Here is a 115,343-nt window from a genome sequence, read left to right as displayed (position 1 = left end):
GAGAGGATAATTTAAACGCTAATAGTGAAGAACGTGCTTATTTTGATGGTTTTACGGTTGATGTACATGGTAATATAAGAATTCCTACTTTAGGATATTTAAATGTTTTGGGTTTTACTACAGAAGAGATTGAAAACATAATAGAGAAGAAGTTACTCGATGAGCAGTTTAAGGCAACAGCAAATATTTTTGTGACTGTTAAGCTAGCTGGTCTAAGATATACGGCAAATGGAGAAGTTGGTAGTCCAGGGAGTGTTGTTTTGTTTAAAGAACGTGTCAATATTTTTGAAGCTATCGCTAATGTTGGCGAGATTCCTGTTACCGGAAATAAGAAAGCAGTAAAAATTATTAGACAATATCCACAAGGGCAAAAAATACATACCTTAGATTTAACAGATATTAGAGTGATGCAATCTCCTTATTATTTTATTCAACCTAACGATATAATATATGTAGAGCCATTAAGGCAAAAATCTATTGGAACAGGTGAGACAGCTGTATCAAGTATATCTACTATTGCTACCATAGTGTCTTTATTAACTACTTCTGTATTACTTTTTTCAAGATTATAATTAATGAAAACAAGAGATTACGACGAGATCGAAGAAATGGAGAATCAAGGCGTTAGTTTTGATTTTAAAGGGTTTTTGTTTAAGGTTTTAAACCTATGGAAACTTGTATTATTATGTATTGGTGTTTCTTTATTGGTAGCTTATTTTATTAATGTAAGAAAAGAAAGTATTTATAGGTTGGATTCTTTGATTACTATAGATAATGATCAAAATCCTTTTTTTACGGCGAATACAAGTATTTCGTTTAATTGGGGAGGCGTTTCTGGTAAAGTGGGAAGTATTTTAACAGAGATTAAAACTAGAACCCATAATGAGCTAGTAGTTGATTCTTTAGAGTTTTATAAGCAATATCTTTTTCAAGGAAAATATCATCTTGTTGATATTTATAAAGCTGCTCCTTTTTACGTTGAAACAGATAAGTCTAAGCCACAAGCTTTAGGTAAAGCTATTGGGATTAAAGTCATAGATAGTAATACTTACGAGTTGTTTTATGAATTTACTAGTCGTCAGGTATTATGTCAAGTATTTGAGTCAAAAGAGAAACAGACAGTTCAAGTTACTCCTGGTTTATTTTCAAAAGTTTATAAATTTGGAGAAGTTGTTAATACTTCTTTTTTTAATGGGATTGTAAATATTAAATCAAATTTTGCCGCAACAGAAGGAGATACTTATTTTGTAAAGTATCTAAATTTTGATGGTGTAGTAAATCAGTATAAAAATAGTATTAAAATTGAGCCATTCTCTAGAGAGTCTTCTTCTGTTTTAAAATTGTCTTTAATTGGGAAGAATAAATCAAAAATTGTTGATTTCTTAAATGCAACTTCAGCAATACTTAGTAGAACAGAATTAGAAAGAAAAAACCTCTATGCAACTAATACCATAAAGTTTATTGATAGTAGTCTTGGAGCTGTAGGTACTAGCCTAAAGGCTGTTACTGATGAAATGAATGACTTTAGGAAAGTTAATAAGGTATTTAATGTTGAGGAAGAAATAAGTCAGATTTCTGAACAACTAAAAATTTATGAACAAGAAAAATTATTAGAAGAGTCTAAGCTCAACTATTTGAATACATTACAAAATTATTTAATTACAAAAACAGATTACACAAAGTTAGCGGCTCCAACTTCGGTTGGTATAGAAGAAAGTAATATATTAAGTGGTGTAGGTAGAATAATAGGACTTTCAGTACAACGTAGAAATTTAGAATATTCTACCAAAGAAGGTTCAATTCTTTTTGAAGATTTAGATCGCCAAATTGATACCGAAAAAAACGTTTTATTAGAAACTATTAGTGCTACAAAGCAGACTATTGGCGTACAATTAAATACTATAGGAAGAAAAATCGCTAATTTAGATTCTAAACTTACAGAACTTCCAGAGGGACAACAAAAATTCTTAAAGATACAAAGAGAACTAGATTTAAGTAGAGAGGCCTTTGATATATACCAAGCAAAACGAGGGGAAGCGGCAATCGTAAAAGCTGCCAATATTTCTGATATTACAGTGATAGATGAAGCTAAAGATATAGGTAATGCTCCAATAGGACCAAATAAAATCCTCAATTATATGATGGGTTTAATGGTAGGTTTCTTCTCTCCTTTATTTTTGATTTTTGTAATTTACCTGTTGGATAATACAATCCATGGGTCTGATGAAATCGCCAGAATGTCGAATATTCCTATTTTAGGTTTAATAGGTAAGTATCGATATAAGAACAATTTAGTGGCTTATGAAAAGCCAAAATCCGCTGTAGCAGAATCGTTTAGGGCAATTAGGTCTAGTTTACAATTTATCTTTAAAAATAAGAATACAGAAACTAGAGCCAATACATTGATGATTACGTCTTCGGTAAGTGGTGAAGGGAAAACATTTACTTCTATTAATATTGCTACAGTATATGCCCTTTCTGGAAAGAAGACAATTCTCTTAGGGTTAGATTTACGTAAACCAAAAATATTTGATGATTTTGAAATAAATAACGAAAAAGGGATTGTTAATTACCTTATTGGTGACAGTGAGTTAGACGATATAATTACAAATACTCACATTGAAAATTTAGACCTTATTACTTCTGGTCCAATTCCACCTAACCCTTCAGAATTGCTAATGGGAGATAAGTTAAAAGAGGTTATAGAAAGTTTTAAAAAACAATATGATATAATTATATTAGATACGCCTCCACTAGGTTTGGTGACTGATGCATTGGAGTTAGTTCAATACGCAGATGCAACGATTTTTATGGTGAGGTTAGATTATACAAAAAAAGGAATGCTTCAATTAGTTAATGCTAAACATAGATCTGGCGAATTGAAGAATGTGAGTTTCGTTCTTAATTTCTATAAGCATAAAAACAACTTTAATTACGGTTATGGTTATGGCTACGGTTATGGCTACGGCTACGGTGTTTATGGAAGTGCATATCATGAAAAGGATAAATATTCATTTTTAACTAGAATTAAGAATTTGATTAAAAGAATTTAACTTGTATTAACTCCTATATCATTGATTACCAAAACTCAACTTCGGATTAAACGTGTTTTTGATTTTTCCCTAGTTATCGTATTTTTCCCTTTTTTATTAATACCTATTATCATACTAATAGTAATTGGTACTATCGATACAAAAAGCTACGGTATTTATACTCAGTATCGAATTGGTCAACACGGAAAACCTTTCAAAATTTATAAAATAAGAACTTTAAAGGATGGAAAACATCAGTTAGGTCATATGAATAAATATGCATCTAAAGTTGGTGTGTTTTTAAGGAAGTCCAAATTAAATGAACTTCCTCAATTGTTTAATGTACTAATTGGAGATATGAGTTTTGTAGGGCCAAGACCTGATTTAAAGGGGTTTGCTGACGAATTAAAAGGTGAGGATAGAATTGTATTATTGGTCAAACCAGGTATTACTGGTCCCGCAACTCTTAAATATAAGGATGAAGAACGCGTATTAGAACGTCAAAAAAATCCTGAACACTACAATAGAACGATTATTTGGGTAGATAAAGTGAAAATCAATAAAAAGTACGTTGAGAATTACAGTTTTTACTTAGATTTGACACTCATTTTAAAATCTATTTTAAACAAATGATAAATTCAGAAGATAAAATTGCAATCATAGGATTAGGTTACGTCGGTTTGCCGCTTGCCGTAGAGTTTTCTAAAAAATTCTTTGTAGTTGGATTTGATATTAATAAACAACGTATCAGTGAATTAAATAACGGAATCGATAAAACTTTAGAGGTTGAAAACGATAATTTGAAATCTGTTTTAACTACAGATTTGAATGCTGAGAAAGGGTTATATATAACTGATAATATAGAAGCTTTAGCAAAAACTAATTATTATATTATTACTGTACCAACGCCAACAGATGCATTAAATAAGCCAGTGTTTACTCCCTTAATTAAAGCGAGCGAAACAGTTGGTAAAATGTTAAGCAAAGGAGATATTGTAGTTTATGAATCAACAGTTTATCCAGGAGCAACCGAGGATATTTGTATTCCGGTTGTAGCTAAAACTTCCGGATTAGTTTATAATGAAGACTTTTTTGCAGGATATTCTCCGGAAAGAATCAATCCAGGAGATAAACATCATACCGTAACTAAGATTCTTAAAGTAACTTCTGGTTCTACACCTGAAGTAGCAATTAAGATAGATAATCTTTACAATCAAGTGATTACTGCAGGTACGCATTTAGCACCTTCTATTAAAGTTGCTGAAGCAGCTAAAGTTATTGAAAATTCTCAAAGAGATATTAATATCGCCTTTGTAAACGAATTATCTAAAATCTTTAGGTTATTAGATATTGATACAAAAGCTGTATTAGAGGCTGCAGGGACAAAATGGAATTTTTTAAAGTTCTCACCAGGTTTAGTAGGTGGGCATTGTATAGGAGTAGATCCTTATTATTTAGCTCAAAAGGCAATTGAATCAGGTTATAATCCAGAAATTATATTAGCTGGTCGTAAAATGAATGACAGTATGGGTGGCTACGTTGCTACTGAAACTGTAAAAATGATGATTAAAAAAGGGGCAACTATAAAAGGGTCGAAAGTACTTGTACTAGGTATTACTTTTAAAGAGAATTGTCCAGATATAAGAAATTCTAGAGTTATTGATATCATTGAAGAGTTAGAAACATATCATGTTAACGTTGATGTTTATGATCCATGGGCTTCAGCAGAAGAAGTAAAACACGAATATAATTTAGATTTAATTAACGATTTCAGTCAATTAGGTTCAGATTATGATGCTGTAATATTAGCTGTTTCTCATAACGAATTCTTAAAATTAGATATAACCAAATTAAAGTCACAAACGGGTGTTGTTTTTGATGTGAAATCATTACTTCCAATAGAATCCATAGACGCAAGATTATAATAAGATGTACTCAAATCCACACCATACAACAGACCTTTCAGAATTAAGTTTTTTAATTACTGGAGGAGGAGGCTTTATAGGTTCTAACCTTACAGAATACCTGCTAAAGTATAATGCTAAGAAAGTTAGAGTTTTAGATAATTTTTCTAATGGTCATCGCGATAATTTGACTGAATTTATGGATAACCCAGCTTTCGAATTAATCGAAGGTGATATCCGTGATATTGAAACCTGTAAAACCGCGATGGATGGTATTGATTATGTCTCTCATCAAGCGGCTTTAGGTTCTGTACCACGTTCTATTAATGATCCGGCAACTACTAATGAAGTTAATATCTCTGGGTTTTTAAATATGATGATAGCTTTAAAAGATAGTCCTAGCGTTAAACGTATGGTCTATGCTGCATCTAGTTCTACTTATGGAGACAGTAAAGCTTTGCCAAAGGTGGAAGATACTATTGGTAAACCATTATCACCTTATGCTGTAACAAAATATGTTAATGAATTGTACGCAGATGTATTTGGTACAACTTACGATACCGATGTTATTGGTCTTCGTTATTTTAATGTTTTTGGTCCTAAACAAAGTCCAAGTGGTGCTTATGCAGCAGTAATTCCATTATTTATGCAAGCTCTTAAAGATAATGAGCCTTCAAAAATTAATGGTGATGGTGAGCAAACTAGGGATTTTACTTTTATAGATAATGTGGTGCAAGCAAATGTAAAAGGTTTTTTTGCTTCAAAAGAAGCTAAGAATGAAGTGTTTAACGTAGCATGTGGAGAGCGTATTACTATTAACTATCTATGGGATTCTTTAAGAATAGCGGCAGAATCTGAATTAAAAGCTATTTACGGCCCGAATAGACAAGGAGATGTAAGAGATTCTCTAGCGGATATATCAAAGGCGCAGAATCTTTTAGGTTATAAGCCTAAATATACAGTAAGAGAGGGGTTAAAGATTACTTGGGATTCATTTAATTAATAATAATTGTATTCTTCAATTTGTTTTTTTCGTTTTAATTAATAACTTTCGTTTAGATAATTTTTAGTTCAATTATATTTCCCGAAATATATAAACTTTAGCATAAACGCTATGTTTTAATGACAAACATTTTAGTTACGGGAGGTGCAGGTCAGTTGGGAAGTTCATTGGCTTCAAAGTTAGCCAAGAATAAAAAAACTACAGTTGTAATAATTGATAACCTATCAACAGGAGAAAGGTCAAAAATACCAATTAAATCGAATATTAAATTTATTAAAGCCGATGTCAACAATTATAATGATTTGATGTCAATATTTGCCGCTTTCAAATTTAATTATGTATTCCATTTTGCTGCAGTTGTTGGTGTGGAAAGAACTTTAGAAAATCCAATAAACGTATTAGACGATATTGAAGGAATAAAAAAATATCTTGTAGTTGTCTAAAAACTCAGTAGTAGAGCGTGTATTTTATTCTAGTTGGTCTGAAGTCTATGGAGAACCATTTGAGATTCCTCAAAATGAAATGACAACACCATTAAATTCTAGACTTCCATATGATATAATGAAAAATGTTGGAGAAGCTTTCTTTAAAGCCTATCAACGCGAATATGGATTAGATTATACAATTTTTCGTTTTTTATACATATGGACCATTTCAGAGTAATGACTTTGTGATGCATAGGTTTATAAAATTAGCCATGAATAATCAACCAATTCCTATTTATGGAAAAGGTGACCAAACAATATCATTTTGTTACATTGATGATAATGTTGATATATGTATTAAAACATTACATGAAAATAGTTACGTTAATGATGTGCTTAATATTGGTAATGAAGTTGAAATTAGTGTTTTAGATTTGGCTAAAAAGATTATTAGTATAACAAATTCGAAATCTGAAATAATTAATCTTCCATCATTAAAAGAAGGAGATATGACAAGAAGGTGTCCAGACATTACAAAAATGAAAACATTATTAGGTATAAGTCTAGTGTCATTAGAAGATGGTATAAAAAAGATGATGTATTATTACGATACTTATACTATTCAAAAAGCTTAGTGATTGAATTATTTTCCGATGTTCATTTCTTATATTCGCATAAATAATATTAAAGCGTTTATAATTGAAAACCACGGAAGAGCATTGGCTCTATGTTATTTCTTCTAATAAGAAGCTTATAGATTTTAATTTTAAAGAAATTTGGAGATATAAGGATTTGCTCTTTTTATTCGTAAAAAGAGATATAATTACTCTTTATAAGCAAACAGTTCTAGGACCACTATGGTACTTAATTCAACCTTTATTTACCTCATTAATATTTACTTTAATTTTTAATAATTTAGCAGATATTCCAACAGGAGATGGTGTGCCTAATTTTTTATTCAATCTTGCAGGGATAACTTCTTGGAATTATTTTAAGGAATGCCTAGTAGGGACTAGTGATACATTCAAGAAAAATGAGAATATTTTTGGAAAAGTTTATTTTCCAAGAGTGATTATGCCGATGTCTGTAGTTGTTTCAAATTTATTAAAGTACGGAATTCAGCTGGTCGTTTTTGTAGGCTTTTATATTTATTACGTAAGTTTTACTGATAAAGCTTTTAATGTTTTCCCTACGTTTAGTATTATTACTCTACCTGTTTTGATTTTTTTAATGGCGTTATTAGGGTTAGGTCTTGGGATGATTATTTCATCTATGACAACTAAATATAGAGATCTTACGTTTCTGATACAGTTTGGTGTACAATTATTAATGTATGGTTCTGCTGTAATGTATCCGATGTCTTATTTTAAAGGTAAATTACCTAATTATTATTGGTTAATTGAATGGAATCCAATAGCTATTATTATTGAATCTTTTAGAACTATGGCATTAGGTATTGGTGATTTGGATATGTATAAACTATTATATACATCAATTGTAAGTCTTATTATTTTTCTAATAGGACTAGTGATATTTAATAAAACAGAGAAAAGCTTTATTGATACAATATAATGAGCTCAGATATAATTTTAAAAGTAGAAAATGTAGGTAAACAGTATCGATTGGGACTTGTTGGTACTGGTACAATTAGTCATGACTTAAATCGATGGTGGAAAAAAACTCTAGGAAAAGAAGATCCTTATTTAAAAGTTGGTGAATCAAATAATAGAAGTGAAAAGGGTATTTCTGATTATGTTTGGGCCATAAAGAATATAAATTTTGAAGTGAAGCGAGGTGAGGTACTTGGAATTATCGGTAAAAATGGTGCAGGGAAATCAACATTGCTTAAAATTTTATCTAGAGTAACAGGACCTTCTGTAGGAGAGATAAAAACAAAAGGTAGAATTGCTTCACTATTAGAGGTAGGGACTGGTTTTCACCCAGAAATGACAGGAAGGGAGAATATTTATTTGAATGGCGCCATATTAGGAATGACCAAAGCAGAGATTAACAGTAAAATTGATGAAATTATCGAATTTTCAGGGTGCTTAAGGTACGTAGACACTCCAGTAAAACGCTACAGTTCTGGTATGAAAGTACGCTTGGCATTTGCTGTAGCAGCACATTTAGAACCAGATATTCTTGTTGTAGATGAAGTGTTAGCTGTAGGTGATGCTGAATTTCAGAAAAAGGCTATTGGTAAAATGCAAGATATTTCTAACAGTGATGGTAGAACAGTTTTGTTTGTCAGTCATAATATGGCAGCGGTAAAAAGTTTATGCACAAGATGTGTTGTGCTAGAAAATGGTAAAAGTGTTTTTGAAGGTGAAACAGATGCGGCTGTGGATTTTTATTTGAATAATTCTGGTTCTAACAGCTCAACTTATACAGGAAGTATTCAATTTAATAAAGATGAAATTGGAAACCAACAAGTAGCTTTGGTAGAAGTAAAATCTTTTGATAATAATGAGAGGGTAAGAAGTACTTTTTTTAATAACGAAGACATTAGTATAAGTATAAAAGTAAATGTGAAGGAGTCTATAAAGAATTCACGATTTGCATTAATTATGGAAACATTGAATGGAGAGAAGGTATTTGTAAGCGCTTCTAATGAAATTACAAAAGGAGATATTACGAAAGGACTTTATACTTTTTCTGTTGTAATCCCTAAGAATTTATTAAATAATATTGAATATAATGTTTTTGTGAGTGGTGCTATACCAGGGAAGAATTATTTTTTTAAACCTTATAAATGTTTTTCAGTAAAAATAGAAGATTCTAAAAGTAAAGGGTATAATTTTAATGAAAAATGGCACGGAACTGTTCATCCACAACTTAAATGGTCTTTAAAAACATGAGTTCTAATAATAATCTTATAGCGATAAAGACAAAGGTTGGGAGTGCTTTTCGCTACGGAAAGCAGTTTTATAATTTAAAATACGAAAGTACTTTAGACTTTAATGCTAAGCCTAAAGTGCTCAACTTGAATATTATAGATAGCTGTAATTCTAAATGCACCATGTGCAATATTTGGAAGCAAGAAGAGGCATTAGAAATTAGTCCTGATGAATTAAAAACAATTCTTACAAATCCACTTTTTTCAGAATTAACACATATTGGTGTGACAGGTGGTGAACCAACTTTAAGGGAAGATCTACCAGAAATATATAGTGCTATAATTGATGTTACCCCTAACATTATCGGATTAAGTATAATAACCAATGCCATAAAGAGTGAGCAAGTTATAGGAACTATAAGTAAGATTAAAGCAATTTGTGATCAAAGGAATGTCGGTTTTTCTGCAATGATATCTATTGATGGTGTTGGTAAAGTGCACGATAGTGTAAGAGGTATAAAGGGTAATTTTGAAACAGCTATTAGCGTTTTTAAAACGTTACAGAATAAACTCAATATTCCAACGTCTTTTGGTTGTACAATATCTAAAATAAATGCTTGGGATGCAGATGATTTACTATACTATGCAAAAAATAATAATATGTATGGTAGGTTTAGAGTGGCAGAAACAATAAATAGATTATATAATCATAATCGTGGTAAAGTCATTAGAAATTTTGATGAAGATGAAACCTATAATCTTCTTTTGTTTTTTGAAAAACTTAAACTTACCTATGAGCGGAACAAAACTTATCAACGCACCTATTCAAGTATTCAAAATATTTTAAAAGGTGGTGAAAGACTAATAGGGTGTCCATATCATAATAATGGAATTGTTTTAGGCTCTAAAGGGCAAATAAGTTATTGCGCACCAAAATCTAAAGAAATTGGGAATGCTCTTAATACTTCCGCTTTAGATTTGTATAAGAACAATTTTAAAGAGAAGGAACGTATTTTAAAAGAGGATTGTAAAAATTGTATTCACGATTACCACGCTCCTATCACTTTTGAAGAATCAAAGATTGAATTGAAAGCGAAATTTAATGCTAAACTACTAAATATAGATAGTGAAAAAAGAGCATTAAAAGTCGTTAATGTTTTAAAAGTCGTTCCAAAGAAAAAAGAAGTATACCGACTATTTATTGTGGGTTGGTATGGTACAGAAACAGTCGGTGATAAAGCTATTTTAGGTGGTATTATAGATTTCTATAAAAACAAGTATGGAGAGAGTCTTGAGCTTGTTTTAGGAAGTTTATACCCATTTATAACAGAACGAACTTGTAAAGAATTGAAAATAGAAGCTAAAGTAGTTTCTACGAAAACTATAGAATTATTACGCTACGCAAAAAGTTCGGATGAAATTGTAATGGGAGGAGGACCATTGATGGATTTGAGTGACCTTTATGTACCTTATTTGGGCTTTAAAGTGTCAAAGAAATACGGGAATAAGACAACTGTCTTTGGATGTGGAATAGGTCCATTAAAATCAAAAAAATATACAAAAACTGTAAAAAGTATTTTGGAATTGGCTGATGAAGTAAAACTAAGAGATAAAACTAGCATTGCACTTTATAATACTTATGGTTACAAAACAAAGGCTAAGTTCTCAGGTGACCCAGCAAAAGGTTTTATAGAAAACATTAGTAAGCAAACTAAAGTAGAAAAGGAGGATATTTTAAGTTGCTATCTTAGAGAATGGACTTTTGAGTATTTTTCAGGAACAAGAGATGCCTTTGAACTCCAAAAAAAGATTTTAGAGCAAGGGATTGCGAATATGATTAAAGGTAAGGCAGAAGCACTTAATGTAGATAGGATAGAATTTCATCATATGCATAATTTTGTCATTGGAAATGATGATAGGGATTTTTCGAGATACTTTGTTGGTCAATATTTTAAAGACGATTCTAGAGTATTTATAAACAAGAAATTATCTACAGTAGATTCTATAGTGAAGACTATGAAACAATCTAAACTTAATATATGTATGCGATTTCACTCTGTTTTATTTGCTCATACTTTAAAAACAGATTTCATAGCGATAGATTATACATTAGGAGGTAAAATTCATGCATTTTTAGAAGATTCTAATACACTAGATAAAAAAATATCGGTAGATAGTTTAATAACGCAATATAATTCATAATTTTTTGAAGGTACTCATTGTAAATACATATGATAGTGGAGGTGCGGCCAAAGCATGTTTTAGACTGGCAGACGGTTTAAAATCTAATGGTATTGATATATCGATACTGCTTAAAAGGAATAATTCTGCAACCATAGACGCTGAAGTATTAAAACCACTGCCAATTCCAGTATTACAACATATAAAACTTAAGATATTGGGTCTGCTTGTAAAACTAAGGCTTATTGATAAAAGTAAATTATTATCTAAAGAGGATCAATTTACAAGAGAAAGACCAGAAGGTTTAGAGTTATTTACATTTCCAGATTCAGCATTTGATATAACTACTTCAGATTCATATAAAGATGCTGATATTATAAATTTTCATTGGGTTTCTGATTTTTTAGATTATTCAAGTTTTTTCAGTAAGAATACAAAACCAGTTGTTTGGACCTTACATGATATGAATCCATTTTCTGGTGGTGAGCATTATGAAGAAGAGTATATAGGAATAGACGAAAATGGTTTTCCTAAAAAAAGAGTATTAACTCAAAAAGAACGTGAAGTTTCTAAAAGTGTAAAAGCATTAAAGATGAAATCACTTCATAAAGTTCATAATCTTACTTTAGTAAGTCCTTCTCAGTGGCTAGGAGATATATGTAAAGCTAGTGACGTTTTTAAAGACTTACAAGTTAAATGTATTCCAAATAGCTTAAATACAGATATTTACAATTTAATGGATAAAAATGAAGCTAGAGAATTTTTGAATATACCATTAGATAAAAAGGTAATACTGTTCGTTGCAGAATCTTTAACCAATCATAGAAAAGGTTTTGTCTTTTTAAAGCGAGCTGTTGAATATATTGATAATAGTGACGTTGTGATAAGTGTTGTTGGAAAAAACAAAGCAAACCTAAATTTTGAGAACATTATTGAACTTGGTATGATTAAAGATGAGGTTAAAATGAGTATGGCTTATGCAGCAGCAGATGTTTTTGTTATACCCTCGTTAATGGATAATTTGCCAAATACGGTCTTAGAATCGTTATGTTGTGGTACTCCAGTGATTGGCTTCCCAATAGGTGGTATACCTGATATGATTGTTAACGGTGAAAATGGACTACTAACTTCTGAAATTAGTGTTAAAGCATTGGTTAAAACTTTAGAGGAATTCTTATCACATATTGAAGATTACGATAGAGAAACCATTCATAAAGAGGCAATAAAAAAATACAGTCTAAATGTACAAGCTAATGCTTACATTGATTTATTTAATACTATTTTGGTAAATGAAGATTAGCGTATTAACTCCCAGTTTTAATTCTGGTAATTACTTAGAAAAAAGCATTCAGAGTGTGCTCGATCAATCTTATAAAGATTGGGAACATATTGTTGTTGATGGAGGTTCTACAGATAATACGGTGGATATTTTAAAATCCTTTAAGCATTTAAAATGGGTTTCTGAAGCAGATAAAGGTCAGTCAGATGCTATGAATAAGGCCTTTAAAATGTGCACTGGAGACATAATTATGTACTTAAATGCAGATGATTATTTTTATTCAGATGCGTTTTATACTATAATTAAAAATTTTGAAAACCAACAAAATGTAGATATGTTTGTGGGCAATCTTCATATTGAAAAAAATGGTAAATTAGAACCAAGAGTAAAGGCAACAATTTTATGGAAGAATCTTTCTATTTTGAAAGGACGTTTTCCTTTAAATCCAGTTAGTTATGGATATAAGAGGCATGTGCAAGAGCGAATCGGTGATTTTCCCGTGAATGAACATTACACGATGGATTATTGGTTTTTGATAAGAGCGTTCTATCTATTTAAGATTGTAAAAATTGAAGATTTTTTAGGATGTTTTGTCTTTGTGGAAAACAATAAATCGAGTACTATTACTGGTGAATATGAAATTCAAGCACCACATGCACTTAAGTTTACTAGAAAGTTTACTCCAATGCGTTTGCCATATGTGTACACGATGCTTGCCATTCACCCTCAGAATCCCAAATCCAACAAGCTGTTGAAAGCAATGGTAAAAACTGTTGTTGGTATAAAAAAACGATTAAAATAAACTAGCATTGAAAAAAATACTTTTTATAACACATGATGCAAATCGCACTGGAGCACCACTGATACTGTTGTATTTTATGCAATGGTTAAAACATAATCATCCTCACATTGAAATCCATGGATTGAGTTTAAGAAAAGGTGTTTTGAGTGATAGCTTTAGTTCAGTTTCTAAGAATTATATGGAGTTAGAAAACTTAAACGACTCAATTTTAAAAAGAACTATTAATAAGCTTAAAAAAACATCTACAAAAGCAGAGTTTAAAAAGAGTTTATTAGCAAAACTAAAACATGAGAATTACGATATTATTTATGCAAATTCTATAATGAGTTTAGATTGGGGAATTGCCATAAAAAGTCAAATCCCAAAATCAAAATTGTTGTTGCACCTGCATGAATTGCAGGTTAGTATTAAATATTATGCGCCAAACTTAGATAATGACAAAGAAAAAGTAGATAAATATATTTGTGCTTCAAAACTGGTTCAAAATAATATAGTTCAAAATTATAATGTTCCAACAACTAAAACTAAGGTAATATATGAGTTCTCAAAATTAAAACCCATAGAAATTAATTCTGAAATTAATGAGAATAAAGAAATATTTATTGTTGGTGCTTCTGGTACCGTTAATTTACGAAAAGGGTATGATCTATTTTTATGTATTGCAAAGGCTGTAGTATCTGAAATAGCTAAAAATGTTGAATTCCATTGGGTAGGTAAGTTCTCTAATAAGAAGACTGAACTAGAGGTTTTAGCTGATATAAAAAAAGCAAATTTGCAAGAACATGTTTTTTTTAAAGGTGAATTTGAAAACCCTGAAAAAGAGTTTAGTAAATTTGATATGTTTATGATGTCGTCTAGAGAAGATCCTTTTCCATTAGTTTGTATTGAAGTTGCCAATTTAGGGAAGCCAATAATTTGTTTCGAAGGTGCAACTGGCACTGAAGAGATTTTGCAGAATGGAGGCGGTAAAATTGTTCCATATCTAGATATAAATGCAGCGGCAAAAGTGATAATAAATTATATTTCTAATCCTGAAGAAATTCTAACTGACGGTAAGAAAGCTCATGAAGAATTTAAAGATTTTAACATAGAAAATCAATCTTCAATTATATATCAAACCTTAAACGCTCTTTAGTCGTATTAAAAAAAAAAAACTCTATACGTAAGTGATTAAAACAATAAAGTCTAGAATACCAAAACCAATAAAGTTTCAATATAGAAAGTACAAAGCTTATACTTATAGTTTTTTATCACTTAAAAAGAATGATAAACTAAAAGTACTAATTTTTGCTCAGGGCAGAACAGGAAGTACATTGCTTGAAAATTTAATTTGCTCCACGGGATATTTTAGGGCTAGTGGTGAATTACTCTCTCCCGTTAAAGGTAGAATAACATTTCCTTACAGATATGTAGATGGTTTAACTCGTTTAAAATCAGATGCTAATTTTATTTTTCATTTAAAAGTATATCATTTAACTAGAGATCGAAAAAATAGTATTGACCCAAATATATTTTTAAAAAGATTGAAGAAAGATAACTGGAAGATCATTTATCTTAAACGTACCAATTTACTAAATCATGCCTTGTCTAATATTGTTGCAGAAAAGAGGCAAAACTATCGCAAATTTGATTCAATAAAGGAAAATATTACATTAAACTTAGACTTAAATGAATTGAAAAATGGTATCAATGAAAGACAAAAATTTGCTAAACAAGACAAATTAGCATTAAAAGATATAGGTAGCTTTAGTTTAGAATACGAAAAAGATTTGGAGAAATCGGAGTTTCATCAACAATCAATAGATTCGATTTTAGAATATCTTAATCTAGAAAAAAGAATAGTAAGGACAAAACATGAAAAAGTAAATGCTTTAACGCACAAAGAGCTAATTGAAAATTACGATGATTTTTATCAGTTATTAAAAGATAATAATTGGTTAAAATATTTAAATTAAATCTAGCAAAATTCATAAATTATAACAATTTGAAGAATGTCTATATTATAATCGTTACTTATAATGCCATGCGATGGATTAAACAATGTTTAGATAGTAGCAAAGGGTATAATGTAATTGTGGTAGATAATGCGTCGACGGATAATACTTTACAATATATATCTAAAAACTATTCGCATGTTACGGTACTTCCTCAAAAAGAGAATTTAGGGTTTGGGAAGGGTAATAATATTGGAATAAGTTATGCCTTAAAACATTTTTCAGCGGAATATGTTTTTTTATTAAATCAGGACGCTTATTTAGTTGATAGTGTTATTGAAGATTTAATTTATACACACAAAAATAATGCGAGTTACGGTATCTTAAGTCCACTTCACATCACAAGAGATAAAAAGTTGTTAGACAAAAAATTTGCAGAATATATCTCTAAAGATAAGGATGAAGGTTTTAATTGTAAAGATGTTTTAAATATCGAATTAAAAATTATTTATGATGTTTCTTTTGTCAATGCAGCTGGTTGGCTTATTTCTAGAGACTGCTTATTGAATGTCGGTGGTTTTGATCCTATATTTTTTTTATATGGAGAAGATGATAATTTATGCCAACGTGTTTTATATCATGACTATGAAATCGGAGTGGTTGCTAATACATTTATGATTCATGATAGAGCTCAAAGAAAACAAGAACCTGTAGACCATAATTTTGAAAGATTCTTGAAAATTCAAGCAAATATTTACAAGACGCAATATGCCAACGTAAATAATCCTGATGCTGTAACTGCATTAGAGAACAAAATAAATTATTTAAAGCGGCAGTATCTAAAGTGTCTATTAACTTTAAATTTTAAAAATTTTAAAAAGGAATATTCAAAATATCAGATACTCGTAAAAAATAGAACTGAAATAGAATCGAGCTACCTCTTAAATAAAATTAAAGCACCACATTATTTATCTTTATAATGTCGTAAGTTTGGATATTGGTAATTAAAAAATAAAAAGCAACAATTGGTCTCTATTATCATACCTGTATATAATCGTGCACACCTAATAGGAGAAACATTGGATAGTGTTTTGGCTCAATCTTATACTAATTGGGAATGCATTATTGTTGATGATGGAAGTACTGATAATAGTATAGGAGTCATTAATAGTTATCTAGATTTAGATGCAAGATTTAAATTCTACGATAGACCAAAAGAAAAGCCGAAAGGAGCTAATGCCTGTCGTAATTATGGATTGGAGAATGCCAATGGTAAATACATTAATTGGTTTGATAGCGATGATATAATGCATGCAGATTTTTTGAATCTGAAAGTTGAAACCTTAGAGCAAAATCCTGAATTAGATTTCTGCGCTTGTATCAGTAGTAAATTTAAAGAGAGCATAAAAAATGCAGAAAAGGCAGATAGGCCTTTAATCATGACTTCCGATAATTATATAGAAGATTATTTAATAAATGGATTATATTTCTATACACCTTCGCCACTGTGGAAATCTACTTTTTTAGAAAACAAAAAGCACTTTGACGAATCTTTACAGCGTTCTCAAGAGCGTGATTTTCATTTTAGAATGTTAACCTTTCAGCCACAATTCAAATATTTAGATACCGTTTTGTTTTATGTTAGAATTGAGGGTGAAAGTATAAGCACAAAGGCAAGAACATCTTTAAAGGCTCAAAAATCTGTTTTCAAATATTTTGACAATGTTTTCAACTTTCTAGAACAGACTAAAGAATTAAAAAATAGAGAAAAATTAATGGCATATATCTTTTACAGGCAAGCCACTAATTATTATAATATAAATCAACTTTGCACAGGGTTTGTTCAAAGATTTAATATCTTATTGTCGCACGGAAAATCTCTTAAAAACTATAGTAAGTCCATAAATGCTTTAAAGCAGCATTTAGGAAAAATAAACATTGGTTTTTTTGTAGTTCTATTCGCTAAAAAAGGATATAAATATTTTTATTTTCCACAATACGATTATGCTAAAAAAGAATGACTAAAACAGAAGTAATTTTAATTTCTCAGTTTCCGCTGCCCTACGCTAAGATAGGTAGTTGGACTACTATGTATAATTATCTTTTAGCTAATAGTAATCACGGGTTTGATTATATTATCTGTCCAGAAGTAAAAGATAGAGTGCCAAATGTGTCTTATAAGTTTTTAAGAAATGTCACATTAGCAGATAAGATAAAAAACAAATTATTAGACTCTAAAAGTAAATACAGCAACTATTTAGAAGCGCTTAATAAAATAATTGTAAAGGGAAATAAATATATCATTCAAATCATAGATAATAGTGGTGTTGTTTTACCTATAGATACATTTTTAAAGGAAAATTATTATCGTAAAGATTTTTATATTCAATACTATTACCATGGTTTTTCTCCTCAATTTTCAAAGAAAAGAGCGCAGCCTTTTTTATATGCTATTGATGAGTTTTGGTTTTTAACCAATTTAGCATATAAAGCCTATTTAGATTATTATGTAGATTGTGTTTTTAAGGCCAGAGTTATTCATAATGGTACAGACTCAAACCAATTTAAAAGAATTAACTCAACGCAAAAGAGCCAATTAAGAGATCAAAATAATATAAATAAGGACGCTGTTGTATTTTTATGGTGTTCACAAAATAGACCTAAAAAAGGACTCCAAATGGTTCTTGAGGCTTTTCAAAAAGTATATGTTAATAATAAAAATATACAATTATTAGTAGTTGGTATAACAAAAGAATTGAATCAAGAAGGTGTGACTTCAATTGGTAGAGTTCCAAATAAGGAATTACACATGTTTTATCAATTATCAGACGTGTTTGTGTTCCCATCCTTATGGAAAGAAGGTTTTGGTATCGTATTAGCTGAAGCTTTAAAATGTGGTTGTTATTGCATTGCATCAAATCAAGGAGGAATACCAGAAGTACTTAATTTTGGTGAATATGGTGTATTGGTAGAAAATCCAAATTTTGTTGACGAATGGGTTGAGAAGATGGAGTATGCGATTTCAATATTAAAAACACAAGGTCAAAATCCATTTCTTGAAAAAACACCAGAAAACATATACGATATTGAGAATTGGGCCAATAAAATAAAGTTGTTTTTAGAGGAAGCTAAGCTATCATTGAATATGAGTAATAATAAAGAGTAGTGGGCTTATCTAAATAATACTAGCATGGGGTGGTACTAAAAGAACCCCGAATTTTAATATTACAGATGATAATTTGATTAAAAAAATAGCAAGTGTTAAAGGAGTTAAAGTTATTATTCGAGCAGAAAATAATAAATGGAAAGTGAGAAGCTACAGTTACAGCTATTTAGCATTTATTGAACGTTGTTAAATTAGAATACATTTTTAATAGATTAAAACAACATAACTTATTTTGAGTAAAGTATTTCATATCGGTATACCAAAGTCTGGTACAACTACGATTCAAGCTATTTTAGAAAAAGATGAAAGAGTAGCGCTTTCTAGATCTACATATTTTACCACGTCATCTTGGTGGACCACAATAGAAGAACCATTACAAAAAAACAAGGTAAATATTGAAAGCAATGAAACTATAGTAACTGCTGGTTTTGGCAAGGTGAAGCTAAATGAGGTTTTTAATCGTATTACTACTCTACATCCCGATGCCAAGATAATTATTACCATAAGACAGCAAGATGACGCAATCTTGTCAATGTTTAAATACCATATAAAGCATAATTTTAAAGGTGTTAAGACCCTTGAGAATTGGATGTATAAAACTAATTTAGGTATGGATTATTTAAGTACATGTATGTATGGGGATTTAGCCAAACTTTTACTACTTTACTTTAAAAAGAAAAACATTCATTTTTTATTTTTTGAAGATTTAATGACTCAACCAGATTTATTTTATAAAGAATTTTACAATATCCTAGGATTAAACTATAATCCATATATAAAGAATTCACCTCAAAATATAAATACCTTAACAGAAAATCAATTGTATACCCTATCAAAATTGAATTTTTTGTCCTTAACGAAAGCAAATTCTGAGCAAAGTTTTACTTTTCAAAAAATACGTTCTTTTGAGCAAAAAGTAAAGTTTGTTATGGTTAAAATATTCAAGTTCAATTGCCCTGTTTCCTTTTTTAAAATTAATAAAGTTGGAGGGTATAATAGCCTAAAAGAAGATTTTATAAAAAGTAATAAATTATTAGTAGATTTGGGATTTGTAGAAGAAAATAAGTTAGAAGCCTATAACTATATAAAATAAAGTATTAAGCTTTATAACTATTCTTTATTGAATATAAGTTTGATATTATTGATTCTTGTTTTATATAATATTAAGTAATAATGAAATGTACCAATAAAGTTATTGCCAAGCATGTTTTAAGAGGTTTTAAAAGTAGAAGGTAATCAAAATATATAGTAGGAGACTGCGCATTAGAAATAACACTAAGAATTTTAAAAGAATTCAAAATTAAAACGGGTTATAGCTTGAGTTAATAATAAGTTCTATATCTCAAAAAAATACTCGTTTTTCAAAGATTTTTTTCTAAAAGCTATTTATAGAAAAGCGTAAGGGAATACGAGTTAAAGTAAAATAGGCAGATGGCTATTGTAAGAATTTAAAATAAAAGTATACAGTTATAAAATAGAATGCAGAATCCGTTTATAGAAATATCAGGTCGAAAAATAGGAGCAGATTTTCCTCCACTAGTAATAGCAGAAATTGGTATAAACCATGAAGGTTCAATAATCGTAGCTAAAGAAATGGTAGATGCTGCACATAGGGCAGGAGCAGAAGTTGTTAAGCACCAAACTCATATTGTCGAAGACGAAATGAGTAAAGCAGCAATGAAGGTTATACCTGGTAATGCTGATGTTTCTATTTATGAGATAATGGAGCGCTGTGCTTTGAATGAGGAGGACGAGTTAGAATTAAAAAAATACGTAGAAAGTAAAGACATGATTTTTATTTCTACACCATTTTCTAGAGCTGCAGCAGAGCGTTTAAAACGTTTTGATATACCTGCTTATAAAATTGGTTCAGGCGAATGTAACAATTATCCTTTGTTAGAGCATATTGCTAAATTTGGTAAGCCTGTAATTTTAAGTACAGGTATGAATACTATAGAAAGTGTAAAAAAGGCAGTAGCAATTTTTGAATCACACAATACGCCTTTAGCACTTTTACACACCACAAATTTATACCCAACACCGTCGCATTTGGTACGTTATGGTGCAATGATGGAACTGCATGAGGCATTTAAAAATAATGTTTTCGGTCTTAGCGATCATACTCTAAATAATAATGCATGTTTAGGAGCTGTTGCACTGGGAGCATCAATTTTAGAACGTCATTTTACTGATAATAAGCAAAGACAAGGTCCAGATATTGTTTGTAGTATGGATGAGATAGAATGTTCTAATCTCGTTGTAGGTAGTAAAGAAATATGGTCTATGAGAGGGGGAATTAAAGCGCCTACTAAAGAAGAAAAAGTAACCATAGATTTTGCTTTTGCTACGGTTTGTACCATAAAACCTATTAAAAGAGGAGACGTATTTAGTAAAGATAATATTTGGGTGAAACGCCCTGGAAATGGAGAGATTTTAGCAGAACATTACAATAGTATTCTAGGAAAAATTGCTGTAGAAGATATAGAAAGTGATATACATATAACATGGAAGAATATCAAATAGTTAACTTTGTAGAGTTCTTGCTAAAGAGGGTTTATAACTCAAAACAAATACCCAAAACTATTGTTTTGGAGGCATTTGATAATGTGATAAGAGATGTGAATTATCATTTTCCTGAAACTAGTGATTCTGAAGTGTTAAATAGAATAGTAACAAATCAAAATGAATTAGCAATGTTTCTTTTTAGACTAGGTAGTCATATTCATAAAGAAAATTTAGAAGAATTAGAGTCTCAAATTCACTTTCTAATGAAAGACTTATGTGGATGCGAAATTTATTTTAACTCAACTATTGATGAAGGGCTCTATATTGTGCATGGAGAAGGAACAATCATTGGAAGTCGCAATACAATAGGCAAAGGTTTTATGATTCATCAGAATTGCACTATTGGACATAAAGTCAATGGGTCTGGTTCTGGAAATAATATAGGAGAAAACGTTAAAATGTATTGTAATTCTTCAATATTAGGGTCTTTATATATTGGAGACAATGTTGTCATAGGGGCACATACAATGGTCAATAAAAATATAAAGGACAACACTACAGTAATTTCAAATACTCGATTAGACTATCTATAATGGCAAATAAAAAAATAGTTTTTCTAACGGGCACCAGAGCCGATTTCGGAAAAATAAAAACCCTTATACAAAGTGTTGAAAAACATATTGATTTTGAACCGTATATATTTGTTACAGGTATGCATCTTTTGCAAGAGTATGGTTATACTTTAATAGAAGTTGAGCGCTGTGGTTTTAAATATATATCTAAGTTTCATAATCATACAGATGAAGCTACTATGGATTTAACCTTAGCAAAAACTATTAATGGTTTTTCTGAATACGTAAAAAATATTCAGCCTGATTTAATTATTGTACATGGCGATAGAGTAGAAGCATTAGCAGGAGCTATTGTGGGTAGTTTAAATAATATTTTAGTAGCTCATATAGAAGGAGGTGAGCTTTCAGGTACCATAGATGAATTGATAAGGCATTCGGTGTCTAAACTGAGTCATATACATTACACGTCCAATGATGAAGCCAAAAAACGCTTAATACAAATGGGTGAACTAGATGAGTCTATTTTTGTAATAGGTTCACCTGATGTTGATATAATGTTTTCCGATAATTTACCACATCTAGATGAGGTTAAACGTTACTATCAAATTGATTTCAGTTCTTATGCAGTAGCTATGTTTCATCCTGTTACAACTGAGATAGATGAGATTCAAGATAGAGCAAATCAATATGTAGAAGCATTAATTGAGAGCGATAGAAATTATGTTGTAATTTACCCTAACAATGATTTGGGGAGCAAACATATACTAAAAGCGTACGAGAAATTTAAAGGAAATACAAGATTTAAAGTTTTTCCTTCTATTAGGTTTGAATACTTCTTAACACTTCTAAAAAAATCAAATTTTATAATAGGTAATAGTAGTGCAGGAGTTAGGGAAGCGCCTTACTATGGTATATCGACAATAAATATTGGAAATAGACAGCTTAATAGAGCGAGTTCTTCTAAAATAATTAATGTGCCATGTGAAAAAGAATTAATTTTAGAGGCATTCAATAATTTATCTAAAACAATAGAGATTTCAAATGAAACTTTTGGTAAAGGCAATAGTGCACAATTATTCTTAGATAGCTTAGAATCAACAGAAGTGTGGTCAATAAATCATCAAAAACAATTTAAGGATGCCTAAACAAAAGCATATACTATTTTTAGTTCCTGATGGTGTTGGCATAAAGAATTATCTGTATTCTGATCTTATTAAGCATATAAAGGAAGACGCTATAGTTACTATTTGGTCTACTTTGCCATTAGAAGCTTTCGATGATGTAAAAGGAATACATGACATAGATTTTAATTACAAACAAATACAGCTATCTCCCGAAAATAGTCTTACACGTCTATATAGAGAAGCTACAACCTATGCACGATTAATTCATAATAGTAAGCTAAAAGAAAATCCGACGATATTAACAAATTGGAGACGGCCAAACTATAGTTTCAAAGTAAAAGTATTATATAAATTTGCTGAGATTCTAGGAAAATTCTTATCTAAAAATTATTCTAGAATATTAAATTTCGAAAAAAAGAGTATTGAAAAAATTTCTCAGGGTGCTATAAAGAATTATAAAAAAGAATTACAAGAGTTAAAACCTACGACAATTTTTATTACACACCAACGTGTAGCAGGATTGATGCCTATTTGTCTTGCAGCAAAACAAAATAATATTAAAACAGTCACCGCAATTTTTTCATGGGATAATTTGCCAAAAGCAAGATTAGCGGTAAAAACAGATGATTACTATGTTTGGTCAAAATGGATGAAACAGGAAATGAAAGACTATTATCCCGAAATACCTGAAGATAACGTAATCCTTGTTGGAACTCCTCAATTTGAATTCTACTTAGATCAAAATAGATTTATAACTCGAGAAGATTTTGCCAAAACACATGGTTTAGATACAAAGAAGAAATGGCTTTGTTTTAGTGGAGATGATATTGCGACATCACCTTATGACCAATTGTTTCTTGAAGACGTGGCTGAATCGCTAAACTCTAAGAAAGATGATTTACAAATTATATTTAGAAGATGTCCAGTTGATTTTTCATCGAGATATGATGAAGTTCTCAATAGATTTAACGATTTAATTGTTCCGATTGACCCTATTTGGAATGTGCAATCTGAAACAGGTTGGGTTGGGTATTTTCCAAAATTCAATGATATTAGCATGCAAGTTAATTTATCTTATCATTGCAGCTTAGTAATCAATCTTGGCTCGACAATGGCATTAGATTTTGCGACATTTAATAAACCATGTTTATATCTAAATTATAATCCATCTAATGATAACAATTGGAGTACAAAAATTATTTATAATTTTCAACATTTCAGAAGTATGAATGGATTAAATGCTGTTGGTTGGATAAATGATAAAGCGTCAATTTTAGAAGTAGTTAATAATGCGCTTAATCATCCAGAGACAATTGCTCCAGAAAGAAAAAAATGGATGGAAATTTTAGTTCAGCATCCAATTGATCAAAACGCTAGACTTATAGCAAAATCTTTATTCTAAATGCATATTTGCTTTATAACAAATGAATACCCAAAACAAGATTTTTCGCATGGAGGTGTGGGCACTTTCATTCGTACATTAAGTAGAAAATTAGTAAAAAAAGGACATAAAGTTACTGTAATAGGTATTAATTTCTATTCCAAAATTCATGAAGAAGAAGATGATAATGGAGTCATAATATATAGACTAAAACCTAACGTAATTAAAGGTTTTACATGGTATTATAATAATAAATCTATAAGCAAAAGGATAAAATTAATTGATAAGGATTATCCTATTGATATTGTAGAAACTGCAGAATTAGGTTTGGCTTTTATATCAAAAATTAAGTCTATAAAATATATTATTAGACTTCATGGAGGACATCATTTCTTTGCAAAATATGAAAAACGAAAAGTAAAATTGAGGCAAGCTTTTGTAGAGAAAAAATCATTTCGTAAGGCAGACGCTCTAATTGCAGTTTCCGATTTTGTAGGAAAGGAGACATTACAACTTTTAGGGTTACAGAACCGAACTTATACTGTTGTATTTAATCCCATAGATGTTAATCAATTCTATCAATCAGATTTAAACAAGATAGAAAAACATTCCATATTTTTTGCAGGAACACTTGTCGAAAAAAAAGGGATTAGACAACTCATTGAAGCCTTAAATTACTTAATAGATGAATTTCCAAATGTGAAACTTTTAATAGCAGGAAGAGATGCTAATATACCAGGTACTAATATTCCATACAGACCTTTATTAGAAAAAAGTATTACTAATAAATTAGAGCCTCATCTTGAATTTTTAGGAGTGGTACCAAATAGTACAATTCCAAGCTATATTGAAAAAGCTCAGGTATGCTGTTATCCTAGTCATATGGAGGCTATGCCATTAGCTTGGCTCGAAGTAATGGCTATGAGTAAAATTTTTATTGGAAGTTCTATTGGTCCTGGAAGAGAGGCAGTTATAGATGGTGTTACGGGTTATTTAGTGAATCCATTGAGTCCAGTTGCTATAGCCGAGAAAATCAAATATGTTTTTAATAACTATGAAACTTGTACTGAGATTGCTAAAAAGGGAAGAAAACGTATTTGCGAAGAATTTGATATAAATAATATTGTTGAAAAGAACATAAATACATACAATGAGATTGTTGTTAATACATAGGTTTTAGATATTTACTAGTTCAATTTGATTGAAAAAAACACTTATGAAATTTGTATATTTCCATTTTCAAGTATGCCTCAAGAATATCTTGTAAAAAGAACTTAAAAAATTATTCAATAAGTTAAAAAATATAACTTTTAATTCTATGACATTAGCAATAATAACATCAGCTCCACACAAAGTTAAAGATGGTAAATATTACTCTTATGGTCCTTACGTAAGAGAAATGAACATCTGGACAAAGTATGCTGATAAAACATTGGTAATAGGACCTAGAGATGAAAATAACGAAATAGGAGAAATAGATGAACCATATAATCAGTCAATTAATTATACGGAAGTAAAAGCGTTCAATATTACTTCAGTATATAATATTTTGAGAACCTTGGTATTATTTCCTTTCACCTCTTTTAAGATTTATAAAGTAATGAAAAAAGCAGATCACATTCATTTGAGGTGCCCTTGTAATATGAGTCTGTTAGGAGCCTTTGTCCAAATTTTGTTTCCTTCAAAACGGAAAACTGTAAAGTATGCAGGTAATTGGGACTATGATAGCAAACAACCATGGGCTTACAGAATGCAACAAAATATATTAAAGAACACTTTGTTATCTAAAAATATAAAAGTTTTAGTGTATGGAGAATGGAAAGATGCTACGACGAATATGGTGTCATTTATATCAGCTACATATCGTAATGATGAAAGAGTTTCTTTTTCCAAAAAAGATTATTCTAAAAAATTAAAATTTGTATTTACAGCAAATTTAGTAGTAGGTAAAAGACCACTATTAACTATTAAAATAATTGAGTCATTAAGAAAAAAAGGAATTGATGCAGAAATCCATATGTTTGGAGATGGACCTTTAATGGATGAGGCAATGTTATTTATTAAAGATAACAATCTATCTGACTCAGTGTTTATGTTGGGAAACCAAGATAGAGAGACTATTAAAACTTGTTTGCAGGATGCACATTTTTCAATTTTACCTTCAAAAAGCGAAGGATGGCCTAAAGCTATTGCAGAAGGTATGTTTTTTGGTGCAATTCCAATTTCAACAAAAATTTCATGTTTATCTTGGATGTTAGATTACGGCAAACGAGGTATACTTATAGAAAATGATTTAGATAGTGCTGTCAATACCATTTTAAAACATATTGGAAAAGGTGATGATTTTCTTAATGAAATGAGCAAGGCTGCGATGAGTTGGTCGCAGATATATACGCTTAACAAATTAGATGAAGAAATTGGAAAAATGGTTGTAAAATGATTCGGTCATTACAAATTATTGATACTTTGCGGATTGGAGGTGCTGAACGAATGGCTATTAATATAGCTAATGGTCTTTCTAGTGCCAATGTAGAATCCCATATTTGTGCTACTAGATCTGAAGGACAATTAAAAGCTTCTATAAAAAAGGAAGTCTCATATTTGTTTTTGAATAAAAAATCAACAATAGATATTATAGCCTTATTTCGACTAAAAAAGTATATAAAAAAGAATCAAATTAACATTTTACATGCGCATGGTACTTCTTTTTTTATTGCAGCTATAGTAAGTGTTTTTAATAGAAAATTGAAAATCATATGGCACGACCATTATGGAAATAGAGTCAATGATACAAATAAATTCAAATTAGTAATCCTAAAATTATGCTTGTATAATTTTAATATAATTTATTGTGTAAATCATGAATTAAGGAATTGGGCAATTGAAAATTTAAATTGCAAAACAGTAAAGTTTATTTCTAATTTTCCTACAATTAATCATAAAAAAGAAACAATATTAAATGGTAATACTGGCAAACGAATTTTATGCGCAGCAAATTTAAGAGAGCCAAAAAATCATGAGTTGCTGTTTAAAGCATTTAAAAAGTTAAAAGGAGAATGTAGTGATTGGTCACTTCATTGCATAGGAGCCATTTATGATGATGATTATTCTCAAAATTTAGAATCTTTTATTAATAAACATAAATTAAAAAATCAAATATTTTTATATGGCGCTAAAGAAGATGTATCAAACATAATTTCTCAATCAGATATCGGAGTACTTACTTCAAAATTTGAAGGATTACCTATGGCATTATTAGAATATGGGCTTGGTAAATTAGCTGTTTTAGCAACTGATGTAGGGTATTGTAATAAATTAATATTAGATGATTCTTTAGGTGTGTTGGTTTCTAGTAATGATAAAAAATCGGTTTACAATGGTTTAAAGCTGCTTATAAATGATATAAAATATAGAAAAGAATGTGCAGAAAATTTTCATTTAAAAATTCTAAATGAATTTTCTGAAGAAGAAATATTGCGTAAGTTGATTTTGGATTATGAGTTATTATTAGTACCTGATAATATAGAAAAAGAATAATGAATATAAAATATGTTTACCGTTTATTGTTTCATATTACGCTTGGTGTAGTATTTTTTATTTTTGTAAATCTTATTCCTAGATTGTTCTTTTTTTTTATGATCTTTTATTTCATATTAACTATAATAATGGCTTCAAAAAAACAAAGAAAAATAGAAGTACTAAAAGCATGTGCTTATGTTGTAGGTATTGAGGTATTGTTGAGAATGACCAATGGAGCTTTATTTTATGAAGCATCAAAATATTTGGTGATTTTATTTATGTTAATAGGTATGTTTTATGACGGTATTTCTAATAAAGGGTCTGCTTATTTTATTTATCTTATACTTCTTGTGCCATCCATAATTGTCGCATCATCAACAATCGGATTTGATGCCAATTTCAGAACTAACGTAGCTTTTGTTTTAACGGGCCCTGTTAGTCTGGGAGTTTCTGCTTTGTATTGTTTAGATCGTAAAATTACAAGAAATCAATTGCTCGATGTATTGCAATATTTGTCACTCCCTATAGTTTCTTTAACTACTTATTTATTTTTATATGCTCCAAGTATTAAAGATACGCTTCGAGGAACACAATCTAATTTTGAAGCATCTGGAGGATTTGGTCCCAACCAGGTTTCTACAGTATTGGGTATCGGAATGTTTACGTTTTGTGTATTTATTTTTCTTAAATCGAAAAATATTATAATTACAATAATAAATATTATGCTATTTAGTGCAGTTACATTTCGAGCAATTGTTACTTTTAGCAGAGGAGGTGTGATAACTAGTATATTAATGATAATGGCATTTTTATTCTTTTTATATCTAAAATCAAAATCTAATGAAAGGTTTAGGATAGTAGCTTCATTAATTGCTATAGTGATGGTTTTAGGGTTTACGTGGGTAGTTAGCTCCAGTCTAACAGGTGGGTTAATTGAAAAGCGATATAATAATCAAGATAAGAAAGGTTTGGAAAAAGAAGATGTATCAGCTGGTAGAGTTAATCTATTTTTGGGAGAATTGGAAGGATTTATTGAGAACCCATTTTTGGGGGTTGGTGCTAATGGGATGAAAGAATTAAGAATTGAAAGAATGGGAAAAGCCATTGCTAGCCATAATGAAGTAAGTCGAATATTGTCAGAGCATGGATTAATTGGAATTATTATTTTATTAATTTTAATTATTAGACCTTTAGCATATAGAACAGAAAATCAAAGTAATATATTTTTCTTTGCTTTTTTCTGTTTTTGGTTTGCCACAATAAATCATTCAGCTATGCGTATTGCGGCTCCAGGGTTTGTTTATGGCTTAGCTTTATTAAATGTTATACATGAAAAAAAACGTCCTTTACATAGGAAATGCCTTAGCGAATAAAGGGAAAACCAGCTCTACGATAGATACTTTAAGCTCCCATTTAAAAATAATGTGTAACCTTAAAATCGCATCAGCCAAGTCTAATAAAGTGTTTCGCTTATTGGATATGATATTTTTAGTTTTTAAAAATAAAACTAATACGGATTACGTCTTAATAGATACTTACAGTACAATTAATTTTTATTATGCTTTGATTATAAGTCAACTTTGTAGGCTGTTTAATATTAAATATATTCCAATACTTCACGGTGGAAATCTAGAGAATAGATTGAAAAACAATCCTAAATTAAGTGAACTTACTTTTAAGAATGCCCATAAATTAATTGCTCCATCTAATTTTTTAAAATTAGTATTCAATAATTACGGTTATCAAAATGTTGAATATATTCCAAATAGTATTGAACTAGACCAATACAGTTTTGAAAATCGAAATATCGATGCTATCAAGCTATTATGGGTTAGGTCTTTCTCATCAATTTATAATCCTGAATTAGCTGTTTTAGTTTTAAAACAATTAAAAGAAGAAAATTACGACGTTGAGCTAACAATGATTGGTCCTGATGTTGATGGGTCTTTAATTAAAGTAAAAGAGTTAGCTGATAGTAAACATTTAGAAGTTAATTTTACAGGAAAACTATCGAAGGTTGAATGGAGAACATACTCTAAAAACACTAATGTTTTTATAAATACCACTAATTTCGATAATATGCCAGTAAGTGTTATTGAAGCAATGGCACTTGGATTACCAGTTGTTTCAACTAATGTTGGAGGACTTCCATTTTTAATTTCTGACAATTCTGAGGGGATTTTGGTAAATCCGGATGATTCCAATGCTATGGCTGAGGCTATTATTAGGTTAAAAGATGATATTGAATTCAAGAATAAATTAGTACAAAATGCACGTGCTAAAGTTGAAAATTTTAGTTGGAAAGCCGTGAAACCTAAATGGGAATCCCTTTTGTCTTAAATTTATGTTCAAAACCAATTGTACTTATTATCTTTACGTCATAGTTTTCTTGCAAAATGACTAAAAAAAAAGGAATACATTTCGAAGTTTCTGAACGTAAAATTCTATTAAGGATTTTAGATTTGGTGATGGTGTATTTGGGCGTTTATTGCCTAAGTCTTTATTTTGATTTTGAATATATTGAAGTAAGTAAAGATAATAGTGTAGCTTTAATTCTTTTAGGAGTATATATTACAATATTCGGGACAATATTTGAATTGTACGATCTTCAAAAAGCAAGTAAGCTTGAGTCTACTTTTAAGAATGTGGTAATTACGGCATCTACAGTAGTTCTTTTTTATCTCTTAACACCTGTTCTTTCGCCATATCTTCCAGTTGAACGTCTTCAAATTGTGTATCTGTATTTAACCATTATATTCTCTATCCTTTTATGGCGAGTATTTTATATGAACTTAATCGAATCTCCTCGTTTTTATAAGCGTGTGCTTTTAGTAGGAGAGGTTTCAAACATAGATGGACTTGTTAGAGCGTTAGATACTTCTGACCCAAATTATAAAATAGTAGGTTTTATTAATAGTGAAAACTCATCTGAAGATTCTGTAAAGTTTAATGGATTAAAAGAATTTGATGCTAAGGATTTTTTACAAACTATTCAAAAGGAAAAAATTTCAGAAATCTTGGTAGCTAGTTTTAATACAGAAGCCATTACGGTAGAAGTTTATCATGATTTGATGTTGCTTCTAGAGCGTGGTTTTAAAATTAGAGACTATACACAGGTCTATGAAGAATTACTTCAAAAAGTTCCGGTGCAATTTGTAGGTAAAGATTTTTATAAATATTTTCCTTTTAGTCGTAGCAATGAAAATAAGCTATACATATTTTTTCAGCGTGGATTCGATATTGTTTTCTCATTGATTGGTTTGTTTTTTGGATTATTAATTGCGCCAATTATCTTAATTGGGAATTTAATAGGAAACAGAGGTCCTTTATTTTATTCTCAAGAACGCGTAGGTCGAAATAGTAAACCTTTTCAGATTATTAAACTTAGATCGATGGTTGTAAATGCTGAGGAAGATGGCGTAAAATGGGCTCAGAAAAATGACACCAGAATTACGGCTTTTGGTATGTTTTTACGTCGTTCTCGTTTAGATGAAATTCCACAATTTATCAATGTTTTAAAAGGAGATATGAGTATTATAGGTCCTAGACCAGAACGTCCGTTTTTTGTTAATGAATTATCTCGAATTATTCCGTTTTACGAAACACGTCATATCATTAAACCTGGCCTTACAGGTTGGGCACAAGTAAGCACAAGGTATGGTGCTTCTGTTGACGATAGTTTAACGAAGCTTCAATACGATTTGTATTATATTAAACACAGAAGTGTGTTTTTAGATTTCAGTATTTCAATAAAAACACTGAGTACTATATTATATTATAGAGGACAGTAATTAGTTTTTATTAAGATATTTTGAAAGAAATATAAATCTAATAAAAATTGCTATTAACAAAGGAATTAAGCCAATAGCAAAAACCTGTATGCCACTTATCCAATGAAATGTTAACAGTGCTAACATAATAATTAGAAACTTTATATAACGTTTTACCCAATTCTTAATCGTTGGTTTTAATAATTGACTAACAATAAGAATATTTAAAGGAAAAGCCCATAATAAGTTAAAGTTATAAGCGGTTGCTGAATGGTCTGTAGCAAACCAAAGCAATAATAAAACAATACCGACAATTCCTGTGGTTCCAAAAATTATGGAATCTAACCACTTTGTTCTCTTATTATTTTTATAATCTTTATATGTAATAAATAATATGCCAAGCCCAAGTAATCCTATTATAATCAATGGACTAAATAGAGAATCGAATGAGGTAATGTCTTCTTTTTTTTCATAAAGGTTTGAAGAGTCTTTTACCAATTTCTGAGAGCTATCTAATTTTGCGTTTGCAAAAAACTCATGGATATATATTGGTAAAAACATATGCTCAGATGTTGTAGCTTCTACATCTATAACAGAACCTAAAGCAATATCAATTCCAAAACTTCCCCAAGTATTAAGGCCAACATGGTCATGGATTAGTGTTCTAAATGTTTTATGTTTAAAACCTTCGGGTAAATTATAATCTATTTTTCGTGAAGTTGCTTTTTCAGTGACATCTCTAATTCTAGTAGCACAATTGTCATAAAAGAAATCGTAGATATAACGTCTGTTTTCTGGTTTATAATTGTTTTCTAAATAGTTAAATAGATTTTGTTTTTCTTTGGCAGAGAAATTTAAAACTTGCTCGTCAATTGAACGATTATAACTAGTATAATGGTAATATATATCCGCAAAATTGTGTTTACTAATAAGGTATTCTAACTTTCCTTGTGCAAATTTTAAATAAAAATTTGGTGCATCAAAATCGTATTGACCGTAACCATATATCGCATCTATACCTAAGTCGTTGTCTTTAACTCTAAAAGCATTATGACCAAAAGCATCGTTTAGTGAAGCTCCTGGACCAATAGTTAATACAGATATTTCTGCATTTGGTGATAATTGATACTGCTGAGAAAACCCAGAAGTAATTGTAAATAGAAATACTAAAAGAGAAAACTTTAATTTCATATGATGAACTATCTAAAAACGCTAAAATCTATTTTTAATGAAAACACATTAGAGTAAAGGGCTGCACTTTGATCACCAATGTCAGTGAAAGCATAATCAATTTGAATACCTCTGTATTTAAAACCTACACCAAAATTAGGCTGAAAGGTAACTTGTTCTGAATCATCGATTTGAATTTCATTTTGAAAATTACCAACTCCAGCTCTTAAAAAAACTAAATCCGTATAACCAAATTCAAAACCTAAAGCAGGATTTATGCTGGCAAAAGAAGTAGATATAATATCGTTATTTTGAGCAAAACGCATATTTAAGTTAGCAGCTGCTAGTAATGTGTAATCGTAATGGAATATCCATTTCTTAGACATTCCTATTTCTAATTTTGGTATTGTTATTTCTGTAGTTTCTGGTAGCTCTTGGTTTTCATCATCAATTGCGCCACTAATTTGTTCAAATTTTTCTTCGTCAATAGACCAAGCATTAAAAGTAGTTGTGATATCTCTTGCCATGATACCAAATTTCCAATCGTTTTTGCCTTCAAATTGAATTCCTGCATCTAAACCAAAACCCCAAGAAGAGGCAAAATCACCAATTATGCGTCTAATGATTTTCGCATTTACCCCAAAATTTAAACCGTCTAATGGCAGTTTCCTTGCGTAAGAAAACGTAAGACCATAATCTGCAGTAGAAAATGTACTTATTCTATCGTAATTAATATTTCCCTGGTCATCGATTAATTGCGTAGTATCTAAAATATCATCGACTCCAAACCTTATTAATGATATACCTAAAGCACTTTTGTTATCTAAAGGCATTCCGTATCCAATATAATTATAATTGGCAATGTTGGCAAAATAACTAGAATGCATTAAAGCTAATTGTTTACCTTCTAAATGCACCAATCCTGCAGGATTCCAATAACCAGAATTTACATCAGACGTTTGAGATACAACAGCATTACTCATGCCCAATGCAGCAGCATCAACACCTATATTCATAAATTCATTAGAATATTTTCTTGTGGTTTGACCCGAAGCGAAAAGCGTAGCAAGTATTAAGAGAAGTGCTAAGTAATTTTTCAACAGCAAATTTTTTTTACAAAGATGCACAATATTTTATATCTATTTAACTGTAAAATAAGGTTGTTATTGTTTTCTTTTTACGCAATTTCAAAAATATTAAGTACAGACTCAAATACTTTTATATTTTTACATAAATTTAAATTATGAGTATTAAACGACATATTCCTAATATCGTAACATTGCTGAATTTGTTTTCGGGTTGCATTGCTTTAATTTTTGCAGTGTATGGCAATTTTATTGCGGCTGCTCTTTTTGTGTTTTTAGGCATATTCTTTGATTTTTTTGATGGCCTTTTAGCCCGAAAATTAAATGTGCAAAGTCCGTTGGGTATTCAGTTAGATTCTCTGGCAGATTTGGTAACAAGTGGAGTAGTGCCAGGTGTTATTATGTTTAAATTAATTTCTGATTCTATAGGAACCTCAAATTTTAACTATGCAGATAGTTGGACGTCCAGTTTAAAAGGAACTGTTTTAGAAATGCCATTTTTACCGCTAATAGGATTGTTAATTGCTCTAGCTTCTGCTTATCGGTTAGCAAAATTCAACTTAGATGAAGATCAACAAACTTATTTTAAGGGTTTACCTGTACCAGCCAACACATTAGTAATAATGTCATTACCATTGATTTTAGAATATCAAAATAGTGATTTAATGAATTCAATTATTATTAATAAATGGTTTTTAATTGGTCTTACATTATTGAGTTGCTATTTATTAAACTCTAATATAAAATTGTTTGCATTAAAATTTAAGAATTGGAGTTTTAAAGATAATGCTGTGCGTTATGTTTTTTTGATTCTTAGTGTTGTACTTTTAGTAGTGCTTCAATTTGCTGCAATACCATTTATAATTGCATTATATATCATATTATCAATTCTAGATAGAAAAAATATCCACTAAATCTTTAAATTAACATTAATACCAGAATAAATTATGGCTGAAATTCTTTTTACTCTCTTAATGCTTGTAATGCTGCAAGCCGTTTTAGGTTTTGATAATTTACTTTACATTTCTTTAGAATCTAAAAAAGCACCATTAGATAAGCAAAAACGAGTTAGAAAAGTAGGAATACTAATAGCTATAGTTTTAAGAATAGTTTTATTATTTGTTTTAGTTAGAGTAATTGGCTTTTTTCAAGAACCCTTTTCGTTTTTAACGGGTCATATTGAAAATGTTTTAGACTTTGCTTTTAATGGACATAGTCTTATTGTTTTAGCAGGTGGTGGCTTTATTATTTACACGGCAATTAAAGAAATTTGGCACATGATTTCGCTTTCAGATTTAAGCCACGATGTTGAAGATGGTGCTGTTAAACGAAAAAAAACGGCTAATGCAGTGATTGTTAGTATAGTAATTATGAATTTAGTATTTTCATTCGATTCAATTTTGGCTGCGATAGGACTTACAAGTGAAATTGAAGATTCTACTACTGCATTTATAGTAATGGCTATAGCGATTGTTGTTAGTGGATTACTGATGTTGTTTTTAGCAGATAGAATTTCAACCTTCTTAGCTAAGAATAGAATGTATGAAGTATTAGGGCTCTTTATTTTATTTATTGTTGGTATTATGTTAGTGACTGAAGGTGGGCATTTAGCACATTTAAAAATCTTTGGAAACGAAATTGTACCAATGAGTAAAACCACATTTTACTTTGTGATTGTAGTTTTAGTTATTGTAGATATTGTACAAGGCCGTTATCAAAAGAAATTGATAAAGGAAAAAGAGAGCACATTAAATAAGGGTAATAAAAACTAGTTAAGTAATGGAAAAGTATAAGCTTAAGTATTTAATTTATATTTTCTTAGCACTAATGGCAATTCAATTTGTGATTGGTTTGGTAGATATTTTATTGTCTAAAGCAGATAGTGATTTAACATCCATAACTTCTTTATTGATATCAATATGTAGTATTCCGTTGAGTTTAATTAATAGCAAACTACCGTTTTTTGTATCAGAGAACTTATTTATGGTTCTTATATACTGGGCAATCAACTTAACAATACAGTCTGTATTTGTGTATGGCGTTTTATTGGTAATTCAAAAAATGAAACAAAGTAATAAGTAGTAATTTAAAACTCTAATTTCTTTTTACGTAGTTCAAAGTTTTGACCTAGATAAACCTTACGTACCATTTCGTCACTTGCCAATTCTTCGGGTTTACCTGCTTTAAGAATATTACCTTCAAACATTAAATAGGTTCGGTCTGTTATAGCTAAGGTTTCTTGTACGTTATGGTCTGTAATTAATATACCAATATTCTTTTTGGTTAATTTGGCAATAATACGCTGAATATCTTCAACGGCAACAGGATCGACACCTGCAAAAGGTTCATCCAAAAGTATAAAATTTGGGTCAGTTGCTAGCGCACGTGCAATTTCAGTTCGTCGTCTTTCACCACCAGAAAGTAAGTCTCCTCTATTAGTTCTAATATGTCCTAATCCAAATTCTTCAATTAAAGACTCCATTTTATCATGCTGCTCTTTCTTACTTAATTTTGTAAGTTGTAAAACACTTAATATATTATCTTCAATACTTAATTTTCTAAAAACCGAAGCTTCTTGAGCTAAATATCCAATTCCGTTTTGAGCACGTTTATACATAGGATATTTTGTGATGTTAGTGTCATCTAAATAAATGTTACCACCATTTGGTTTTATAATACCAACGATCATGTAGAAAGATGTCGTTTTTCCGGCTCCATTAGGACCTAATAAACCTACAATCTCACCTTGATTAACCTCTAGTGAAACGTCTTTTACCACTTTTCGTCCGCTGTAGGACTTCATTAAATGTTCTGCTCGTAACTTCATATTGTATCTAAGAACGTTAAAATTAATAAAATCATATCTATTTGGTTGGCTTTATAAATCATTTATTAAAAGTTTAACCTTGAGTATAATGATTTCGACTTTATTCAATATTAAGCTTTCTTAGCTTTTCTTTTTTGATTTTTTACAACAACACCAGATATATAGATGCTAACTTGGTATAATAATAGAATAGGAATTGCAACAATTACTTGACTCGCAATATCTGGAGGTGTAATAATTGCGGATAATATTAATACAATAACTAGTGCGAATTTTCTGTATTTTCTAAGAAATTGAGGTGTAACAAGTCCGGCTTTAGTTAAAAAATAAATTAAAATTGGCAATTCAAATACAAAACCAGAAGCAATAGATGATGAGCGTACTATGGCGATTACAGAACTGATGTCAAACTCATTAGAAATTTCTTCACTAATTTGATAGTTCGCTAAAAAGTTTAGCGACAAAGGTGTAACAATGTAATAACCAAAAAGTACTCCAATAAAGAATAATAATGATGCTATGATAATAAATCCTCTCGAGTTTTTACGTTCACTAGCTTTTAATCCAGGACTAATAAAACTCCATAGTTGATATATAACATACGGAAATGATACTATAAAACCAGCATAAATAGAGGTCCAAATATGCGCAGAAAACTGACCTGCAACGGTTCTATTCTGAATAATAAAAGGAAATTCTTCTGCACAAAAAGTAGTATCTGTCATTCCTAAAAATTGAGATACTCTGCATAAACCTTCATATGTTGGAAAGTTCATGTGTGTAGGCCCAAAAATTATATCGAAAACAATTTTTTTAAATATAAAAGCTAAAGTTGCTGCAATGAAAACACTAGCTACAGCTCTCACTAAATGCCATCTTAATTCTTCGAGATGGTCTAAAAAAGACATCTCATCTACTTGCTGTTTTGCCATTATATAATACCTTCTTTTATTAAATCGTGTAAGTGAACAACACCTGCATAAGCATCGTCATGTTCTACTAGCAACTGAGAAATACCAAATTCTTCCATAACCTCTTTTGCATCTACTGCCATGGCATCTTCAGAAATTCGTCTTGGATTATTACTCATAATATCTTTGGCTTTTAAGCCTGTTAGATTATCACTTTTGCTCAACATACGTCTTAAATCACCATCTGTAATAATACCAACAATCTTTTTATTTTCAACCACAGCTGTTACACCTAGCATTTTTTCCGTAATTTCTACAATAACTTCTTTTAAGGAAGCTTCAAGTCCTACTTGTGGTTTCTGATTTTGAGATGATAAATCATTCACTCTTAAGTATAATCGTTTGCCAAGTGCTCCTCCAGGATGATATTTTGCAAAATCCTTACTAGAGAAACCACGCAATTCTAATAGACAAACCGCTAAAGCGTCACCCATAACTAATTGTGCTGTAGTACTTGTTGTTGGTGCTAGGTTATTAGGGCAGGCTTCTTGTTCAACATAAGCATTCAATATAAAATCTGCTTGTAAACCTAAAAATGATTCTTTGTTACCTGTAATTGCAATCATTTTGTTTTTTGCATTCTTAATAAGCGGTACCAAAACTTTTATTTCTGGTGTGTTTCCGCTTTTAGAGATACAAATGACAACATCATCTTCAAGTATTAACCCAAGATCACCATGTATGGCATCTGCAGCATGCATAAAAATAGCTGGAGTTCCAGTAGAATTTAAAGTGGCTACAATTTTATTTGCGATGATTGCACTTTTACCAATTCCGGTAATTATTACGCGTCCTTTTGACTGATAAATCAATTCTACAGCATCTGCAAAATCTTCAGTTAGTAATTCTGATAAATTATTTATAGCTTTACTTTCTAATTTTATCGTTGTTTTTGCAGTTTTTAAGATAGATTGCTTAGTGTTCAAAACTTATGTTTTATTGAGTTTTTTAGATATAAAGAATTTGTTATCTTTAAAGTTGTTGCAAATGTATATAAAATACCAATAGGGATTAATGAGTATTGCAGAAATTGACTTACACGCTTCACTAAAAAAACACTTTGGATTTTCACAATTCAAAGGTTTACAAGAGGAAGTAATAAAAAACGTCGTAGCTGGTAATAACACTTTTGTTATTATGCCAACAGGAGGCGGAAAATCGTTATGTTATCAACTACCAGCTTTAATTAAGGAAGGTACTGCCATTGTAGTGTCTCCACTTATAGCTTTGATGAAAAATCAGGTTGATGCTATTAGAGCCGTGTCTGAGCACGAAGGTGTAGCGCATGTTTTAAATTCTTCGTTAAATAAAACGGAAGTAAAACGCGTTAAGGATGATATTACAAGTGGTATCACAAAACTCCTTTATGTGGCGCCAGAATCGCTAACCAAAGAAGAATATGTTGACTTTCTGAGAACAGTTAAGATTTCTTTTATGGCTGTTGATGAAGCCCATTGTATCAGTGAATGGGGACATGATTTTAGACCAGAATACAGAAATTTAAAAACTATTATAAAACGAATAGGTGATGATATACCTATTGTAGGTCTTACTGCAACGGCAACACCTAAAGTTCAAGAAGATATTTTAAAAAGTTTAGGCATGCCAAATGCTGTAACTTTTAAAGCATCTTTTAATAGGCCAAACCTTTATTACGAAGTGCGTCCTAAAACTAAAAATGTAGATGCAGATATTATTCGTTTTGTAAAACAGAACGATGGTAAATCTGGTATTATATATTGTTTAAGTAGAAAACGTGTAGAGGAATTATCGCAAGTATTACAAGTCAATGGTGTAAAAGCGGTTCCTTATCATGCAGGTTTAGATGCTAAAACGAGAGTAAAACATCAAGATATGTTCTTAATGGAAGATACAGATGTCGTGGTTGCAACTATCGCTTTCGGAATGGGAATTGATAAGCCAGATGTGCGTTTTGTGATACATCATGATATACCTAAAAGTATAGAAAGCTATTATCAAGAAACTGGTAGAGCAGGTAGAGATGGTGGTGAAGGTCATTGTTTAGCCTACTATGCATATAAAGATATAGAAAAGCTCGAAAAATTTATGGCAGGCAAGCCTGTAGCTGAACAAGAAATTGGTCATGCACTTTTACAAGAAGTTGTCGCTTTTTCTGAGACTTCAGTCTCTAGACGTAAATTTATTCTTCATTATTTCGGAGAAGAATTTGATAATGCAACAGGTGAAGGTGGTGATATGGATGATAACGTACGTCATCCTAAAAAGCAAGTAGAAGCTAAAGATGATGTTAAGATATTATTAGAAACAGTTCAAAAAACTAATGAAAAATATAAATCTAAAGATTTAGTACAAGTACTCGTTGGTAATGCAAATGCACTTATTTCTTCTCATAAAACGGATACTCAAGATTTCTTTGGTATTGGTAAAGACAAGGATAAAAGGTATTGGATGGCTTTAATAAGACAAGTATTAGTAGCTGGTTTTTTAAAGAAAGATATTGAAACTTATGGTGTTTTAAGATTGAGTGAAAATGGTGTGAATTTTATTTCTAAACCAGAATCATTTTTAATGGCTGAAGATCATGTGTTTGATGAAGATACTAATGACGGTATAGTGACCAACGCAAAAGGAGGAGTAACGGCAGATGAGAAGCTTATGAAAATGCTTAAGGATTTACGTAAGCGTAATGCTAAAAAACTAGGTGTTCCTCCATTTGTTATTTTTCAAGATCCTTCTTTAGAAGATATGGCTTTAAAATACCCTATATCTATTGAAGAACTTTCTAATGTGCATGGTGTAGGTGAAAGTAAGGCTAAAAAATACGGAAAGGATTTTGTTGGTTTAATAGCAGATTATGTTGAGGAAAATGACATTATGCGACCAGATGACATGATTGTAAAGTCAACAGGAACTAACTCTGCAATAAAATTATACATCATTCAGAATGTAGATAGAAAATTGCCTTTAACAGACATTGCATCTTCAAAAGGGATGGAAATGCCAGCTTTTATTAAAGAAATGGAATCTATTGTGTTTTCTGGTACTAAGTTGAATATTAATTATTGGATTGATGACCTTTTAGACGAAGATCAACAAGAAGAAATCCATGATTATTTTATGGAAACTGAAAGTGATAAAATCGATGATGCTATTGAAGAGTTTGATGGTGATTACGATGACGAAGAATTACGATTATACCGAATTAAATTTATGAGTGAAGTAGCCAACTAGGCTTTAATTATATTAAAATTACTATGGTCAGTCCGACTGAATTTAGGAATCTAGTTTCTTAAATTTAATCGGACTGATTTTTTATTCCTCTTCATCAGAAATATCAATAACTAAAGATTTTTTAAATACTAAATTATGTTTCTTAACTTTAATTTGTACGCTATTAAGCGTGGCTTTCTCTAGTTTTTTAACTTCGCTTTCTTCAACCTGAAAATCAATTTTTGTAATACTTCTGCCTTTTATACTAGAGCCTTCAGACTCAAACTCTGGCATATCTGATTCTAATTGTAATTCAAAGTCATCACCAAAAAAGGTAAGTGTTGCTCCGGTTTTGCATTTTATATGAAGTTGTCCAACAATTACAGTCTGAAAAAAGAAATAACCACCCAATTCATTCAAGCCAGCAAAAAGGACATTGTTATCAGTAACACCATAAGGCTGGTTTTCAACATCTTTTATTATTGCTTCAATGCTGTCATTAGATTTAGCTTGAGAAGCTTTGTTACCAAAAAAATTAGATAATGAAAATGCCATTTTAGTTTTTTTTCAAAACTAACCTTATTAATTTAAAACTCAAATTTTGTTTTTTGTTAAAGCTTTGAGTCTTCAATTCTAATTTTGTCATATTCGCAAATCTTCAGTCTAAATTCGTAATTCATAAATCATTACTTATCTTTGCACTCTTAAACAAAAGAAAACACAATGCAAGACGGTTTATACGCAAAATTCAACACTACAAAAGGTGCGGTTTTAGTAAATTTAGAGTTCGAAAAAACTCCAGGAACAGTTGGTAATTTTGTGGCATTAGCAGAAGGGAATTTAGAAAATTCAGCTAAACCACAAGGCACTCCTTATTATGATGGATTAAAATTCCACAGAGTAATTCCAGATTTTATGATTCAAGGTGGTTGTCCACAAGGAACTGGTACAGGAAACCCTGGTTATAAATTTGATGATGAGTTTCATCCAGATTTAAAACATTCAGGTCCTGGTATCTTAGCTATGGCTAACTCGGGTCCTGGTACAAACGGAAGTCAATTTTATATTACACATGTTGCAACGGATTGGTTAGACGGAAAACATACTGTTTTTGGTAATGTAATAGAAGGTCAGGATATTGTAGATGCAATTGTGCAAGGTGATTCTATTGAAAGTATTGAGATTATAAGACAAGGCGAAGCAGCGGAAAAGTTTAATGCAATTGAAGCATTTAGAACGTTTGAAGGTTCTCGCGAAAAACGTGTCGCTGCAGAACGTGAGGCTGTAAAGGCTGAGTTAGATAAATTAGCCGTAGGTTTTGACGAAACTAAATCTGGTTTACGTTATAAAGTTATTCAAAAGGGAGACGGTAAAAAAGCAGAAAAAGGTAATACAGTATCTGTACATTATAAGGGACAATTGTCTGATGGAACTGTTTTTGATTCATCATACAAAAGAAATGCACCTTTAGATTTTCAAGTTGGTGTTGGTCAAGTAATTCCTGGTTGGGATGAAGGAATATGTTTATTAAATGTTGGTGATAAAGCACGTTTAGTAATTCCTAGCGATTTGGCTTATGGAGCTGCTGGAGCAGGAGGTGTAATTCCACCAAACGCAACATTAGTTTTTGATGTAGAATTAATGGATGTTAAAGGATAAGAATTAGCTTATTATCGTAACAAAATAGAAAAAGAATCGTCTCACTTAATATAGTGAGACTTTTTTTTGCTCATTATCTAACCAAGCCAATCACCATGAAACTAAAAAGACTCTTTTTTTCTGTAATTATTTTATTTGTCGTTTTTAATTGTTCTAGTAATATTGAATATTCTGAAGAATTTAAAAAAGAAACGGCAGGAAGTTACCTTTATAATCAAGATGATTTAATTGATGTCTATTATGAAAATAATAAACTCTTTCTCAATTGGAGAGATGGAAAAATTGAACCTGTAGCTATAGAACAAAATGAGTTCTTTGTTGCAGATATGTATAAGAAGTTTCGATTTGTGCAGCATCCTGAAACTAAAGAGTGGTATTTGTCAATTATACCTGAAAAGGAAAATGGAACCGTTACTTACGATTATCTAAAAGCACCAGATGGTTATAAAACACCTAGTTTATATTTAAAAGAAGGCAATTACGAAAAAGCCCTTGCAGGTTATCTAGACATTAAAAAACAGGACTCAACAAGTAGTTTTATTAATGAAAGGGAATTTAACAGAATGGGTTATAATCATATGGTTAAACACGACTATGATAAGGCTATAGGAATTTTAAAAATTAACGCGGCTTTACATCCAGAGAGTGCTAATGTGTATGATAGTTTGGCGGAAGCATATTTACTAAATAATGATAGTTTACAAGCTTATATTAATTATAAAAAAGCGTTAGAGTTTTTTCCTGAAAATAAGCCTGCTAAGCGATATGTTAAAGCTGCTAAAGATAAATTTGAGGATTAAAAGCACTAAAAATCAGTTGATTAGTTGTTGTTGTGAATTAAATGAAATGGTGTTAGGTATTCTTAATTTTAATTTATAATTTGTCAGAATATTCTTTTTTTTTATTTAAATGACAAGTATAAAACATACTGATTTTTACAACGATGTATTAAAAGTACTAGACTATAAGTTTGGTATTGTTTTTATTTTTGATGGTTTCGTTGTTTCTGAAATTAAAGAAGGTGTAAGTTTCTCTTGGGAAAGCCATGCGCAGCAAATAGTAAAAGATGTAACCGATTTTACTATTTGCGATGGAAGCAATTTGGTATATATCTCTCATAGAATTTATTCTTATTCTCTTGTTCCAACAGATTGGCTTAAATTTTTCACCAATAGTTTTGAGCTGAAGGGGTATGGTGTTGTTGGTTACCACAAAATAAGCTTTATAAATACGGTAATTGAAAACTTGTTTTTCAAAAAGAAAATAAGACGTTTTATTTCTCTGGAATCTGCCATTCAATGGGCTAAAAGCTTCGATATTGTTGAGGCTTAAAAGCAATTGTCTTGTGATTACTAATAATGAAACCGCTTTGCTACACCAACTTTAATTAAATAGCTCAGCCTTAACTGAAGATTAATTGGTTCTTCATCCAATTGTTCAGTAAAATAAATAAGACCTTCTCTTTTCGGATTTAATTCTGAAATATTGTTTTTGCCGTAAGTTTTGTTGGTTCTACAGTCAAAATCGTAATGCAGTAATTTCTCTTTGCTTAAGTTAATTGACGTTAAATGTCTAATGAGTTTAGCTCTATTTACGCTAGTAATTTTAATTTTATCAATGTCATCACTATATAATAATTTCTGTTTTCCTTTTTTTAGAAAAATGCCAGTAATTAAGAAATAATAATGAGTGTGTTTACTATCATCAAATAGCCAACCATCTTTAATAATAGAGTTCTTTAAATAAGACAATTCAAATGTAAAGGTGGGTAAATCAGTATTTATGTAATGTAGTTGGGCTTTTTCGTCTATTAAATATGACTTCTGGTTTACAGTCATTATTAAATCGATGCCTTGCAGTTGTTCGTTTAAATTTGTTATTCTTTTAAATTCAATCTTTTTCTTAGCGTAAACGGTATCTAAATATCTAGATAATATGTCTTCTTGCGCTAAGTCAGATTTGAATTTAGACATTAATTTGATTATAAAGTGCTGTACCAATTTTTTCAATAACACCAACAACTAATGCATTTCCCATAAAAAAGGCACGTTTTGTATCAGTGATTCCTTCTAGTTTTGTGTGATTATCCGGAAACATATTAAGACGTTCTAATTCAATAGGTGTTAATCTTCTTAAACCTTTACCTGAAACAATAACATGTTTAAATCGTGATGGTGATTTTCCGCCTTCACCAGTAATTATAGTTCTAGATGCATTATCTAAAGCATCTGGGTAAATCATTCCTCCTTCAGAATATTTGTAAACAAAACCATCTGCAGATTTGCGTTCAATAGTTTTTGCACCTTTCAAGTATTCCCACTTTTCTTTGTCTTTGTCGTCAATAAAAAACTCTGGTGTTACTTCTCCATTTTGTAAAACATCTGCTAAAACGGTTTTTTTACCATCGTAATTTGGCTCTGTTTTAGTAGTGTGAACTTTCCCTTTTATGAGTAAGCCAGTATTTAAAAAAGGTGATGATTTTCCGTTTTTATTAAAGTTATTAGTGATTTCTACTAAGTTACCTTTTAATTCAACTTCGTCAACTGAATTAGTTTTGGCCACAGGGAAAGCATTGGCAATGGTTCCTGTTTCAGTAAGCCATTCTGCTTTGCTCGATTTTTGAAGTCTTTTATAAGTTGGCGTAGATTTATGATAACCAATAAAGAAAACGCGTCGTCTTCGTTGTGGCATTCCGTATTCTGCTGCATTAATAACACGCCATTCTACAGCGTAGCCTAAATCATTTAGACTTTGAAGCATAACGGCAAAGTCTCTTCCTCTTTGTTTCGCTGGTGATTTTAAAAGCCGATCTACATTTTCTAAAAATAGATATTTTGGTTTGTTCTTTTTATTTTCTAAAATATTATGAATAGACCACCAAAGCACACCTTTCTTGCCTTTTAAGCCTTTAGAATTATGTAATGTTGTTGCCACAGAATAATCCTGACAAGGAAAACCACCAACTAATAAATCGTGATCAGGGATTTCTTCAACATCTCTTGTTACAACTTCATTTATATCTTCGTTTGAGTGGTTTTCTTTTCCAAAACGTGCTTCGTAAACTTTAGAAGCATGTTGAATTTTTGTGGAAGGTTCCCATTGGTTGCTCCAGATAATTTCATAATCACTTTTTTCAAGCCCAAGTCTAAAACCTCCAACGCCTGCAAATAATTCTGCTACTTTCAATTTATTCTTTCCCATTTACTTGTGCCTTCATTTTTAAATTGCTTTGGACAAATAGTGTCTAAAATTATAAAAGTATTCTATACTCTCAGCTTTAAATTTAAATTATTTTGATTGTTAAGTTGTTATTATTGATTGCAAAAAGATACTATTTAACAGTTATAGTATATAATATTTTATAATTTTAATGAAACTCAAAACACATAACTATATGAAACAAATTTTACTCAACCTTATTTTTGCTCTTAGCTTTGTCAGTTTAGTTTCTGCACAAGGTTACACGACTCCAGATACGGGAGTTTCTTATTCTTTAGACGACCTTGTTACGGCTAGTCCTTCTACTATTTCTGTGTCTGGTACAACTTATACGTTAATAGATGACTTAATAATTTCTGCAACAGACACGTTTCTTATTGATACAGATGTGACATTAGAAATTGGAGCAGACGTTAGAATTACCATTTTTGGAACATTTAATGTAAGTGCAACCAATACTGTTTTCACAGCTCTTGATACAAACGCACCTTATGAAGGCTTTCGTTTTGAAGAATTTTCTATAATTAATATTCAAAATTCAACAATCCAATATGGAGGAGGATTACGTGTATTAACGGAAACCTTCACAATTAATAATTGTACAATTATTAATAATGTTTCTGGTATTTCAACAGGAAGTGTAATCTCACTTTCTAGAGGTATGCCTCAAATTACAAATAATACAATAACTTTTAATGAAACACCAGCGATTAGTTCTGGTGCTACCAATGATGTGTCTCCTTATATTTTTAATAATTATATAGAAGGTAATAACCAAGCCAATTCTAATAGACCTCAAATAAATATGGGTACAACTATGACAACTGAACCTATTCAAATTATTCAAAATACTATTATTGGTAACCGCAATTTAACTCAGGTTGGTGGTATTGCGATTTCTAATTTATTAGGAGGTGTTGTTGATGCAATTATTGATGATAATATAGTAAAGGATAATCGTTATGGTATTGCTTTACTCGGTGATGATATTTCTGCATTGGTTAGAAATAATGTTATAGAAGATAACAATTCTCAAGGCAGTCCTAATCTTGGAGGAAGTGGTATTTCATTAAATGCTTCGTCCGAAGGAATGGATGTTGTAGCTACAGGTAACGAAATTAGAGGTAATTTATGGGGAATTACACTTCAAGGAGAGTCTTCTGTAAATTTAGGCGACAATGTTGATAATATTGGTGAAAATGTATTTTCTCAAAATGGTAATGGAGGAGTGACTTATGCGCTTTACAATAATACAGATAATGCCTTTATGGCAATGCATAATTGTTGGGATGAAGAAAACGTGCCAAATTCTATTGCAGATGCAGAAGCGGTTATTGTGCACCAAAATGATATTTCTTCTTTAGGTTTAGTGACGTTTGATCCTGTAAATTGTGGATTTTTAAGTGTTGATGAATCGTTGATTAATCAATTAGTTATTTATCCTAATCCTTCAGAAGGTCAATTCAATTTAGACAATAATAATTTGTTTAAGCAAATGAATGTCTATAGTATCAATGGTCAATTAATTATGAAAAAACCATTAAAAATAGGCCCTAATGAAATGAATCTCGATTTATCTTCAGGAATCTACATTCTAGAATTAGAAGGAGAGCAAGCTAAAGCCATTAAAAAACTTGTTATAAATTAGTTTATTTTTATAGTACAAAAAAAGCTTCATCTGTTTGGATGAAGCTTTTTCTTTTTTAAGACTTTTTAAAACTTAATTTTTGTTAAGCTCTTATAATTTATTTTTCATCTAATACAATAGTCTGCATAGCTCTGAGAGCAACTTCTGTTGTAAACGTTTTACCCTCTATAGTTAATGATAGTTCATAAGCTTCATCGTTATTATTATAAACAACAACAGCTATAGAGCCATCCGTATTTTTTGCAGCTGTGTAAATAAGACCTTCAATACTTTCGCCTTTTAGATTAATTCTATGTGCATCGGGACGTATAAACTTACTAAAATGGCTTAGTAAATAGTAAAGAGGTGTGTAAATCACTTCATCCGTAATTGGATTTATGAGTACTGGAGCACTATTAAAGTTATTGTAAGGATTTGGTTGCCCTTTATGGCTAAGAATACTACACCATTCTACATAACCTTGTGTTCCGTGATTTAAATCTGTAATAATATCGTAGGCATAAGTCTCAAAAGGAACAAATGTACCTGCGTAATCTGTGCTTTCTCTCCAATATTGACCTATTGGGTCGTTAGCATCAATATCTATGCTAGATTCCGAATGAATCATTCCTTTATTCGGCCAGTTTTTCTGTAACTCAGCTAATTCGTCTGCATACCAATTATTCTCTTTTAATTCGGAATTTGTATACCAATGAAAAGCAGTTCCCCAAGCATATTTAGAAGCTTCTGGGTCTTTGTAAGTCGCTGAAGCATAATCATTCATTGTAGATTTATTATGGTCGTAAATAAGAACACGTAAACCAGATTCTAAATCATCAAGTTTAAGATGACCATCCTTTACAAGTTGAGGTCCAAGATGGTCTCTTAGAAAATCTCGACCTTGTTCAGGTGTAAATCCATTACTGTCCCATTGTGCGTTATGTGCGTGGAGTGGTTCGTTTTGAGGTGTTATCGCCCAAAGTTTTATGCCTTGCCCTTCATAAGCAGTTACATATTTTGAAATATATTCAGCCCAAAGTCCATAATATTTAGGTTGCAATGTTCCATTAGTCATGGTAGACGTTTCTCCTGTTTTCATCCAAGAAGGCGGACTCCATGGCGAAGCAATTATTTTAAAATCGGCACCAGGAATACGTGATGCTTCTAAAATCATTGGGATGAGGTCATAACCTGGTTCTACAAGTTCAATATCGCGAACTTGGTCGTTCTCGTCACCAGTAAAGCCTTTCATGTCTTCATGTATACTAAAAGTTGAAAGGTCTTCGTCGCCTTCTTGAATGTAAGTATAGTGGTTGTTTGAATAGTCACTACTATTGATATGAGTTCTTGTCAGTGTAAAGCCAGCTCCTTCGGTTGGACTAAAAAGTTTGGTTAAAACATTTTTACGAGATTCTACAGGAATCGTTGCCAAATTCCATGCAGAAGATTCTGTAAATGAAGCACCAAAACCATAATATTTTTGAAATTTTTCCTCAGGGAAAAGTTCAATAGATACTTTTTTTATGTCTTCGGTATTTGATGGATTTTTATCACTTTCAATCAATTTTAGGTTATCACCAGACTGTGAAGTTTGATATACTTCAGATACATAATCGTCATATTTACTTTTAGGTGAACAGCCTATTATTACAACGCAAATAAAAAGAAATTTAAAATATTTTATTTTTGGACTAATTGCCACTTTTAAAGTGAGTTTTAAGTTGTTTTGAGATGTTGTATTGTTATTAAATATCCTCATCTTTATTTAGTTTTTTATTAATGTTAGAGTAGGATAAATATAGGTTTTATCTGTTTCTGTTTTTAAAAAAAAATCAGGAACTTTTATAGTTGTTTTTTATGGTTTAAAACTAAACTTAATTGCTTCCCGAAAATAGCCGAAATTCCAGCAGCTAATCCACCAATGATTCCTGTTACTAACATTAAAACATAAGGATTTCCACCTAAAGGTAATAGTACTGCAATACGCTTGGCTAAAGTGAAATCGTTTCCACTGCTTAGCAGGTAGCTATAAACAAACCAGAATAGTAAAATTGCTAACAACGGAATAAAAAACACAGCTGATTTTTTCAACGGAATAAATAAAGCTGTTGCAATAGAAGCAATCATTACAGACCACCAAGGCATTACTAATGAGAGTAAATAGGCTAGAATAATAGTGACAATAAAGTTGATTATATTTTTACGCATTACTTCTTTGGTGTTAAGGTTTGTGTGCCAATAATAGCTTCGGTTGCTGTATTATTTTGTAAAAAATTAAGACTATGGTATTTGCCAGCTGCCCAATCGTCTATAAAATTATCGTAGTATTTACTTCCTGGATTTCCAGATTGTCCACCAGGATAAATACCTAAAGCAGTAGGAGGAGAGGTCATTTCTACAATCATTCGCCAAGAAGGTCCCCAATTTTCTGAAGTAGCATTTACAATGTTTTTACCTCCACCAATGGGTAAGTCAAATCGAGAAAAGGCTGGTATAGCTTGCAATAAATGGCCAGCAAATGTGCCTTTGTAATTCACCCAATTTAGATCTCCATTTTTTGCTTTCCAATCATTAAGTTTTGTAACGGCTTTGCTAAAACTAAGGTTAAATAAATCTGTCGCAGTTTCTTTTTCTGGTGTGTCTATAATGTCCATAAATGCATCATCACCATTGTTTTTTAATAAATAGATAGTTTGGTACGTAAATGGAGTAGAAATTGCTGTGTCTTCTACATCAAATTCATCCCAAACCATAGTGTTTAAAATAGGCCACCAAGCGCTCCAAATGCTTGGTCCTATTTGTTCCATATCATTGTTATATTTCCAGTTTTTGGCAATGTCATATATTTCTTTTTCTTCTTTAGTTAAGTTAGATGTTTTCATGTTTTCTAACATATAAGGCATCAACTCTGCTGCTTTAAGATTGTAGTTATTGTTGTGTAAATCTTTAAAATCTTGAACACTAAATTTATCTTTCGAATTAAAGAAGTCATTAATTACGCGATTTCTATAGGTTTCAAAACCATCGTTAAACACAAAATATGGATAGTTTTCGTCAACGGGAGTTTGATTAGCAGAACTTACAAAACCACGTTTCGGATTCTTAACATGAGCATTAAATTGTTGTGGAATAAAACTTTGCCAATCGTTTCTAGATTTACTGCCATCCATTATAAATTTACCTTGACCTTCCCATTTATTAGGAAACAAACCTTGCACCCAAATGGCAACATCTCCAGAAGTAGATGCAAATACAAAATTTTGAGCAGGAGCAACCCAATTTTTTAATGCGGTTACGTAATCGTCATAATTTTTAGCCTTATTCATTTCTGTAAATGTTTTTTGACCATTACTAGGAATATGACCAGTCCATTGCATAGCATAACCAGCTAATTCTTGATCAGACTTAAAGTTTTTATCGTAAACTACAGGTCCATGATGCGTGTAAAGCACAGAATCTTTATAGGCTGTTTGTCCTTTTATTTTAATGTCTTCAACTCTAATGGAAACATCTTTCCATTGATTGTCAAATTTGTATTTTGTTCTATCGTCGTTAAATTCAATTTTATACCAATCAATGACATCTCTAGTCGCATTGGTTTCTCCCCATGCAATATGTTGATTAAAGCCAGAAATAACAGCCAGCGCACCAGGTAAAGTAGCTCCAAATGCATTATGATTTGGTGTGCTTAATTGCATTACAAACCAAATGGAAGGTAAGTTGAGTCCTAAATGCGGATCGTTAGCTAAAATTGCGTTTCCTGTTGTTGATTTCTTATCAGAAATAGCCCAATTATTACTTCCATAATTTGGGTCTGGTTTGTCAATAGTCTCAGCAATAGAATCTAAAATAGGTTTGGTATTAGGGTTTTTAGTTTGCGGAACATCAATATAGCTCCAATCGGTTTCTTTCGGAATAATTGGGTCTGTAATATCGAAAAAATCAGGAAATAATAAATCAAAACGCTCCTTTCCAAATAAACGTAAAGCATTGGTGTTTTCCATATCTTCATCACCTCCAGCCAACATTTTTGTCATATACATTAACAATAATGCTGATTTTTTTGGTGTCCAAGCTTCTGGCTTATAATCTAATAATTTGTATTCTACAGGGTAGTCATTTGGGCTAAGCTGATTAATATAACTATTAACGCCATCAGAATATGCCTTAACTATTGCCATGGTGTTAGCATCTTCAGTCATTTTTTTTAAACTCTGTTCTGCACCATATACCATACCTCTTCTTCGTTCTTGTCGGTCGTAATTCAAGGCTTTTTCACCTATTAATTCAGATAAGCGACCAGCTGCAGCATACGTTTGAAACTCCATTTGCCAAAGTCTATGCTTTGCCGTAATGTAACCTTGTGCTCTATATAAGTCGAGTTCGTTTTGTGCAAAAACATGCGGAATTAATTGAGCATCGTAATGCACAGTGACTTTCTCTTTTAACTCAGGAATTGATACTTCTCCTGAAATGGCTTCATCGGTTTCATTTTGCCAAACACCAGAATAAGGATTTAGAAATTTACCAATAGGAGGAATAGAACCAAATTTTGTATTAAGTCCGTAAAAAATACCTATCGTTAATACGAAAGAAAGAATAAGCTTGAAATATTTCATGAAGTTGAATTATAGTCGGACTTAAAAATAGCAAATTTTATATAATTCTTGGCTACCAAAAAACATCAATATTTTGGATGACTGAATTATATTAATCTAAGACGCTAAAAAATAGTGTTATTTAAATCTTGAAGAAATGTAAAATTAAATAAAGCATAGTTTTTACAACTAGCGAAGCACTAATTTTTTAACCACTTCCTTTCGTAACGACTCGTTAAGCATTTTAATGATTTTTTCAGTTCCGTAACTTAATTCTTCACGCAAAACACTAGAACTTAGTTGTACATATAAAGTATCGTGTTTTAATTCTATGGCTGTTGTGTAATTGTTAACACCATTTCCCATTAGGTTTGCCCATGCCTCGCGCACGTCTACTTTGTCTAAACCAGATTGCAAATTATTATTTTGAACAAACTGTTTTAAAATATCTTCTATTGGTTGGTTGTCGTTATTTCGTTTTGCCATGATGTTGAATTTTCAATAATTCATTTTACAAAGTTACTCTTCTAAATCTAATATTATAGAAGTGTACCTCTTGTATAAATAAATATTTTGGTCTTCGTTCATTATTTTAAGCTGTTTAGCATTTGCATTTAATACTTTTTCTTTCCAATTAGCATAAGGTGTGGTATAGTAAATGTATAATTTATCGTTCTCAACTTTTAATTGAATGTCTTCTGCATCGCCAGAGGTAAAATAAGTATCATTAATACCTGGTTTAAGTTTTTTTCTGAAACCTTTTAAACTATCATTTATACCTATATAATCTATTGTTTCATTGAATTTGTATTCTTTTTTACTGCCATCTGCCATGGTTACTTCTTGTATTTCCCAGTAACCTTCTATATGTTTAATATATGATTCTGGGTTTTTACCGCAGCTAAAGATGCTCACCATTACTACTGTTAATAAGGTGGTCTTTAATTTATAAAGACTAATACAATTGGCAGTGAAAGAGGGTCTCATAATGTTGAAAATGTTTTTCATAATTTGAAAATTTTATAAGATTGATGCGTTTGTTTTATAACATCTTCAGTACGTTCTGCATGTGTATCACTAATAAAAATTTGACCAAAATGTACATCATCTACCAAACTAATAATTTGTGAAACTCTGCTTTCATCTAACTTATCAAAAATGTCATCTAATAATAGGATAGGAGAGACACCACTTTGTTGTTTTATAAAATCGAATTGTGCCAACTTTAAAGCAATTAAAAAGGACTTTTGCTGTCCTTGACTTCCAAATTTTTTAATCGGGAAATCATCAATTAAAAACACTAAATCATCTTTGTGTGTTCCGACACTAGTATATTGCAGTGCTTTGTCTTTATTAATATTGTTGGCGAGTAAATCAATTAATTCAATTTTAAATAAATCACTTTTATAAGTTAAATCAATAGCTTCTTTATTCTGACTAATAGCTTCGTAACGCGATTTGAAAATAGGAATGAAAGTTTGTAAAAAGGCATCTCGCTTTTTAAAAATCACACTACCATAAGTATGGAGTTGTTCATTGTATATAGCTAAAGTATCTGCATTAAAGGTGTTGTTCAATGCAAAATATTTTAAGAGCGCATTACGTTGCGTTAATACTTTATTATAATTTATAAGTTCTGCTAAATAATTTTTGTCACTTTGCGAAATTACACTGTCTATAAATTTTCGTCTGGTGTCACTGCCTTCAATAATTAAATTGCGATCGGCTGGCGAGATTATAACTAGTGGAATAAAACCAATATGCTCACTAAATTTCTCGTAAGCTTTACCATTTTTTTTAATAACCTTTTTGTTGCCACGTTTTAAGGAGACTATTATTTTCTCATCACGTTCATTTTTTGTGAATTTGCCATCAACAACAAAAAACTCTGCATTGTGGTTTATATTTTGTACAGCTATTGGATTAAAATAGCTTTTTCCAAAAGCTAAGTGATAAATAGCGTCTAAAGCGTTGGTTTTACCGATACCATTTGCACCAACAAAACAGTTGATTTTAGCGTCGAAATCGAAAACCTGACTTTCAAAATTTTTATAATTAACTAGAGATAGTGAGTTTAGATTCATGAAAAGTAAACAGATTCCTTGATTTTACTGATGTAGAAAAGCTTTTGCGCTTGTTATTAATTATTCAAAAATAACAAATAAATAGGCTTTTAAATCCCAATAAAAATTTTATTTTTGCGCACGCACAAAATGACAATTTATGGCAACGTATAATAAAAGAGGCTACAAACCAAAAACAGTAAAAGAGAAAGAAGTAATTGTTGAAGAAGATTCAACAACAGCTGAAGTATTTAATACTTTAGATGAAGGCGCTTCTAAAGCTGAGGAATGGGCTGTAAGAAACCAAAAGTATATAATAGGTATAGTTGGTATAATCGCATTATTGGTTTTAGCAGTTTTAGCGTACAATAAATTTGTAGCTGAACCTAATGAAAAGGATGCAATGAACGAAATGTACACTGCAAAGAAATATTTTAACGAAGCCGTTAATGGTACTTCTGCAGATTCTTTATATAGAATGTCTTTAGAAGGTGGTGAAGGTAAATATGGTATGCTCGATATTATTGAGAACTATGGAGGAACACCTGCAGCTAACTTAGCGAACTATTATGCTGGTATGGCATACTTAAACTTAAAAGATTACCAAAATGCTGTTGAGCATTTAGATGATTTTTCTAGTGAAGATAAAATGTTAGGTCCAATTGCTAAAGGAGGAATAGGTGATGCTTTTGTACAACTAGACCAATCAGATAAGGCTTTAGAATATTACGAAAAAGCATTTAAAGCTAATGTAAATGATTTTACTACTCCTCTGTATTTAATGAAAGCGGCTAAGGTTGCTATTGATTTAGGTAACAATAGTAAGGCTTTAGATTATTTAACGCGAATTAAATCTGAATTTTCAACTTCTAACGAAGCTAAGGATGCAGATGTATTGATAGGAAAAGTAGAAGCAAGCTTATAGTGTATGGCGACTGCAAATCATAATTTATCGAATTACGATAAAGCTACAATCCCAAACGCGAAAGATTTTCGGTTTGGGATTGTTGTTTCAGAATGGAATGACAAAATCACAGAAGGTCTATGGCAAGGTGCTTTTGATGCGCTTATAGATTGTGGAGCTATTAAGCAAAATATTGTACGTTGGAATGTTCCTGGTACGTTTGAGTTAACTTATGGTGCTGCAAGAATGAGTAAAAGCATTTATGCAGACTCAGGCATGTTAGACGCTATTATTGTAATAGGTTGTGTAATTCAAGGGGAAACAAAACATTTCGATTTTGTTTGCGAAGGCGTAACACAAGGTATTAAAGACTTAAATCTTAAAGGTAATATTCCTGTTCTATTCTGTGTACTTACAGATAATAACATACAACAATCCATTGACCGTTCTGGCGGAAAACATGGAAATAAAGGTACAGAAGCTGCTATCGCTGCTATTAAAATGGCAGATTTGCGTAAGCAGTCTATATAGTTTTTATTTTAAAGTCTTCAGTCTTTACTTTGCATTAAAAGAAAATGAGCAATAGTATTGTTTTCAATATAATTTAATTTTGCTAACTGCTAACTGCTAACTGCTAACTGCTAACTGCTAACTGCTAACTGCTAACTGCTAACTGTGGCATCCTTTTTGTTAATAATTTTAAGGAATCCTTAAGCATTTGTTCCTTGTAATTTCAGTACTTTTGAGCTTAATCTAGTATAATTTACGAGTCATTTGTTTCAGCAAAGAAAAAATAAGCGTTTTACTTATAAATCTCGACTTCAGGATTCCGAAGAAAAAGAGTCGAAAGCCGACTTCGAAGCTAAATGGAATGAAATTAAAGGGAGTGAAAAGAAACATGGAAATGTTTTTACGTCATTACCAGCTTTAATCGTAATGTTAGTTTCGCTTTTTGTTTTACTTTATATTCTTGAAGGATATATAAATTAAGGGTACTATGGGATTAATGAAATTAAAAAAGAATAAGAAGTTTAATTACCAACCTCGTTATTATAAGGGAGATGGTTTTGAGCTAAAACATAAATTCGACGATCAACGAACTACAATAAATCCTGCAAAAGGAATTAAAGGAAAACTGAATGCAGCCGTAGATGACTATAAAAACAATAATGATACTAACGTTAATAGACGAGTTCTTTTAATTGTAGGCATTTTGGTTTTTCTGTTTCTGTTTATTATTGGTTTTGATCTCTCTATTTTCCTTCCAAATAGCTAATGTCAGATATTATTCAACTTTTACCAGACCATGTTGCTAATCAAATTGCAGCAGGTGAGGTCGTTCAGCGTCCAGCTTCCGTAGTTAAGGAACTAATGGAGAATGCTATAGACGCTAATGCTACTGAAATAAAATTGATTATTAAAGATGCTGGTAAAACACTAGTACAAGTTATAGATAACGGCAAAGGTATGAGTGTTACTGATGCGCGTTTAAGCTTTGAGCGTCATGCCACATCAAAAATAAGAGCTGCAGAAGATTTATTTCAATTAAGCACTAAAGGATTTAGAGGAGAAGCTTTAGCAAGTATTGCTGCCATTGCGCATGTAGAATTAAAAACAAAACAAGATACAGACGATTTAGGTACTGTCTTAGTAATTGAAGGAAGTGAAGTGAAATCTCAAGAGGTTTCAGTAACGCCAACTGGTACTTCAGTGTCTGTAAAGCATTTATTTTTTAATATTCCGGCAAGACGAAATTTCTTAAAGTCAGATACCGTTGAGTTAAGACATATTACAGACGAGTTTCATCGTGTAGCTTTAGCACATCCAAATATAGCTTTCGCATTTTATCATAATGGAAGTGATTTGTTTAATGTGCCACAAGAAAATTATAGGCAACGTGTTGTACATATTTTTGGAACAAAGACCAATGAAAAATTAGTGCCTGTTGAAGAAGAAACAGAAGTATTAAAAATTTCAGGATTTGTAGGTAAACCAGAATTCTCTAAGAAAACAAAATCGGAGCAGTACTTTTTTGTTAATCAGCGATTTATAAAGAGTCCTTATCTTAATCATGCTATAAAATCGGCTTATGAAGGTTTGTTGAAGGATGGTTATCATCCGAGTTATTTCTTAAATCTTACAGTAGACCCAAAATCTATTGATATTAATATTCATCCGACTAAAACTGAAATAAAGTTTGATGATGAACATACACTATATGCCATTTTACGTTCAGCAGTAAAGCATAGTTTAGGGCAATTTAATATAGCTCCTGTTTTAGATTTTGAACAACAAAGCAATTTTAATACTCCATATGAGTATAAGGATAAGTCGGCATCAACTCCTGCAATAGAAGTAGATCGTAGTTTTAATCCCTTTGCAGATGATGGTTCATTTTCGTCGAGTAACCAAAAAAGGTCTAGTCAAAATAGTGGATTTAAATCCGCACCATCAGCATCTTGGGAAAGTATGTATGTAGGTTTAGAATCTAAAGGTAATAATTCACAATCAGATTTTAGTCAAGTTACTTTTGAGAGTGATACTAAAAACGAATCTATTTTTAGTGATTCATCTATTGAAACCACTAAAACAACGTTTCAATTACAACAGAAATATATTGTAAGTACTTTAAAATCTGGCATGTTAATTATAGATCAGAATAGAGCTCATCAACGTATTTTGTATGAAAATTTCTTGAAACATATAACTATACAAGAAGCTACAAGTCAGCAATTATTATTTCCTCTACAGCTACATTATACGCCAAGTGAAACTAAAATAATTGAGGATTTAAAGACTAATTTGGAGCATACTGGTTTTGTGTTTTCAGAATTAAATAATAATGAAATTACAATTACAGGTGTTCCTGTAGGTGTTCCAGAAAGTGAAGTTTCTATAATTTTAGAACAGTTAATTAGTGATGTGGAAAATGATGTGCCAGACACTAATTTTAGCACTTCAGATTTGTTAGCTAAGTCAATGGCAAAGAGTTTGGCCATTAAAAATGGGCAATCTTTAAATAGTACAGAACAAGAACATATGGTAAATAGTTTATTTGCCTGTAAGGAACCTAATGTATCACCAACCAATAGACCAACGTTTATTACAATGGCAGTTGATGATATTGAGAAAAAATTTATGTAGAGTATGGGACGACAAATGACAGATGCAGTAAAGAATTTATTAATAATTAATGTCCTTATTTTTATAGGGATGGTGACAATAGGAAGCAATAACGAGCCCTTTATGACTTGGTTTGCTTTATACTTCCCTAAAAATCCTTCTTTTCAACCATGGCAAATATTAACACATATGTTTATGCATGGAGATATTATGCATATCCTTTTTAACATGTTTGCGCTTTGGATGTTTGGTACAGCAGTAGAACAGGTTTTTGGTTGGAAGAAGTTTATCATTTTTTATTTATTAGCAGGATTTGGTGCAGCTACACTTCAAATTGCTTTTTCTTATTATCAGTACAATACAGGACTTGCAACATTAATGGAAGCAGGTATTTCGCAGTCTAGTATCATAGAGTTACTCTCAACGGGTCAGTATGATCAAAATTGGTCTATGGTTTTAGGAGATATAGATAAAGCTAAGGATTTTGCAGGCTCTTTTATATCGCCAATGGTTGGTGCTTCTGGTGCAATTATGGGAATTTTAGTCGCGTATGGTATGTTATATCCAAATTCTGAACTTATGCTAATTTTCTTGCCTATACCAATAAAAGCAAAATACTTTATTCCAGGTATTATTTTGTTAGATCTAATTTCAGGGTTAACAGGTCAATCTTTCTTTAGTCCTAGCAATACAGCTTATATGGCTCACGTTGGAGGTGCTTTAACTGGCTTTCTTTTAATGTATTTCTGGAAGAAAAATGAAAAGGATAAATACCGTTGGAATTAATTATGAGTACCATTCAAAATTTAAAATATAAGTTTAATAATCTCGATGCTTTTGGTAAAATCATAGCCATTAATGCTGTTGTGTTTTTAATTAGCTTGGTTGTAAATTCATTATTACGTTTCGATTTGTTTACGTATTTTGAATTGCCCTCTGGTATTATGAATTTTTTATTTCAACCATGGTCATTAATTACCTATGGCTTTTTGCATAATGGCATTTTTCACTTAGTTTTTAATATGTTATTTCTCTATTATTTATCTAGAGTAACGACAAATTTATTCAGACAAAAAATGATTCTGAATATTTATTTCTTAGGAATTATTTGTGGCGGTTTAGCGTATCTAGCTGTTGCTAACCTTTTGCCACAAAAACTTATTGGGCCAAAGGATGTATTGGTTGGAGCATCTGCAGGTGTTAGTGCGCTTTTACTTTTTGTTGCAGCGTATATTCCAAATACAGAGATTCGATTGTTTAATGCTTTTAATGTAAAATGGAAGCATATTGCGATGGTAATTGTTGGTTTAGATTTGTTTAGATTAATGTCTGGTTTGAATCAAGGTGGTTATGTCGCTCATTTTGGTGGTTACCTTTTGGGATATATTTATGCTACAAGATTATTAAAAGGGACAGATATAGGTATTGGCTTTGAACGTGCAATGGATAGTTTTATGAGTTTGTTTAAACCAAAATCTAATCTTAAAACTGTACATCGTAAAAAACAAACAAAGGAATACGCAGGTAAGACTAAAGACGAGTTTCATTCGTTTAATAATCAGAAAAAAATAGATTTAATTCTCGATAAAATCAGTAAAAGTGGTTACGAGAGCCTTACTGCAGAAGAAAAAGAATTTCTTTTTAAAGCAGGTAAATAATAGGAGCGGTGAAAGGGTTAGGATTAGGTAGTAAAATTGTATTTGTGATCAATTCGTTGGTGGCATTTTTATTGCTTATTTCTTACGTTTTACCATACATACCGCCTAAAAGTTTTGCGACTTTGTCTGTTTTAAGTTTAGGTGTTCCATTACTTATTTTATTCAATCTACTCTTCTTTATCTTCTGGTTACTTCGTGTAAAAAAACATATGATTTTATCGCTAGTAGTTTTGTTATTAGGCTATAATTATATTGCTTCTATGTATAAGTTTTCATCATCTGCGAAAGTTGAAGATGAAGCTAATTTTTCTGTGATGTCTTTTAATGTTAGAATGTTTAATAAGTTTCACTGGTTGCCAGAGGCTATAGATAAAGAAAGCATCGTTAAAATGTTAGAAGGTGAACAGCCAGATATTTTATGTCTTCAAGAATACCCGAGAGGTGAACGTGTGCAATTAGATGGTTATTATAGTTTTAACGCTACTTATAATAAAGGGATAAAAGGAGGACAAGCTATATTTTCTAAATTTCCGATTGTAAACTCTGGTTCGTTAGAATTTCCTAATACTTATAATAATGCGATTTTTGCAGACATTGTAAAAGATAAAGATACGATACGCATATATACATTTCATTTACAATCCTCTGGTATTAATGCCGATGTAGAAAAGCTAAAAGATGAAACCTCTGGTCATTTATTTAATCAAGTAGGTGCAACTTTTAAAACACAACAAGATCAAGTAAATTTATTTCTTGCGCATAAGTCTAAATCGCATTATAAAACCATTGTAACTGGTGATTTTAACAATACAGCATATTCTTATGTTTATAGAAAGGTTAAAGGCGACGATTTAGTTGATACGTTTGAAGAAGCTGGAAATGGATTTGGTCGTACTTATGATTTTAAATTCTTTCCAATGCGCATTGATTTTATTTTGGCAGATAAAGATTTCATCGTTAATGGCTTTGAAGTTTATGATGTGAAGCTATCTGATCATTACCCAATAAAAACGACTTTAAAACTACATTAAGCTACAATCAACTAGGTCTGCAATAATATGTATGACTAAACCTAAACCGATAATTCTTGTTTTTTTAGGGATAAGTAGCAATACATAAACTACAATAGCGTAGCAGGAGTGAAGTGGATGAAAACTGATGCTACAACGGTTTGGGTCAAAAACAGGGTTGGCTAAAAGATGGTCAAAGTCTATAAGCATACCTAATACCATAATTATATATGCTTTAACCCAATACTTTTTATAGAGTACCAAAGCTACAGCTAAGGGTAAACCAAAATGTATACCGTAATGAGCTATGGGTTGAAGCATATTATTATATAAAAGAAATTTCTTGTCGTTTTAAATACAACTCAGCATTAGGACCTTCGTTAAATAATAAGTCTAAAACACTAAGGTTAGATAAAAATCCGTGTTTCTCTGTAAATACTTGAGTATAAGATTGAAGTGAATTAACCTCAAAGTTACGTTTTGTTAAGTTTCTGAAATCTATTTTTCCTATTGGTGCTTTTTCGAAAATTGAAGTGTTAATAGGATTAGAATTGAGCTGAAGCGCATTTGAAAGTAATTCAAAACATTTCAAATTAAAATCTAAGATAAAATCAAACTGTAATTCAAAAAGTGGCATTAAATCGTCTATATAGAATTCGAAAAAAGGTGACATACTATAAGCTGACTGCAAAGATTTTAAATGCTGAACTTGCCATTGAGCTTCATTAGCAATCTTTACATCCTTGCTCAATTGCCTATTCTTTTGAGAGTAAGTAACAGGTACTGTTAAAGCTAATTTTCCGTTTGCGCCATAGATTTCTGTACGATTTCTAAAGGATTGTTTTTGGTAATTATCACAGACTTCAAAATGAATTGAATCTGCATTAACAATAGCCCAAAAATGTGCAATATTTGGAAAATATGTTGGATGAATTATGGCTTCCATAACGACTTATTATAAAAGTCTAATTACGACTTAGCTTTCTTTTTCTTACGCCATTTATTAAAAAATGTAATACCCAAAACAAGAAGGACAAAAGGAATAAAATAAGACGTGCGTTCACCGCTTCCGCTAACCGTAGTGAAAATTCTATCCCAACGGAAACTCCAGTTTTTAATACCGTCGTTAATGCCATCAATACTCATCCAAATAAATACAGGCTTACCAAATACGTGATTATAAGGTACAAATCCCCAATATCTACTATCAATAGAGTTATGTCTATTGTCACCCATCATCCAATAGTAATCTTGATTAAAAGTATAAGATGTAGCTGGCTGGTCGTCTATTAAAATCTGATTTCCTCTTGTGACCACTTTATGACCTTCGTATTCAGAAATAGCACGTTTGTAAATAGAAATGTTTTCGGTGTTTAATTGTACTGTTGCTCCAGCTTTTGGTATCCACATTGGACCAAAGTTGTCCACGTTCCATTTGTAATTTGGGTCTCTAGGGAAAATTCCACCATCGACGCCCTTATCCATTTTTATTGGTGTGATTGAAGCAACTTCAGGATGTGATTTTAATTTTGAAATGGCTTCGTCTGTTGCTGCAGGAATTCTATAAGAGCCTTCAGCAGTTCCGTAACCTAAACCATCTGTGATATCATATTTTTTTAATATATCATAGATTCTCGCAGGTTGTAATTGACGTTTGAATGTTATGTCATAAGAAAACTGAATATGTGCTCTAGGAGGCAATTTGTTCTGCTTACCATTAATAAAAACATAACCATTTCTAATTTCTAAAGTATCACCTGCTACACCAACACATCGTTTTACTAAGTTGGTTTTTTTGTCAATGGGTTTGTAGTAATTACGATCAGGATTGAAATCATTCATGTCTAATAATGTATCAGCTGGCTGATTAAAAACCACAATATCATTACGCTCTATATTTTCAAATCCTGATAATCTAAAATAAGGTAACTGTAATTTATTTTTCCAAGAGGTGTTACGCTCTTCAAAATTATCATCAAATAAATACGATTTTGTATTTAATTTAGGGATGGTATCATGCACCATTGGTGCAGCAACAGTTGTCATTGGTACTCTCGGGCCATAGTGTAATTTACTCACAATTAAAAAATCACCGACTAATAATGATTTTTCTAATGAAGATGATGGAATTACAAAAGGTTGAAAGAAGTAAGTATGCACAATTGTAGCGGCTACAATTGCAAATAGTATAGAACTAATCCATTCACCAGTAGATGTTTTTGGTGTTAACTTTCTGTTTTCAACAAAATTAACATCTGCTATATAATTAAGGTAATATAAATAAAAGCCTAAAGTCACTATACATAGTAGTGCATCAATTTTACTGTCTTTTCCGTATGCTCTAGCAGTTTCTACCCAAACAGCCGGAATCATAATTAAATTTACAATAGGCAAAAACATGAGAATTACCCACCACCAAGAACGCGAGATAATTTTCATTAAAACTATAGCGTTGTAAATTGGCACAAAAGCTTCCCAAGCTTTTCTGCCAGCTTTAACGTATAATTTCCATGTGCCTAAACCATGAATGATTTGTAAAACGAGTAAAAAGATAAACCACTGTGTCCAGCTCATAATGCAATATTTAATCTAGTAAGTTGAAAATTATTTCAATTTGTTTCAAAACTTTGGCAAATTAACCAATGTTTAACACATCTTTCATAGTAAAGACACCTTTTTTGTCTTTAATCCATTCTGCAGCAACTACAGCTCCCATTGCAAAACCTTGTCTACTATGTGCTGTATGTTTAATACTTATGGAATCTATTTCAGAATTATAAGTAACTTCATGGGTGCCAGGAACATGTTCTATACGTTTAGCGTCTATAAAAATTTCATTAGATTCAGGTTGCTCTAAAGTCCAATTGTTGTAATCAGAGTTTTTAATAATCTCTTCTGCCAAAGTAATTGCTGTTCCGCTTGGTGCATCTAGTTTTTGGGTGTGATGAATCTCTTCCATTTCTATGTTATACTCCGAAAAGCCAGACATTAATTCACTTAGTCTTTTGTTGATTTCAAAAAATATATTCACACCTAAACTAAAGTTAGAGGCATAAAGGAAGGTACCGTTCTTTTCTTTACAATAAGCTATGACGTCATTATAATGTTCTAACCAACCCGTTGTGCCAGAAATAACAGGAACTCCAGCATCTAATGCTTTCTTTATATTAAAAACAGCAACAGAAGGAATACTAAAATCTATAGCGACATCTGTATTTTTAAAATCATAACCCGAATTAGAATCTGATACAATTAAAGAAATACTATGGTTGCGATTTAAGGCAATGGTTTCAATGCTTTTACCCATTCTACCATAACCGAGTAATGCTATGTTCATATTAAAATTTAAAATTAAGAGTCAAGCCTAAATCAGATGAGTTTTCTAATTCATTATACTGGTAATGCGGACTTAAACTAAGATTTTCATCAACATTAAATTGAAGTAAATGGGCATCAATATTGGCATCGAGTATATTTAAGGCGTAAAAACCAAAGGTTACTAATAGAGAGAGGTCTTTATTTCGTCTGGCTTGTGTTTGCGCTCTCACTAGTGCGTCTGTTGAGATATTAGGAGTACTACCATCTCCATAAAATTCATCGTCCTTAAAACCAGCCAAACGTCTTTTGTAAGCATCTCTGTAACGATTTAATTGTCTTGTATTAAAATCATAAACCAAAATACCTCCAGTAATCGCTCCCCAAACAATTGGTATTTTCCAATACCTTTTGTTGTAAGCCTGACCTAAACCAGGAAGTACAGCAGATAAAAATGCTGCTTTTGCAGGTCTTAATGGGTCAATTTCAGTTTTTACTAATGAATCTGTAGCTATAATTACTTTATCATTAATAGCAATACTTGTACTGTCTGTTTCTATTTGAGAATATGAAAACATAACAGAAATTATACACAATAAAACTGCGAAGAAATTCTTATTTGTTTTCACGCTGAACTAATTTTTTAATGCGATTGAAATCTTCTTCAGAATGAAAAGGAATAGTAATTTTTCCACTTCCGTTTTTAGCTACTTTTACGTCTATTTTATGACCAAAGTAATCTGAAAATTCTCTAACCCCTTTTTTAATGTGCTTAGGGATTTCAATTGAAGTATTTTCTGATTTAACAGGTGTTTCAGTATTTAAATTCTTAACCAATTGCTCAGTAGCTCTAACTGAAAGCTTGTTACTAATGATTTTTTCATAGACTTCAAGCTGGTCAACTTGGTCTTCAATATTTACCATTGCTCTTCCATGACCCATGCTAATAAAACCATCTCTTATTCCGGTTTGAATAATTGGGTCTAATTTTAATAAGCGTAAATAATTGGCAATTGTAGAACGTTTTTTACCAACACGCTCACTCATTTCTTCTTGAGTAAGATTAATTTCGTCAATTAAACGCTGATACGACAACGCTATTTCTATAGCATCTAAATCTTGACGTTGAATATTTTCTACCAAAGCCATTTCTAACGACTCTTGGTCATTAGCGATTCTGATATATGCAGGTATGGCTTCTAAGCCAATCAATTTTGAAGCTCTAAAACGACGCTCTCCTGAAACTAGTTGATAATTGTTAAAGGCTAATTTTCTAACTGTAATAGGCTGAATAACACCTAACTCACGAATAGAAGATGCTAATTCTCTTAACGACTCTTCATTAAAATTAGTTCTTGGCTGAAAAGGATTAACCTCAATGCTATTAATATCAAGTTCAACGATGTTACCAACTACTTTATCTGCATTTTTATCTTCTGCTGAGTTAATATCGTTTTCTGGATCTTTCAATAAAGCAGAAAGACCTCTACCTAATGCTTGTTTTTTAGTTGCTTTCGCCATTATAATTCATTTTTCTTAATCAGCTCTTTTGCTAAGCTCAAATAATTAACAGCACCTTTACTGCTCACGTCATAGTTAATAATACTTTCACCATAACTTGGTGCTTCACCTAAACGCACGTTACGTTGAATAATAGTATCAAAAACCATATCACTAAAGTGTTTTTGTACTTCTTCTACAACTTGATTAGAGAGTCGTAAACGTGAATCGAACATCGTTAAAAGCATGCCTTCAATATCTAACGCTTGGTTATGTATTTTTTGTACACTTTTAATAGTATTTAACAGTTTTCCTAAACCTTCAAGTGCAAAATACTCACATTGAATAGGAATAATTACGGAATCTGCTGCTGTTAGTGCGTTTAGAGTTAATAGGCCTAACGAAGGTGCGCAGTCTATTAAAATATAATCGTAATCTGCCTTTAAATGATCTATTGCTTTTTTTAGCATATACTCACGCTCTTCCTTATCTACTAATTCAATTTCAATAGCAACAAGATCAATATGCGCAGGTATAACATCTACATTAGGCGCATTAGAGGCTACAATGGCTTCTTTTGCTTCTGCAGAATGTTCTATTAATTGGTAGGAACCTATCGCAACCGAGTCCACATCAATGCCTAACCCAGAACTTGCATTGGCTTGCGGATCCGCATCAATAAGTAATACTTTTTTTTCTAAAGCTCCTAGTGAAGCTGCTAGATTTACTGAGGTTGTTGTCTTACCAACACCTCCTTTTTGGTTTGCTATTGCAATGATCTTACCCATTAAATGATATACTTAGATATAAAGTGATAAAATTACGATTATTTACGACTTTAGAAAATTGAAGTTGTTAACATTAAATTAAAGAATTTGAATGTTATTTGATTTAACCCGAATTGTTTGTTGTTCGTTTAAAAAGACTAATACTTTGTCAAAATAGGGTGTGCCGCCTATTGCCCAAACATTGAGATGGTTAGCGTTATCAATCTCTAAAAATTCTTTATGTTTACTTTTTATTCTTGAAAAATTAGCTTTTCCGTAAGCAATATTAATTCGGTCATCTTTGTTGCCGTGTACAACTAATATAGGTTGTGTAATGGTTTCGCAGTAGGTGAGAGGCTTAGCATCGTTAACATCAAAATCTGCAATGTCACCAGCTCTATTTACTAAGTAATTTGAAAAAGGTTTAAAGCTAAAGCCAACATGAAGCTTAAAATAATCGTCAACAATAGTTCTAAAATCTGAAAACGTACTTTCAATAATTCCAAATTTTATACGTTTATCAAATCCCATAGCTTGTAAACCAATGGCTCCACCAAGGGATTGTCCCCAAATACCTATGTTGTTTATGTTTTCCTCATTGATTAAATAATCAATAACGCTTTTAATATCCTTCTTTTCATTAACACCAAAAGAGCAGAACTGACCTCCACTGTTACCATGTGCTCTTGAGTCTAATGCAACTGAATTGAATCCGTTTTTAGCTAAAAAGGTGCTTAAATCAAAAAAAGCGTTCTTATTTGAACGAATACCATGCAATAGTATAATGGTACCCTTAGTGGAGTCTAAACTTGAAAACGTTAAGCGTGCAGATAATTTAATAGCATCAAAAGAGGTAATGCTAAGTTCTTTTCTATTGATGTTTTCGATAGATTTAGCTGCGATATCAAAATCTTTAACTTTATTGCGTTTTATTAAGCTTACCAAAGGATTTCTAATTTCTGTAATTAATCTTGGAATAAAAAAGTGAGTAAATAGTAATCCTAGAATCAGTGCAATTAGTGCGATTCTTTTTATGATTTTGAATTTGCGTTTTTTAAGTGCTTTACTCATCAATTAAAATCTCCAAAATCTGAATAGCAGCTTCGCTAATTTTTGTGCCTGGTCCAAAAACAGCAACAGCTCCAGCATCGAATAAATATTGGTAATCTTGCTTAGGAATCACACCACCAACAATTACCATGATATCATCTCTTTCGTAATTTTTAAGTTCTTCTATAACTTGAGGAACAAGGGTTTTGTGTCCTGCAGCTAAGGAAGATACACCTAGAATGTGTACGTCGTTTTCTACGGCTTGTTTTGCGGCTTCTTTTGGTGTTTGAAAGAGCGGTCCAATATCTACATCAAAACCAACATCTGCATAACCTGTAGCAACAACTTTTGCGCCTCTATCGTGTCCGTCTTGTCCCATTTTAGCAATCATAATCCTAGGGCGTCGACCTTCTTTCTGTGCAAATTGGTCTGCTAATTCTCTTGCTTTTTGAAAGCTTTTGTCGTCTTTTATTTCTTTACTATACACGCCAGAAAATGATTTTATTTGTGCTTTATGTCTTCCAAACTCAGCTTCTAAAGCATCGCTAATTTCACCTAAGGTTGCTCGTTTTTTAGCAGCATCTACGGCTAAAGCTAATAAATTATCTTCACTTGTTTTAGCTGAAGCTGTTAATTTAGCTAATGCATTGGCTACAGCGTCATTATCTCTGGTTGCTTTAATGCTTTCTAAGCGTTCAATTTGTTGCTGTCGTACGGTTTGATTATCTACTTCGAGTGTAGAAATTGGATCTTCTTGTTCTAATCTATACTTGTTTACACCAACAATAATATCTTGGCTAGAATCGATTCTGGCTTGTTTGCGAGCAGCAGCTTCTTCTATTCTTAATTTCGGAATTCCGGCCTCAATTGCTTTTGTCATTCCACCTAATTCTTCAACTTCTTCAATTAGTTTCCAGGCTTGGTTTACGATGTCATTAGTTAGTTTTTCAACATAATAACTGCCTGCCCAAGGGTCAACTGTTTTTGTGATTTTAGTTTCTTCTTGTAAATAAATCTGTGTGTTTCTTGCAATACGTGCAGAGAAATCAGTAGGTAACGCAATAGCTTCATCTAACGCATTAGTATGTAAACTTTGTGTACCACCAAAAGCAGCAGCAGAGGCTTCGATACAAGTTCTAGCCACATTATTAAAAGGGTCTTGCTCTGTTAAACTCCATCCTGACGTTTGACAATGTGTTCTAAGTGCTAAAGATTTTTGGTTTTTAGGGTTGAATTGTTTTACTAATTTTGCCCAGAGCATACGTGCTGCGCGCATTTTAGCGATTTCCATAAAATGATTCATGCCAATGGCCCAAAAGAAAGAAAGGCGAGGCGCAAAGGTGTCAATATCCATGCCAGCATCTAATCCTTTTCTTATGTATTCTAAACCGTCAGCTAGGGTATAAGCTAGTTCAATGTCGCAAGTAGCACCAGCCTCTTGCATGTGGTACCCAGAGATGCTGATACTGTTGAATTTAGGCATGTTTTTGCTCGTGTATTCAAAAATATCAGAGATAATTTTCATGGAAGGTGTTGGTGGATAAATGTAGGTGTTTCTCACCATAAATTCCTTAAGAATGTCATTTTGAATGGTTCCTGCAAGTTGCTCTGGTTTTACACCTTGTTCTTCGGCAGCAACAATGTAAAATGCCATAATTGGTAAAACCGCACCATTCATAGTCATGGAAACCGACATTTTATCTAGTGGAATTTGGTCGAAGAGTGTTTTCATGTCTTCAACAGAATCAATAGCAACACCTGCTTTACCAACATCACCAACAACACGTTCGTGGTCAGAATCGTAACCTCTATGTGTAGCTAAATCGAAAGCAACGGATAATCCTTTTTGTCCTGCGGCTAAATTTCGTCTATAAAATGCATTACTCTCTTCGGCAGTTGAAAAACCAGCGTATTGTCTAATAGTCCAAGGTCTACGAACGTACATTGTTGAGTAAGGTCCTCGTAAGTTCGGAGCAATACCAGCGACAAAATTTAAATGTTCTAAACTTTTAATGTCCTCTTTAGAATACGTTGGTTTTACATTGATATTTTCTGCAGTTAAGAACGCTTTTTGTTTATCTGACTCTAGGTTTAAGGCTTCTTGCTTTAATGCTATATGTTGAAGTTTTTTTCTGCTCATAATATCATTTTTTCTAAAAACGGGTCAAAATTTACATCAAAAGGTGTTGTAAGATTGATTAATGCTGTTTTTTTATTTGAAGACACAAAGTAAACGTGTTGGTAGGCTTGGTGGTGAATCTTTCTATCTTCAATTTTAAAAATGGCTTTGAATATTTGAGTGCCACCATTATTGTTGTGTTTGGCAGTGATTTTAGTGTAATCTAAATCTGTGACACTAGACATTTCTTCTTGGTTTTGTCTAATTATGCCTAACAAATATTTAGCATCTTGCCTTGTAATTGGTGTGTAAGGAATTGTATTAATGGTGTAAGAGGAATTTGCTGTGCTATCAAAAAAGATGTAATAATTACCCTCCATTTCGCGGATATTCCTAAGTCTTGCGCGTTCAATTTCTAGGTCTTCATTATTGACGACGAGAGAATCGATTAATGCGGTATATTCTACAGCATTATAGGGCTTGAAACTCTCAGGTAGAAATACCTTTATACCATCGTTATCTAGAAAATGTTGTTTGCCTAAAAGCTGGTCTGATGTGTTAACTTGCGTCCAATCTTGTATTTCTTTTGCGACTTCAAAACATGATGTTAAAAACAAAATAAATACACCAAAAATCAGGAATATAGTTTTTCTCAATACCATATGTTATTCGTTATTTAATCTTTTGATTTCCAGTTTTTCAGATATTCTCTTCTCGATTATTGGTTCAATTAGAGTTTTGCGATTCTCTATTTTTAAAAATGGACTAATTTCTAGGTCGTTTTTCATTTTGTCCGCAAGATTTGGATGTTTATTTGTTCCTAAGAGCACTATATCTTCAGCATCGAATTCGGCTTGTTCTTTAGTTGCACTTTCTTTAATTTTTCTTTGAATTGTACCTTCTTTTAGTTGACTTAAAAAGCCTCCGTTGGCTTCAATATTTTTAAAAAGTTGTAATGCTTTTTCTGCTAATTGTTCGGTTAAACTTTCAATATAATAAGCACCATCTGCAGGATTATTTACTTTGTCAAAGTAGCTTTCATTTTTTAAAACTAAGAGTTGATTTCTAGCAATACGATCACCAAATTCGTTTGGTTTATGAAACAGTGAATCGTAAGGTAAATTACAAATTACGTTTGCTCCACCCAAAATAGCACTCATACATTCTGTGGTAGTTCGTAACATATTTACATTATAATCGTAAATAGTTTTATTGCGTTTGCTTGGTGTGGCAATAATTTTACAACTTGTGTTAGTGTTATATTCTGAAGCTAACGTTGACCATAATTGACGTAAAGCTCTTGTTTTTGCAATTTCGAAAAAGTAGTTAGAACCAACTGCGATGTTGAATGTTACTTCTAGTTTGTTTAGTGAGGTGTTTTTGTTGCTTTCTAGATGGTTAAGGTATTCGTTAACGTGCGCTAGGCCATAAGCCAATTGTTGTACAATAGTTGCACCTGCATTTTGATATAAGCTTAAATCTACACTTATTTGATGCGTTGCATTAAGGATAGCGTCAAACTTTTTGTAATCATCATTTAAATTGCTAAACCAGTTGCCTGTTCTTGCTAGGTTGCCAATGATGTCTGTATGTATTGCAACTTTAGATTTTTGGGATGAGCTTTGCGTTACCGTGCACAGTTTTTCAACAAAAATTTCAGAAATAAAATGGCATCTAATAGTAATACTGGTTTTAGATAAATCTATATTTTGAAATAAATCGTCTACAGAAACTGCTTCAGACGCTATGTTGAATAAAATATGTTCTGCTCCTCTTTCAAGGGTATCTTGAGCCTTGAGATTTGCTTCTTTCGCATTAGTCACTGAAATAGATTGACAGATGTCCCATTCGGTTGCTTTGCTATTTGAAACTTCAGGTAAAGTTTCAAACTCATCAGCATGATAAAATGGTTTTACATTGATGTCCTCGTTAGTTTTCCAGATTAAAGTATTGTTATAATCTGCACCTTTTAAGTCCATTTGTGTTTTTTGTTTCCATGCTTTTGAGGAAACGGGTTCAAAATCTTTAAATAATGATTTACTCATCTTGTTTTTTTTTCACTAAACTATCTTCGTACTCAATTATGTAAATGTCTTCGTTTGGCTTTTTCATGTAGTAATTTTCGCGTGCTGTGCGCTCAATGCCTTCTTCTGTGCTCAATTCTTTAATGGCTTTGTCGTCTTTAGCCATTTCATTTCTATAGTGTTCTTTTTGGTATTCAAGCTCATCGATGTCTTGGTTTAATTCATGATGGAATAACCAAGAGTGTGCATCAAAAAATAACATCCAAACCACAAAAACAACCAGAACAATAACATATATGTTCTTAATTGGTTTTAGATATTTAGAATTGAATATTCCCATTAGAGTCTTTCGTTAATTATAGTTTTAACGATATCTACGGCTACCGTGTTGTATTTGTTATTAGGGATTATAATATCTGCATATTCTTTCATTGGTTCAATGAACTGTTGATGCATTGGTTTTAAAGTGTTTTGATAACGCATTAAAACTTCATCTATATCTCTTCCTCGTTCCGTAATATCTCGTTTTAAACGACGAATTAAACGTTCGTCTGAATCTGCATGAACAAATATTTTAATGTCAAATAAATCACGAATTTCAGAATGAGAAAGTATTAAAATTCCTTCAACAATCATTACTTTTCTTGGCTTAGTTACAATAACATCGCCAGTTCTGTTATGTTTAACAAAAGAGTAAACAGGTTGGTTAACAGACTTTCCTTCTTTTAATTCTTTGAGGTGTTGTTCTAATAATTCGAAATCAATAGATCTAGGATGGTCAAAATTAATTTTTACGCGTTCTTCAAAACTTAAATGCGTAGTATCTTTATAGTAGGAGTCTTGAGAAATTACACCAACTTCACCTTCAGGTAACTCTTTTAAAATAGTGTTGACTACTGTTGTTTTTCCGCAGCCAGTACCACCTGCAATTCCTATAATAAGCATATTTTTATCTTGATTAGTTTGAGTGCTACAAATTTAATTATTTAAGTATAATGAATGGCTATAACTCTGAAACTTTCTCAGTTGTAACAAAGTTATCAATTTTATTTCCCCAACTATTGTTTATATAGTTGATGACATCCGCAACTTCTTGGTCTGAAAGTCCTAAAGGAGCCATTGTGCTACTATATGTAGTATCATTTACAATTATTTTACCAGATAATCCGTTTTTTACAGCTTTGATGCTCTCTGTTTGGTTGTCTCTTAAATAATCTGAATCGGCTAAAGGAGGAAATACTTCAGGAATACCTTTTCCATTTGGTAGATGGCAAGTAATACACATATCGTTGTAAATTAAGTGACCTCGTTTTATGCTTTCTTCAAGTGTAGATTGGGTTTGATTTTGTGCAATTAGATTCGGTTTTTTGCTATTCAAATTGCAAGATGTAAATGTTATTACTCCAATTAATAAAATGACAATGCTTTTCATTCTCTGATTAATTTTACAATTCCTAAATTTTCAACGCCAACGTAAATATAACCATCTGGTCCTTGGTTTACGCTTCTAATTCTGCCAAGACCGTCTAGTAATCTTTCTTCTTTTATAACTTTGTTATCTTTTAAAGTACACATGTTTAAATATTGAAATTTTAAAGAACCAATAAGTAGGTTGCTTTTCCAATCACCATATTTGTCACTATTAATAAAAGCCATTCCACATGGAGCAATGGATGGATCCCAATAATGAATTGGTTGTTCTAAGCCTTCTTTTTCTGTTATATCTGTGAATTTAGTGCCGCTGTAATTTACTCCGTAGCTAATAATTGGCCAACCATAGTTTTTTCCTGCTTCAATAATATTTATTTCATCACCTCCTTTTGGTCCATGCTCATGTGACCAAATGGCGCTTGTTTTAGGGTGTCGAGTCAGACCTTGTGGGTTTCGATGTCCATATGAATATATTGCAGTTTTTGCATTAGCTTCATTTACAAACGGATTATCTTCAGGGATTGAGCCGTCATCATTTATTCTATAAATTTTTCCGCAGTCTCTAGTAATATCTTGCGGATTTTCATCTCTGTTTCCGCGATCTCCTATGGTAAAAAACAAACAATTACTATCGTCAAAGACTAATCTTGATCCAAAATGCTGACCTTTTGAAGTGTCTGGAGTTGCTTTATATAAAACCTCTAAGTCTATTAAACTGCTCTCTTTAAGTTTAGCTCTTGCTATAGTTGTGTTTCCGCCTGAACTATTATTGTCGGAAGAGGCATATGAAAAATAAATCCATTTATTTTCCTCATAGTTGGGATGTAAAATAATATCTAATAAGCCACCTTGACCGCGAAGGTATATTTTTGGTAATCCTGTGATGTTTGTTTTCTTACCGTCTTCGAAGTGAATTAATTCTCCTGATTTTTCCGTTATAAGTATAGATTTATTAGGAAGAAATGTAAAACTCCAAGGATTAACAAGGTTTGGTACGATTACTTCATGACTATTTTTTGTGTTTATAGGGTTCTTGTCTTGAGCACAAGCAAAAGTAGAGGTCAGAATTATAACGATAAAAATGTTTCTTAAATTCATAGTAGTGACGGATAAAAAAGAATTAGATTTTAAAGTTAAAAAAATGTTGTTGGATTATAAAGAAAATCTATATATTTGCAGTCCGAAAACGGGAAACCAAAATTCGGGGTGTAGCGTAGCCCGGTTATCGCGCCACGTTTGGGACGTGGAGGCCGCAGGTTCGAATCCTGCCACCCCGACTTTTTAACAAAAAAGCTCAGCATTGCTGAGCTTTTTTGATTTTATATGTGATTAGAACCACTCAAAGTGAATTCCTGAAGCTATAACTGCACCTGTTAAGATAACAAGTACAAGGATTATTATTCGAGTTCCAAATAGTGTTTTGTCATTTTTTTGAAAGATATAATCTCTTCTTTCCTCGTCTTCTTCTTTTATAAATTTCATGATTTAAGATTTTATTTGTTAATATATATTGTTTTCTTATTGACAAAGGCTAGCATGCCTTCTTTAGATAATTCTCGACCAAAACCTGAGATTTTGGTACCACCAAACGGTAGTCTTGGGTCAGATTTCACCATTTCATTTATAAAAAAGGCACCATCTTCAATTTCTGAAATAAGTTTTGTTGCCGATTCATAGTCTGAGGTAAATACCATAGTTCCTAATCCGAATTTTGAATTAGAAGCTGTCTCGTAAGCTTCGTTTTCAGAACTTACTTTAATAATAGCTGCTAATGGTCCAAATGTTTCTTCTTTGAAAACAGGCATTTCAGACGAGACATTAGTTAGTATGGTAGGTTGATAATTTGAACCATTACGCTGATTTCCATATAAAACTTCTGCACCTAAGTCAATTGATTTTTTTACTTGTTCTTCTAAAATGTCGGCTAAATCTTCTCTAGCTAAACAAGAAATTGTTGTGTCTTCTTCAATTGGGTTGCCATATTTTAAACCTTCGACTTTTGATTTGAATTTTTTTATGAACTCATCATATATCTCTTCAACAACAATAAAACGTTTGGCAGCAATGCAACTTTGACCAGAATTTTGCATTCTTGCCTTAAATATAGTGTCCATATATTTATCTAAGTCAGCATCTTTTAAAATTATACATGCATTGTTTCCACCTAACTCTAAAAGGGATGGCTTCAGGTTTTTACCTGCGATTTCTGCAATTTTTCGTCCAGCTTTTTCGCTTCCTGTTAAGGAGACGGCCTTAACGATTTCGTCTTCCATAATTTCTTCAATACCATTATGGTCTGTAATGAGAGTTTGAAAACAACCTTTAGGAAATCCTGCATCAATGAAAAGTTTTTCAATAGCAATTGCACAACCTGTTACGTTAGAGGCATGTTTTAACAATGCTACGTTTCCAGCTGTTAATGTTGGTATTGCAAATCTAAAAACTTGCCAAAACGGATAATTCCAAGGCATAACGGCTAAAATACAGCCTAATGGGTCATAACTGATGAAACTTTCGTGTGCTTCAGTTTCAATAATATCGTCTTGTAGAAATTGGTCAGCATTTACAATGTAAAAATCAATAAGTAAGGTGCATTTTTCAATTTCAGCTTTACTTTCTAGAATTGGTTTTCCCATTTCCCTGGTAATAAGTTCACTTAATTCAGCTTTGTTCGTATCAATCTCATTAGCTAAATTTTGTAATAATTTAACCCGTTTAGAAATTTTTAGATTTTTCCATTCACCAAAAGTTTTATTTGCTAGGTCTAGTTTGTCTTTTAAATCATCCTTAGAATCTAACTTATAAGTTTCGAGTTGATTGCCATTAAAAGGATTGTATGTTTTTATTTCTGTTTTCATAATATTTTGGTTCTTCTACAAATTTAGTTGTATTAATTCTCATGCTTTAATGCAATTACTAAAATGTTTAACGCTAACAGTAAATAGCATTACAGCTAATATCGCTATCTAAAGAGTTAAGCTATGATTGGTCTTGCTTATATCTTTGTATCACAGCAAAGCGCTGAATACTATAATTAATTTAAATACATAATAACATGAGTAATAACGGAAATACAGTTTTAGGAATATTAGCAGGAACAGCAGTAGGAGCAGTTTTAGGAATTCTATTTGCACCAGATAAAGGAAGTGTAACGAGACAAAAGATTGCAGATGAAGCTGCTGCAAGAAGAGATTTAGTAGCAGAGAAAGCAACAGAATTGAGAGACTCTTTAGGGGATACTATTTCTTCGCAAAAAGAAAATTTAGACCATCAAGTAGAATCTATAGTGTCTAATGCTAGTTACAAGACCGAAGATGTGATTACAACACTAGAGGCTAAGTTGAAAGATTTAAAAGCGAAGAATAAGAACTTACAGAAAAAAGCCTAATCTATGAGTGTATTTGAAGACATTAATTACACTACAGAAAAAGCTTCCAATATTGGTGAGCGCTACATAAGAGCGTCTCACCAACATTTTAAATTGAAGATTTTTCAACAGTTAACGTTGTCATTAAGTTTAATGGCCAAAGTTTTAGCTGTTGGTAGTCTTTTGTTTGCAGGATTGGTGTTTTTATCTGTTTCAGGAGCTATGATTTTAGGTAAAACTTTGAACAGTTACGCGCTGGGATTTTTAATAGTTGGTCTCATATATATTATGATTTCAATTATAATTTATAAACTAAGAGCCAAATTCAATACAATAATAATAAAGAAGGTTGGACAAATTTTTTTCAATTAAAATGAAGACATATACAACATTTGAAGATATAAATAACGACTTAAAGCGCTATCAATTAGAGCGCGACATCGCTTGGGAAGAGCTCAAGTTAATTAAAAACGAGTATAAAGAAGATTTACACCCCTTAAATTGGGTAAGTACGGCCTTAAAACTAACTGGTAAATACCGTTTTATTGCATTAATTAAAAAGTGGTTTTTTAAATAAAATGCTAACTTACGGTTACTTTGTTTGGAATTTGAGCTTTAAATTCGTTTGGAGAAACGTTGAATTTTTCTTTAAATATCTTAGAAAAGTAACTTCTGCTCGTAAAGCCAATTGTGTATACCACCTGAGAAATGTTTAAATCACTTGTTTTTAACAAATCTCTAGCCAATTCTAGTCTTACATGTCTAATAAATTCAGTGACGGTTCTAGTATATAAAAACTTAAAACCATCCTGAAGTTTTGCTTGCGACAAACCAGATTCTACAGATAAATCCTCTAAATTATATTGTTTAGCAGGATTTTTTAATATCTGCTGACCAATTTTTCTAATGCGTTTTAATTCGCTTTTTACCAAAGAGGTTGGTAATTCAACACCTTGAGATTGTATATTGTATTGTTGAATATGTAAAGATAGAATTTCATAAACTTTGGCTTCCATTTTTAAAATACGCAACATACCTTTTGTTTTGATGTTGTGTAATTTTTTTACATGGTCAGCCATTTTTAGGTTTAAGGTTCCATGATGAGAAAAACGATTATCATGGTCAGTATCTACAAATACTTCTTGAAGTTTTTTATTTAAAGTAGAAACTTTAGTGGTTCGTTTCTTTAAAAAATCTTTTCTAACAATCTGAATAATGTTAGTTTCAATTTTCACACCTTCTTTAAAATGTAAACAATTGATTCCGTCAGTTTTATTGGTAAAAATGAGCGTTTGAAATTGTTCAATTAATACTTCTTTACTTTGTATACCAAATCGATGAAAAAACTCACCCTGAAGATTGTATATAAAACGTATAGGATTAAACTCGGTGGCTTCAATTCTCATCACTACTTCATTGTGAAACTCTATATCATAAATCATTAGATTTACGCCCCAATCAAAAGGAATCACTTTAACAGTTCCTTTGGCCTTATTGTTATCAACAACTAAGGTAGATTCTCCCCAACGTTCTAAAATTTCGCCACCAATATTATTTTGAAGTTGCTCAATAATATCCTTAGTGTTCTCTGCACTTATTTCTATTTCAGTCATAATTTATTCGTTTAACAATAGAGTTAAATCAATACGTTAAAAGTAATCTGTTTGCTTTTGGCATTAGAACTTTCGTTCTTATTGTATGTTCAAATAAATCTAAATCTTCTTAGGTGTATTAGCCTATTTCATAGAATAATTAGTTTCGAAGTAAAGATAAATTAAATTCAATATGATTTTTTATTTTTTTAAGCTTTACAGTTAATTTTTAAATCTATTGAGCAAAACGATTGAACATCATGGAATTATATTTGAATAACCATAAAAATAACAAGACATGAAAATATACGAAGCCATCAGAAATGACCATGATATTCAGAGAGAACTTTTAGAAAAACTGGTAAAAACATCTGGAGATACTGATAAAAGACATCAGATATTTTCAAACTTAAAAAAAGAGTTGGATTTGCACGCCAATGCTGAAGAAAGACATTTTTACAAACCTTTAATTCCGATTGATATGATGCAAGAACATGCAAGACATGGAATTGCTGAACACCATGAAATTGACGAACTCATAGAGCAATTGGAAAAAACAGAAATGGATTCCTCTGCGTGGTTAAAAATAGCGAAAGACCTAAAGCATAAAGTTGAACATCATTTAGAAGATGAAGAACATACGTTTTTTCAATTGTCAGGTAAAGTATTAACTGAAAAACAAAAGGACGAATTAGGAGTAAAATATAATGCTTATATGAATGAAAATAGGTAAGCGCTCCATTAATTAGTGATAAAAGCGCAAACAATTCTATTTGAGTTAAAACTGTAATCTATTGCATTAAGAAGTACTTGTAGGTACTATTAACTTTGTTGTAGTTAAGAAAAAGAAATATTAAATACAGATGTCAATTGGTACACATCTCAAAAATAAAGTACCATAAATTTAAAATTAAAAATATGAGTACATACACAGAAGAAGTTGGGAAAAAACTAAACAATTTATTAGAAAAAACATACGACGCTGAAAAGGGGTTTAAAAAGGCTGCTGAAAACATAAATCATGAACCGTTAAAATCTTATTTTAAAAATAAAGCGCAAGAGCGTTACAATTTTGGACATGAGTTAAAACAAGAAATTAGAAGTTTTAATCAAGATGTCGAAAAAGGCGGAAGTTTAACAGGTACAGCACACAGAGCATGGATGGATATTAAAAGTTTACTATCCTCAGATGAAGAAGAATCTATGTTAAATGAAGCCATTAGAGGAGAAAAAGCAGCTATTGAAGAATATGAAGAAGTGTTAACAGAACAGAGTCTTCCTATGAGTACAAAATCAATATTGCAATCGCAAAAATCCACAATTAATAATGGATTGGCTAAAATTAATTCTTTGGAAGATTTACATTAATAGTAGGTAATAGTTAGGTTAGGTTGAAAAAGGTGTCATATGTAAATATGGTACTTTTTTTTGTAATAACTTATTTGATATGAGTTAGTAATCCTTTCGATTGGGCTAAAGCAGAACGGTTATTATATATATCTTTATATCAAGAAATTAGACGAGCTAATTTCTAGAAATTAACACTAAAACCATAAAAATATGTTACGTTGGACAATCACATTCATTATAATAGCAATCATAGCAGCTGTACTTGGGTTCGGAGGAATAGCAGGTGCTGCAGCAGGAATCGCAAAAATTATCTTTTTTATCTTTTTAGTACTATTTGTACTATCATTATTAAAGAGTCTCATTAAGAAATAGATATTAAACTATAAATAAAATTATTAGCCTTGAGAATATATAAATTCTCAAGGCTTTTTTTGTTTTCACGGAAAACCGTGATATTGAGGGTTTTCGTTATTTGTATTATTGTAATACCAAATCGCACAAAACAGTATTGTAATCTAGTTTTAGAAAATAGAAAACCAATATGTTACTTTTGTGTCTAGAATTTTAAAAAGGCAATGCAAATTAGAAAAACAATTTTTCTTTTATTAAGTATGATATGTTTTCTAGGGTTTACTCAAGAACAACAATATAATTTTAAAGCATTTGGTCATATGCCAAAGGTTGTAAGTAATGATTTCTTTGTAATGTTAAACACAGCCGAAACACAACAAATAAGATTTAAGTATTTAGACACTATAGCTCAGATTTATTTAAATTCTGGTCATGCAGATTCTTTGATGCATTATGGTAAATTAATTAAAAGCGAAGCGTTTTATAAAGATTCAACATTTCAAAATATTAAAAATATTAGGTTTAGAGCTTTGTATTATGAAGGTGTTGCTGCTCATAAAATGGGATTGTTAGATGAAGCCGTTAAATCTTGTATTCAAGGTGTTGAAACTTCAATTTCAGAAGATTATATTCATAATTACTTAAAATTACAGTTAGCAGAAACCTATTTGTTTAAAGGAGAATTTAAGAAATGTAAAGAACTTCTTGAAGGATTACCTCAAGATAAAGCTAACTCTCATTTTTATTTAAAAAACAGCATAGTTAAAAGTCATTTTTTAATTTTAGAAAAGGATTATGGTTTAGCAAAAACTATGATTAATAGTGCTTTGTCTGAAGATTTTATAAAAGATTATCAAAAGCTGAGGTTAGAATTACAGCTCAATTTATCTGAAATAGATTTGAGGCAAGGCAATTTTGAAACCTTAATTGATAGTTCTGAAGCCATAAAAGTTGAAGCGCTTAACAGTGGGTTTTACGATTTATTTATAGAAGCAACGTTAGATGTAGGTTATGGTTATGCGATGTTGGGAAATTTTGACATTTCTGAAATAGCATTAAGTACAGCTTATGTAAATACCATTCAATGGAATCGTTTAGAGCTGCAACAAAAGGTGATTAGTGCTTTAGTAAAACTTTATAATGCTAAGGAAGATTACCAAAATGCTTATAGCTTAATGACCCAATACCAAAGGGTAAATCGTGAAATTGCAGATAATCAGAATCAACGATTGGTTAAAGATATAGAGCTTAAATACGAAACTTTAAAAAAGGAGAAAGAAATTAATCAACTACAAGAAGACCAAATAATAAAAGAAGCTGAAATTGAACGTCAGAAAACAATTAAACATGCTTTTTTAATTGGTTTTTTGGTAATACTCATTCCAATTATTCTTTTATTAATTGTGTATTATCAAAAACTACAAACGCAAAGTTTAGTTAATAAACAACAAGAAGCTATTAACCAGCAAGAAGTTAAGACCTTATTGCAATCTCAAGAATTAGATTTAGCTAAAAATGCTATTGCTGTGCAATCTAAAGAGCGCGACCGTATTGCTAGAGAATTACATGATAGTATTGGTGGAAATTTAGCAGGTATTAAATTAAAGATGAATAGTCTAGGTGACCATCAACCAGAATTTAGACAAATTTTAAATCAGCTCGATGCTACTTACGACCAGGTTAGAGAGATTTCACATAGTTTAATTCCTAAAGAATTTGAAGCATCTGCTTTTACCGATCTGGTAAACAATTATATTCAAAATATAAAGGAAGGCGCAACAGAGGATTTGCGTTTTGATGCTTATCCTAAAGATGCTATAAACGCTGTTGATCTTCCGATGCAAGTAGCACTGTTTAATATCATAAAAGAACTAGTAACCAATGCTCTAAAACATGCAAGAGCTGAAGAAGTAAGTATTCAGTTAACATCACCTAACGACGAAAAAAGCATTGAACTTATTTATGAAGATGATGGTAAAGGTTTTAACTTAAATGACGAGAGTAAAGGTATTGGGTTGAATAATATTGAAAAGAGAGTTTCGGACTTTAACGGAACAATTTCCATAAATACAGCCGAAAATAGAGGAACTGTAATAAGTATCAGCTTGCCAAAAACATAAAATATGAACACACCATTCTCCATAATTATTGCAGACGACCATTCTATGTTTTTAGATGGATTAACGAGTATTTTAGCTGAAGAAAAATCAATTAACATTATTCTTACAGCAAAAACGGGAACGCAAGTATTAAAATATCTTAGAATTAATACGGACGAAAAAATAGACTTAGTCATTACCGATATTAATATGCCAGAAATGGATGGCGTAGAACTCAATGCAGCTATTAAAGCCGAGTTTCCAAAAATAAAAACACTTGTTGTTAGCATGCTCGAAGATGCTAAAAAGATAAAAATACTTACCGAAGCCAATGCTAATGGTTACATTTCTAAAAATGCAGAGAAGGCTGAATTATTAAAAGCTATTAAGTCTATTTTAGAAGGACAAAACTATTTCTCACCTCGTATTAAGCAAATTTTAATGGAAGCTATGTTTTCTGCGAAATCAGAACCTGAAATATCTTTAAGCAAGCGAGAAACAGAAGTTTTAAAACTAATAGCACAAGAATTTACAACACAAGAAATTGCCGACCAATTATTTTTAAGCAAACATACTATTGAGAGTTATCGTAAAAACCTTATCTCAAAGCTTGGGGTCCGCAATTTAGCTGGTCTTACACGTTATGCCGTGGAGAAAGGAATGCTAGAGTAATTACCTTATCCCTGAAAACAGGGTAATCATTTTTACTACTTACCGTCTGTTGTGTACTTGCTTATTTACTGAAATTTGTATCATATTAATCACTAAAAAATTAGAACTTATGATTTACGGAATTTCATTAATCCTTTTGAGCATTATCGCAGTGCCATCACTTATTTTATCTAAAAAACCTAATGCACAAGAGTTGTTAGACAAAGTAGCACCTTACCAAGGTTGGATAGGTATTGTCTTTTGCTTTTTTGGGGTTTGGGGAATTATTTCAGCCTTCCTTAATATGGGTTGGTTATCAGTTGCGCCAATTTGGTGGATTACATTATTGGCAGGTAGTTTTGTAGAAGCTACACTTGGTTTTATGCTAGGATTTGGCATGATTAACAAATTGCTTTTAAGTAAAAACGAAGCAGCAAAAGAAAAAGCGGCAAAGCTAAGAGAGAAATTAGCACCAAAACTTGGAAAATTAGGCATATTAGGTCTTATAGTAGGAGGTTGGATGATAGCAGCATCTTTCATGTTTTCAGTAGTGTAATGGAGAACCTTTAAAACAAAAATCAAGATGAAACAGTTTATTGTAGCCTTACTATTGTGTATTTCAACAATTGGAATCGCTCAGAGCCCAACGACGGAACGTACTATCTCAACTAATGGTTCTGTAGCCATAGAGTCAAAAGAATTACTTTATAAAACAGATATAACCTTATCCTTAGAGAACAGTTACTATGCAGAAAATCCATGCACATCAATTGATGAATTGAAAACTAAATATTTTGAAGCAGCTCAAAAACTTGGTGTTGATACTTCAAAATTTATTCAAGATGACTTGGCTTATGCAGCCACTGGATATAGAAAAGGAGGAACTTTGCTTCATTTTGAAACTAAAGATAAAGCTGAAATTCTAAAAGTAACCAGCATCAGTATGGCACAAGTAATGCCTTCTTATGTTCAGGTTAAAGATATAATTTCAGAAAAACAAACTAAGGAATTGGTAGCAAGAGCTATTGCTGAGGCTCAAAAAAATGCTAATATTTTAGCAGAGGCTTCAGGAGAAAAAATAGATAGAATCTATTCAATTAATAGCTATGACTTAGATGGTGATTCTTATTGGAGAACACCAAGTTCGGGACCATCTTATCTAAGATTAACCGTTGTTTATTTATTAAAAGACTAATACTTAGTTTTTATGGTATCACTTATAGGAAAGTGATTTATTAGTTAGGGTTAAAGTCTGCGTTCATCATTCCCAAAGGTGTTCGCAGACTTTACATTTTTAATGAGATTAAGGTTTATTCAACACGTTCATAATTTTCAGAATAGATTTTATTACCATCTTCATCGAGTTCAATTTGCTCAAAACGGTTCTCTGATAATTCTAGTGCGAAATTAAATTTTTGATTTTCTTTTATAACTTCATTCATAAACGCAGAACCAAAATCTAATACTTCAGTTAATTTACCATCATCATAATTATAAGACCCATAACCAAAGAATTCAATAGAATCTGTTTTTAATAGTTTACACCACATTACTTTACTGTCAGTGTACATTTTAACCTGTCTAGAAATTGTGTTATTTGAAAAGGAGTCTACAACGACATTGTCTTTGTAATTATAAAATCCTACGAGTTCCCAAGTACCTTTTAACTTGTTTCTGTTTGTCTCTATTTCTGTTTTCACATCTGTAGATTCAATTTCGCTTTTTGGTTCGTCTTTACAAGCCATTACAAGCAAGAATACCATGCCTAATATTAAAAAATTTGATTTCATAATTATTTAGATTTAACAGTTAAACCCTTATAAATTACAAAATTATAAATTGAAAACTGCTGTATTTAAAATAATTATATAACTATAGATAGTGTTGATAACTTCTCTGTAAGGTTTTATCCAAAAAACCTACTTTTGTTTTAGCTATAAAATATAAGATTATGTCTGATACAATTGAAAGAGTAAAATGTTTAATTATAGGTTCTGGACCTGCAGGTTATACTGCCGCAATTTATGCGTCTAGAGCTAATATGGCTCCTGTTTTATACCAAGGAGAACAACCAGGTGGTCAATTGACAACGACGAATGATGTTGAGAATTTCCCAGGTTATCCTGAAGGAATTACAGGACCAGAAATGATGATGCAATTACAAAAACAGGCTGAACGTTTTGGTACTGATGTACGTCATGGTTGGGTGAGTAAAGTTGATTTTTCTGGGGATGTTCATAAAGCTTGGATAAATGGAGAAAAAGAAATTCATGCAGATACCATTATTATATCAACAGGTGCTTCAGCCAAATACTTAGGTTTACCTTCTGAGCAAAAATATTTAAAATTAGGTGGAGGTGTTTCTGCTTGTGCAGTTTGTGATGGTTTCTTTTATAGAAATCAAGAAGTTGTTATAGTTGGAGCAGGTGATTCAGCTTGTGAAGAAGCTCATTATTTATCTAAGCTATGTAAAAAAGTTACAATGTTGGTAAGACGTGATGAATTTAGAGCATCTAAAATTATGTCTCAACGAGTTAAGAATACAGAGAATATTGAAATCTTATTTAATACTGAAACTGATGAGGTTTTAGGTGATGGACAAGTAGTAACAGGTGTTAGGGTTTTTAATAATAAAACTAATGAAAAGCATGATATAGAAGCAACAGGTTTCTTTGTTGCCATTGGTCATAAGCCAAACACCGATATTTTTAAAGGTATTTTAGATTTAGATGAAACGGGTTATATAATCAACGCTAAGCCAGGAACAAGTAAAACCAATGTAGAAGGTGTATTTGTAAGTGGAGATGCGGCAGACCATGTTTATAGACAAGCAATTACTGCAGCGGGTACTGGTTGTATGGCAGCTTTAGATGCAGAACGTTATTTAGCAGCTAAGGATTCTGATTTTGAGGTAGCAACGTCTACTTATAATTAGAGTGAATAGACAAATAAAAAAAGCCGAAGTTTAATCACTTCGGCTTTTTTTTTATGCTGTATTTTAAATAAATTATTGTTTCTTTTTCTGCAATTTGGCAGTGTCTTCAAATTTTGTAATAGTTATTGCAGGATTACCAAATAAGTAAATCTCACTATTACCTGAAGCTGCAATGGTAATGCTTTCTGTTGCAGAAATAGTTAAATCACTTGAGTCTTCTAATTTTGCATCTACAGTTTTTACATCATATTTATCACCATTAAAATTCGTTGAATTATCTAATCGGATTATTGAAGAATTAGAATTACCTTCAATAGCAGCATCAGAGCGTTGGTATAAATCGAAATCTGAAACTTTACTCGTAATTAAAGCGTCTAATTTACTGTTATCACTTAATTCTATTTTAGTAGAATCTGAAGTTAAGTTTAATCTTGTTTTAGATTTTCCAGAACTTTTATAATCAAATGTCTTAGCAATAATATTTAAATAAGCTCTAGAGTTATCCGCTGTTACTAGTGTAACATCATTAAGCTCCATAGACGTTAATGATCTTATTTCGCCATCACCTCTAGTTTCTATGTGTGTTAATAAATCCCCATAGTTTACAGTGATGTTTAATTTTTTCTTAGAAGAAATTCTAGTTTTTTCTACAAAAGTAAGCACACCATCTACAACGTTAAAATCAATAACGTCGTGGAGATTATCATCTGCTTCAACATTAACTGAGGGTTTACTATTGTAAACTACTTCTATTGAAAAATCACCATCAACAACAATAGAGTGAAAATCATCTATGTAAGTTTGTTTTATAGTAACGTTTCTGTTTCCTTTAATTTTTTCTTCAGATTGTGCAGAAATTATTGGAGTTGCAACAACTGTAAAAAGTAGAATGAGTAATAATTTTTTCATATTTAAAAGTTTACTGTCTTTTAAGAGACACAAAACGCATCAAGTTAGTCACTTTATAGGGGTGTAGACTTCGTAAATGTATTCCGATTGTCAATATTAATGATTTCTATTTAATATTGCTCAATTAAAAGCTATTAAACTATGATAAGCAAAAACCATCCCAAACTCTAATTAGAATTTGAGATGGTCTTCAATTGATTGGTTGTTAGGTTGTTGTGGTTTTAAAATTACTAAATTTCACTGATAGAAATATAGCGTCTATTGTTGTCTTACACTGCCAGCTGATGTGTCTGATTTATCAATTTTTTCCGGATTTCCAGAATATCTAATATCTCCACCACTTGTTGCCTTTGCAGTTAATAATTTAGAAGTGTTTACAGAAATATCTGCGCCACTCGTAGCTTTAACATCTGAATTCTGTGCTTGTAATTCTGAAGCATTTATATCGCTTCCGCTAGTTGCAACGGCTTTAAATATATTTGTGGTTCCGCTGAGTTTTATGTCACTACCACTTGTAGAGCTACAATCTAACGATTCTGTCTTTACATCTAACTTAATGTCTGCACCACTAGTAGTTTTTAGTTCTAAATTATCTACTTCAATCGTATTTTCAGAATACACGTCACTGCCACTTGTTGCTTTTATTGAAGCAATAGTTTCAATATTTAACATTATTTTTCGTGATGAAGCTCGTCTTATGTTTTCAGTTGTGTAGATTTTTAATGTTCCATCTACGACTTCAGTCATTATAAGGTCCATAAGATTTTCATCTGCTTCAACGGTAAGAGAGACATCATTAGTTTGTGTAATGTAAAGGTCCAATCCTTGGCTAACTTTAATGTCTTTAAAGTCACTTGAGATTGTGCGTTCTACATTAATAACATTGCCATTGCCATCTACACCTTGTCCAATATTCATTGAAAAGTTGCATGATAGTAACAATAAACTAATAATACTTGTAACGATAATTCTTGCTAATGTGGTCATGATTGTTCTGTTTTTTGATTGATGAATTATTTGTTTTATAAATTTAGGTTGATTGATCCTTATTATCACTTATAAAGTGATGAGTTGTATAATTAAGGGTCTCAATCGTCAATATTTACACCGTCTTCTTCATTAATTTCATAATCAACTTCTGATTTGTTTGTTTTTGATTCTTGTGTTTTAGAGCTTTCATATTCTGATGCTTCTTTAGTTGATGTTTGCGTTTTAGATTCTTGTGTATCTGATTCTTCTATTGAATTCTCAACAGTTTTAGCTTTAGTATTTAATTCAATATCACAATCTAAACATTCAACATCATCATCTAAGACCTTTAAGTATTGATTTTCCATACCATTGTCTAAAATATCATTTGATGATCTATAATTTTTATGAAAATTACGTGTGTTATCATTTGCAAAAAAGACAGTGCCTTTTGGTAAGTAAATAACAATCTCAATATGTTGATCACTAAATTTATTAACAGCATCTGTAATTAAATACGAATCTAATTTTAGCTCGTTATTAACCAGTGAATAGTTATAATCAATTTCTTGAGCGCGTTCTCTGGCCAAATCATAACTGCTACCTCTAGCGAATCCGTTTATTTTTATACTGGCTAAAGAATCTGTGGTTGATTTTACCATAAATCTTATATCTCTTGTAGAAATAATACTATTGGCATTGTCAGTTGGACTGATTTTATAACCATGATGATCACTGTATAGATGCTTGTTGTATTTATCATCACTCACCATTTTAATTTTTAGGGTGTCTCCTGAAGCAATGTTTAATGTTTCTTCAACTTTAGTAAAATTAGCATCATAAGCTTGCTCTGTAGCTTGTCTTACTCCTGTTATAATAAGCCCAATGATTGAAACAATCCAAAGTCCTAATAAAGCAAACTTTGCAACATTACCTATAGATTTTAAGTTGTTTACTAAGATTTTTAAACCCAAGTAAAAAACAAAGAAAAATGGAATTCCGATTGCAAAAAACAACAATAGCGACATTAGCCAAATTGGTATGTTTGCGGCATTAGAAGCATTAATGAAATCCATGCCAGGAAAATGAAAAGCATTAGTAACACCAACAGTAAAAAAGGCAACAATTAAAGCAATAATGGTGCTTATACCAATAATAATTAAAAGAATACCTATAAATTTAGCTACCACTTTTAAGAAGAACATGATGATGCTTCCAATGGTTTCAAAAAAGGATTGAGAACTCGATTTTAGTCTACTGCCCTGTTTCTGAAAATCAACACTTTTTACGGTTTCCGATATATTATCAGATACATGATCAAAACCCTCTTTTAACTTGTCTCCATGTTTTTTTAAATCAACATTTTTTACAGTTTCGGAAACCGTATCAATGCCGTCTTTAATTTTTTTTTCAATGTTGCTGATGTTTACAGGGTCACCAGACATAGTTAATTTTTCGGCTGTAGTTTTAGCTTCAGGTATTAAAGCCCAAAGTAAAATATAAAGCAAAACACCTGTACCAGCACTAAAGAAAAGAATTACCCAAATAAGTCTAATCCATAAAGCATCAATTCCAAAATAATGTCCTAAACCAGCTGCAACACCTCCAATATATGAATTGTCTGTATCTCTAAACAAACGTCTAGATGTATTAGATTTTTGCTTATAATGTTGTTTAGGTTCATCTTCAAAGATTTCATCATCCACGAGATAATCTTCTGGTTGTCCCATTATTGTGATAACCTCGTCAACGAGTTTAACACCAACAACTTGTTTTTCGTTTTGTATACGTTCAGAAAACAATTCGGCAATGCGAGCTTCGATGTCTGCTATGATTTCTGATTGACCTTGAGAGTCTGTAAATGAACGTCTTATAGCCTCAAGATAGCGCGATAATTTTAGGTAAGCATCTTCATCTATATGAAAGAATATACCTGCTAAATTTATATTGACTGTTTTATTCATTTTTTTGGTGTTTTTGTATTGGTTACTAGGTTAACGGCATTTTGTAATTCACTCCAAGTGGTATTTAATTCCTTTAGAAATAATTTTCCTGTTTCTGTTAGTCCATAATATTTTCTTGGTGGTCCTGAGGTCGATTCTTCCCAACGGTAGTTGAGCAAACCTGCATTTTTTAATCTTGTTAATAGTGGATATATAGTTCCTTCTACAACAAGCATTTTTGCGTCTTTTAATGTGCCCAGAATTTCTGCTACGTATGCATCTTCATCCTTTAAAACGGATAATATGCAATACTCCAGAACACCTTTACGCATTTGTGCTTTTGTGTTTTCTATTTTCATATTGTATGAGTCTTTAATTCTATTAAACTGTTCATTTTTTGATTGATTTGTATTTAAATAGCGAGTGATGAATTCGCTTTATATTATTTTAAAAAATTAATTGTAAAAGGGTATTTATAAGCGTGGCCATCTCTAGCAGATAAACTTGCTTTAACAATAAGGGCTAATTCAATTATAAAAGCAATGACTGCTAAGGCACCCAAACCACCACCAATATAAAGTAGAGGAGAAGGCTGGTTAAGATTAATATGGAAGCTATTAAAACCATTAAAGTCTATAACATCCATATTTCTAAATACTTTGAATATGAAAAATGGTACGCTTATGGTTCCGATTATTATAGCATATAGTAAAACACTTATCTGAAAATTAATAGCTTGTTTTCCGTGCTGATCAATAAAGTCTGACTTCTCTTTATTGGCTGCCCATAATACGATAGGACCAATAAAATTACCAAAAGGAATTACAAATCTCGAAAACGTTGACAAATGAATAAATGTCGCTAAATTTTTATGATGATTATCTAACATAATATAAAGTATATAATAGTTGCTTATACAAATATATGTCTTTAAAAAGGTATTATGTTACGCATAGTACTAAGAATTAACATTTTATTAACATTAGTGAAGTTGATTTTTTTGAATTATTTTAGTGGAAATTTTAAATTATAATATGAATATTTCACCATCAAAACTCAACTCTTTCTTAATGTTTAAGCTACCTGCAGCCTATTTTACAGGTGTAAGGACTAAACATCTAGACGACACCACTTGTGTGGTCTCTGTAAAACATCGTTGGGTAAATCAAAATCCTTTTAAATCTATGTTTTGGGCAGTACAAGGTATGGCAGCCGAACTAACAACAGGTGCTTTAGTGATGAAAAAGATTAAAGAAAGTGGAAAAAAAATATCGATGTTAGTGGCATCCAATAATGCTTCGTTTACAAAAAAGGCAACTGGTAGAATAACATTTACTTGTAAAGAAGGTGATAAAATAGATGAGGCCATAAAACAAACTATTGAAACAGGAGAAGGACAAACAGTTTGGTTAAATGCTAATGGAGTTAACGCAGAAGGTGTGGAAGTGTCGTCTTTTAATTTTGAGTGGACATTAAAAGTTAAAGCGTAGTCTGTTTATTGTTATTATGAAGCCTTTCTTTTAATTGAATTTAATATTTAGTGTAACAAAGTTTTAAAAATTGCAACCTATAAAAGAATCAATCTTAAAACATAAATAATAATATTATGGAACAATTACCTAATCACAGTAACAGAGAAGCGCACGAAATAGATTATCGTATCTATGGAGAAGAAATGCAATATGTAGAAATAGAATTAGACCCTCAAGAAGGTGTTGTTGCAGAATCTGGTAGTTTTATGATGATGGACGATGGTATTAAAATGGATACCATTTTTGGAGATGGCTCACAAAAAGATACTGGTTTTTTAGGTAAAATTCTTGGAGCTGGAAAACGAATCCTTACAGGAGAGAGTTTATTTATGACGGCTTTTTATAATGACTTAACAGGAAAACGAAACGTGTCGTTTGCTTCACCTTATCCAGGAAAAATTATTCCTATTGACTTAACTGAATTTGGCGGAAAGTTTATTTGCCAGAAAGATGCATTTTTATGTGCAGCAAAAGGGGTTAGCATTGGTATCGAATTTTCAAAAAAATTAGGAAGAGGACTTTTTGGAGGAGAAGGCTTTATAATGCAAAAGTTAGAAGGTGACGGAATGGCTTTTGTACATGCTGGCGGAACTACAGCAGTGAAAACATTAGCAGCAGGAGAAACTTTACGTGTAGATACAGGTTGTATTATTGGTTTTACACAAAGTGTAGATTACGATATAGAATTTATAGGAGGTATTAAAAATTCCATTTTTGGAGGAGAAGGCTTGTTTTTTGCTAGACTTCAAGGTCCAGGAAAAGTATATATACAATCATTGCCATTTAGTAGATTAGCTGGTCGCGTTTTAGCTTCTGCACCAAGAACTGGAGGGAAATCTAAAGGAGAAGGCAGTATACTGGGAGGTATTGGCGATTTATTAGATGGTGATAATCGATTTTAAAATATTTTAATCATCTGTAAGTAAATAAGTTAATACTGTAGTGGTTGTTTGTTTCGGTTTTTCGATAATTTATTAGGAGGTAGAATTTTTAACATAATAAGCTGTTAAACTTTTTATCATATAAATAAGTGTTCAATTTTTTTACTACCTTTAAGAAGAATTAAAACAACAGCCTATATAGAAAATCTACTTTTGTTTAACCTAAAAACTTAAAAATACCTATGGCGAGAGCAATGTACGAGTACACTAAAACTGTACTCAACAAAGTTAGTTTTGATGCGACATTATTTTGTAAGGAAGTGGAAAAAGCGGTACGACGTTTATTGCCTCACGAACTTGAAGAACTTAGAATTTATATTCAGTCCCTAATCAATCAGAACCCAGAATTAAATCAATGCATGATATATTTAAAAGCATAAAAAAAAAGCGACTTACGAGTCGCTTTTTTTATTTACTTGGCTTTTGGACTAATAATTTCTACATTCTGAAAAGCAATTGCACCACGTATTATTCCTGAGATAACATCGTGCATAGCATCAATTATTTGCATCTTTAATTCACTTTTGTGATAAATAATACTCACTTCTCTTGCTGGTGAAGGTTCTTTAAAGTGTCTTAAATTTCCACTTAGGTTTTCTTTTACATCTAAGGTATGCAAATAGGGAAGGAGCGTCATTCCCATTCCTTCATTAGATAGTTTTATTAAGGTTTCAATGCTTCCGCTTTCTAATTGAAAGTTTTCGTCTATTTGATCCTTAAAGGTTTTACATAGATTTATAACGCCATCTCTAAAACAATGTCCATCTTCTAAGAGCAACATGTCATCAATATTTAAATCCGAAACTTCAATAGTTTTCTTATCTTTTAATCTATGATTTTCTGGGATGTAAGCTACAAAAGGTTCGTAGTACAAAACACGTTCCTTAATATTGTCGCTTTCTAAAGGTGTGGCGGCAATGGCAGCATCTAAATGTCCATCACTTAGGCGAGCTAAAATTTCTTCGGTAGTTAATTCTTCAATCTTAAGTTTAACTTTCGGGAATTTTTTAATGAAATTCTTCAAAAACATTGGTAATAAGGTTGGCATAACAGTTGGTATAATCCCTAATCTAAATTCGCCTCCAATAAAACCTTTTTGTTGATCTACAATATCTTGTATTCTATCTGCTTCATTAACAATGTTTCTGGCTTGATAGACTATTTTTCTTCCAACTTCGGTTAACTCTATTGGTTTTTTACCTCTGTCAAAAATTATGATGTCTAATTCATCTTCTAATTTCTGAATTTGAGTACTTAAAGTAGGTTGGGTAACAAAGCATTTTTCTGCAGCTTTGGTGAAATTTTTATGTTCTGCTATAGCTAAAGCATATTTAAGTTGTGTAATCGTCATGACTATTAATTTAGACTATAAAAGTATATAAAGTATTCATAAAAACTATGCTAATTTTTGCTTATTTGATTCGTAAATTTGAGTAAACAAAAATATATATATCATGGCATTAAATAGCATAGGTTTAGATACCGAAAAAACAAAAGTATTAGCTAACGAATTAAATCAGTTATTAGCAAATTTTCAATTGTATTATCAAAATTTAAGAGGTATTCATTGGAATATTAAAGGACATGCATTTTTCAATCTTCATGTTAAATTTGAAGAATTGTATACAGATGCAAATTTAAAAGTTGATGAAATTGCGGAGCGAATATTAACGTTAGGAGCAACACCGTTGCATACGTTTGAAGATTATACAAAGGCAGCTAAAGTTCCGGTTGGTAAAAATATTTCTAAAGATGAAAAAGCGGTTGCTTTAATAGTAGAATCTATTTCAGAATTATTAAAAATAGAACGTGGTATTTTAGAAACAGCTAGTGAAGCAAATGACGAAGGAACAAATTCAATGATGAGCGATTTTATTACTGAACAAGAAAAAACGATGTGGATGATGAAAGCTTGGATGGGTGAGACTGTCTAGTTAGTAAGACCAAAAATAAAAATCCCTTCAAATTTAATTTTGAAGGGATTTTTTTGTGACTTTTTTTAGTTTAATCGCATGGTCTGCTCAGTTCCATTTCGTTTCCGTTATTTGAAAACAAGGATATTGAACAAGGAAGATTACAGTCTACAATTCTCCATTGACCAGTAGCCTGTTGTAAATTTGGACCTGAGAAGCTCAATGTAATTATATTACCTTCAGTTGGGTTATCTTCTACAGACCATGTACCAGAAAAAGAAGCTCCATTAGACGTCCATTGTAGAGTGCCATCAGAATTAAATGTAATTTCATAAATATCTAATTCTTGTGAGCCATCTATATTGCTTATTGTCCAGCCAGTATTGCTAACTAAGGCAGAAGAGGTTGCGCTTGGTAAACAAAGATCATTTCCAGAGTTACAAAACACAAAATCAGCCTCTGTATAACCAGCACATAATGCATAGCAAGCATTATCGTATGGGTAAGTGTATATAGAACCATCTGGTTGTTCAATATTAACACATACTATATCTTGAGGTTCATTGGCACATTCTTCACATTCGTTTGGGGTATTAATATCATAACAATCGTATAAAATAGCTTCAATTTCCTCTCTAGTATTGATTGTAGTTACATTACCATTATTTAATGTAATGTCTATTGGATATACAAAATCGAAATAATACGAATTATAGGTTGCAGCATCTAATTCTTCCTGAGAATTTATTGTAATAGTGGCGTTTTCGTCAGTGATAATTGTTATTGGGAAATTTAAAGAAAAACAATCATTACCATTAGAATTATAATCTTCTTCGCAGTTCTCAGCAAAATCATCCTCTGTAAATCCATCACAAGCAGCGTAGCAAGCATTAGAATAAGTAACTGTAAATATATCTCCATTAGGATCAGAGATTACGACGCAAACAGGCTGGTAAACTTCAAAACACTCGCAAGGTTCTTCAACATTAAAGTCACAACTTTCTAACAATGCAATAAACTCATTCTCGTTACTAATTGTTACAACTTCTATAGCGTTAGTACTATCATTATATGTTTCAGCGTTGAAAGGAAATGCAATCCCATTAATGTATAGATTATCAGTAGAACTTAACATAATATTTATTAATCCATCTAAGCTTGTTACTGAGACCGTAGTTCCGTTGTTGTAAGATAAGTTTAAAGGGTAAATAAAATCGAAACAAAAATCTAATACAATATTTCCAGCAGGATTGTCCGTTTGTGTAACATTTCCGCTATCATCAAATTGTGTTCTTAGTTGCAAGAGCGCATTAGTAATAGATTCGCTTTCTTCTGTGTTTTGCGGTTCCTCGATTACAGATTCATTGTTAGTACAAGATGTTAGCACCATTAGTGCCATCATAAGACTAAATAGGGTTAGTTTTAATGTTTTCATTTTTGTTGAAATTAAAAAGGTTAAAATTAAATTATCGAGGTTAATCTATAGTAAGACAACGCACATTTTAAAAACCCTACTTTTTGCTCAAATTATTTTTTTCATAGTTTTGAAGGTGTAATCAAAATACTTCAATGTCTAAAAATAACCGTAATATTTGTCACTCTAAAACTTTCGAGTTTATATATCATACCTACGCAAAAGCCATAAGACGTTTTTTGTTTTTTAAAACACAAGATGTTGATAAAGCTGAAGATATATTGCAAGATGCATTTGTAAAGCTTTGGGATAATTGTGGAAAAGTAGATTACGATAAGGTAAAAAGTTACCTCTATAGTATTGCAAATAATATGTTTTTAAATGAAAAAAAACACGAAAAAGTAATACATAAATATAATGAGCAACACAATAAGCATGATACTAATGAATCACCAGAATTTATAATGCTAGAAAAAGAGTTTATGGAAAAACTCAAAAAAACTATGGCAGCATTGCCAGAGAAACAACGCGAAGTTTTTTTATTAAACAGAATTGAAAAGAAAAAATATAAAGAAATAGCACTAATGCTAGATATCTCAGTTAAAGCCGTAGAAAAACGAATGCATCAGGCTCTCGTTGTAATGCGCAAGGAAATTGGAAATGTTTAGTTTTAAAAAAGAAAGTAGGGTTTTTATTTAATAGGTTGTCTTAAGAATATAGAAAATGAAAAATCAGAATTCAAATATAGATAAGGATGTGTTTTTAGCGCAGTGGCTAGATGGTCAGCTTTCCGATATTGAGTTGAAAAACTTAGTGAGTGAAGCCGACTTTAAAGTTTACAAAAAGCTTAAAAAAGGAATTGAAGTGTCTGAAAAATTAGAAGCACCAATTGATCAGAGTTTTGTTGAAATTCAGAAACGTATTACTCAAAAACAACAAGAAAAGCAACCAAAAGTACGTCCATTGTATAGAAATTGGATTGTTGGTGTTGCAGCTTCAATAGTGTTGCTATTTGGATTATTTTCATTATTTGGCAATGATAATGTAATTATAGAAACAGGTTTTGGTGAAAACAAAACAATTGCACTTTTAGATGGTTCTGAAGTTATTCTTAACTCTAAGTCTAAAATTACTTACGATAAAGATGATTGGGAAAATAATAGAGTATTAACCTTAGATGGTGAAGCGTACTTTAAAGTTGAAAAAGGAAATACCTTCACAGTTAAAACAGCTAATGGATTTGTTACAGTTTTAGGTACACAGTTTAATGTTAATTCTACTAACGACTTTTTTGATGTGGTTTGTTATGAAGGTAAAGTAAGCGTTAATACTACTACTTCAGAGCATGTATTGTTGCCAACTAATAGCTTAAGAAAGATTAATGGTGATCCAACAGAATTATCCAAAACACAACTAATTAAACCAACTTGGGTGTCTGGAGAAAGTACCTTTAAAAGTGTGCCTATTAAATATGTGATTTCAGCACTGGAAGATCAATATAATCTTTCGTTTAATTCAGAATCCATTGACGACTCAATAATATTCACAGGTAGTTTTCCGCACAATAATATTGATGTGGCTTTAAAAACCGTTTTTGAAACTATGAATATAAAATATTCTGAAAAAGAAGAACGTAACATTAAACTTGGGTATTAAAGATGAGGTTAATCTATATCTTTGTCTTAATGTTACTCCCATTACAAGCCTTTTCTCAGGAAGAGGCTTTTTACATTGAATTTAATGATGAAGATATTTTTAATGCATTTTCTAAAATAGAAGATAAGTATGATGTGTTATTCTCCTATAAAGATGAAGATATAACTGAGAAATTAATAACTCTAAAACGTGAGAAACGAACCTTATTAGAAGTCTTAGACGAAATTACGAAGTTTACTAGTCTAGATTATAAAGTCTTAAACAATCGTTATATTATTCTCAATAAATCCTCGGGAAATACAGATAGTTTTAACGCTTTAGATAAAGTAATTGTTAGAAGTTATTTAACGCGTGGAATAGAAAAAAACAGCGATGGCTCTTTTAATATTCAGCCTTTAAGGTTAGGTGTTTTACCCGGCATTACAGAACCAGACGTTTTAGAAAGTATTCAATTATTGCCTGGTGTATTAAGTCCTAATGAAACGGCTACAAGCTTTTTTGTTCGTGGAGGAGCATCTGATCAAAACAGGTTAATTTGGGATGGTATTAATATCTATCATAAAGGACATCTTTTTGGTATGATTTCGCCTTTGAATCCAAATGTAACCTCCCAAATTAAGTTTATAAATAAAGGTGCTCATGCACGTTACGGAGAACGATTGTCTAGTGTTATTGATATAGCGTCTCGAACAGATATTCCAAAACAAACCAAAGTAGAGTTAGGATTTAATGGCATTTCAGGAGATGCACTTTTAGATATTCCAATTATTAAAGAAAAGCTGAATCTTCAAGCATCGTTTAGACGAAGTTATATAGATGTTTTTGAAACATTCACTTTTAATCAGATGGCAAATAAAGTATTTGAGAGTACTAAAATTAATGATTCTGAAAATGGCAACAACGACTTCTCGTTTTTAGATTATAATCTCAAGTTGAATTATAAGCCTAATAAGAATCACAGTTTATATGCCAGTGTAATTTCAATAGAAAATCAATTGGACTATAGTGTTAGTGATTCAGAAAAAAACGCTTCTTATAATGATAGATTAATAACCAGTAATATCGGTTATGGCTTGGGTTGGAATATGAATTGGAGCGATAAAATATCGCAGAACACAACTGCTTTTTTTTCAGATTATAAGTTAAATTATAATTTTATTACGAGCGAAAATAACGAGCAAATTTCAGATTTCGAAAAGCGAAATATCATCTTTGATTCAGGTATTTCTTCCGAAGTTAATATTAATATTTCAGAGCGTAGTGATTTTTCAGTTGGTTATCAATACACTTTAAAAGATGTGGCTTATGCATTTCTAAATACTACCAATCTAGTGTTTGTGTTGGATACTGAAGATAACATCATACAAACTCATAGTTTATTTGGTAATTATAATTATAAAAACCCAAAGCTTTTTGATGTGTCAATAGGATTAAGAGGGAGTTATTATGAAGAGTTAAATGCCTTAAGAATTGAACCAAGATTGCAATTTTTTAAATCTATTGCTAAGAATATAAAGTTTCAAAGTACAGCAGAAATAAAGAACCAAATTATTAGTGAAATTGATGAAACCATAATTAGTGATTTATCTTTAGAAAACAGAGTTTGGAGATTAGCAAACGGTAATTCATTCCCAATTATAAATAGCCAACAGGTTTCTGCAGGATTTATTTATAGCAAAAGAGGTTTAAGTATAGATGTAGATGCGTACTATAAAAAGCTAAAAAATATTACAGCATTATCCTTAGGGTTTTTAAATCCTGAGAGTAACAATTATAACATTGGTAAACAGCGTATTTTTGGTGTAGATGCGTTTGTAAAGAAACGATTTAATAGTTTTAATTCATGGTTGAGTTATTCTTTTAATAGGTCTAAAAGCAATTTTAATAACTTAAATGACGATAGAGATTTTAAGTCTAAATCTAATGTTACACATGCATTGTCATCAGCGATTAGTTATAAACTTAATAAGTTTCAATTGGCATTAGGTTGGAAATGGCAAACAGGTAAGCCTTATACTGTATCTGAGCAGAATAACGATGAGTTAGTATTTAATGATGGTATTAATACTGGTGAATTGCCAAATTATCATCGTCTAGATTTCTCATCAACTTATAATTTTAAATTCTCTAAGCAGAACAGATTGAAAGGGAAAGTTGGTTTATCAATTAGGAATATCTACAATAGAAAAAATTTAATTAGCCGAGAGTATAGAGGAAATAATAGTTTGGATGATCCTATTGAGTTAATCGAAAAGTATTCTTTAGGGATTACACCTAATTTAATGTTTAGAGTTTACTGGTAATTAATTATATATTAAAAAGCCATTAATATCTTAATGGCTTTTTTTTGATTTTGGTATTTGATTGATGTGTCTATTCTTTAGAAACGAATATTTAATTCTACATTGTCATCTGCCACAGTAAATTTAGCATCATCGTAGTTTGGAGGACCAAAAGACATTGAGTTGTTAGACATTCCGTAAGATTCTAAAGGCATTCCGTTTTCTCTAAAATCCATTTTGCTGTTTTCATTTTCATCATGAAATGCAATAATTGCATATTCACCAGCTTCTACGTTTTCAAAAGTGATAGTTATTTTTCCATCCTTTATTTCAGATTTTCCATTCATTATTGCTTTAGCTTTCATAAAGGTGTCTTTATTGTGTAGAGACATCATAACTAAACCTTTGTCACTTGTTACGTTGTCTATTGTTACTGTAATCGTTGCAGTGTCTTGAGAGAAACCTAATAAAGACGTTAATACAAGTGCGAATGTTAAGAATAAGTTTTTCATAGTTTTAAATTTTAATGGTTAGTGTGAATACTGTTCTTTTTTGTTGATGATTCAAATATCTAACAAAGAGGTCTGTTTTTAAAATTACAATTACCGAATTGTAATTTAAATAGGATGAGTTGTGAAAAATCAATAATAAGCTACAATAATCCTCTAGCCTTAATCTCTAAATACTTGTTAATAGTATTAATAGTTAAGTTTTCTGGCGTAGTTAAAATAGATTGAATACCATGCTTTTGAAGCTCGTTTACAATCATTTTCTTTTCGTACATAAACTTTTCAGCTATTGTCTTCTGAAAAATATCAAATGTATTATCGGCTTCTACTTTGGTAAGTTTCTGTAATTCTGTATTTTCAAAAAAGATAACCACCAAAAGATGATTCTTAGCAATGGCTTTTAAATAAGGTAACTGACGATGTAACGCATCTAAAGTTTCAAAATTGGTATATAGTAGAAGTAGACCACGTTGTGTAAGGCTTCGTTTTACATCGATATATAATCTTGAGAAATCAGATTCCGAAAAATCAGTGTTTACATTGTATAATGTTTCTAAGATTTTATTCATTTGAGATGGTCGTCTTTCGGCAACCACTTTATTTTCAACCTTTCGAGAAAACGTAAACATTCCGGCTTTATCTTGTTTTTTTAGAGCTACATTACTAATCACCAGAGTCGCATTTATAGCATAATCTAAAAGACTTAAACCATCAAAAGGCATTTTCATAGCTCTACCTTTATTAATAACAGAATAGATAGGTTGCGAACGCTCATCTTGAAACTGATTAACCATGAGTTGGCTTCGCTTGGCTGTCGCTTTCCAATTAATGTTTCTTATGTCATCACCATTTACATAATCTTTAATCTGCTCAAATTCCATGGTATTACCAATGCGTCGTATTTTCTTTAAACCATATTCAAATAGTTTATTAGAAAATGCCAAGAGCATATATTTTCGTAATTGTAAAAACGAAGGGTAATTAGGCACCATCGCATCTTTAGCAAACTCATAACGTCTGGTAACAAGCGCTATTGGTGAGTTAACATAGATGTTTAAACTACCAAAGTAATACTCACCACGCTCCAAAGGTCTTAAGGTGTAAGTGATTTTCTTTTTATTGTGTTTACTGAGTTGCGTGTTAATTTCAAAATCACGCTTCTGATATTGAAAAGGCATCTCATCGATTAATTGTAAATCGGCAGTAAAATTATAGTCGTTTTGAAGAGTAATTTCAATAGGATTGTCATCACCATTACTCAATTTTTCGGGTAAAATTCGCGAAGCACTAATCCCTTTTTGTTTAAATAACAGAATGAAATCAATAATAACTAAGCCAATGGCAATAAAAAACAGAATAGTAACAATGCTTAACAAACCAGGATAAATGTAGGCAAGTATAAACAGTGCTACCAAAATCATGGCAACAACAAAAAACCGAAAGGTTAAATAGGTATGTTTAAAGAAACGCTTCACTATCTAGGAATCTCTATAGTTTCAAGAATTTGGTCTACAACTTTATCTACTGTAAAGGCTTCCATTTCGCGTTCTGGTGTTAATACTAATCTGTGTTGTAAAATGGCTTTTGTACAACGTTTTATATCATCTGGCGTTACAAAATCTCTACCGTTTATAGCTGCATTGGCTTTGGCAGCATTTAAAATGGCGATTGAAGCTCTTGGTGAAGCACCTAAATATAAATTGGCGTTTGTTCTGGTATTATGAATAATAGAAGCAATGTAGTTTAAGAGGTTGTCTTCAACAACAATTTGTTTAATGAGGTCTTGGTATTTCTTAATTTCTTCTGCAGACAATACAGCTTTAATATCGTTGAAATCCATTTTGTCTTGACGAGAATGATTATCTACTAAAATCTGAACTTCATCTTCTAAAGAAGGGTAGTCTACATTTATTTTGAAAAGAAAACGGTCTAATTGTGCCTCTGGTAAACGATACGTTCCTTCTTGCTCAATAGGGTTTTGTGTAGCGAATACTAAAAATGGTAATTCCATTTCGTAGCGCGTGCCATCCATGGTAATTTGACGTTCTGCCATCACTTCAAATAAAGCCGCTTGCGTTTTTGCAGGTGCTCTGTTAATCTCATCAATAAGCACAATGTTAGAGAAGATAGGCCCTTTTTTATATTCGAATTCACTGTTTTTAACATTAAAAATTGAAGTTCCTAAAATATCACTTGGCATTAAATCTGGCGTAAACTGAATCCTACTAAAATCAACAGCCATAGTTTTAGCTAACATTTTGGCAGTAACCGTTTTTGCAACACCAGGAACACCTTCTATAAGAGAATGTCCATTAGTTAAAATAGAAATAATTAGAAGCTCAATCATTTCATTCTGACCAACAATGAATTTAGAAATTTCATTTTTAATGTCTTCTACGCTTTTTTGTAAAGGCTCCAAATCAATTCGACTTTTATAGCCTTCTGAAGTTGGTTGTGTTATTTCTTCTATAATTTCGTTTGATGAGGTAGATTCATTTACCGTATTTTCTTCATTAGGGTTTGTATCATCTAAATGTTCTGATGATGGTATATTTTGATCTTCCATAATAACTTATGTTCGTTTAAAATGTTCTATTTTTTTATTCAATTCTATGAGCTCTTGCTCAGTATGATTTGTTTTCGATTTTAAAAAGACAATGTAATCCACTAAAGTCTTTGTGTCTTCTTTTGTATTGCTAGATTTTGCTGCAAGTTTATCAATAAAACCTGAATTAAATTGATTGGTTTCTAGGTAATAACTTGTTCTAATAAACTCTAAAAAGTATTGAATTTTCTTGTTTATTATATTGCTAAAATCACCATATTGGTAATACAATTCGCCAATAGTTCTGGTGAAATCTACTGTCGCATTATCTAACTTTTTAATAACAGGAATAATACGTTGTGTACGCTTACCTCTAAAGATTACAAAAAGAATTAAGCCAAACATACTAATATAAAATGCCCATTTTAAAGCTGTGTTATCTAAAATATAACGCAACGGACTAGTAATTACTTTTCGACCGCTTTTGTAATTGTTATCCCAAATAATTTGTTGCTTTGGTAGGTATGACAAAACGGTTGCAGCATAATCTTCTTTATCATCTAAAAGATGGTAATTGGTAAAGGCAAACGGATTGGTGTGCAGAATAAATTGACCGTTGTTATCACCAACATCTACTTTAATTAAATTGGGATATGTTTCGTCAATCTCATCCTCGTTTTTTGTGGTTAAAGTTCCTAAAACCGTTGTTCTTAGCGTGTCTATAGATTCAAAGAAACTGTTTTCAATAACATCTTTATAAATTCTATTATTAGCTTGTAAACTTGGACTTGTAAATTTATTGTCCGCCTCTTTTCTGTAAATATTGGTATACTGTTTTTGAACACTAACATTTAAAGTATCTAAAACATTACCATAGAAATAGTTACTACTTATAAAAACAGTATTACCATCTTCTACAAATTTCATGAGTGAGTTAGATTCCTCATTATCAAAGCTTACTTGATTATTAATAAGCATCAAAGACATAGGTTCTGAAAATTCTTGGTCTTTTAGATATTCGTAAACAGATTGTTTTGATACCAAAACGTCACCTTCAGAAAAAGTTTCTAGTTCATTGAATAGCACAAAACAGCCTAAAGGAATTTTATCTGCTGCAGAATAAGAATTCCGCCAGTTTAAAGCCTTCGGTTTGGCAATTTCTGCAATCATCATAAAAACAATGACAGCACCAATGATATATAGCGCAATTTTAGAACGCTTATCCATGTTGATTTGTTTTTATAAGTTGATTAAAATCGACTTTATTCTTATTAAAGCTTTCTTCGTCTATTGGGAATTCGCCATACCAAACATAATCGTATATATAAGATACACGTTTAAATAAGGTTTTGAGTTGACGATCCTTTATTTCATTTAAATAGTCTGAATTTGTTTTTTCGTAATGCCATTCAATGACTTGTTTATTGGCTAAAGATTTTAAAGATTTAAGATAGAGGTAGCGTGTTGCTAATCTGTAATTTTGTTCTTTTAAGGCTTTTGAAATTAAATTTTCAAAATCAATTTGTTCAATATTTTCTTCAACATAACTAAAACCTTCAATTGCTGCCGTTTCTGTTTTAAATACAGAACTTACTGGGTTTTCTAATAAGAATTTTATTAAAAGGTATAATACAATAACACCTAGTAATCCGTAAACAATATATTCAAGCGTTTGATAGTCAATCCAATCAATATCAAATCCAAAAATATCACCTAACCAATTAAAGAATTTTCTAAGAACGCGTTGTATGAGATTTATTCCTCCTGTGTCGTTTATAGAATAATTAAAATCGCTACCCGAATAATTGTCTTTAAAACCATCTTTAAAATAAGTAACATCTAAATTACTAGAATCTTTTTTTACAATGGCATCTTGAGCCCACAGCAAAGTAGTGCCAAAAACCGACATTAGAAATGTATTTATATGTTTTGGGTGAAATTTATTCATTTACACCAATTTCATCAATTTTCTTTTGAAGGAATAGATTGTATTTTACTTCATTAAGGTTATAATATAAAATACCATATGATATTTGAGATAAGGCTTGTGTATATATAAATGAAAGAATAAATGCAGCAAAACCCAAGGTGAATATAAATGTTGCAAATCCACTTGTTGTTAAATCAATGCTACTTTCTATTGAAAAATAGGCATAAATCCCGATAATTACACTTGGTATAGAAATAATAAGCATAGTTATCATGGTGTTTAGAATACCAATTACTAATCCGTATAATACAATGCGCCAAAAATTAGACATTGTAAAACTAAAGCCTTCGGAAAGTGCATCACCAACACCTTTTCCGGTAGAAAAAATTGACATAAAGGTTAAGCCAAAAACAGCAGAAAGTGTAAAGTTTAAACCATATTGAGCTAACATACCTAACAATGGAATAAATGCTAAAACCATTGAGATTATAAAATAAGCGACTACAATAAGTCCACCAATTAAAATAAACACAAAAATAGTTCCGAGACTATTTATAATACTATTCCAAATGCGTTTAGATTCTATTTCGCCTTCATTTTCAACATAATCAGCGACGTAAGCACTAGAAAAACTAAAGTTGATTAACGACGTTACAAAGAGAATTAAGCAAAATATAATTGCACCTGCGATAAAATAACTTTCGGATGCAATATTAGAACCCATACCAAATCTAAAATCTTGACTAGCCAAACCCATAAAACCTGTTACCAAAAGGTAAGAGCAAATTAGAGTAAGTATAATACTGATAGCATTATATCTTAGATAAAGATTAGTGTAATCTTTAAAATTATGTTTCAGGAAAAGAAAGTAGGTGTTAATAATATCACCAAAGGTACTTCTCGTTCTTAATTCAATATACTTTTCGTTCACGTTAATAGGGATTTGGGTAATTCTGATGGTACATTAATAGCTTGAACGCGATGCGCTTTGTTCAATTTAATAGGATAAATTATATAATAGTAAACAATAATAAATAATGATAAAAAAATAATGCCATAAGCTAAAGTCCAATGCATTTGTTCGCCATAGCGCGTTATAAACCCTTCAATAAAACCAGCGACAATAAAAAGCGGAATGGTGCTCACTACAATCTTTAAACCATCTTTGGCACCTTTCATAAAAGCAACGCGTCTCGAGTACGTTTTAGGAAACAAAAAGCTATTGCCCATTACCAAACCAGCACAACCAGCAATTACAATTACTGATATTTCAATAGTTCCATGCAACCAAACCGTTGAGGTTTTTTCTAAAATCCCTTGATTATAGAAAAACGTTATAAAAGCACCAAGCATAATGCCATTGCTAAAAAGCACGTAAATAGTACCAACGCTAAAAATCGCACCACAAGCAAAAGCCATAATGGCAACTCTAATATTATTAATAGTGATACCTAAAAACGTACCAATACTACTGCCACTTTTATAAACAGCCATAGGTTCGCCATTTTCAATATTTTCTAAAGTCATGTTTACATAAGCATCACCTAATATTAAACGAATAAACGAATCATCATTTAATGTAGAAACTGCACCAATGGTTACTGCAGCCATAAATATTAAAAAGGTATAAAGTAAAGTTTTATGGTACTGATAAAAGAAGAGCGGAAACTCATCTCGCCAAAACGAAACAATCTTGTTTTTAGATTCTTTTTTGGTAATATAAATCTTTTGATGCGCCTGCGAAGCCAATGAATTTAGATATAACAAAGTCTTACTCCCAGGATAATATGTTTGAGCATAAGATAGGTCATTGGTAAGCTGTATATAGTAAGAAGCTAGGTCATCTGGATTTATTTTCGCATTATTGTCTAAAGCGTTTTCAAAACCAATCCATTTTTCCTTATTTTGCTTCACGAAAGACGCTTCGCGCATAAATCAATTTTAATTATGAATTCATTTAAACTTTTTGAGTTTAAGCGGAAATTAGAAGTTTTCAGTTCTATTGAAAGTTTTTTAAGTTGCATAGCAGAGCTACGGAACGAAAAAAAGGTGAAATAGGGCTTAAAACAGCATTTTTTAGCAAACAGAAAAAGATTAAAAAAGTTCTTTAAAACGAATATACATTTCCATGAGCAAATTAGCAATTAACACGGCACAAAATGTCAACTTAGATTATAAGTTAATTGGTTTAGGTGAACGTATTGTCGCATTCTTAATAGATGGGATTATTTTGTTAACCTATATGACCATTATTGAGAGTCTTATTTCTGTTTCTGAAATTTTTGATGCAGATAGTTGGACAAGGCGAGGGTTTTTAGGTTTGTTTACTTTACCAGCGCTTTTTTATTCAGTGATTTGTCATATTCTTTTTGGTGGACAAACCATTGGGAAAATGATTTTGAAAATTAAAGTAGTAAGCGTTGATGGTTCACCAACAGAATGGTATAATTTCTTTGTGCGTTGGATGCTTAGAATCGTTGATTTATGGATTTTTTCGCCATCTATAGGCGTTTTAAGTATTTTGTTGTCTGACAAAAAGCAACGTGTAGGTGATGCAGCGGCTGGAACCGTTGTGATTAGCGTGAAGAAGAAACACAAAATTACCAGTACAATTCTTGAAGATATTAGTGATGATTACGAGCCTGTTTTTAGTAACGTAACACAACTAACAGATAAGGATGTTAGAATTATAAAAGATGCATACACCATTTCTAAAAAGAATAATGATTTTAAAACATTGACTATTTTAAAGAAAAAGATTTGCGATACCTTGCAGATTGAATCTAAGTTATATGATGTTCAGTTTATTGATACTATTCTGAAAGATTATAATTATTATACTCAGAATATGTAAGTAGAGAGCAGTTTTTCCTGTTTTTGAAAAAGTTAGCAAATCACTTATGCTTAGTGAAGCCATAGTATCTCAGAAAACCAAATTCCAGCAAGAGCTGGAATCATCAAAAAAAAATTGGAGTATTCAATTTCGCAAAATGTGATAGCATTGTATTAAATCAACCCTTATGTTTTTTCAAATAGTAGATATATTAGGAACCATAGCTTTTGCCATTTCAGGTGCATTAATAGCGATGAATAAACGCATGGATCCATTTGGTGTACTCATCATTGCTTTTGTAACTGCTGTTGGTGGTGGAACATTAAGAGATATAATGATTGGCATAGAGCCCGTTTCCTGGATGAAAAATATGACATTTGTTTATGTCATTATTGGTTCTGTAGCGTTCTCGGTTGTTTTTAGAAAACGAATTAATTATCTTAGAAAATCACTGTTTTTATTTGATACTATTGGTATCGCATTATACACGTTGGTTGGTGTAGAAACCGGACTCAATGCAGGATTGCACCCTATAATTTGTATTGCACTTGGTACTATGACAGCTTGCTTTGGAGGCGTTTTACGCGATGTGTTGTGTAATGAGATTCCTGTGGTTTTTAGAAAAGAAATTTATGCCACAGCTTGTATTTTAGGAGGACTTACTTACTTTATCTTAAGGAAGTTTTTAAATGATGAAAATTATCTTTTCGTTATTGCTGGTTTGGTCGTAATTATTGTGAGATTGATTGCTGTACGTTTTAAGATTAGTTTACCTAGTCTATACAAAAAGGAAGACTAAGCTAATTCACACTTTGCTTAAACACCAAACTGCGTTAAGTGATGGTCTAAATGCTTGTAGAACATATTGTTCCATTCTGTTTTACTCAGTTTTCCAAAAGAATGACTTTCCTTTTGGTCGTAATAATCACTTCCTAATTCTTGGGCTTTATTGATATAGGCGATAAGTCGTCCTTTTTCTAAATTAAAGTCTTTTTCACTCGCGATTAGAAATTCTGGTGCAGTACGACCATTTCTTTTATATGGTTTTTCGCTAACAACTATGTTTTTTACAAATGTTTTAAGCATCCATTTCTTAAATCCTTTTGGTTTTGGATGTTTGTCTTCAAAATCTAGTTCATAAGTAACATTACAATGCGCCAACATTTGATCAGTAGACATTTTTCCCCAATTTGGTTTTGTGCTTGGGTTAAGTTGGTTAATACGTTCAATAACTTCGTCTGTTATAGCCTTTTCAAAAATGTTTTTCATCTCAGTTGTTTTTTGTTAGTGTATTAGCCTTTAATCATATCTCTGTATTCCTCAAAAAAGGCTTCAAATAAATTCATGTTTTCATTGAAGAATTCCATAACATCTCGCCAAGTATTTTTGTTATGTATTGAGACTTTTTGTTCTAAAGGTAAGTAAATACGTGATATCTCTTTTCCGTTGTCTAGAAAATGTTCTTCTTCATAAATAGCTTCTGGTAGATATTCACTTTTTAAAATGCCTTTTAAAGATTCAAGTTTTTCCCAGCAATTAATGCGGTTTTCTAAATCATCCTCTAAATCTAAAGCAATCAAGGCATACTTAGTATCAAAATGAAATTTAAAAGCAACTCCTTTTATTTTAGTATCATACAAAAGCCATTTCCTTGGAAATGACTTTCCGAAGCTTGTCCAGAATTCTTGTCTTAGTAATCTTGATTCTTCTTTTGAAAACATTTAAATAAAATAAGCAATTAAAATACCGAAGCAAATAGCCACTAACTTAGATAAATTGAATTTATGACCTTCACTAGATTCAAATAATATAGTCGTAGAAATGTGTAAAAAGATACCAATAACAATGGCATTAATGACATCTACATAATTTACCATAACACTAGAGTGGTTAGAGATAAAAGTTCCTAAAGGTGTCATAGCAGCAAAAATGACTAAGAAACTAATAATTTGGAACTTGCTATAACTAGACTTTAATAGAAATGCAGTAATTAAAATAGCAATAGGTATTTTGTGAATTAAAACACCATAAACCATATCGTTATGTTGGTGAATTGGAAAACCTTCTAAAAAACTATGAATGCATAAACTAACAAAGAGTAGCCAAGGAAATTCTGTGTCGTCTTTATGAATATGTACGTGGCCATGCTCAGCACCTTTAGAGAAAAATTCTAAGATAATTTGAAGCAAAATACCACACATTATGTATAAACCAGTTTGTTTAGCATCTAAATGATGATACACTTCTGGCAATAAATCGAAAAGCGTAAGTGCTAATAAAAATGCACCACTAAAAGATAATAGTAATTTGGTGTATATAGAATTTTGCTTTTTAGTTAAAAAAGCAATAATTACACCAATGATGACGGCTAATAAAGGTAATAAATAGCTATTCATTTTACTTAAAAATCATAATTAAGCGTTCTGAAGTTTTAGAATGGTATTTTTTTAATTTAAAATCACCAAAAATATCTAATAGATAAACACCTGCTTCGTCAAACAATGCTTGAAAATCTTCTAGAGTAAACGCTTTAACACGTTCTTGAAATTCAAATTGCTCACCATCAGCTTCAAAATTAATATCTTTAATTATATAACCATCTTTTACGTAACGTTTTTGATGAAAATCGATGCCTTCAACTGTTTTTGTGTCTTCTGCAACTAAATTTTCAATGACGTAATTAGTGTTCATAAAATCAATGACACCAAAGCCAAACTCATTAAGTTCTGCTTTTATGGCTTCAATTGTTTTAAGATTACAATTTTCATCTTCAAAATACCCAAAGCTAGTAAAGAGATTAAAAACAGCATCAAATGTATCTGGATATGGTTTACTCATATCATGCACATTAAACTTTAGCGTTTCATTTTCAAATTGTTTAGCGTGTGCAATACTTTGCTCAGATAAATCTACACCTGTAACATTGTAGCCTAAAGAATTTAGGTAAACGGAATGTCTGCCTTTTCCACAGGCTAAATCTAAGATTTTTCCGTGTTCTGGCAGGTTAAGATAGTTGGTGAGATTGTCCATAAAACCTTGGGCTTCTGTATAATCTCTGTCTTTATATAAAATATGGTAGTAAGGTGTGTCAAACCAAGATGCGTACCATTGTTCAGTTGATTTACTCATAATGTAAAATGTACTGCAAAAATACTGTATTTTTGCAATCTATTTAAGGTAGTATATGGAAGATAATTTCAAAATGTTAGCCAAGACATTATTTGGCTTCGAGGATATTTTAGCAAATGAACTTACGCAACTTGGCGCTACGCAAGTAGAAAAGGGTGTGCGAAATGTCAGTTTTGTTGGTGATAAGGGCTTTATGTATAAGGCGAATCTAGGTCTTAGAACTGCGATTAAAATCCTAAAACCTATTCATTCTTTTAGAGTTACAAAAGAAGATGACCTTTACAAAAACGTAAAGAGCATGAAGTGGGAAAACTTTATGAAAGCAACAGGCTCTTTGGCTGTAGATGCCACTGTACATAATAGTGTGTTTACGCATTCGCTTTATACAGCTTTAAAAACAAAGGATGCTATTGTAGATCGTTTTAGAGATTTAGAAGGTGTACGTCCTGATGTGGATCTTCGTTTTCCTGATTTAAAAATTAATGTGCATATAGATCGTCAGGTTTGTACAATTTCGTTAGATACGTCTGGTGAATCTTTACACAGAAGAGGTTATAAATCTGCAACTAATATTGCTCCAATAAACGAAGTTTTAGCTGCAGGATTAATAATGATGAGCGGTTGGGATGGACAAAGTGATTTTATGGACCCAATGTGTGGTAGTGGAACCATGTTAGCTGAAGCTGCAATGATTGCATGTAATATTCCGCCAAACTTAATGCGAAAGGAGTTTGCTTTTGAGCGCTGGGAAGATTGGGATGTTGAATTGTTTGAAAAAATTGAAGAATCGCTTTTGAAGAAAACGCGCGATTTCCATTATAAAATATTAGGTTACGATAAATCGCCTTCAGCAGTTACTAAGGCCATTGAGAATATAAAGAATGCGCATTTAGATGAATTTATTCATATTCAGCATGAAGATTTCTTTAAAACTCGTAAATCTGGAAACGATAAACTTCACATGGTTTTTAATCCACCATATGGCGAACGTTTAGAAAACTTAAATGTCGAAGAATTTTATGGAGATATTGGAACGACCTTAAAACATGGTTACCCAAATACAAACGCATGGTTAATTACTTCTAATCTAGAAGCTTTAAAATTTGTTGGATTACGTCCATCTCGTAAAATTAAAGTCTTTAATGCAAAACTTGAAGCAAGGTTAGTGAAGTACGAAATGTATGAAGGAAGTAAAAAGGCTAAGAAGAATCTTTAAAGGAATTAAAAAATCTAAGATTCTAAAGATTTAAAAGTCTAACGCTCCAATTCTTCCAATTGCATATTATAATCATACTGTAAGTCTTCATGCAGAACGCTAATCTTTTTCTTAATTGAAAGAACTTGGCGTTCGTAAAGGTTACTCAATGTGGTATTTCTGTGTATAGAAGGTTTTAATTCATTCATTTGTTCACAAAAGTAGAGTAGGAGTTCTACTTCGGTTGTTTTCTTTAAGGAATAGCGGCTATAAACTCTGATTTGTCTCAGGATTTTCCGAATCGTTTTCTTCATGTAGAAGTAACTATCTGAATTAATACCTTCAAACAGTTCATCTAAAGTAAGTTTTACACTAGCGATGTAACCGTCTTCATCATGAGACTCAAACAATAAATAAGTAAGTAAGGCTTTATTCTCTTTTTTGAATTTCCCTAAGCGTAAGCAAAGTTCTAGAAGTTCTTCTTGAGATAAGTGCTTTAATTCCTTTTTAATGGTAACGATAGATTCAATCTTCATGCTTTAAAATTAATGCTAAAAAATAAGGAAGACAAAAATGCCTTCCTTAAAATTTTATAATATGTATTAATGATTATTTTTTACAATACTCATCTACAATTTGCTTTAAGTTATCTAAGTTGCTTAAATCAAACTCGCCATTGCTGATATCTTCAGATAAACTTTTACAATTAGCCACAAACTTGGCTAGTTTTTCAGAGATTTTATCATTTTTTCTACTGTCAACCATAAAGCCAACCTTCTGATCTGTAAATTTTAAGACGTAAGTCCCTTCTTCACCTGGTTTAGATAAAACCATGTGTCCATTTTTTTCATAAATGATTTCGTAGAAGTAAGAGTTGTCAAAACCTAAGTTAGAAGCGTTAGATAATTTTTTAAGCGCATTACCCTTTGTTTTCATTCCCATAAAGCACTTTTCTGTACCTTCATCATCTGCACAAAACGTAACATTGTCCTTAGCTGCGAATTTTTTAATACGATCTCTATTCTTTTCGTTTTTGTATTTAACGCTCACAAATTTCCCGAATTTATCGATAGAATTCATTTCGTAAATACCACTTTCTTGTTGTGAAGGGTCGATGTCTAGTTTTTCAAAAATTGCGAAAACTGTTCCTGAATATACTTTTCCATCTTCATCAGTTACTTTTCCGGCAACGCCATAAAGATTAATACTTTGTGCTTTAGCAACGTTGACACGTTCATTGTGTAATTTCTTTTTGTAGGCTTTAGCTTCGTGCTGCAGTGTGTAACCTCTACCCAATAATTCTTCTACAAATATTTGAGCAAATGATCTAGAGAAACGACCCGTCATCATTGTTTTAGAACCATAATCAAATTTAAAAGTATCATCGGTGTATGTCGTTGCATCAACATCTGTACAGGTAGAACAGCCTTTTGCAGTACCTACAACAATGCCATCTAAATCTTTTACAGTATAGGTGTTGTTATAAAACGATGCACGACCAACAATATTAGTGCCTTGTGAGCCACCAAATAATATAGTACCATCATCTTTTACAAACGGATTGTATTTGCCAACTGTTTTTTGACGTTCTGCTTCATCTGTTTTTGCAGCAACTACAGCTTGAGCATATTTGTCACTTAGCACTTCGCGCTCTACAGCAAAGAATTCGTCAACTTTCGCCATATCAATACCATTAGTGGTGATAAGCTCATATTTTTCACTAAGTAGCTTTATAATTAATTTAGTAACGCTAAATGAAGTCATTAAAACCTCATAAGGAATTTCTGTTTTCTTTCCGTCAGCAGAAGTCATTTCTAACCATTGAAAACCTTCAAGGTTTGAGGCAGACATACCTTTAAAAACAACATCAAAAGCTTTTTCGCCTTTTAAAGTTGTAAACTTATAGTTGTCTCTAGTGTCATCATTTACTTTAGCGACTTCTTTACCATCGAAAGTAACGATACCTTTTTTTACTTTAATTTTTTGACCAAAACTTAATAACGGAAGTGTTATTAATAAGGCAAGAATAATTTTTTTCATAATTTATTATTTAATGATTGATGTTGTTTAGTGAAATAAATCAGCGTACGAAAATACAATAATTAATCTATTACTATTGTTAGTCGCTATAAGGCTTGAGTAAAGACACAAAAAAAACGCTAACCATTTTTAAAGGAAAGCGTTCTTATATTATAAATATGTTCTGTTATCTCAATTTAGGAAAATCACCTGGACTTAACTCATGCATCACGTCATAAATCGCTTCAAAAATATCTTCAACAGATGGTTTAGAAAAATAATCGCCATCAGTTCCGTAAGCCGGTCTGTGTGGTTGTGCGGCTATAGTTTTTGGTTTGCTATCTAAATATTCAAAGGCATTTTGCTCATTTAATATTTGATCCAAGATATAAGCAGAAGCGCCACCTTTTACATCTTCATCGATGACCATAACTCTGTTGGTTTTGGCAATACTCTTAACGATATCGTGATTTAAATCAAAAGGTAATAGTGATTGCACATCAATAATTTCAGCATCAATACCAACTTCTTGTAATTCTTTAGCAGCTTGTTCAACTAAACGCAATGTAGAGCCATAAGAAACTAAGGTAATATCTTCACCTTCTCTAATGGTTTCTACAACACCAATAGGCGTTTTAAATTCACCAATATTATTAGGTAGTTTTTCTTTTAATCGGTAGCCATTTAAACACTCTACAACTAAAGCAGGTTCATCACTAGCCAGCAAGGTGTTATAAAATCCAGCAGCTTTAGTCATGTTTCTTGGTACTAAAACGTGGATACCTCTAATAAGATTTAAAATTCCACCCATTTGAGAACCAGAATGCCATATACCTTCTAATCTATGACCGCGTGTTCTCACAATTAAAGGTGCTTTTTGGCGACCTTTTGTTCTGTATTGAACCGTTGCCAAATCATCACTCATTATCTGTAAGGCATACATGATATAATCTAAGTACTGAATCTCAGCAATGGGTCTTAACCCACGCATAGACATACCTATACCTTGACCAATAATAGTGGCTTCCCTAATACCTGTATCAGCAACTCTAAGCTCACCATGTTTTTCTTGCAGTCCTTCTAAGCCTTGATTTACATCACCAATGTAACCAGCGTCTTCTCCAAAAATTAAACTTTCAGGATAATTAGTGAAAATAGCATCAAAATTTTCTCTTAAAACAACGCGTCCATCAACGTCAGTAGCATTGTCGTCGTAAGTTGGTAGAACTTCTGCTTGGTTTAATGCATTTTGAGCTGATTCGCTATGTAAGTGAGAACTGTATTTTGGCTGAATGGCTTTAATATAATTAGTAATCCAATTTTGAACGGCAACTTTCGTAGGTGATGATTCTGAAACCACATAACGTAAAGATTTACGTGAAGCAGATAAAATATCTCTTCTCAACGGTTCGTCAATCGCCTCTAAATCATTAACTAATTTTTTTATAAAAACGCCATTTGGGCTAGTAGTCGCTAATTGATTTAATAAATTAATCGCTTCTTTAGATTCTGCTATTACAGGATTAATAAACGTTAACCAAGCTTCTTTTTTTGCTAATCTAACTTCTCTTTTAATACTGCGTTCTAAATCTAATAATTCTTCGTCTGTAGCGATGTTATTAGCAATAACCCATTTACGCATTTGCGCGTTACAATCGTATTCTGCTTCCCAAGCTAAACGTTCTTGATTTTTATATCGTTCATGAGAACCAGAGGTAGAATGACCTTGAGGTTGTGTTAATTCTTGAACATGAATCATTACTGGTACATGTTCTTTTCTTGAAATTTGAGCTGCACGTTGGTAAGTATCCATTAATTCTGGATAATTCCAGCCGTTAACTCTAAAAATTTCGTAACCTTTTTGGTCTTCGGTACGTTGAAAACCTTTTAATATTTCAGATATATTTTCTTTAGTGGTTTGATGTCTAGCATGTACTGAGATGCCGTAATTGTCATCCCAAATACTAATAACCATAGGGACTTGTAAAACACCTGCAGCGTTTATAGTTTCAAAAAACAAACCTTCACTAGTACTTGCGTTACCAATAGTTCCCCAAGCAACTTCATTACCCGATTTTGAAAAATTAGTAGTGTCAATACCTTTAACTTGCCTATATATTTTAGACGCTTGCGCTAATCCTAAAAGTCTAGGCATTTGGCCTGCGGTTGGAGAGATATCTGCACTAGAGTTTTTTTGCGCTGTTAGATTTTTCCAATTGCCATTTTTATCTAAACTATGGGTAGCAAAATGACCTCCCATTTGTCTACCTGCAGACATAGGTTCTTCTTTTAAATCGGTATTGGCATATAAACCTGCAAAAAATTGCTCAATGGTTAATTCTCCAATAGCCATCATAAAAGTTTGATCTCTATAATAACCAGATCTAAAATCGCCATTTTCAAAAGCCTTAGCCCAAGCGATTTGCGGAATCTCTTTTCCGTCTCCAAAAATCCCGAATTTTGCCTTACCTGTTAAAACTTCTCGTCGACCTAACAAACTACATTCTCTACTGGTGACAGCAAGTTTATAATCA

Annotated in this window: 117 protein-coding genes, 1 tRNA gene and 1 pseudogene (2 of these 119 running past the window's edge); 66 read left to right on the top strand and 53 right to left on the bottom strand. The window is 31.4% G+C overall.

Translation table 11 applies throughout. From position 1 onward, the window contains the following. From Q0807_RS13620 to Q0807_RS13480, 28 genes and pseudogenes are all read left to right on the top strand, one after another. Positions 1–572, top strand: the 3' portion of a protein-coding gene (locus tag Q0807_RS13620) for a polysaccharide biosynthesis/export family protein (protein WP_299110615.1). The gene continues 229 nt to the left of window position 1, outside the view; 572 of the gene's 801 nt are visible here — the last part of the coding sequence; its start codon lies off the left edge, out of view; the stop codon is at positions 570–572. Between the two features lie 3 nt (positions 573–575). Then, positions 576–3,053, top strand: coding sequence for a polysaccharide biosynthesis tyrosine autokinase (locus tag Q0807_RS13615; RefSeq protein WP_299110613.1), 2,478 nt, complete (start codon positions 576–578; stop codon positions 3,051–3,053). Between the two features lie 21 nt (positions 3,054–3,074). Continuing rightward, positions 3,075–3,665, top strand: coding sequence for a sugar transferase (locus Q0807_RS13610; protein WP_299110611.1), 591 nt, complete (start codon positions 3,075–3,077; stop codon positions 3,663–3,665). After that, a complete protein-coding gene (locus Q0807_RS13605; protein WP_299110609.1) occupies positions 3,662–4,957 on the top strand; it encodes a nucleotide sugar dehydrogenase in 1,296 nt (431 codons plus the stop codon). Before Q0807_RS13610 ends, Q0807_RS13605 begins: the two co-directional genes overlap by 4 nt. A gap of 4 nt (positions 4,958–4,961) precedes the next feature. Next, positions 4,962–5,939, top strand: a complete 978-nt coding sequence (locus tag Q0807_RS13600) for an SDR family oxidoreductase (protein ID WP_299110607.1) — start codon at positions 4,962–4,964, stop codon at positions 5,937–5,939. A gap of 119 nt (positions 5,940–6,058) precedes the next feature. Beyond that, a complete protein-coding gene (locus Q0807_RS13595) occupies positions 6,059–6,382 on the top strand; it encodes an NAD-dependent epimerase/dehydratase family protein (RefSeq protein WP_299110605.1) in 324 nt (107 codons plus the stop codon). Next, positions 6,375–6,999, top strand: a pseudogene (locus Q0807_RS18950) (NAD-dependent epimerase/dehydratase family protein). Before Q0807_RS13595 ends, Q0807_RS18950 begins: the two are co-directional and overlap by 8 nt. A 64-nt stretch (positions 7,000–7,063) precedes the next feature. Then, positions 7,064–7,936 (top strand): ABC transporter permease, encoded by an 873-nt coding sequence (locus Q0807_RS13580; RefSeq protein ID WP_299110597.1) that lies wholly within the window; start codon positions 7,064–7,066, stop codon positions 7,934–7,936. After that, complete coding sequence (locus tag Q0807_RS13575) at positions 7,936–9,222, top strand: ABC transporter ATP-binding protein (protein ID WP_299110594.1); 1,287 nt, start codon at positions 7,936–7,938, stop codon at positions 9,220–9,222. Before Q0807_RS13580 ends, Q0807_RS13575 begins: the two co-directional genes overlap by 1 nt. Further along, positions 9,219–11,402 carry a polysaccharide pyruvyl transferase family protein gene (locus tag Q0807_RS13570; protein ID WP_299110592.1) on the top strand — a complete coding sequence of 728 codons (2,184 nt, stop codon included), beginning with the start codon at positions 9,219–9,221 and terminating at the stop codon, positions 11,400–11,402. Before Q0807_RS13575 ends, Q0807_RS13570 begins: the two co-directional genes overlap by 4 nt. Before the next feature lie 4 nt (positions 11,403–11,406). Next, complete coding sequence (locus Q0807_RS13565; RefSeq protein ID WP_299110591.1) at positions 11,407–12,681, top strand: glycosyltransferase; 1,275 nt, start codon at positions 11,407–11,409, stop codon at positions 12,679–12,681. Beyond that, on the top strand, positions 12,671–13,462 hold the full coding sequence (locus Q0807_RS13560; RefSeq protein WP_299110590.1) for a glycosyltransferase family 2 protein: 792 nt from the start codon (positions 12,671–12,673) through the stop codon (positions 13,460–13,462). The genes Q0807_RS13565 and Q0807_RS13560 overlap by 11 nt, the downstream gene beginning before the upstream one ends. A gap of 7 nt (positions 13,463–13,469) precedes the next feature. Continuing rightward, positions 13,470–14,597, top strand: coding sequence for a glycosyltransferase (locus Q0807_RS13555; protein ID WP_299110589.1), 1,128 nt, complete (start codon positions 13,470–13,472; stop codon positions 14,595–14,597). 31 nt (positions 14,598–14,628) lie between these two features. Then, positions 14,629–15,417, top strand: coding sequence for a hypothetical protein (locus Q0807_RS13550; protein WP_299110588.1), 789 nt, complete (start codon positions 14,629–14,631; stop codon positions 15,415–15,417). 29 nt (positions 15,418–15,446) lie between these two features. Then, positions 15,447–16,376 carry a glycosyltransferase family 2 protein gene (locus tag Q0807_RS13545; protein ID WP_299110587.1) on the top strand — a complete coding sequence of 310 codons (930 nt, stop codon included), beginning with the start codon at positions 15,447–15,449 and terminating at the stop codon, positions 16,374–16,376. Between the two features lie 45 nt (positions 16,377–16,421). Then, on the top strand, positions 16,422–17,417 hold the full coding sequence (locus Q0807_RS13540) for a glycosyltransferase family 2 protein (RefSeq protein WP_299110586.1): 996 nt from the start codon (positions 16,422–16,424) through the stop codon (positions 17,415–17,417). Continuing rightward, positions 17,414–18,562, top strand: a complete 1,149-nt coding sequence (locus Q0807_RS13535; protein WP_299110584.1) for a glycosyltransferase family 4 protein — start codon at positions 17,414–17,416, stop codon at positions 18,560–18,562. Before Q0807_RS13540 ends, Q0807_RS13535 begins: the two co-directional genes overlap by 4 nt. Positions 18,563–18,794: 232 nt before the next feature. Then, on the top strand, positions 18,795–19,655 hold the full coding sequence (locus Q0807_RS13530) for a sulfotransferase (RefSeq protein WP_299110583.1): 861 nt from the start codon (positions 18,795–18,797) through the stop codon (positions 19,653–19,655). Between the two features lie 386 nt (positions 19,656–20,041). Continuing rightward, positions 20,042–21,085, top strand: a complete 1,044-nt coding sequence (locus Q0807_RS13525; RefSeq protein WP_299110582.1) for an N-acetylneuraminate synthase family protein — start codon at positions 20,042–20,044, stop codon at positions 21,083–21,085. A gap of 65 nt (positions 21,086–21,150) precedes the next feature. Further along, positions 21,151–21,660, top strand: a complete 510-nt coding sequence (locus Q0807_RS13520; RefSeq protein ID WP_299110581.1) for a hypothetical protein — start codon at positions 21,151–21,153, stop codon at positions 21,658–21,660. Then, on the top strand, positions 21,660–22,784 hold the full coding sequence (neuC, locus tag Q0807_RS13515; RefSeq protein ID WP_299110579.1) for a UDP-N-acetylglucosamine 2-epimerase: 1,125 nt from the start codon (positions 21,660–21,662) through the stop codon (positions 22,782–22,784). The genes Q0807_RS13520 and neuC overlap by 1 nt, the downstream gene beginning before the upstream one ends. Further along, entirely contained in the window at positions 22,777–24,165 is a 1,389-nt protein-coding gene (locus tag Q0807_RS13510; protein WP_299110578.1) for a hypothetical protein, read from the top strand. Before neuC ends, Q0807_RS13510 begins: the two co-directional genes overlap by 8 nt. Then, the gene (locus Q0807_RS13505; RefSeq protein WP_299110577.1) at positions 24,166–25,317 is read left to right on the top strand and encodes a glycosyltransferase family 4 protein; all 1,152 of its coding nucleotides are present in this window, start codon (positions 24,166–24,168) and stop codon (positions 25,315–25,317) included. A 145-nt stretch (positions 25,318–25,462) separates the two neighbouring features. Beyond that, the gene (locus Q0807_RS13500; RefSeq protein ID WP_299110576.1) at positions 25,463–26,584 is read left to right on the top strand and encodes a glycosyltransferase; all 1,122 of its coding nucleotides are present in this window, start codon (positions 25,463–25,465) and stop codon (positions 26,582–26,584) included. Then, positions 26,581–27,681 carry a glycosyltransferase gene (locus Q0807_RS13495; protein WP_299110575.1) on the top strand — a complete coding sequence of 367 codons (1,101 nt, stop codon included), beginning with the start codon at positions 26,581–26,583 and terminating at the stop codon, positions 27,679–27,681. The genes Q0807_RS13500 and Q0807_RS13495 overlap by 4 nt, the downstream gene beginning before the upstream one ends. 128 nt (positions 27,682–27,809) lie before the next feature. Further along, positions 27,810–29,036 carry an O-antigen ligase gene (locus Q0807_RS13490; RefSeq protein ID WP_299110574.1) on the top strand — a complete coding sequence of 409 codons (1,227 nt, stop codon included), beginning with the start codon at positions 27,810–27,812 and terminating at the stop codon, positions 29,034–29,036. Next, positions 28,993–30,003: a glycosyltransferase family 4 protein gene (locus tag Q0807_RS13485; protein WP_299110573.1), complete on the top strand. Its 1,011-nt coding sequence runs from the start codon at positions 28,993–28,995 to the stop codon at positions 30,001–30,003. Before Q0807_RS13490 ends, Q0807_RS13485 begins: the two co-directional genes overlap by 44 nt. A 56-nt stretch (positions 30,004–30,059) precedes the next feature. After that, positions 30,060–31,454 (top strand): sugar transferase, encoded by a 1,395-nt coding sequence (locus Q0807_RS13480; RefSeq protein ID WP_299110572.1) that lies wholly within the window; start codon positions 30,060–30,062, stop codon positions 31,452–31,454. On the opposite strand, the gene Q0807_RS13475 is transcribed toward Q0807_RS13480, so the two are convergent. Next, the gene (locus Q0807_RS13475; protein ID WP_299110571.1) at positions 31,455–32,624 is read right to left on the bottom strand and encodes a DUF4105 domain-containing protein; all 1,170 of its coding nucleotides are present in this window, start codon (positions 32,622–32,624) and stop codon (positions 31,455–31,457) included. A gap of 8 nt (positions 32,625–32,632) precedes the next feature. Then, positions 32,633–33,703 (bottom strand): PorV/PorQ family protein, encoded by a 1,071-nt coding sequence (locus tag Q0807_RS13470; RefSeq protein WP_299110570.1) that lies wholly within the window; start codon positions 33,701–33,703, stop codon positions 32,633–32,635. Positions 33,704–33,846: 143 nt separating this feature from the next. Between Q0807_RS13470 and Q0807_RS13465 the strand changes: the two genes are divergently transcribed. Genes Q0807_RS13465 through Q0807_RS13455 form a run of 3 tightly spaced genes read left to right on the top strand, consistent with a single transcriptional unit; the run spans position 33,847 to position 35,770 of the window. After that, a complete protein-coding gene (locus Q0807_RS13465) occupies positions 33,847–34,602 on the top strand; it encodes a CDP-alcohol phosphatidyltransferase family protein (RefSeq protein WP_299110569.1) in 756 nt (251 codons plus the stop codon). A gap of 33 nt (positions 34,603–34,635) precedes the next feature. Then, positions 34,636–35,460: a TerC family protein gene (locus Q0807_RS13460; RefSeq protein ID WP_299110568.1), complete on the top strand. Its 825-nt coding sequence runs from the start codon at positions 34,636–34,638 to the stop codon at positions 35,458–35,460. A gap of 7 nt (positions 35,461–35,467) precedes the next feature. Further along, on the top strand, positions 35,468–35,770 hold the full coding sequence (locus tag Q0807_RS13455; protein WP_299110567.1) for a hypothetical protein: 303 nt from the start codon (positions 35,468–35,470) through the stop codon (positions 35,768–35,770). A 4-nt stretch (positions 35,771–35,774) separates the two neighbouring features. Here the strand turns inward: Q0807_RS13455 and lptB are convergent, their stop codons facing one another. The 3 genes from lptB to Q0807_RS13440 form a co-directional block, all read right to left on the bottom strand. Further along, positions 35,775–36,515, bottom strand: coding sequence for an LPS export ABC transporter ATP-binding protein (lptB, locus tag Q0807_RS13450; RefSeq protein WP_299110566.1), 741 nt, complete (start codon positions 36,513–36,515; stop codon positions 35,775–35,777). Between the two features lie 110 nt (positions 36,516–36,625). Then, on the bottom strand, positions 36,626–37,447 hold the full coding sequence (tatC, locus tag Q0807_RS13445; protein WP_299110565.1) for a twin-arginine translocase subunit TatC: 822 nt from the start codon (positions 37,445–37,447) through the stop codon (positions 36,626–36,628). Beyond that, positions 37,447–38,412 (bottom strand): SIS domain-containing protein, encoded by a 966-nt coding sequence (locus Q0807_RS13440; protein WP_299110564.1) that lies wholly within the window; start codon positions 38,410–38,412, stop codon positions 37,447–37,449. The genes tatC and Q0807_RS13440 overlap by 1 nt, the downstream gene beginning before the upstream one ends. A gap of 88 nt (positions 38,413–38,500) precedes the next feature. On the opposite strand from Q0807_RS13440, the gene recQ reads away from it, so the two are divergent. Continuing rightward, the gene (gene recQ / locus Q0807_RS13435) at positions 38,501–40,699 is read left to right on the top strand and encodes a DNA helicase RecQ (protein ID WP_299110563.1); all 2,199 of its coding nucleotides are present in this window, start codon (positions 38,501–38,503) and stop codon (positions 40,697–40,699) included. An 81-nt stretch (positions 40,700–40,780) separates the two neighbouring features. On the opposite strand, the gene Q0807_RS13430 is transcribed toward recQ, so the two are convergent. Beyond that, the gene (locus tag Q0807_RS13430) at positions 40,781–41,233 is read right to left on the bottom strand and encodes a hypothetical protein (protein WP_299110561.1); all 453 of its coding nucleotides are present in this window, start codon (positions 41,231–41,233) and stop codon (positions 40,781–40,783) included. 168 nt (positions 41,234–41,401) lie between these two features. Here Q0807_RS13430 and Q0807_RS13425 point away from each other — a divergent pair, with 168 nt between their 5' ends. From Q0807_RS13425 to Q0807_RS13415, 3 genes are all read left to right on the top strand, one after another. Then, positions 41,402–42,337 (top strand): peptidylprolyl isomerase, encoded by a 936-nt coding sequence (locus Q0807_RS13425; protein WP_299110560.1) that lies wholly within the window; start codon positions 41,402–41,404, stop codon positions 42,335–42,337. A 95-nt stretch (positions 42,338–42,432) separates the two neighbouring features. Continuing rightward, positions 42,433–43,137, top strand: a complete 705-nt coding sequence (locus Q0807_RS13420; RefSeq protein WP_299110559.1) for a lipopolysaccharide assembly protein LapB — start codon at positions 42,433–42,435, stop codon at positions 43,135–43,137. Positions 43,138–43,246: 109 nt separating this feature from the next. Continuing rightward, positions 43,247–43,669 (top strand): hypothetical protein, encoded by a 423-nt coding sequence (locus Q0807_RS13415; protein WP_299110558.1) that lies wholly within the window; start codon positions 43,247–43,249, stop codon positions 43,667–43,669. 20 nt (positions 43,670–43,689) lie between these two features. On the opposite strand, the gene Q0807_RS13410 is transcribed toward Q0807_RS13415, so the two are convergent. Continuing rightward, complete coding sequence (locus tag Q0807_RS13410) at positions 43,690–44,310, bottom strand: hypothetical protein (protein WP_299110557.1); 621 nt, start codon at positions 44,308–44,310, stop codon at positions 43,690–43,692. After that, the gene (locus tag Q0807_RS13405) at positions 44,303–45,538 is read right to left on the bottom strand and encodes a DNA cytosine methyltransferase (RefSeq protein WP_299110556.1); all 1,236 of its coding nucleotides are present in this window, start codon (positions 45,536–45,538) and stop codon (positions 44,303–44,305) included. Before Q0807_RS13405 ends, Q0807_RS13410 begins: the two co-directional genes overlap by 8 nt. Positions 45,539–45,731: 193 nt before the next feature. Here Q0807_RS13405 and Q0807_RS13400 point away from each other — a divergent pair, with 193 nt between their 5' ends. Continuing rightward, complete coding sequence (locus tag Q0807_RS13400; protein WP_299110555.1) at positions 45,732–47,204, top strand: T9SS type A sorting domain-containing protein; 1,473 nt, start codon at positions 45,732–45,734, stop codon at positions 47,202–47,204. Positions 47,205–47,301: 97 nt separating this feature from the next. On the opposite strand, the gene Q0807_RS13395 is transcribed toward Q0807_RS13400, so the two are convergent. The 6 genes from Q0807_RS13395 to Q0807_RS13370 form a co-directional block, all read right to left on the bottom strand. Next, a complete protein-coding gene (locus tag Q0807_RS13395) occupies positions 47,302–48,942 on the bottom strand; it encodes a glycoside hydrolase family 30 protein (protein WP_299110554.1) in 1,641 nt (546 codons plus the stop codon). A gap of 83 nt (positions 48,943–49,025) precedes the next feature. Then, positions 49,026–49,391 carry a hypothetical protein gene (locus Q0807_RS13390; protein WP_299110553.1) on the bottom strand — a complete coding sequence of 122 codons (366 nt, stop codon included), beginning with the start codon at positions 49,389–49,391 and terminating at the stop codon, positions 49,026–49,028. Then, positions 49,391–51,802, bottom strand: coding sequence for a penicillin acylase family protein (locus Q0807_RS13385; protein WP_299110551.1), 2,412 nt, complete (start codon positions 51,800–51,802; stop codon positions 49,391–49,393). The genes Q0807_RS13390 and Q0807_RS13385 overlap by 1 nt, the downstream gene beginning before the upstream one ends. A gap of 168 nt (positions 51,803–51,970) precedes the next feature. Beyond that, the gene (locus Q0807_RS13380) at positions 51,971–52,267 is read right to left on the bottom strand and encodes a DUF721 domain-containing protein (RefSeq protein ID WP_299110550.1); all 297 of its coding nucleotides are present in this window, start codon (positions 52,265–52,267) and stop codon (positions 51,971–51,973) included. Between the two features lie 33 nt (positions 52,268–52,300). Then, complete coding sequence (locus Q0807_RS13375; RefSeq protein WP_299110549.1) at positions 52,301–52,789, bottom strand: lipocalin family protein; 489 nt, start codon at positions 52,787–52,789, stop codon at positions 52,301–52,303. Beyond that, positions 52,786–53,865: a DNA replication/repair protein RecF gene (locus Q0807_RS13370; protein WP_299110548.1), complete on the bottom strand. Its 1,080-nt coding sequence runs from the start codon at positions 53,863–53,865 to the stop codon at positions 52,786–52,788. The genes Q0807_RS13375 and Q0807_RS13370 overlap by 4 nt, the downstream gene beginning before the upstream one ends. A 139-nt stretch (positions 53,866–54,004) precedes the next feature. Between Q0807_RS13370 and Q0807_RS13365 the strand changes: the two genes are divergently transcribed. The 8 genes from Q0807_RS13365 (at position 54,005) to Q0807_RS13330 (ending at position 60,560) form a co-directional block, all read left to right on the top strand. Beyond that, a complete protein-coding gene (locus Q0807_RS13365; protein ID WP_299110547.1) occupies positions 54,005–54,769 on the top strand; it encodes a tetratricopeptide repeat protein in 765 nt (254 codons plus the stop codon). Positions 54,770–54,772: 3 nt separating this feature from the next. Beyond that, positions 54,773–55,279 (top strand): 6,7-dimethyl-8-ribityllumazine synthase, encoded by a 507-nt coding sequence (ribH, locus tag Q0807_RS13360; RefSeq protein WP_299110546.1) that lies wholly within the window; start codon positions 54,773–54,775, stop codon positions 55,277–55,279. 243 nt (positions 55,280–55,522) lie between these two features. Beyond that, positions 55,523–55,738: a hypothetical protein gene (locus Q0807_RS13355; protein WP_299110545.1), complete on the top strand. Its 216-nt coding sequence runs from the start codon at positions 55,523–55,525 to the stop codon at positions 55,736–55,738. 7 nt (positions 55,739–55,745) lie between these two features. Continuing rightward, positions 55,746–56,024 carry a riboflavin synthase subunit beta gene (locus Q0807_RS13350; protein WP_299110544.1) on the top strand — a complete coding sequence of 93 codons (279 nt, stop codon included), beginning with the start codon at positions 55,746–55,748 and terminating at the stop codon, positions 56,022–56,024. Continuing rightward, entirely contained in the window at positions 56,024–57,892 is a 1,869-nt protein-coding gene (gene mutL / locus Q0807_RS13345) for a DNA mismatch repair endonuclease MutL (protein WP_299110543.1), read from the top strand. The genes Q0807_RS13350 and mutL overlap by 1 nt, the downstream gene beginning before the upstream one ends. Positions 57,893–57,895: 3 nt before the next feature. Next, a complete protein-coding gene (locus tag Q0807_RS13340; RefSeq protein WP_299110542.1) occupies positions 57,896–58,657 on the top strand; it encodes a rhomboid family intramembrane serine protease in 762 nt (253 codons plus the stop codon). 2 nt (positions 58,658–58,659) lie between these two features. Further along, positions 58,660–59,529: a rhomboid family intramembrane serine protease gene (locus tag Q0807_RS13335; protein WP_299110541.1), complete on the top strand. Its 870-nt coding sequence runs from the start codon at positions 58,660–58,662 to the stop codon at positions 59,527–59,529. Positions 59,530–59,537: 8 nt separating this feature from the next. Continuing rightward, a complete protein-coding gene (locus Q0807_RS13330; RefSeq protein ID WP_299110540.1) occupies positions 59,538–60,560 on the top strand; it encodes an endonuclease/exonuclease/phosphatase family protein in 1,023 nt (340 codons plus the stop codon). On the opposite strand, the gene Q0807_RS13325 is transcribed toward Q0807_RS13330, so the two are convergent. The 15 genes from Q0807_RS13325 to Q0807_RS13255 form a co-directional block, all read right to left on the bottom strand. Further along, the gene (locus Q0807_RS13325) at positions 60,552–60,860 is read right to left on the bottom strand and encodes a DUF6122 family protein (RefSeq protein ID WP_299110539.1); all 309 of its coding nucleotides are present in this window, start codon (positions 60,858–60,860) and stop codon (positions 60,552–60,554) included. The two genes, Q0807_RS13330 and Q0807_RS13325, sit on opposite strands and share 9 nt — an antisense overlap. A gap of 4 nt (positions 60,861–60,864) precedes the next feature. Continuing rightward, positions 60,865–61,485: a WbqC family protein gene (locus Q0807_RS13320; RefSeq protein ID WP_299110538.1), complete on the bottom strand. Its 621-nt coding sequence runs from the start codon at positions 61,483–61,485 to the stop codon at positions 60,865–60,867. A 23-nt stretch (positions 61,486–61,508) separates the two neighbouring features. Further along, positions 61,509–63,113, bottom strand: coding sequence for a signal peptidase I (gene lepB / locus Q0807_RS13315; protein ID WP_299110537.1), 1,605 nt, complete (start codon positions 63,111–63,113; stop codon positions 61,509–61,511). 61 nt (positions 63,114–63,174) lie between these two features. Beyond that, positions 63,175–63,876 carry a 4-hydroxy-tetrahydrodipicolinate reductase gene (dapB, locus tag Q0807_RS13310; protein ID WP_299110536.1) on the bottom strand — a complete coding sequence of 234 codons (702 nt, stop codon included), beginning with the start codon at positions 63,874–63,876 and terminating at the stop codon, positions 63,175–63,177. Position 63,877: 1 nt separating this feature from the next. Then, positions 63,878–64,483, bottom strand: a complete 606-nt coding sequence (locus Q0807_RS13305) for a DUF5683 domain-containing protein (protein WP_299110534.1) — start codon at positions 64,481–64,483, stop codon at positions 63,878–63,880. Beyond that, entirely contained in the window at positions 64,470–65,375 is a 906-nt protein-coding gene (locus Q0807_RS13300) for a ParB/RepB/Spo0J family partition protein (protein ID WP_299110533.1), read from the bottom strand. Before Q0807_RS13300 ends, Q0807_RS13305 begins: the two co-directional genes overlap by 14 nt. Continuing rightward, positions 65,375–66,142 (bottom strand): ParA family protein, encoded by a 768-nt coding sequence (locus Q0807_RS13295; protein WP_299110532.1) that lies wholly within the window; start codon positions 66,140–66,142, stop codon positions 65,375–65,377. The genes Q0807_RS13300 and Q0807_RS13295 overlap by 1 nt, the downstream gene beginning before the upstream one ends. Before the next feature lie 78 nt (positions 66,143–66,220). Then, positions 66,221–67,192, bottom strand: a complete 972-nt coding sequence (locus tag Q0807_RS13290) for an alpha/beta hydrolase (protein WP_299110531.1) — start codon at positions 67,190–67,192, stop codon at positions 66,221–66,223. After that, complete coding sequence (gene scpA / locus Q0807_RS13285) at positions 67,185–69,311, bottom strand: methylmalonyl-CoA mutase (protein ID WP_299110530.1); 2,127 nt, start codon at positions 69,309–69,311, stop codon at positions 67,185–67,187. Before scpA ends, Q0807_RS13290 begins: the two co-directional genes overlap by 8 nt. Further along, the gene (locus Q0807_RS13280; RefSeq protein WP_299110529.1) at positions 69,308–69,952 is read right to left on the bottom strand and encodes a hypothetical protein; all 645 of its coding nucleotides are present in this window, start codon (positions 69,950–69,952) and stop codon (positions 69,308–69,310) included. The genes scpA and Q0807_RS13280 overlap by 4 nt, the downstream gene beginning before the upstream one ends. 3 nt (positions 69,953–69,955) lie before the next feature. Next, positions 69,956–71,335: a methylmalonyl-CoA mutase subunit beta gene (locus Q0807_RS13275; RefSeq protein WP_299110528.1), complete on the bottom strand. Its 1,380-nt coding sequence runs from the start codon at positions 71,333–71,335 to the stop codon at positions 69,956–69,958. Next, positions 71,328–71,654 (bottom strand): septum formation initiator family protein, encoded by a 327-nt coding sequence (locus tag Q0807_RS13270; RefSeq protein WP_299110526.1) that lies wholly within the window; start codon positions 71,652–71,654, stop codon positions 71,328–71,330. The genes Q0807_RS13275 and Q0807_RS13270 overlap by 8 nt, the downstream gene beginning before the upstream one ends. Next, positions 71,654–72,259, bottom strand: a complete 606-nt coding sequence (gene udk, locus Q0807_RS13265) for a uridine kinase (RefSeq protein WP_299110525.1) — start codon at positions 72,257–72,259, stop codon at positions 71,654–71,656. The genes Q0807_RS13270 and udk overlap by 1 nt, the downstream gene beginning before the upstream one ends. Before the next feature lie 58 nt (positions 72,260–72,317). Further along, positions 72,318–72,746 (bottom strand): cytochrome c, encoded by a 429-nt coding sequence (locus tag Q0807_RS13260; protein ID WP_299110524.1) that lies wholly within the window; start codon positions 72,744–72,746, stop codon positions 72,318–72,320. Next, the gene (locus Q0807_RS13255; RefSeq protein ID WP_299110523.1) at positions 72,743–73,843 is read right to left on the bottom strand and encodes a PQQ-dependent sugar dehydrogenase; all 1,101 of its coding nucleotides are present in this window, start codon (positions 73,841–73,843) and stop codon (positions 72,743–72,745) included. The genes Q0807_RS13260 and Q0807_RS13255 overlap by 4 nt, the downstream gene beginning before the upstream one ends. A 104-nt stretch (positions 73,844–73,947) precedes the next feature. Here Q0807_RS13255 and Q0807_RS13250 point away from each other — a divergent pair. Next, positions 73,948–74,022 (top strand) — tRNA-Pro (locus Q0807_RS13250). A 216-nt stretch (positions 74,023–74,238) separates the two neighbouring features. Here Q0807_RS13250 and Q0807_RS13245 read toward each other — a convergent pair. Further along, a complete protein-coding gene (locus tag Q0807_RS13245) occupies positions 74,239–75,603 on the bottom strand; it encodes an NAD-dependent succinate-semialdehyde dehydrogenase (protein WP_299110522.1) in 1,365 nt (454 codons plus the stop codon). Positions 75,604–75,800: 197 nt separating this feature from the next. Between Q0807_RS13245 and Q0807_RS13240 the strand changes: the two genes are divergently transcribed. Genes Q0807_RS13240 through Q0807_RS13230 form a run of 3 tightly spaced genes read left to right on the top strand, consistent with a single transcriptional unit; the run spans position 75,801 to position 76,689 of the window. Then, positions 75,801–76,133 (top strand): YtxH domain-containing protein, encoded by a 333-nt coding sequence (locus Q0807_RS13240; RefSeq protein WP_299110521.1) that lies wholly within the window; start codon positions 75,801–75,803, stop codon positions 76,131–76,133. Between the two features lie 3 nt (positions 76,134–76,136). Next, positions 76,137–76,484, top strand: a complete 348-nt coding sequence (locus Q0807_RS13235; RefSeq protein WP_299110520.1) for a hypothetical protein — start codon at positions 76,137–76,139, stop codon at positions 76,482–76,484. Position 76,485: 1 nt separating this feature from the next. Next, a complete protein-coding gene (locus tag Q0807_RS13230; protein WP_299110519.1) occupies positions 76,486–76,689 on the top strand; it encodes a DUF6327 family protein in 204 nt (67 codons plus the stop codon). Between the two features lie 4 nt (positions 76,690–76,693). Here the strand turns inward: Q0807_RS13230 and Q0807_RS13225 are convergent, their stop codons facing one another. Continuing rightward, on the bottom strand, positions 76,694–77,725 hold the full coding sequence (locus Q0807_RS13225; protein ID WP_299110518.1) for an AraC family transcriptional regulator: 1,032 nt from the start codon (positions 77,723–77,725) through the stop codon (positions 76,694–76,696). A 277-nt stretch (positions 77,726–78,002) separates the two neighbouring features. Here Q0807_RS13225 and Q0807_RS13220 point away from each other — a divergent pair, with 277 nt between their 5' ends. From Q0807_RS13220 to Q0807_RS13190, 7 genes are all read left to right on the top strand, one after another. Continuing rightward, a complete protein-coding gene (locus Q0807_RS13220) occupies positions 78,003–78,437 on the top strand; it encodes a hemerythrin domain-containing protein (RefSeq protein WP_299110517.1) in 435 nt (144 codons plus the stop codon). Positions 78,438–78,622: 185 nt separating this feature from the next. Then, positions 78,623–79,072, top strand: coding sequence for a PA2169 family four-helix-bundle protein (locus tag Q0807_RS13215; protein WP_299110516.1), 450 nt, complete (start codon positions 78,623–78,625; stop codon positions 79,070–79,072). Positions 79,073–79,264: 192 nt separating this feature from the next. Beyond that, positions 79,265–79,426 (top strand): DUF1328 family protein, encoded by a 162-nt coding sequence (locus Q0807_RS13210; RefSeq protein ID WP_299110514.1) that lies wholly within the window; start codon positions 79,265–79,267, stop codon positions 79,424–79,426. Between the two features lie 239 nt (positions 79,427–79,665). Next, positions 79,666–81,525, top strand: a complete 1,860-nt coding sequence (locus Q0807_RS13205) for an ATP-binding protein (protein WP_299110512.1) — start codon at positions 79,666–79,668, stop codon at positions 81,523–81,525. Between the two features lie 3 nt (positions 81,526–81,528). Beyond that, positions 81,529–82,176 (top strand): response regulator transcription factor, encoded by a 648-nt coding sequence (locus Q0807_RS13200; RefSeq protein ID WP_299110510.1) that lies wholly within the window; start codon positions 81,529–81,531, stop codon positions 82,174–82,176. 109 nt (positions 82,177–82,285) lie between these two features. Continuing rightward, the gene (locus Q0807_RS13195) at positions 82,286–82,711 is read left to right on the top strand and encodes a hypothetical protein (RefSeq protein ID WP_173300393.1); all 426 of its coding nucleotides are present in this window, start codon (positions 82,286–82,288) and stop codon (positions 82,709–82,711) included. A 27-nt stretch (positions 82,712–82,738) separates the two neighbouring features. Next, a complete protein-coding gene (locus Q0807_RS13190) occupies positions 82,739–83,350 on the top strand; it encodes an SIMPL domain-containing protein (protein WP_299110507.1) in 612 nt (203 codons plus the stop codon). A gap of 115 nt (positions 83,351–83,465) precedes the next feature. Here the strand turns inward: Q0807_RS13190 and Q0807_RS13185 are convergent, their stop codons facing one another. Continuing rightward, positions 83,466–83,945, bottom strand: coding sequence for a hypothetical protein (locus Q0807_RS13185; RefSeq protein WP_299110506.1), 480 nt, complete (start codon positions 83,943–83,945; stop codon positions 83,466–83,468). A 161-nt stretch (positions 83,946–84,106) separates the two neighbouring features. Between Q0807_RS13185 and trxB the strand changes: the two genes are divergently transcribed. Then, positions 84,107–85,090 carry a thioredoxin-disulfide reductase gene (gene trxB, locus Q0807_RS13180; protein ID WP_299110505.1) on the top strand — a complete coding sequence of 328 codons (984 nt, stop codon included), beginning with the start codon at positions 84,107–84,109 and terminating at the stop codon, positions 85,088–85,090. A gap of 72 nt (positions 85,091–85,162) precedes the next feature. Here the strand turns inward: trxB and Q0807_RS13175 are convergent, their stop codons facing one another. From Q0807_RS13175 to Q0807_RS13155, 5 genes are all read right to left on the bottom strand, one after another. Next, positions 85,163–85,999 (bottom strand): DUF2807 domain-containing protein, encoded by an 837-nt coding sequence (locus Q0807_RS13175; protein ID WP_299110504.1) that lies wholly within the window; start codon positions 85,997–85,999, stop codon positions 85,163–85,165. Between the two features lie 258 nt (positions 86,000–86,257). Next, positions 86,258–86,986, bottom strand: coding sequence for a head GIN domain-containing protein (locus tag Q0807_RS13170; protein WP_299110502.1), 729 nt, complete (start codon positions 86,984–86,986; stop codon positions 86,258–86,260). A gap of 101 nt (positions 86,987–87,087) precedes the next feature. Continuing rightward, complete coding sequence (locus Q0807_RS13165; RefSeq protein ID WP_299110501.1) at positions 87,088–88,932, bottom strand: PspC domain-containing protein; 1,845 nt, start codon at positions 88,930–88,932, stop codon at positions 87,088–87,090. Continuing rightward, on the bottom strand, positions 88,929–89,270 hold the full coding sequence (locus Q0807_RS13160; protein ID WP_299110500.1) for a PadR family transcriptional regulator: 342 nt from the start codon (positions 89,268–89,270) through the stop codon (positions 88,929–88,931). Before Q0807_RS13160 ends, Q0807_RS13165 begins: the two co-directional genes overlap by 4 nt. Before the next feature lie 83 nt (positions 89,271–89,353). Continuing rightward, positions 89,354–89,800: a DUF4870 domain-containing protein gene (locus Q0807_RS13155; RefSeq protein ID WP_299110499.1), complete on the bottom strand. Its 447-nt coding sequence runs from the start codon at positions 89,798–89,800 to the stop codon at positions 89,354–89,356. A 145-nt stretch (positions 89,801–89,945) separates the two neighbouring features. Between Q0807_RS13155 and Q0807_RS13150 the strand changes: the two genes are divergently transcribed. The 3 genes from Q0807_RS13150 to Q0807_RS13140 all read left to right on the top strand — a co-directional run bounded on the left by Q0807_RS13150 (position 89,946) and on the right by Q0807_RS13140 (position 91,764). Next, positions 89,946–90,401: a DUF4442 domain-containing protein gene (locus tag Q0807_RS13150; RefSeq protein ID WP_299110498.1), complete on the top strand. Its 456-nt coding sequence runs from the start codon at positions 89,946–89,948 to the stop codon at positions 90,399–90,401. A 116-nt stretch (positions 90,402–90,517) separates the two neighbouring features. Beyond that, positions 90,518–91,345, top strand: a complete 828-nt coding sequence (locus tag Q0807_RS13145; protein ID WP_299110497.1) for a TIGR00266 family protein — start codon at positions 90,518–90,520, stop codon at positions 91,343–91,345. 221 nt (positions 91,346–91,566) lie between these two features. After that, positions 91,567–91,764 (top strand): hypothetical protein, encoded by a 198-nt coding sequence (locus Q0807_RS13140; RefSeq protein WP_299110496.1) that lies wholly within the window; start codon positions 91,567–91,569, stop codon positions 91,762–91,764. A gap of 32 nt (positions 91,765–91,796) precedes the next feature. On the opposite strand, the gene Q0807_RS13135 is transcribed toward Q0807_RS13140, so the two are convergent. Then, a complete protein-coding gene (locus Q0807_RS13135; RefSeq protein WP_299110495.1) occupies positions 91,797–92,735 on the bottom strand; it encodes a LysR substrate-binding domain-containing protein in 939 nt (312 codons plus the stop codon). A gap of 103 nt (positions 92,736–92,838) precedes the next feature. Between Q0807_RS13135 and Q0807_RS13130 the strand changes: the two genes are divergently transcribed. Then, on the top strand, positions 92,839–93,318 hold the full coding sequence (locus tag Q0807_RS13130; protein ID WP_299110494.1) for a Dps family protein: 480 nt from the start codon (positions 92,839–92,841) through the stop codon (positions 93,316–93,318). 70 nt (positions 93,319–93,388) lie between these two features. Here Q0807_RS13130 and Q0807_RS13125 read toward each other — a convergent pair whose 3' ends face one another. Further along, positions 93,389–94,732, bottom strand: a complete 1,344-nt coding sequence (locus Q0807_RS13125) for a hypothetical protein (protein WP_299110493.1) — start codon at positions 94,730–94,732, stop codon at positions 93,389–93,391. A 134-nt stretch (positions 94,733–94,866) separates the two neighbouring features. On the opposite strand from Q0807_RS13125, the gene Q0807_RS13120 reads away from it, so the two are divergent. Genes Q0807_RS13120 through Q0807_RS13110 form a run of 3 tightly spaced genes read left to right on the top strand, consistent with a single transcriptional unit; the run spans position 94,867 to position 98,670 of the window. Continuing rightward, positions 94,867–95,379 (top strand): sigma-70 family RNA polymerase sigma factor, encoded by a 513-nt coding sequence (locus Q0807_RS13120; protein ID WP_299110492.1) that lies wholly within the window; start codon positions 94,867–94,869, stop codon positions 95,377–95,379. 55 nt (positions 95,380–95,434) lie between these two features. Further along, a complete protein-coding gene (locus Q0807_RS13115; protein WP_299110491.1) occupies positions 95,435–96,367 on the top strand; it encodes a FecR family protein in 933 nt (310 codons plus the stop codon). A gap of 29 nt (positions 96,368–96,396) precedes the next feature. Continuing rightward, positions 96,397–98,670: a TonB-dependent receptor gene (locus Q0807_RS13110; RefSeq protein ID WP_299110490.1), complete on the top strand. Its 2,274-nt coding sequence runs from the start codon at positions 96,397–96,399 to the stop codon at positions 98,668–98,670. Between the two features lie 77 nt (positions 98,671–98,747). Here the strand turns inward: Q0807_RS13110 and Q0807_RS13105 are convergent, their stop codons facing one another. The 7 genes from Q0807_RS13105 to Q0807_RS13075 all read right to left on the bottom strand — a co-directional run bounded on the left by Q0807_RS13105 (position 98,748) and on the right by Q0807_RS13075 (position 105,565). Next, positions 98,748–99,161, bottom strand: coding sequence for a DUF2141 domain-containing protein (locus tag Q0807_RS13105; protein ID WP_299110489.1), 414 nt, complete (start codon positions 99,159–99,161; stop codon positions 98,748–98,750). 140 nt (positions 99,162–99,301) lie between these two features. Continuing rightward, entirely contained in the window at positions 99,302–100,633 is a 1,332-nt protein-coding gene (locus Q0807_RS13100) for a DUF58 domain-containing protein (RefSeq protein WP_299110488.1), read from the bottom strand. Continuing rightward, positions 100,633–101,724 carry a MoxR family ATPase gene (locus tag Q0807_RS13095; RefSeq protein ID WP_299110487.1) on the bottom strand — a complete coding sequence of 364 codons (1,092 nt, stop codon included), beginning with the start codon at positions 101,722–101,724 and terminating at the stop codon, positions 100,633–100,635. Before Q0807_RS13095 ends, Q0807_RS13100 begins: the two co-directional genes overlap by 1 nt. 6 nt (positions 101,725–101,730) lie before the next feature. Beyond that, positions 101,731–102,930: a DUF4350 domain-containing protein gene (locus Q0807_RS13090; RefSeq protein WP_299110481.1), complete on the bottom strand. Its 1,200-nt coding sequence runs from the start codon at positions 102,928–102,930 to the stop codon at positions 101,731–101,733. After that, positions 102,923–103,651, bottom strand: a complete 729-nt coding sequence (locus Q0807_RS13085; protein ID WP_299110480.1) for a hypothetical protein — start codon at positions 103,649–103,651, stop codon at positions 102,923–102,925. The genes Q0807_RS13090 and Q0807_RS13085 overlap by 8 nt, the downstream gene beginning before the upstream one ends. After that, a complete protein-coding gene (locus tag Q0807_RS13080) occupies positions 103,644–104,564 on the bottom strand; it encodes a hypothetical protein (RefSeq protein ID WP_299110479.1) in 921 nt (306 codons plus the stop codon). The genes Q0807_RS13085 and Q0807_RS13080 overlap by 8 nt, the downstream gene beginning before the upstream one ends. Beyond that, complete coding sequence (locus Q0807_RS13075; RefSeq protein ID WP_299110478.1) at positions 104,561–105,565, bottom strand: stage II sporulation protein M; 1,005 nt, start codon at positions 105,563–105,565, stop codon at positions 104,561–104,563. Before Q0807_RS13075 ends, Q0807_RS13080 begins: the two co-directional genes overlap by 4 nt. Before the next feature lie 196 nt (positions 105,566–105,761). Between Q0807_RS13075 and Q0807_RS13070 the strand changes: the two genes are divergently transcribed. Then, positions 105,762–106,487, top strand: coding sequence for an RDD family protein (locus Q0807_RS13070; protein WP_299110477.1), 726 nt, complete (start codon positions 105,762–105,764; stop codon positions 106,485–106,487). 166 nt (positions 106,488–106,653) lie between these two features. Next, positions 106,654–107,265: a trimeric intracellular cation channel family protein gene (locus tag Q0807_RS13065; RefSeq protein ID WP_299110476.1), complete on the top strand. Its 612-nt coding sequence runs from the start codon at positions 106,654–106,656 to the stop codon at positions 107,263–107,265. A gap of 17 nt (positions 107,266–107,282) precedes the next feature. On the opposite strand, the gene Q0807_RS13060 is transcribed toward Q0807_RS13065, so the two are convergent. Genes Q0807_RS13060 through Q0807_RS13045 form a run of 4 tightly spaced genes read right to left on the bottom strand, consistent with a single transcriptional unit; the run spans position 107,283 to position 109,595 of the window. After that, positions 107,283–107,735, bottom strand: coding sequence for a DUF1569 domain-containing protein (locus Q0807_RS13060; protein WP_299110475.1), 453 nt, complete (start codon positions 107,733–107,735; stop codon positions 107,283–107,285). Positions 107,736–107,758: 23 nt separating this feature from the next. Further along, positions 107,759–108,187 (bottom strand): DUF4268 domain-containing protein, encoded by a 429-nt coding sequence (locus tag Q0807_RS13055; RefSeq protein WP_299110474.1) that lies wholly within the window; start codon positions 108,185–108,187, stop codon positions 107,759–107,761. Continuing rightward, positions 108,188–108,862 (bottom strand): ZIP family metal transporter, encoded by a 675-nt coding sequence (locus tag Q0807_RS13050; RefSeq protein ID WP_299110473.1) that lies wholly within the window; start codon positions 108,860–108,862, stop codon positions 108,188–108,190. A gap of 1 nt (position 108,863) precedes the next feature. Then, positions 108,864–109,595: a bifunctional 2-polyprenyl-6-hydroxyphenol methylase/3-demethylubiquinol 3-O-methyltransferase UbiG gene (locus tag Q0807_RS13045; RefSeq protein WP_299110472.1), complete on the bottom strand. Its 732-nt coding sequence runs from the start codon at positions 109,593–109,595 to the stop codon at positions 108,864–108,866. Positions 109,596–109,650: 55 nt separating this feature from the next. Between Q0807_RS13045 and Q0807_RS13040 the strand changes: the two genes are divergently transcribed. Continuing rightward, on the top strand, positions 109,651–110,811 hold the full coding sequence (locus tag Q0807_RS13040; RefSeq protein ID WP_299110471.1) for a THUMP domain-containing protein: 1,161 nt from the start codon (positions 109,651–109,653) through the stop codon (positions 110,809–110,811). 38 nt (positions 110,812–110,849) lie between these two features. Here the strand turns inward: Q0807_RS13040 and Q0807_RS13035 are convergent, their stop codons facing one another. The 3 genes from Q0807_RS13035 to Q0807_RS13025 form a co-directional block, all read right to left on the bottom strand. Beyond that, positions 110,850–111,326 (bottom strand): hypothetical protein, encoded by a 477-nt coding sequence (locus Q0807_RS13035; protein ID WP_299110470.1) that lies wholly within the window; start codon positions 111,324–111,326, stop codon positions 110,850–110,852. A gap of 73 nt (positions 111,327–111,399) precedes the next feature. Further along, positions 111,400–112,830: a hypothetical protein gene (locus Q0807_RS13030; protein WP_299110469.1), complete on the bottom strand. Its 1,431-nt coding sequence runs from the start codon at positions 112,828–112,830 to the stop codon at positions 111,400–111,402. 166 nt (positions 112,831–112,996) lie between these two features. Further along, a protein-coding gene (locus Q0807_RS13025) for a thiamine pyrophosphate-dependent enzyme (RefSeq protein WP_299110468.1) crosses the window boundary here: on the bottom strand, positions 112,997–115,343 show its 3' portion. 65 nt of this gene lie beyond the right edge of the window; 2,347 of the gene's 2,412 nt are visible here — the last part of the coding sequence; the start codon falls outside the window, past its right edge; its stop codon occupies positions 112,997–112,999.

The sequence above is a fragment of the uncultured Winogradskyella sp. genome (genome assembly GCF_947495255.1).
In the GTDB taxonomy this organism is placed as follows: Bacteria; Bacteroidota; Bacteroidia; order Flavobacteriales; family Flavobacteriaceae; genus Winogradskyella.
This window is presented reverse-complemented; position numbering and strand designations above follow the sequence as displayed.

What these genes read in the sequence shown, in the direction of transcription:
- Q0807_RS13220 (WP_299110517.1), top strand. Translation starts at nt 78,003, where the DNA reads ATGAAAATATACGAAGCCATCAGAAATGACCATGATATTCAGAGAGAA.
- Q0807_RS13380 (WP_299110550.1), bottom strand. Translation starts at nt 52,267, where the DNA reads ATGGCAAAACGAAATAACGACAACCAACCAATAGAAGATATTTTAAAA.
- Q0807_RS13500 (WP_299110576.1), top strand. Translation starts at nt 25,463, where the DNA reads ATGACATTAGCAATAATAACATCAGCTCCACACAAAGTTAAAGATGGT.
- Q0807_RS13410 (WP_299110557.1), bottom strand. Translation starts at nt 44,310, where the DNA reads ATGTCTAAATTCAAATCTGACTTAGCGCAAGAAGACATATTATCTAGA.
- Q0807_RS13300 (WP_299110533.1), bottom strand. Translation starts at nt 65,375, where the DNA reads ATGGCGAAAGCAACTAAAAAACAAGCATTAGGTAGAGGTCTTTCTGCT.
- Q0807_RS13350 (WP_299110544.1), top strand. Translation starts at nt 55,746, where the DNA reads ATGGGATTAATGAAATTAAAAAAGAATAAGAAGTTTAATTACCAACCT.
- Q0807_RS13320 (WP_299110538.1), bottom strand. Translation starts at nt 61,485, where the DNA reads ATGGAAGCCATAATTCATCCAACATATTTTCCAAATATTGCACATTTT.
- Q0807_RS13335 (WP_299110541.1), top strand. Translation starts at nt 58,660, where the DNA reads ATGAGTACCATTCAAAATTTAAAATATAAGTTTAATAATCTCGATGCT.
- Q0807_RS13055 (WP_299110474.1), bottom strand. Translation starts at nt 108,187, where the DNA reads ATGTTTTCAAAAGAAGAATCAAGATTACTAAGACAAGAATTCTGGACA.
- Q0807_RS13090 (WP_299110481.1), bottom strand. Translation starts at nt 102,930, where the DNA reads ATGGATAAGCGTTCTAAAATTGCGCTATATATCATTGGTGCTGTCATT.
- Q0807_RS13370 (WP_299110548.1), bottom strand. Translation starts at nt 53,865, where the DNA reads ATGAATCTAAACTCACTATCTCTAGTTAATTATAAAAATTTTGAAAGT.
- Q0807_RS13525 (WP_299110582.1), top strand. Translation starts at nt 20,042, where the DNA reads ATGCAGAATCCGTTTATAGAAATATCAGGTCGAAAAATAGGAGCAGAT.
- dapB (WP_299110536.1), bottom strand. Translation starts at nt 63,876, where the DNA reads ATGAACATAGCATTACTCGGTTATGGTAGAATGGGTAAAAGCATTGAA.
- Q0807_RS13460 (WP_299110568.1), top strand. Translation starts at nt 34,636, where the DNA reads ATGGCTGAAATTCTTTTTACTCTCTTAATGCTTGTAATGCTGCAAGCC.
- Q0807_RS13135 (WP_299110495.1), bottom strand. Translation starts at nt 92,735, where the DNA reads ATGACGATTACACAACTTAAATATGCTTTAGCTATAGCAGAACATAAA.
- Q0807_RS13200 (WP_299110510.1), top strand. Translation starts at nt 81,529, where the DNA reads ATGAACACACCATTCTCCATAATTATTGCAGACGACCATTCTATGTTT.
- Q0807_RS13475 (WP_299110571.1), bottom strand. Translation starts at nt 32,624, where the DNA reads ATGAAATTAAAGTTTTCTCTTTTAGTATTTCTATTTACAATTACTTCT.
- Q0807_RS13110 (WP_299110490.1), top strand. Translation starts at nt 96,397, where the DNA reads ATGTTACTCCCATTACAAGCCTTTTCTCAGGAAGAGGCTTTTTACATT.
- Q0807_RS13415 (WP_299110558.1), top strand. Translation starts at nt 43,247, where the DNA reads ATGACAAGTATAAAACATACTGATTTTTACAACGATGTATTAAAAGTA.
- Q0807_RS13160 (WP_299110500.1), bottom strand. Translation starts at nt 89,270, where the DNA reads ATGAAAATAGAAAACACAAAAGCACAAATGCGTAAAGGTGTTCTGGAG.
- Q0807_RS13295 (WP_299110532.1), bottom strand. Translation starts at nt 66,142, where the DNA reads ATGGGTAAGATCATTGCAATAGCAAACCAAAAAGGAGGTGTTGGTAAG.
- Q0807_RS13085 (WP_299110480.1), bottom strand. Translation starts at nt 103,651, where the DNA reads ATGAATAAATTTCACCCAAAACATATAAATACATTTCTAATGTCGGTT.
- Q0807_RS13245 (WP_299110522.1), bottom strand. Translation starts at nt 75,603, where the DNA reads ATGAAAACAGAAATAAAAACATACAATCCTTTTAATGGCAATCAACTC.
- Q0807_RS13290 (WP_299110531.1), bottom strand. Translation starts at nt 67,192, where the DNA reads ATGAGTAAAGCACTTAAAAAACGCAAATTCAAAATCATAAAAAGAATC.
- Q0807_RS13400 (WP_299110555.1), top strand. Translation starts at nt 45,732, where the DNA reads ATGAAACAAATTTTACTCAACCTTATTTTTGCTCTTAGCTTTGTCAGT.
- Q0807_RS13575 (WP_299110594.1), top strand. Translation starts at nt 7,936, where the DNA reads ATGAGCTCAGATATAATTTTAAAAGTAGAAAATGTAGGTAAACAGTAT.
- Q0807_RS13430 (WP_299110561.1), bottom strand. Translation starts at nt 41,233, where the DNA reads ATGGCATTTTCATTATCTAATTTTTTTGGTAACAAAGCTTCTCAAGCT.
- Q0807_RS13235 (WP_299110520.1), top strand. Translation starts at nt 76,137, where the DNA reads ATGAGTGTATTTGAAGACATTAATTACACTACAGAAAAAGCTTCCAAT.
- Q0807_RS13155 (WP_299110499.1), bottom strand. Translation starts at nt 89,800, where the DNA reads ATGTTAGATAATCATCATAAAAATTTAGCGACATTTATTCATTTGTCA.
- Q0807_RS13140 (WP_299110496.1), top strand. Translation starts at nt 91,567, where the DNA reads ATGGCGAGAGCAATGTACGAGTACACTAAAACTGTACTCAACAAAGTT.
- mutL (WP_299110543.1), top strand. Translation starts at nt 56,024, where the DNA reads ATGTCAGATATTATTCAACTTTTACCAGACCATGTTGCTAATCAAATT.
- Q0807_RS13465 (WP_299110569.1), top strand. Translation starts at nt 33,847, where the DNA reads ATGAGTATTAAACGACATATTCCTAATATCGTAACATTGCTGAATTTG.
- Q0807_RS13185 (WP_299110506.1), bottom strand. Translation starts at nt 83,945, where the DNA reads ATGAAATCAAATTTTTTAATATTAGGCATGGTATTCTTGCTTGTAATG.
- Q0807_RS13045 (WP_299110472.1), bottom strand. Translation starts at nt 109,595, where the DNA reads ATGAGTAAATCAACTGAACAATGGTACGCATCTTGGTTTGACACACCT.
- Q0807_RS13340 (WP_299110542.1), top strand. Translation starts at nt 57,896, where the DNA reads ATGGGACGACAAATGACAGATGCAGTAAAGAATTTATTAATAATTAAT.
- Q0807_RS13390 (WP_299110553.1), bottom strand. Translation starts at nt 49,391, where the DNA reads ATGCGTAAAAATATAATCAACTTTATTGTCACTATTATTCTAGCCTAT.
- Q0807_RS13255 (WP_299110523.1), bottom strand. Translation starts at nt 73,843, where the DNA reads ATGAATTTAAGAAACATTTTTATCGTTATAATTCTGACCTCTACTTTT.
- Q0807_RS13195 (WP_173300393.1), top strand. Translation starts at nt 82,286, where the DNA reads ATGATTTACGGAATTTCATTAATCCTTTTGAGCATTATCGCAGTGCCA.
- Q0807_RS13510 (WP_299110578.1), top strand. Translation starts at nt 22,777, where the DNA reads ATGCCTAAACAAAAGCATATACTATTTTTAGTTCCTGATGGTGTTGGC.
- Q0807_RS13570 (WP_299110592.1), top strand. Translation starts at nt 9,219, where the DNA reads ATGAGTTCTAATAATAATCTTATAGCGATAAAGACAAAGGTTGGGAGT.
- Q0807_RS13035 (WP_299110470.1), bottom strand. Translation starts at nt 111,326, where the DNA reads ATGAAGATTGAATCTATCGTTACCATTAAAAAGGAATTAAAGCACTTA.
- Q0807_RS13490 (WP_299110574.1), top strand. Translation starts at nt 27,810, where the DNA reads ATGGCTTCAAAAAAACAAAGAAAAATAGAAGTACTAAAAGCATGTGCT.
- Q0807_RS13375 (WP_299110549.1), bottom strand. Translation starts at nt 52,789, where the DNA reads ATGAAAAACATTTTCAACATTATGAGACCCTCTTTCACTGCCAATTGT.
- Q0807_RS13130 (WP_299110494.1), top strand. Translation starts at nt 92,839, where the DNA reads ATGGCATTAAATAGCATAGGTTTAGATACCGAAAAAACAAAAGTATTA.
- Q0807_RS13060 (WP_299110475.1), bottom strand. Translation starts at nt 107,735, where the DNA reads ATGAAAAACATTTTTGAAAAGGCTATAACAGACGAAGTTATTGAACGT.
- Q0807_RS13215 (WP_299110516.1), top strand. Translation starts at nt 78,623, where the DNA reads ATGAGTACATACACAGAAGAAGTTGGGAAAAAACTAAACAATTTATTA.
- Q0807_RS13595 (WP_299110605.1), top strand. Translation starts at nt 6,059, where the DNA reads ATGACAAACATTTTAGTTACGGGAGGTGCAGGTCAGTTGGGAAGTTCA.
- Q0807_RS13150 (WP_299110498.1), top strand. Translation starts at nt 89,946, where the DNA reads ATGAATATTTCACCATCAAAACTCAACTCTTTCTTAATGTTTAAGCTA.
- Q0807_RS13225 (WP_299110518.1), bottom strand. Translation starts at nt 77,725, where the DNA reads ATGACTGAAATAGAAATAAGTGCAGAGAACACTAAGGATATTATTGAG.
- Q0807_RS13240 (WP_299110521.1), top strand. Translation starts at nt 75,801, where the DNA reads ATGAGTAATAACGGAAATACAGTTTTAGGAATATTAGCAGGAACAGCA.
- Q0807_RS13270 (WP_299110526.1), bottom strand. Translation starts at nt 71,654, where the DNA reads ATGGGAATATTCAATTCTAAATATCTAAAACCAATTAAGAACATATAT.
- Q0807_RS13395 (WP_299110554.1), bottom strand. Translation starts at nt 48,942, where the DNA reads ATGAGGATATTTAATAACAATACAACATCTCAAAACAACTTAAAACTC.
- neuC (WP_299110579.1), top strand. Translation starts at nt 21,660, where the DNA reads ATGGCAAATAAAAAAATAGTTTTTCTAACGGGCACCAGAGCCGATTTC.
- lepB (WP_299110537.1), bottom strand. Translation starts at nt 63,113, where the DNA reads ATGAGCTGGACACAGTGGTTTATCTTTTTACTCGTTTTACAAATCATT.
- Q0807_RS13480 (WP_299110572.1), top strand. Translation starts at nt 30,060, where the DNA reads ATGACTAAAAAAAAAGGAATACATTTCGAAGTTTCTGAACGTAAAATT.
- recQ (WP_299110563.1), top strand. Translation starts at nt 38,501, where the DNA reads ATGAGTATTGCAGAAATTGACTTACACGCTTCACTAAAAAAACACTTT.
- Q0807_RS13105 (WP_299110489.1), bottom strand. Translation starts at nt 99,161, where the DNA reads ATGAAAAACTTATTCTTAACATTCGCACTTGTATTAACGTCTTTATTA.
- Q0807_RS13125 (WP_299110493.1), bottom strand. Translation starts at nt 94,732, where the DNA reads ATGAAAACATTAAAACTAACCCTATTTAGTCTTATGATGGCACTAATG.
- Q0807_RS13050 (WP_299110473.1), bottom strand. Translation starts at nt 108,862, where the DNA reads ATGAATAGCTATTTATTACCTTTATTAGCCGTCATCATTGGTGTAATT.
- Q0807_RS13115 (WP_299110491.1), top strand. Translation starts at nt 95,435, where the DNA reads ATGAAAAATCAGAATTCAAATATAGATAAGGATGTGTTTTTAGCGCAG.
- Q0807_RS13170 (WP_299110502.1), bottom strand. Translation starts at nt 86,986, where the DNA reads ATGACCACATTAGCAAGAATTATCGTTACAAGTATTATTAGTTTATTG.
- udk (WP_299110525.1), bottom strand. Translation starts at nt 72,259, where the DNA reads ATGCTTATTATAGGAATTGCAGGTGGTACTGGCTGCGGAAAAACAACA.
- Q0807_RS13420 (WP_299110559.1), top strand. Translation starts at nt 42,433, where the DNA reads ATGAAACTAAAAAGACTCTTTTTTTCTGTAATTATTTTATTTGTCGTT.
- Q0807_RS13210 (WP_299110514.1), top strand. Translation starts at nt 79,265, where the DNA reads ATGTTACGTTGGACAATCACATTCATTATAATAGCAATCATAGCAGCT.
- Q0807_RS13145 (WP_299110497.1), top strand. Translation starts at nt 90,518, where the DNA reads ATGGAACAATTACCTAATCACAGTAACAGAGAAGCGCACGAAATAGAT.
- Q0807_RS13455 (WP_299110567.1), top strand. Translation starts at nt 35,468, where the DNA reads ATGGAAAAGTATAAGCTTAAGTATTTAATTTATATTTTCTTAGCACTA.
- Q0807_RS13280 (WP_299110529.1), bottom strand. Translation starts at nt 69,952, where the DNA reads ATGGTATTGAGAAAAACTATATTCCTGATTTTTGGTGTATTTATTTTG.
- Q0807_RS13425 (WP_299110560.1), top strand. Translation starts at nt 41,402, where the DNA reads ATGCAAGACGGTTTATACGCAAAATTCAACACTACAAAAGGTGCGGTT.
- Q0807_RS13600 (WP_299110607.1), top strand. Translation starts at nt 4,962, where the DNA reads ATGTACTCAAATCCACACCATACAACAGACCTTTCAGAATTAAGTTTT.
- Q0807_RS13535 (WP_299110584.1), top strand. Translation starts at nt 17,414, where the DNA reads ATGACTAAAACAGAAGTAATTTTAATTTCTCAGTTTCCGCTGCCCTAC.
- Q0807_RS13495 (WP_299110575.1), top strand. Translation starts at nt 26,581, where the DNA reads ATGATTCGGTCATTACAAATTATTGATACTTTGCGGATTGGAGGTGCT.
- Q0807_RS13120 (WP_299110492.1), top strand. Translation starts at nt 94,867, where the DNA reads ATGTCTAAAAATAACCGTAATATTTGTCACTCTAAAACTTTCGAGTTT.
- scpA (WP_299110530.1), bottom strand. Translation starts at nt 69,311, where the DNA reads ATGAGCAGAAAAAAACTTCAACATATAGCATTAAAGCAAGAAGCCTTA.
- Q0807_RS13095 (WP_299110487.1), bottom strand. Translation starts at nt 101,724, where the DNA reads ATGGAAGATCAAAATATACCATCATCAGAACATTTAGATGATACAAAC.
- Q0807_RS13505 (WP_299110577.1), top strand. Translation starts at nt 24,166, where the DNA reads ATGCATATTTGCTTTATAACAAATGAATACCCAAAACAAGATTTTTCG.
- Q0807_RS13260 (WP_299110524.1), bottom strand. Translation starts at nt 72,746, where the DNA reads ATGAAAAGCATTGTCATTTTATTAATTGGAGTAATAACATTTACATCT.
- Q0807_RS13275 (WP_299110528.1), bottom strand. Translation starts at nt 71,335, where the DNA reads ATGAGTAAATCATTATTTAAAGATTTTGAACCCGTTTCCTCAAAAGCA.
- Q0807_RS13605 (WP_299110609.1), top strand. Translation starts at nt 3,662, where the DNA reads ATGATAAATTCAGAAGATAAAATTGCAATCATAGGATTAGGTTACGTC.
- Q0807_RS13560 (WP_299110590.1), top strand. Translation starts at nt 12,671, where the DNA reads ATGAAGATTAGCGTATTAACTCCCAGTTTTAATTCTGGTAATTACTTA.
- tatC (WP_299110565.1), bottom strand. Translation starts at nt 37,447, where the DNA reads ATGGCAAAACAGCAAGTAGATGAGATGTCTTTTTTAGACCATCTCGAA.
- Q0807_RS13075 (WP_299110478.1), bottom strand. Translation starts at nt 105,565, where the DNA reads ATGCGCGAAGCGTCTTTCGTGAAGCAAAATAAGGAAAAATGGATTGGT.
- trxB (WP_299110505.1), top strand. Translation starts at nt 84,107, where the DNA reads ATGTCTGATACAATTGAAAGAGTAAAATGTTTAATTATAGGTTCTGGA.
- Q0807_RS13030 (WP_299110469.1), bottom strand. Translation starts at nt 112,830, where the DNA reads ATGAAAAAAATTATTCTTGCCTTATTAATAACACTTCCGTTATTAAGT.
- Q0807_RS13190 (WP_299110507.1), top strand. Translation starts at nt 82,739, where the DNA reads ATGAAACAGTTTATTGTAGCCTTACTATTGTGTATTTCAACAATTGGA.
- Q0807_RS13070 (WP_299110477.1), top strand. Translation starts at nt 105,762, where the DNA reads ATGAGCAAATTAGCAATTAACACGGCACAAAATGTCAACTTAGATTAT.
- Q0807_RS13175 (WP_299110504.1), bottom strand. Translation starts at nt 85,999, where the DNA reads ATGAAAAAATTATTACTCATTCTACTTTTTACAGTTGTTGCAACTCCA.
- Q0807_RS13230 (WP_299110519.1), top strand. Translation starts at nt 76,486, where the DNA reads ATGAAGACATATACAACATTTGAAGATATAAATAACGACTTAAAGCGC.
- Q0807_RS13040 (WP_299110471.1), top strand. Translation starts at nt 109,651, where the DNA reads ATGGAAGATAATTTCAAAATGTTAGCCAAGACATTATTTGGCTTCGAG.
- Q0807_RS13385 (WP_299110551.1), bottom strand. Translation starts at nt 51,802, where the DNA reads ATGAAATATTTCAAGCTTATTCTTTCTTTCGTATTAACGATAGGTATT.
- Q0807_RS13365 (WP_299110547.1), top strand. Translation starts at nt 54,005, where the DNA reads ATGGCAACGTATAATAAAAGAGGCTACAAACCAAAAACAGTAAAAGAG.
- Q0807_RS13065 (WP_299110476.1), top strand. Translation starts at nt 106,654, where the DNA reads ATGTTTTTTCAAATAGTAGATATATTAGGAACCATAGCTTTTGCCATT.
- ribH (WP_299110546.1), top strand. Translation starts at nt 54,773, where the DNA reads ATGGCGACTGCAAATCATAATTTATCGAATTACGATAAAGCTACAATC.
- Q0807_RS13165 (WP_299110501.1), bottom strand. Translation starts at nt 88,932, where the DNA reads ATGAATAAAACAGTCAATATAAATTTAGCAGGTATATTCTTTCATATA.
- Q0807_RS13485 (WP_299110573.1), top strand. Translation starts at nt 28,993, where the DNA reads ATGAAAAAAAACGTCCTTTACATAGGAAATGCCTTAGCGAATAAAGGG.
- Q0807_RS13205 (WP_299110512.1), top strand. Translation starts at nt 79,666, where the DNA reads ATGATATGTTTTCTAGGGTTTACTCAAGAACAACAATATAATTTTAAA.
- lptB (WP_299110566.1), bottom strand. Translation starts at nt 36,515, where the DNA reads ATGAAGTTACGAGCAGAACATTTAATGAAGTCCTACAGCGGACGAAAA.
- Q0807_RS13325 (WP_299110539.1), bottom strand. Translation starts at nt 60,860, where the DNA reads ATGCTTCAACCCATAGCTCATTACGGTATACATTTTGGTTTACCCTTA.
- Q0807_RS13405 (WP_299110556.1), bottom strand. Translation starts at nt 45,538, where the DNA reads ATGGGAAAGAATAAATTGAAAGTAGCAGAATTATTTGCAGGCGTTGGA.
- Q0807_RS13615 (WP_299110613.1), top strand. Translation starts at nt 576, where the DNA reads ATGAAAACAAGAGATTACGACGAGATCGAAGAAATGGAGAATCAAGGC.